Source organism: Phocaeicola vulgatus ATCC 8482, from assembly GCF_000012825.1.
GTDB classification, from domain to species: Bacteria; Bacteroidota; Bacteroidia; order Bacteroidales; family Bacteroidaceae; genus Phocaeicola; species Phocaeicola vulgatus.
Window position 1 is genome coordinate 346,029 of sequence record NC_009614.1, and the last position, 115,343, is coordinate 461,371.

Sequence of the window (115,343 nt, forward strand, 5' to 3'; positions counted from 1 at the left end):
CCCCGTTCGCTCGCCACTACTGGGGGAATCATTGTTTATTTTCTTTTCCTGCAGGTACTAAGATGTTTCAGTTCCCTGCGTTAGCCTCCAACAACGTTGGATAATACCTCTTCAAGATATTGGGTTGTCCCATTCGGAAATCTCTGGATCAAAGGTCATTTGCACCTCCCCAAAGCTTATCGCAGCTTATCACGTCCTTCATCGCCTCCGAGAGCCAAGGCATCCGCCATGCGCCCTTTTTTACTTTCTTTATTCATTCACTCACACAACGGTTTTTGCGTTCCGTTGGTAGCGGGATGATATATACTTTCAGCTCTTTACTACTAAAATTACTGTTTGCTTGTACAATATGTCATAGATCGTTCATCTTCGTTTCTTACGTTTCCGATGGAGTGGAGAATAACGGATTCGAACCGTTGACCCTCTGCGTGCAAGGCAGATGCTCTAGCCAGCTGAGCTAATCCCCCGAACTTGATTCCGTTCGTAGTCCCAGGCAGAGTTGAACTGCCGACCTCTACATTATCAGTGTAGCGCTCTAACCAACTGAGCTATAGGACTAAGTTCAACCTAGTCTGTTTGATTAGACCCGGCTTCTTACTTTCTCTCTTCCGTATCATTACGGAATCATATCTTGAATAAACAACACCAGCAGTACAAGAACAAAAACCTTATCGATCTTTCGTCCTCTCCAGAAAGGAGGTGTTCCAGCCGCACCTTCCGGTACGGCTACCTTGTTACGACTTAGCCCCAGTCACCAGTTTTACCCTAGGGCGCTCCTCGCGGTTACGCACTTCAGGTACCCCCGGCTCCCATGGCTTGACGGGCGGTGTGTACAAGGCCCGGGAACGTATTCACCGCGCCGTGGCTGATGCGCGATTACTAGCGAATCCAGCTTCGTGGAGTCGGGTTGCAGACTCCAGTCCGAACTGAGAGAGGTTTTGGGGATTGGCATCCACTCGCGTGGTAGCGGCCCTCTGTACCCCCCATTGTAACACGTGTGTAGCCCCGGACGTAAGGGCCGTGCTGATTTGACGTCATCCCCACCTTCCTCACATCTTACGATGGCAGTCTTGTCAGAGTCCTCAGCGGAACCTGTTAGTAACTGACAACAAGGGTTGCGCTCGTTATGGCACTTAAGCCGACACCTCACGGCACGAGCTGACGACAACCATGCAGCACCTTCACAGATGCCTTGCGGCTTACGGCTTTCACCGTAATTCATCTGCAATTTAAGCCCGGGTAAGGTTCCTCGCGTATCATCGAATTAAACCACATGTTCCTCCGCTTGTGCGGGCCCCCGTCAATTCCTTTGAGTTTCACCGTTGCCGGCGTACTCCCCAGGTGGAATACTTAACGCTTTCGCTTGGCCGCTTGCAGTATATCGCAAACAGCGAGTATTCATCGTTTACCGTGTGGACTACCAGGGTATCTAATCCTGTTTGATACCCACACTTTCGAGCCTCAATGTCAGTTGCAGCTTAGCAGGCTGCCTTCGCAATCGGAGTTCTTCGTGATATCTAAGCATTTCACCGCTACACCACGAATTCCGCCTGCCTCAACTGCACTCAAGATATCCAGTATCAACTGCAATTTTACGGTTGAGCCGCAAACTTTCACAACTGACTTAAACATCCATCTACGCTCCCTTTAAACCCAATAAATCCGGATAACGCTCGGATCCTCCGTATTACCGCGGCTGCTGGCACGGAGTTAGCCGATCCTTATTCATAAAGTACATGCAAACGGGTATCCATACCCGACTTTATTCCTTTATAAAAGAAGTTTACAACCCATAGGGCAGTCATCCTTCACGCTACTTGGCTGGTTCAGGCTCTCGCCCATTGACCAATATTCCTCACTGCTGCCTCCCGTAGGAGTTTGGACCGTGTCTCAGTTCCAATGTGGGGGACCTTCCTCTCAGAACCCCTATCCATCGAAGACTAGGTGGGCCGTTACCCCGCCTACTATCTAATGGAACGCATCCCCATCGTCTACCGGAATACCTTTAATCATGTGAACATGCGGACTCATGATGCCATCTTGTATTAATCTTCCTTTCAGAAGGCTGTCCAAGAGTAGACGGCAGGTTGGATACGTGTTACTCACCCGTGCGCCGGTCGCCATCGGCCTTAGCAAGCTAAGACCATGCTGCCCCTCGACTTGCATGTGTTAAGCCTGTAGCTAGCGTTCATCCTGAGCCAGGATCAAACTCTTCATTGTAATAATATCTTTTTCCAACTATTCAGTTGATAATCTGCTCAAGGATTCCAAATCTATCAATATCAATATTGACGGTTCTTGTTTTTTCCGTACACCATATATATATATCACATACGGTGCACCGGCTTGTACTACTTGTTTGTTTATCTTAAATCTTTCAAAGAACTCTCATTTATGTTTTGCCATCGTTTCCGAAAGCGGATGCAAAGGTAAGAGATTTTATCGTAACCGCCAAATGTTTTCGAAAGTTTTTTTTGAAAAAGTTTTTTTTCGAAACTTCCATAAAAGGCGGGACGTCCATCCTCCCCACGTCTTATCCGTTCTCGCTCCCTTAGCCCCGCTAAGGTAAGATACTGGGTGCAGACACTGTCAAGGAAAACTCTCCTACGTTTGTTTCACCAAGTCAGTCACACACTGTCTGAAGTGCCGCATCTCTCTCGATTGCGGATGCAAAGGTAGACCTTTTAACGATTACCAGCAAACATACGAAGGAAAAATTATACGGATTTCCTGAAACTTTTTTGTAATACTCTGAATAACAGATGTGTTACAAAGCATGTTTTTATAACGGAGGACACCGGAGGAAAAAGACACACACATTATAATATTCGCACGCGCGTATAAGGACGGAAAAAAGGAAGGGGCCCATACGAAAACAGCAGACGGAAAACAAGAAAAGACGGAAAAACGGAAGGCAAACTTGCAAACTTGCAAAACTTGCAGCATCTCCACACCCACACACGTGCGCGTACATTATAATGCAACAAAATAATATGTTCCAGAATTCCACTCTATTTCTTTATTGTGATCTGTGAATGATCTGATCTCCTCCTGTTTTCTTGTTCACGTTTTTTCTCTTTTGCGAAATATATGCGTCTTGATGAGGAAATTTCTTTAAAAGACCATTACTACAGCCAGTGCCGGCTGAAGAACAGCAGCTGGCAGGTCTTCTGGCAGGACAGTGCCTCGGAACAGGATGCCATGCCGTGCGTCTTCATACAGTTCATATGTTCCGAAAGGTTAGTAACATGTGTTCCGTAAAGTTAGTAACGTGTGGCCCTATACGTTACTAACATACAGGCCTGCACGTTAGTAACGTGTTCCATTTAGATTGATAACACGTTATTCCTCATGCCGACAGCTTGTTCTCCCCAGGATTGTACAAGCTGTACCAGCATGATTGGCGGAAGGCCCGGCCTATACAAGTACCTGCTGAAGATTCGGGCAGTCATCCCTTTGCCACCTGTGTCTGTCCGATTCCGGTTTCTGTCTTCCGCTTTCCTTTTTTCTTCTTATACGGCCCCTCCTCTTTCCACCAAAGATCCTGTCACATCTCTCCCTTTTCCCCGCTCCACTTTCTGTGCTCCGTCATGCTTTCCTCCATTTCAGCTCTCCCCTGCATCGTCCGTTTGTCCTCCTCCACCCTTGCTTGTCACATTCTCCTTATGTTCTCTCATTTTTCCACATTATAATGTACGCGCACGTGTGTGGGTGTGGAAGTGCTGCAAGTTTTGCAAGTTTGCAAGTTTCATCCCCACTTTATATCATAAAGAGAACTGAAAATAAATAATATTCTGGCATTTAGTCAATGCCCCCATAAACTATATAATTTTTTATTGCTATATTTGTCCTCATCAAATCATCAAAATGAATATAACTTCTACTATCATAACAGCTTCGGACGGAACACCCCTCTCCTTATATGATGTATGCCGGTTCCTATCCAAGCAGCAATGGAAACACATATTAAAACAATTGAAACAAGAAGGAATACATATAGAAAGAATAGAAGCTTATGAATATCCGGAAGTTCGAGACATCAAACATCTATTTATACGCTTTGAAAAAGAAAAAGAAGACACTCCTTTTTATTTACTGTCTCCGGAAATATTCTCTAAACTAACCAACGCGATAATACAAGAATACTCTTCAAATATAAAATAAAAAAATTGTACAATCCATCAAATTAGGATGAGATGAAAAACATCAACGGTCAAGGCAATGAAATTACAATTATTTTACCACATAAGAAAATAGATTGTATATCCTCCCATCATGAACAATTCAATCAAATCATCCATCAATCCCATATCATAATTACAGGAAACAACAATCATGTTTCCATGCATTTCGATTCAGAATAGAATGTTGAAAAACTACTTCTTAACGAAGGTTTTCTATTGATTATCAAGGGAAACGATAACACGGTTAATTTAGGAACAATCATTTTACACTATTCCAACATACTAGGGATGAGTGGACTAAAACTCATCATCGGCCAGTTGCCCGGTTTGGGAACTGGTGTTTCAAGAGTTGCCAATAATTGTAGAGTTGATATAGGTAATCGTGTAGTTATCAATGGAGTTACTTTATATTTACAAGAAGATAAATCAAATGTTAGCATAGGAGAAGACAGTCAATTAAGCTGGGGCATTGATATTTGGTGTACCGACGCACATACTATAACAAATTTAAAGAGAGAACCGATTAATTTTGCTCAAAGTATAGAAATAGGCAAGCATGCATGGGTAGGGAAAGATGTAAAGATTGGTAAAAATACAAAAATACCCGATAACAGTATTGTGGGTTGGGGAAGTATTGTAACCAAAGTATTCAACGAACCGAATATAATATTAGCAGGCATCCCTGCAAAAATTGTAAAGAGAGGTATAAATTGGGATCGTAGATGCATTAATAAATACTTACTAGAATAGTATTTAGGGTGTCTGAAAAGATAGCTAGTCAGACCCCCGATTTGATAACTATTCCGTTAGAACTGGAAATAAATAAACGGCTGAATATCACTGCTCTTTATCTGGATAACCAAATAAATCAGTACTACCAACAATAATGCCTTTCCCAATAAAGGTAATTTTACCACTCCACGACAACACGCATTCTGCCAACTATCAGGAGCAAAATGCAGCAAATACCCTATTCCCATCAAAACAAACACTTTCCAATAACCTTCTATCAGCTGCATGAATACCTCGGGATGGAAAGCTGTACATATCTGCTTCAACATAACAACCGAAGCTTCAAAAGTCGTATTACGGAAAAATATCCAGCAGAAACAAACAAAATTGAAAGTAACAAGAACTGCAAAAAATTTACGAATGCCCTTACTGCCAGCCGTCTTAGGCTTATGCAGCAAGTTACGCCAGAATTTCTGTGCAGCCAGTGCTATTCCATGAAATCCCCCCCATATCACAAAATTCCAAGATGCACCATGCCACAAACCACCTAACAACATAGTAAGGCACAAATTAATATAAGTACGGACCTTCCCCTTGCGGTTTCCCCCCAATGAGATATAAAGGTAATCTCGCAACCATGTAGAAAGAGAGATATGCCAACGATGCCAGAAATCGGTTATACTATCGGCTTTATAAGGCGAATTAAAGTTCATAGGGAAACGGAAACCCAACAGCAAAGCAAACCCGATAGCCATATCACTATATCCGGAAAAGTCACAATAAATCTGTAAAGCATACCCATATACACCAAACAAATTCTCAACCCCGGAATAAAGAGCCGGATTATCAAAAATACGTTCCACAAAATTTACACTGATATAATCGGAGATTACAGCTTTCTTGAATAATCCGCTGATGATAAAGAAAACACCAGTGCCAAACATCTCCGAGGAAACAAACAGCGGTTGCCTGATTTGAGGAATAAAATCGCGGGCACGTACAATAGGCCCCGCTACCAGCTGCGGAAAAAAAGACACATAAAATGTATAATCCAGCAACCTGTTCAAAGGAACCAGCTCACGACGGTAAACATCTATGGTATAACTTAAAGACTGGAAAGTGAAGAACGATATTCCCACCGGCAAGAAAATATCCAACGGCTGGAATTTCCCATTCCACAAAGGAGCCAGTATCTGATAAAAGAAATTGGTGTACTTGAAATAACAGAGCAATCCTAAATTTATTCCCAGACTTGCCAGCAGCAAAACCCTCCGTTTCCATTGAGTTTCGGTATTCGCCATACGCCCTGCCAGCAAGAAATCCGTCACTGTCACCACCCCCAGCAAGAAAAAATAAAAACCGCTACTCTTATAATAAAAATAATAAGAAAACAGCGTTACAAACAGGATGCGTGCCGTATCCTTCTTCTGCAATAACATATAAATCAGGCTAAAGCCTAAAAACAGAAACAAAAACAAGCCGCTGCTAAAAATCATCGGTTGCTTGGCATTATAAGTCAATACCTCAGCCAGTTTACTCCAATCCAGTTGCCACATATTCATTATACGCTTTAATCAGTGCCTGATGTAATAAATTACCTTGTAAACGATATCCATCGGGAGTGAAATGAATGCCATCCGCACGAAGCATGTGGTGCTTCGTCCAGTTACGACAAGCATCTGTCTTTCCTCCTACTATATTATACATATCCCAAACTGCCATTTTATTCTCTTGTGCATACTCCTTTATAATACGCGCCGCCGTTACGGTTCTCGGATTAATGGTACGTGCACGACGACGTCCCACGTATGCTCCGGGAGGTGTAGTCAGTAAAAAAGCCGCTTCAGGACAGGCTGCTTTCAACATACCCAACAGTCTGCCTATCTGCATTTTGTGAGCCTGAGCCAGATAACGGCGGCTATGTGCCTCATTGGTTCCAAAAGAAACAATAATCAGATCGGGATGCAAAGAAGCTATTTCTTTTATTTTTTCATCATCAGAAAAAGTAACAGAAGTAGCTCCATTAATGCCAATCATATGATAAACAATACCCGGTTCGCCCGTTTCATGTGCCAACCCACCGGTACGATATGAAATAACATCAGGATAAACAGCCTCAGCACCAAAATCATGTTCCAGACGACGACGGGTTATTAATGGATAAAGATGCCCCCGCACATGAGAATCACCTATATGGACTATCCGTACCGGTCCTGTCATATCATTCAACTTTTGAAAGAAAGGAGAAAGCGAACGGTTCTCATCTTCTATCACATTATCCAAAGAATGAGTAAAACTCGCCGGAAGTGAATCATGTACTGTTATCAGCCGCATGCCCCGATGCATTTCCTTTGTTTCACCGGGTATGCGAAGCGGCTCCAACGGCCGGGACAATGCCGGAATAGCATCCTGAGCATAAAGACATGGAAACAGCAAGAACAGGAACAATACCATTGCTATACCGGACAGACCAGGAAATCTGTTATTCCTCCTCATAGGCTTTCCGTCTTTCATATTGCTCTTTGCCATACATCAATGTTTCAAATAAGATACCTGCCAAATGCTTGCCTCCCTTAAAATTGATATGGGTATAATCAAGATTCGCCATTTTTTGCCCGATCATATCGACAATGCTTCCTTGACCTCCCATTGCCTCATACATATTCCAAAAAGCGATATGGCTATCAGCCGCAATGGACTGTTGATAACGGATAAGATTCTTGACTCCGGGCATGGTGCGGAGATCTCCATTCTCGTTTTTATATTCACGGTCACCCACACTGACCAGTAAAATGCTGGTTTCAGGAAAAGCTGTCTTCAAATGTTCTATCACCGAAAGCATCCCTTTCTTATAGCCATCGTATTTTACTCCCCGTTCCGTAGCCACATTCAAACCATATTGGACCACAATCAAATCGTATGGACGAAGACGTTGGAAATCGCAAAGCGTATGTAAAGGAATACTACGTAAATGAAGCCCACTGCTACCACGTACGCTAAAATTATCCAAAGATATTCCCTGCCTGCCGTCCATAGCCACTCCATAGAAAGTAACAGAATCAGCTTGTTCCACACTCCACCGTACTTGTCCTATCCTTCCTCTCACCGAAACAGCCTGCACACCTCCTGTTCCTACTTCCTCATGTAACTCTCCTTCCGCAGCATTATTCACTTTAGAACGGACAGCGGCAAAACCTTTATTCAGGAAATAAAAAGTAGAAACCTCACAGGTATCCAGTCGGGAAGCGTATTTACTCTGTCCTTTCAACTGTACATAAGCACCTTCACGAGGAAAAAAATAATGTCCGGAAATATCTTGCTGCATTTTATCAAAACCAACGGAGTCATTGGATGAATGACTGCTCCATCCCCCAAAAGTATGGCGTACCGTAGGACGGTAACCGCTGATGGAAGAGGTTACAGGAACATATCCCACTCCGCAACCACCAAATTCTTGTTGAAGCATTTCGCGCAAATCGGCAGTAAAAATATCAGCTTCTATAAAAGAATCACCGAAGTAAGCGATACGCACAGGGCGTTTCATGGTTTTCACTTTGGAAAGTGCCTCATAAAAATGTTTCATTCCCCGCATGGTGGAATCCGAATAATCCTCAATACAGGTAATACCCGTTTTACATGTATCCACAAAAATAGGTTTTACAGGAGGAGGAAGGACAATGGTGTCGGAATCACATACTTCTTCTTCCACATCCGGACGGATATCAGCCAGCAGGTCCACCTTGCGCAACGGTTTGCCGCCCACCGACATGGAGGGGAGGAAATACAGCCCCATTAACACTCCTACTACAATAAGAGTGAGAAGAAAAGTGGCCGGTATATAGTTTTTCATATTGCTATATTTGTAAATTAACCGCAAAAGTAGTGATTTTTTAGACGGAGTACTTCATGATAGAGGCTAAAAAAAGAAAAAAGACTGCGCCAGAAAGAGGGCAACAGTCTTTTTCTTTAATGATGAAAAGACAGATTCAAATCGTCTTTTCTATGTTCCACACAAAAGCACGTAATCCCAATTGTTCGGTTTCCTTATCCATTTTATGCAAAGCGTCCAATAAAGGCTCCACTTTAGTATCATCTACCACTGTCATAATGGCCGAGCACATACTGGGCCACGCGTGACTGCCATAATGCGGTTCTCCTTTTACAGAGCCGCGCCCCTGCAACTGCTGCCAATAACTGAATCCACGACAATTCTGACGGTCCAACAACGCCAGAATACGTTCGTAAAAAGCTTGGTCGAAAGTGATGAAAACTGATTTCATTATTCCATTTTTTATTTTAAGTTCTGTCATCCGGTCTCCTATTCATTTCAATCCGGATAACAACTATATTAATTATTCTTTTTTGCCTTTGGTCATCTCCGTCTTATGTGCTTGATAATAGTCATTCAGTTCACGGGAAGCTTTCATCTTCTTACGGTTACGCTTGATACCTGTACCCGCAAATGAACAGTAGAGCACCGGAACCAAAATCAAGGTGAGCACGGTAGATACAGTCAAACCACCGATTACGGACACCCCTAAAGGCTGCCACATTTCAGAACCTTCCCCTCCTCCTATCGCCATCGGCACCATGCCCAGAATAGTGGTCAAAGTGGTCATTAAAACCGGACGTAAACGACTACGGCCCGAAACAACGACCGAATGAATAACAGACATACCCCGCTCACGACATAAGGTAATGTAATCAATAAGCACGATACCATTCTTCACTACGATACCAATCAACATGATACCTCCCAACAAACTCATGACATTCAATGTAGTCCCCGTTCCATACAATGCCATCAATACCCCACTGAATGCAAACGGAATAGAGAACATAATGATAAACGGATAGGTCAGAGACTCAAACTGGGCAGCCATTACAATAAATACCAATATAATAATCAAAACAGCCAAAGTTCCCAGATCGCTGAATGAATCCTGCTGATCCTCATAAGACCCTGCCACCTGGATACTGATACCGCCAGGTAAATCCATCTTATCAATAATAGACTCACCCGCTGCCACCACACTACCTAAAGGCGCACCTGAAATCACAGCAGATACTGTTACAATACGTTCACGGTCTTTACGTTCAATAGTAGGAGGAGCTGAACGCTCCACTACCGTGCCGATATCTTTCACCCGAATCGCTTTACCTTCATTGGTATAAATCAGAATATTCTCCAAACTTTCAATACTGGTACGGAACTGGGGAGCATAACGCACCTTGATATCATATTCGTCACCATCTTCCCGATAGTAAGAAGATAAAGCACCATTAACACGGTTACGCAGATACAAAGCTGCTGTAGAAAGATTCAAACCGTGTAAAGCCAGTTTTTCACGATCAAAATCCACCTGATATTCCGGCTGATAATCCTGACGGCTGATATTCACCTCAGACACACCGTTCACTTTCAATAAAGCTTCTTTCAATTCAGCGGCTGCCTTATCTGTTTCTGTAAAATCATATCCATAGATTTCAAAATCGGCAGTGGCCTGTCCACCCATGCCTCCACTGCTACCACCCAGGATAACCTGGGCTTTATCCAGTTCGGGATAGGCTTTCAGATCCTCACGCATACCATCGCAGACTTCTGCCAACGTAACAGAACGCTGATCGGGATTATAAAGGTTGATATTGAATGAAATGATATGGCTACCATTATCCTGAATAGAAGCCCAAGTATTATCCGCATCAGCCTGTCCCACAGTATAGTTACAGATACGCATCACCCCTTCATATTTCTTCAGCCACCTTTCGGTCAGCTCCTGGGCCAATGCCTGGGCACGCTCTACGCGAGCTCCGATAGGCAATTGTAATTGAACAGAAATACGACTGTTGTCTTGTGACGGAAAAAACTCTGTACCAATTCCTTTCGCACAAATCAGACTCAGCAGAAAGAACCCGAAACAACCGGCAATAATGGTCTTGCGGTGACGGACAGCCCAGTTCAAACGTTTCTGATACCAGTTATCCAATCCATCCAACGCACGTTCTATCGGTTTGTAGAATGTGACAAACCACTTACTTTGTTTTTTTTGCAAGCGAAGCATCTGCGCACACATCATCGGAGTAAATGACAGAGCCGAGATAGTAGAAATAGTCATAATGACACACATCATCCAGCCCAACTGACGGAACAAAACTCCCGACATACCACTGACCATCGTCAACGGGAAGAATACCGCAATCATGGTCAATGTGGATGCGATAACAGAAATTGCCACCTCATTTGTTCCATGGATAGCCGCCTGTTTCGGCTCGGAGCCACGCTCGATATGGGTCGTTACGTTTTCCAAAACAACAATAGCGTCATCCACCACATTACCAATCGCAATAGAAAGGCACGACAAAGAAATAATATTCAGAGATCCCCCATCCGTGATAGCCAAATAAATAAAGGAGGCAATCAATGACATGGGGATAGTGATACAGATAATCACCGTAGCACGCCAACGACCTAAGAAAACAAATACCACCAAGACCACAAACAGAATGGCATACATAATAGTTTCCGTCAAACTGTCGATGGTATTCAAAATATTATCCGAAGTGTTCACAATAACCCCCAGTTTCACATCACTGGGCAGTGACTTCTGTAACTTAGGCAACTGCTCCATTACTTTCCGGGAAATGTTCACTGAGTTTGCTCCCGATTGTTTCTGTACAACAATCATGGCTCCCTGCACCCCGTTATTATAGGTTTCCTGAGCACGTTCTTCTACAGAATCGACTACCGTTGCCACGTCACGCAAATACACCGAAGCACCATTGCGTATACCCACTACGATATTCTCCATTTCTTTCGGGTCCTTGAATTCTCCTTCCACACGCAAGGAATAGGTATTACTGCCCACATCGAAAGTTCCACCCGGAGTATTCTTATTTTCAGCCCCGACAATGGAACTGATGGTCTCAATCGTCAGATCATATGCTTCCAGTTTGTTGGGATCACAATAAATATTCACCTCACGCTTCGGCGCACCGGCAATGGACACCGTTCCCACACCGGGAACACGAGCCAAAGGATTTACTACATTATCATCCAATATCTTATACAGAGCCGGCTGACTTTCTTCTGCCTGAACGGACAACAGCAGGATAGGAATCATATCCGTACTGAACTTAAAGATAATCGGAGTATTGACTTCATCGGGAAGCTCCGAACTCACCATATCCAATTTATCACGCACATCATTAGTCAACACATCAATATCATAGCCATATTCGAATTCCAAAGTGATAACTGATATATTTTCTGAAGACTTGGATGTAATATGTTTCAAATTACTAACCGAGTTCAACGTATTTTCCAACGGACGGGTTACGTTGTTCTCTATATCGGAAGCACTGGCACCCTGATAAGATGTCATAACCATAATGGTATTGGTATCAATATCGGGATACAAGTCTACCGGAAGTTTCGACAATGAGAACAGACCAAAGATCGCTACGGCCAAAAAGCATAACGAGGTCATAATCGGTTTTTTAACCGCTCCTTCGTATAAACTCATGTTTGTTAAATTAAAAATTAAGAACTAAAAAATCATATATAGGTAAATAAATATGGAGTATTATCAACTAATTCTCAATTTTTAATTTACTGCCACTTCCACACCATCGGCCAAACGGGTCTGACCGGCAACCACCACCTGCGAATTATCCTCCACCCCGGAAATCAATTCATATTCGGTTCCCATCCGACGTCCCAATTCTACTTTATTATAAGAAACCTTACCGTCTTTGTAGACATATACATAACGGTCGCCCGAACCGGCACGTTTCACAATAGCCTGATCAGGAACCACCACATGCCGCAATGTACCAAAGCTCACAGTCACACGGCCAAACATTCCCGGACGTATACGCTGACGGGTATTAGCCAATTTTACCTCTACAGGAAAAGTATGAGTAGCAGCATCAATAGTAGGATACACCAAACTAACTTTCCCTTCGAATTCCTCATCACCATACACATCAAATTTCACCTTTACGATCATACCTTTAGTCACTTTCGGGAAATAAGGTTCGGATACATTGATCAACAGTTTAACCGGAGTGATCTGTTCAATGACCAACACAGGAGTGGAAGCGGAAGAATATAAATCACCGTTATCAAAATTACGTGCTGTAACCACTCCATGAATAGGGCTTAACAACTGCGTATTCTCCAACAAATTATTATAGGAAGTACGACGTACATCTAAAGCTGTTTTTGCTGCATCCCATTCAGATTTGGAAGCTCCACCCACTTTGTACAGTTCATCCATACGTCTGAATTCCGTTTCTTCATTTTCTAATTGCAATTTCATTTGTTTCAGATTTGCCGCATCCATCTGTACTAATTTCTGTCCTTTGGATACATGGTCTCCCACTTCAACAAAAATACGGTCTATACGCCCGGGAGAGGTCGGAGCTATATTATTTTTCGCTTCCGCTTCAACAGTGGCAGTATATTCCTCTATCTGATCTACATCGCGGGAAGTTACGGAAGCAAGCCGGACTACCGGTTTGTCCTCCATAGCGGTATCAGCAGCTTCCTTACTCTCCGTTCCACCTGAACATGCCCCCAGCATAGTTACCACCAGCCAAGCTGCGAATTGAAAATATTTTCTCATACTGTTATCTTTATGTTAATGTGTTATTGTTCCGTTACTTCATCAATGCCTAAGACTAAATCCAAATCAGCTTTAGCTACCAGATAGTCATAGATGGACTGGTTATAAGTCAGTTGGGCCTCTGTTAAAGCCACTTCCGAACTATTCAATTCCAAGATAGTTCCTTTTCCAACTTCATATCTTTTTTCGGCAATAGTACGCCCTTTCTCCGCCTGAAAGACAGCTTCTTTATTACTTACCACCTGTTCCGTACTAGCGGCCATATTATCCAAATAACCGGTAGCTTGCATAGTGAGTTGCCGCTCTGTATTGATACGGTTCTCTTCCAGTTGTTTCATCTGGATACGGGTCTGTTTCAATTGAGTAAAATTACTTCCTTTGAACAAAGGAATGCTTAGATTCAGGCCGATAGTAGAATAGGGCCTCCAATCGTATTCCTTGAACTTGAAATTATCATTCATTGAAGTATACATATATTGGAAACTGGCAGAAAGGGTCGGCATAAAGTTGGTATACTGCAACTTCAGCGTCTGCTTTAATTGCAATGCATTCAGTTCCAATTGCTTCAACGTACTGTTATTTGTCAAATTGTCTGGACGAGGCATTGCCTGACGAGTAAACATAGACATTTCATAATCCTTCAGATTGCCTTCAACCGCTACCTTTACATCAGACTCCATTCCCATCAAGACCTTCAACTGCAAATTTGCCAAATTCACTCCGTTACGGGCAGACACCACGGTAGGTTTCAAGCTGCGCATCTGCACATCCGCACTAATCTTATCATATTCACTGACAGTCCCCTGTTCATATTTAGCTTTCACCACATTATAATTATCTTCACTCTGCTTATAACTTTTAAGCAGCACTTCATAACTGTCCTGTGCCAAAAGCAACTGAAAAAATGCCTTGGTCACTTGATTTACCATATCCAGACGTGAAGCACGTGATTTCTCTACCGCCAGGTTCACATCTGTACTTGTCAAACTGATACTTTTGTAAAGAGCCGGAGCAAAGACAGGCAGACTGACAGACAGACCACCACTATAAGTATTATCTGTACCGACTTCAATCACCTCTCCCATCATGGCGAATGACTGCTTTTTTATGGCTCGTGAATAACTGCCCACCAAACTGGCTTCTGGGAAAAGACCGGCATAAGCTTCCCGGCGGGCTTCTTTCTTTAACAGGATTTCCTGACCGGCGACTTTAATGGTGGGATTGTCGCTCAATGCTATCCGGACTGCGTCCTGTAAGGTAATCCTCAATGTGTCTTGTGCTTGTGCACTTTGTATTGCTACATAAAGCAGCAAAAACAAGGTTAACGTAGGTTTGCAATAAAATTTCATTAACTATTATTCTTTATTTAGTGACTTATTTAATTTCTAACCATACTTATTATGTTCGTTTCCTTTTAAATTCAATAAAAAATTATCCACAATCTTCAACCCCTTTTCAGTGGAAATGCCACGCATATGCATAAATACAACTGTTTCATAAATTTCACCAAGCGAATAGGACTTGCATATTTCCGAATGCAACAACAAATCCATCTGCTCACATACCATAGCGCGTACAATATTATAATTTACATCATTTCTAAAAATGCCTTGTTCCACTCCTTTGCGATAAAATTCCATAGCCGAATCCAAATTCTCCTTCCGGCTTTCGTCAATGTAACGCATTACCTTGGGATATTTCTCAATATCCTCAAAGAATTTCCTGTTTGTATTCTGAAAATCCTGGGCACTTCTTTGAAAAAACTTCAAGAGGACTTCCAAAACATTTTCTGCTTTGGAAGCCACTTGAGTCATATATTCCTGCATCTCCTCCCGATGTAACTTCATGACATCAAGTAATAAATCCTCTTTGTCATGAAACAATTCATAAAGCGTACGTTTAGATATAGATAATCCGGCAGCAATATCATCCATTCTCACTGTTTTGACACCTTTCTGGGCAAATGATTTCGCTGCTGCCAAAACAATGTGTTCCTTCACTACCGTTTTATCCATTCTTTTTTTCCTGACGCTATTCATTCTTAACATAAAGGGAGACAAAGATACATTTATTTTATAATACCCAACTTAGAACTTCTGACAAACTCTATCAGATGTACAATTTCAGGACTAGACGGAACCTGTTCTTCAATACGACGCAATGCATCCTCTGTAGATGTATTCACTTTATACAATATACGGAAAGCATGCGCTATATGTTTAATAACCGTTTCCGAAAAACCTTCATGTTGCAACACGGTGGTATTGATGCTGTAAAAAGCCGTAGGCTCATGGGCTGCCACACAATAAGGAGGAATATCCTTGGTAAAACGACACCCGCCCTGTACGGCGGCATAAGTCCCCAAACGAGTCTTTCCCTGCATCAGTACATTGGAAGTAAGAATAGCATAATCCTCGACTACACAACAACCTGACACCTGCGAACCGTTACCAATAATACAGTTATTACCGATGGTCACATCATGTGAGATACGTGCTCCCTGCATAATAAAGTTACCGCTTCCTACCACAGTCTCATCTCCGGCGAAAGTGGCACGAATAATAACCGCATTCTCACGGATGGTATTATTATTACCTATACGGGCGATGGTATCATCACCCGTATATTTAAAATCTTGCGGAGTAGCAGCAATTACAGCTCCGTTATAAATGGTATTTCCGTTACCGATGCGTGCGCCGCTCATAATGCTGGCGTTGGGCATAATTACATTATCATCACCTATCTCCACATTCTTATCAATGTAGGCAAACGGGTGAATAGTTACGTTTTTCCCGATTTTTGCAGACGGGTCTACATAAGCTAACGGACTAATCATATTCATATTATTTTTAAGGTTAATTATTCACGTCCACCGCCCAATGCGCTGTACAGATTGATAACAGCCTGCATACGCTGGAAAGTATCGGATACTTCGTTCAACTGGGCACTCAGCAATGACTGTTGTGCAGTAATGATTTCCAGATAAGTGGCCTTTCCCGCCTGAAACAAATCATTGTTCATCTCCACCGCTTTTTGCATTTCAGAAACCTGTGCCTGGTGCTCGCTCAACTTTTTGTCTGCCGTATCATACAGGAACAAAGCATCACTTACTTCCTTACCAGCTTCCAGAATAGTCTGCTGATAATTCATCTTGGCAATCTGTTCTTCCGCTTTCGATACTTTCAAGTTGGCAATCAATTTTCCACGCTGGAAAATGGGTTGCGTCAATGAGCCGATAGCATTCCAAAGCATAACGGCAGGATTAGAAATCACTGTACCATTGGAACCATTAGTCCATCCTAGAGTACCTGTAATATTAACACTGGGATAAAAAGCGGAACGCGCCTGATTGGTAGTATAATAAGCGTCGGCTAATGCCAATTCTGCCGCTTTTACATCGGGCCGGTTCTCAAGCAACTGTAAAGGAACTCCCACCGCCAAATCTGCCGGCATCACTTGTTCCTCCAATGTTCCACGGTCTATGTTCTGAGGAGCCTTTGCCAACAATACGGAGATAGAATTCTCAGTTTCACGCACCTGGCGTTTCAAGTCAGCCAATGAAGCCTCCGTCTGGTGATAAGCCCCTTTACTCTGTGCCACAGCAGCTTCGGTAGTCATACCGGCTTCCTTCATAGCTTCCATAGTGCGCACTGTTTCTTTCATTAACGCCACATTCTGTTCGGTCACACTGACTTGACGGTCTAGCATCAATAAAGAATAATAAGCATTGGCTATACCACCAATCAACTGTGAACGCACTGCCTGCTGATAGGCCTTACTTTGCAAATAAGAAGCTTTCTGGCCACGATGGGCATTCAGCAATTTGCCGAACAAATCAACTTCCCAGCTTGCAGAAGCAGGTAAAGTATAGTTCTTTACAGGAGTACTTTTGTCCACACTAGTCAACGAACCTTGTGGAGCAAGGGCCAAAGAAGGGAGATAAGACAAACGAGCTGATGTCAATAACGCCTTGGCCTCCTTTACACGCAGGATAGCAGCCTGCATATCTACATTGTTTGCCAATCCCTCTTCAATCAGCATCTGCAATTTCGGATCACGGAAAATTTCCTTCCATGACAAGTTACCCATATTGGTTGTATCGTTAGCAGCCAATGTATCGTTGGCGGCAACCGGGTCACGATAGATGCCAGTGGCATCTATCGACTCGGGACGATCGTATGATTTATAGATGTGGCAACCGCTTAATAAAAACGTCGCGCAACATAATCCTATTATCTTTTTCATTGTTCTTCTGTTCATTTACGGGTGTATTGTTCAATTTCGGGTTCAACCTCTGTATTGTCCATACTTTCCCATTCAATCGGTTTGAATTTCTCTTGTAACCATTGGAATACCACAAACAATACGGGTACGATAAAGATCTGGAAGATCATACCAATCAACATACCACCAATAGCCGAAGCTCCCAAAGTACGGTTACCATGAGCACCAACTCCCATAGCCAACATCAACGGAATCAAACCTACAATCATGGCCAATGAGGTCATTAAGATCGGTCGCAAACGGGCTGCCGCACCCAAAACCGCAGCCCAGGAAATACTCATTCCCTGCTTACGGCGATCCAAAGCAAACTCTACAATCAGAATGGCATTCTTCGCCAACAATCCCATCAACATGATCAATGCAATCTGCATATAAATATCATTTGACATGGTTCCTAAAATCATCTTCAAAGCCGGAATATTTCCCAATGCTGCAAATCCGTTTACAAACAGGAAGCTACCCAACAGACCGAACGGTACTGAAAGCAATACGGACAACGGCAGAATGTAACTTTCATACTGTGCACTCAGCAACAAATAAACGAATACAAAACACAGAATGAAGATGATACCTGTGGAACTGCCACTGGTAGATGCCTCTTCACGAGCCATACCTCCCAACTCATAACCGTAACCGGTAGGCAAATTCTCTTTAGCAACTTCCGCAATAGCCTGCAAAGCCTGTCCGGAAGTATAGCCACTGGCAGGAGCCACCATCACTTTGATAGACGTATAAAGGTTGAAACGGCCGATAACATCCGGTCCATATACTTTCTTGACAGAAACGAACTGGGAAATAGGAGCCATCTCATTCCCATTACGTATCTTGATACTATTCAAGGATTCCAGATTCTTGGTCGCTTCGGGTTCCGCCTGAATCATAACACGATACATCTTACCGAAACGGTTGAAGTTAGAAGCATACAAACCACCGAAATATCCCTGCATGGTAGTCAGAATATCACTAGGACTGATTCCTGCCTTCTTACAAGCAGCAGCATCAATATCCAACATATATTGGGGGAAACTCGGATTGAAGGTAGTCTGGGCCGAATTAATTTCAGGGCGTGCCTTCAACGCATCCATATAGTCCAAAACTACATCATAAAAATGATTCAAGTCTCCACCGGTCTTATCCTGCATATTCAACTCGATATCACTGGATGCCGAATAACCCGGAATCATAGGAGGAGCAAAGAACAATACCTGCGCATCCTTGATGATCTTCTGCGCACGCATAAACAACGTACCTACCACAATATCCGAATTCTGCATCATGGAGCGTTCTTCCCAATCTTTCAGCTTAATAATGATAGAACCGTAAGAAGGTCCCTGACCACCAATAAAGCCGAAACCGGAAATCACCGTACGGGAATCTACAGCCGGTTCGGCAGCCACCAAGCTGTCTACACGGTTTAAGATTTCCATTGCACGTTCCTGTGAAGTACCGGGAGGCAGTGTCACCGCACCCATAATGGTACCGGTATCTTCATTGGGAACCATACCCGTCGGAGTAACCTTCATAAAGAATACCAACAAAATGATAGAAGCGGCAACCAGCCCGAATGACAACCATTTCTTATGGATAAAGAATACTACATGCTTCTTGTACTTCTTCAATATAGAATCATAAGCCGCATTAAAGGCTGTATGGAAACGTTCTACACGGGTCATCTTCTTTGCTCCATGTCCCTCATCATGCGGTTTCAAGAAAATTGCGCACAGTGCCGGTGACAAAGTCAATGCATTCAAAGCTGAAAAACCGATAGAGATCGCCATGGTGATACCAAACTGACGGTAGAATGTACCGGCAGTACCTCCCATGAAACTTACCGGAATAAACACAGACATCATGACTAACGTAATAGAAACGATAGCTCCACCCAGTTCACTCATGGCATCAATAGAAGCCTCACGGGAAGACTTGTATCCCTGATCCAACTTGGCATGAACCCCCTCGACGACGACAATGGCATCATCGACCACAATCGCAATGGCAAGCACCATCGCCGAAAGAGTCAGCAGGTTCACACTGAAGCCAATCAGTTTCAGTACAAAGAAAGTAGCCACCAACGCCACCGGAATGGCAATAGCCGGAATCAGCGTTGAACGCATATCCTGCAAGAAGATATATACCACAATAAACACCAAGATAAATGCCTCTATCAACGTCTTGATTACTTCATGGATAGAAGCGAACAAGAAGTCATTGGCATTTTGGGCGATATTGATATTCAAACCTGTCGGCAGTGATTCCTGTGCCTTTGCAAGCACTTTCTCCAAATCGGAAATAGTTTCGGTAGCATTAGAACCTGCCATCTGATAGACGATACAAGATACAGCCTTGTGACCATTTACCATATTATTGAATGTATAAGCCAGACGACCTAATTCTATATCGGCCACATCTCCCAAACGAAGTACATTACCATCCGGCAAGGCCTTGATAACAATATCTTCAAATTCAGTCGTTTGCTGCAAACGTCCTTTATAACGGATCGTGTATTGGAAAGTCTGATTACCACGTTCACCGAACTGTCCCGGAGCCGCCTCAATATTCTGTTCGGCCAATGCTGCCGAAACATCAGTAGGAACCAGTTTGTACTGCGCCATCACATCCGGTTTCAACCAGATACGCATAGAATAATCCTGTCCCAACACATTAGCATCACCTACCCCCTTTACACGCTTGATTTCAGGAATCAAGTTAATATTAGCATAGTTTTCAATGAACTCAATATTATACGAGTCGGTTTCATCATACAATGAAAAGACCATCAACATGGAGTTCTGGCGTTTCTGAGTAGTCACACCCACCTTGGTTACTTCAGCAGGCAGCAATCCTTGTGCCATAGAAACACGGTTCTGCACATTAACAGCCGCCATATCCGGATCTGTTCCCTGATTAAAGTAAACGTTAATATCGGCAGCACCGTTATTGGATGCTGATGACTGGATATACATCATGTTCTCCACACCGTTTATCTGGTCTTCCAACGGCGCGATGACCGAATTCAATACAGCTGTGGAGTTCGCACCGGTATAGGTGGCACGTACCTGCACCGTAGGAGGTGCAATATCCGGATATTGCGTAACCGGCAATGTAGCAAGTCCGATGATACCCAGAATAACTATCAAGACGGAGATTACCGTTGATAGCACCGGACGGTTAATAAATCTATCTAGTTTCATTCTCTATATACCTTATTTATATAAACGAAGTTAATCTGTTTATTTTATACTGATTATTTAAAGGCCGTGGCAATATTCCCTTCCTTCTGGTCTTTCAGGTGTTGTTGATATTTCGCCTCTTTCTGTTCCGGAGTAATCGGAGTAATTGTCTGTCCGTCCTTCAACGTCTGTACACCTTCAACTACAATTTTATCGCCGGGCTTCAAACCACTGGTAACAATATAATTCTTACCGTCACTCAAATTCGACACTTTGATCTCAGTATGCTTCAATGTATTATCCGACTGAAGCACATAAACAAACTTTTTATCCTGAATTTCCTGTGTAGCCGACTGAGGAATCAAAATAATATCCTCCATAGTATAAGGGAAAATTACATTAGCCATACCACCACTACGCAATACAAGCTGTTTGTTCGGGAAAACGGCACGCATACTTACCGAACCGGTAGTCTGGTCAATAACACCACTTACAGCGTCAATCTTACCTTCTTCAGTATACATTGTACCGTCAGCCAATTCCAATTTTACAGCCGGCATCTTCTCCAGTTGTTCTTTCAGTGTGCCACCGGCTCTTGTCAAACCCAACAACTGCTTTTCAGTCATAGAGAAATACACATACATTTCACCGATTTCACTCACGGTAGTCAACGGTTGTGTTACCGAAGGACTCACCAAACTACCAATACGATACGGGAATGTACCCACCACTCCATCTGAAGGGCTGATCACTGTGCAGAAGCCCAAATTCTGACGAGCGCTGGTCAACTGAGCCTCAGCCTGTGCCAAACTGGCTTTTGCAGAAAGCAATTGGTCTACTGCGCTTTGATACTCAAAATCGCTGATAATTTTCTTATCATACAAATTTTTCTTCTGTTGTTCGTTCAAAGATAGCGTATTGACATTCGATTTTGCCATCTCTACAGCAGCTTTTGCCTGACGTTCGGCAGCCGCATACTGTGTAGGATCGATCTGAAAGAGCGCCTGGCCTTTCTTTACCGTTGCACCTTCGTCCACACAAAGCTTTACGATAAAGCCGGAAACCTGAGGACGCACCTCAATATCCTGAACACCTTTGATAGTTGCGGGATAAGAAGTAGACTGCTGGCTGGCTGTAGACTGTACAGCCACGACGGTAAATTCGTCATCACCCAACTTCATACCGCTCTGACCGCCTCCACAACTGCTTAAAACAGTCATTGCCGCCGTAAATATCGCGAGGCGGCTCCATGAAATACATTTCATACTATTTACTGTCATTTTCATAACTAATATTATTGAACTTTACTTATTTGTCGAATTAACAGATGTTTATAGAAAACTTTTTAAACCCAATTAGTTTTTACTGCCGCAAAATTAGTCATTTTTCCGGCATTTGTTCGCTTAGCCCATTAGCTTTAACTATAAATAACGTGCGCATATAGAAGGATATTAATTATGTAAAATATATTCCATATATATTCAATCTGTTTCCAGATCTAAACAAGCAAACCATATTACAACTCATACATGATACGGACATGAATGAAACTATTTTTTCGCTATCTTTGTCCAGCAAAATACGAAAGAATGAAATCTGATTTTCACATTGGTCAAAATCAACACTTAAAAAATCATCAATTCGACATCATTTTACAGTATTTAGGCTTCAAATTATAATTTTATTTATATTTTTGCCACCAATTTAAAACGATATCTAATTATAAGGAAAAAGATTATGGTCAAGATTACCAAAGAAGCTGCTTTGCTATACCACTCGCAAGGCAAGCCCGGAAAAATTGAAGTTGTACCGACAAAACCGTACAGCACACAAACAGACCTGTCACTGGCTTACTCTCCCGGAGTAGCTGAGCCTTGTCTGGAAATAGAGAAAGACCCGCAAACTGCATACGACTATACTGCGAAAGGCAACTTAGTAGCCGTTATTTCCAATGGTACAGCCGTTCTAGGACTAGGCGACATAGGTGCATTGAGCGGAAAACCTGTCATGGAAGGTAAAGGATTACTTTTCAAAATCTATGCAGGTATTGATGTTTTTGACATTGAAGTGAATGAGAAAGACCCCGAAAAATTTATTCAGGCAGTAAAAGCCATCGCTCCCACTTTCGGAGGTATCAACCTGGAAGACATCAAGGCTCCCGAATGTTTCGAGATAGAAAACCGGCTGAAAGCAGAACTGGATATCCCAGTAATGCATGACGACCAACACGGTACAGCCATCATTTCATCCGCCGGCTTATTAAATGCATTGGAAGTTGCCGGAAAGAAAATTGAAAATGTAAGAATCGTAGTAAACGGTGCCGGAGCCTCCGCCACTTCCTGTACAAAACTGTATGTAGCATTAGGAGCACGGAAAGAAAACATTTTAATGCTAGACAGCAAAGGCGTGATAACCAGTGACCGTCCTAACTTGACAGAAAGTAAGAAATTTTTTGCTACTGACCGTCGCGATGTACATACACTGGAAGAAGCCATTAAAGGTGCAGACGTATTTTTAGGACTATCAAAAGGTAATGTGCTGACTCAGGATATGGTCCGCAGTATGGCAGATCATCCTATCGTATTCGCATTAGCCAATCCGACTCCGGAAATCTCTTACGAAGACGCCATGGCATCCCGCCCCGATGTACTGATGTCTACCGGACGTTCAGACTATCCTAACCAGATCAATAACGTAATCGGTTTCCCTTATATTTTCCGCGGAGCTCTGGATACTCAGGCCAAAGCTATCAATGAAGAAATGAAGCTGGCTGCCGTACATGCTATCGCCGATTTGGCAAAACAACCTGTTCCCGACGTAGTGAACGAAGCCTATCATGTGAATAATTTTACTTTCGGTCCTGATTATTTCATTCCGAAACCGGTTGACCCTCGTTTGATTACCGAAGTTTCCATGGCTGTGGCAAAAGCAGCAATGGAATCAGGAGTGGCACGCAAAAACATCACCGACTGGGAAGCCTACAAGACCCGGCTGCGCGAATTGATGGGACAAGAAAGCAAATTGACCCGTCAACTTTACGAAACAGCCCGTCGCGACCCACAGCGGGTGGTATTTGCCGAAGGTATCCATCCTACCATGTTAAAAGCTGCCGTAGAAGCCAAAGCCGAAGGAATCTGTCATCCTATCCTATTAGGTAATGACGAACGCATTGAAAAACTGGCAAAAGAACTGGATCTGAGCTTGGAAGGAATTGAAATCATCAACCTCCGTCATGACCGTGAAGCTGAACGTCGTGAGCGTTATGCCCGCATCCTTTCGGAAAAACGCGCACGCCAAGGAGCCAACCTTCAGGAATCCAACGACAAAATGTTCGAGCGCAACTATTTTGGTATGATGATGGTTGAAACCGGAGAGGCCGATGCATTCATCACCGGTCTATATACCAAATATTCCAACACAATCAAGGTAGCGAAAGAAGTTATCGGTATCCAACCGGAATACAAACATTTCGGTACAATGCATATCTTGAATTCAAAGAAAGGTACTTATTTTGTAGCCGATACCCTGATTAACCGTCACCCGGACACCGACACACTGATTGACATCGCTAAATTGTCGAAGAAAACGGTAGAGTTCTTTAATCACACTCCGACAATGGCCATGCTGTCTTACTCCAACTTCGGTTCAGATACAGAAGGAAGCCCGGCTAAAGTACATGATGCGGTGGACTATATGCAGAAAGAATATCCGGAACTGGCTATAGATGGTGAAATGCAAGTCAATTTTGCACTGAACACTAAATTACGTGATGAGAAATATCCCTTCACACGTTTGAAAGGTAAAGAAGTAAACACGTTAGTATTCCCGAACCTAAGTTCTGCCAATGCTACCTACCAGCTCATTCAGTCTATGAGTGAAACCGAGGTAATCGGCCCGATACAAATGGGATTGAACAAACCTATTCATTTCACTGATTGTGAAGCTTCTGTACGCGATATTGTAAACATCACTGCGGTTGCGGTTATTGATGCCATCGTTGACAAGAAAAAGAAAGAAAAATAAATAACTTTCACCACAGATTGCATAGATTTACACAGATTATTAATCATGGTTGTTAGTACCAGCAAATTCTATCTGTGTAAATCAAGGCTATTTGTGGTGAAATATATTCAATTCATTAAAACAATACTATGAGAAGAAAACCGCTTTCCCTCCCACAAATCGTAACCTTAGCCCTTTTATGGATTGCCATTTGCTATATTATTCTAACAGGGAGCGAACATATTGACGAGCCTTTAATACTATCCATTATCATTTCGGGAGCTTTAGTCTTTATTCCACTATTAAAATATCTCAAGGAAAGAGGAAAATAATCTTTTATCCGCTTTTTAGCTTACATTTTGTACATATTGATATTTTTACACGCATTTTCTTTATAATTTGTTGCATATTTCAATTCTTATCTATATTTTTGCAGCATCAAAAAAAAAAAAAAAAACAAGAAGAATTAATTAACAATTATAAAAAGAAGTAGATTATGAATGCAGCTAAGGTATTAGAAGATTTGAAAAGAAGATTCCCCAATGAGCCTGAATATCATCAAGCGGTAGAGGAAGTGCTAAGTACAATCGAAGAAGAATACAACAAACATCCCGAATTTGACAAGGTGAACCTGATTGAACGTTTGTGTATTCCTGATCGTGTGTATCAATTCCGTGTAACGTGGATGGATGACAAAGGTAACATCCAGACAAATATGGGTTACCGCGTACAACATAATAATGCCATTGGTCCTTACAAAGGTGGTATCCGTTTTCACTCTTCTGTAAACTTGGGAATTTTGAAATTCCTTGCCTTCGAGCAGACATTCAAAAATTCACTAACTACTCTTCCGATGGGTGGTGGCAAAGGAGGTTCCGACTTCTCTCCGCGTGGCAAATCAAACGCCGAAGTAATGCGTTTCTGCCAGGCATTCATGTTGGAATTATGGCGCCATATCGGTCCTGAGACTGACGTACCTGCAGGTGATATCGGTGTAGGTGGTCGTGAAGTAGGTTTCATGTTCGGCATGTACAAGAAACTCTCTCATGAATTCTCCGGTGTACTGACCGGTAAGGGCCGCGAATTCGGTGGTTCTCTGATTCGCCCTGAAGCAACCGGATATGGTAACATCTATTTCTTGATGGAAATGCTGAAAACCAAAGGCACAGACCTGAAGGGAAAAACTTGTTTGGTTTCAGGTTCAGGTAACGTAGCTCAATACACGGTAGAAAAAGTAATCGAGCTGGGTGGTAAAGTAGTTACCATGTCCGATTCAGATGGTTACATCTATGATCCGGATGGAATAGACCGCGAAAAATTGGATTTCATCATGGAACTGAAAAATTTATACCGTGGACGTATCCGTGAATATGCAGAAAAATATGGCTGCAAATATGTAGCAGGCGCTCGTCCTTGGGGTGAGAAAGGTGATATCGCATTACCCTCTGCCACTCAGAACGAATTGAACGGTGATGAAGCCAAACAATTGGTTGCCAATGGTGTCATAGCTGTCAGCGAAGGTGCAAACATGCCTTCTACCCCTGAAGCTATCCGCGTATTCCAAGAAGCCAAAATCCTGTATGCCCCGGGCAAAGCAGCCAATGCAGGCGGCGTATCTGTATCTGGATTGGAAATGACTCAAAATTCTATCAAACTGGGCTGGAGTCAAGAAGAAGTAGACGAAAAATTGAAAAGTATCATGAAAAATATTCATGAGGCTTGTGTACAATACGGTACTGAAGCCGATGGTTATGTAAACTATGTGAAAGGTGCTAATGTAGCAGGATTCATGAAGGTAGCCAAAGCTATGATGGCTCAAGGTATTGTTTAATAAAAACCATTCCTTTATTATTAAGTATATTTGCAGTTCAAGGTGCGGGAAAGACAATTTTCCGCACCTTTCTATTTTGAATGCAAACACTTTCACGGAAAATCAGTACCTTTGCAATCTGTTATGTATAAGAACAACTATTAAATTACAAATTCATGAAGCTGAAAAACTTATTCACCTGCACAGTAACAGGATTGCTCCTTTGCACCTCCTGTATCAAGGACGAAGCCCCCAATGCGGAAGCGGACATCTTGAACTGCATCCTCCCTGCCGAGATGCTGACAGGTACAGACATTGACTATAACCGTCCTTACGACAAAAGCCTGAACGCTTACCCTATTTACATAGAAGTAAACAACGGTACCGACCTGACCCGACTAGCTCCCACTTTCGAGCTGACTGAAGGAGCATCTATCGAACCGGCCAACGGAAGTACACAGAATTTCACCAACCCAGTGCGCTATACCGTAACATCCGAGGACAAGAATTGGCACCGCACCTACGCCATCAATATCCATTATCCAGAAACCAAAAGCATCCCGACGGTTTTTAACTTTGAAAACGTAAAAACCGTACCTTACAATAAAAATGAATATTATGTGCTATACGAAGCAGCCTCTGGCTACTCCACACTAACATGGTCCAGTGGTAATCAGGGATTTGCCTTAACCGGAAGCGGTTACACTCCGAACGACTTCCCTACCAGCATCAGTCCAAACGGCCGCACAGGCAACTGCTTGCAACTGATTACTCGCAAAACAGGAAGTTTAGGCACTTTGGTAGGTATGCCCATTGCAGCAGGTAACCTGTTCATTGGCAGTTTCGACATAGGCTCCGCCATGAGCGATGCGTTGTCGGCAACCAAATTCGGAACAACCTTCTATTATGAACCCATTAAATTGGTCGGCTACTACAAATACAAAGCAGGACCAGAATTCTATGAGAACGGAGAATCTACCAACCGAAAAGACGTTTTCAATATCTATGCCTTGTTTTACGAAAAGACCAAAGACGTGCAGATGCTGGATGGCCATATCGCAAAGAACAATTATGAACATGAAAACATGGTAGCCGCTGCTGTCATAACCGACACGCATGAAACAAGCGAATGGACCCGCTTTGAACTGGACTTCAACTATGAGCATTATGGAAAAACAATAGATCCCCAAAAATTGGCAAACGGAGGATACAACGTCAGCATTGTCCTATCGGCAAGCAAGGACGGTGATGTATTTCAAGGCGCACCGGGTAGCACCCTGCTTATTGACGACCTGGAACTGGTATGCAAACAACCACTTAGATAAAAACAGATATGAAAAAATATATATTAACCTTGATACTGGCTTTGGCAAGCCTCGGACTGTATGCACAGACAAACAGAAACAAAACAATCATCAATGCAGCATTGCATGGTTGGGAGTACGAAATCAAAGCGGGAGTCAACCTAGGAGGTACCGCCCCACTGCCTTTCCCCGAAGAAATACGCAGCATAGACGGATATAACCCAACCCTATCTATCACTATCGAGGGAAACATGACCAAGTGGCTGGATACGAAAAAAAAATGGGGAATCATCACTGGACTGCGTTTGGAGAATAAAGGCATGCGCACCAAAGCAACGGTAAAGAATTACAATATGGAAATCATAGGCTATGACGGAAACCGACTAAAAGGAAACTGGACCGGAGGAGTACGCACCAAAGTACAGAACTCTTACATCACCATCCCCGTACTAGCAGCCTACAAACTGAGTCCACGCACCACGCTGAAACTCGGCCCGTACTTTTCTTATCTGATGGATGGAGATTTCAGTGGCCATGTATATGAAGGCTATTTGCGTGAAACCAACCCCACCGGAGACAAAATAAATTTCACCAACGGAGCCATTGCTACTTACGACTTCTCCGGTGATCTACGCAAGTTCCAATGGGGAGTTCAAGCAGGTGTGGATTGGAAAGCGTTCAAGCATCTGAAAGTACATGCCGACTTGAATTGGGGCCTGAATGATATATTCAACAAAGATTTCAAAACCGTTACTTTTGATATGTATGCCATCTACCTGAATGTAGGATTCGGGTATGCGTTCTAATCCAAAAGTTTTCCACCACTGACTATTTGTTGTTCTACTCCCCCTTATCCTACTTCAATTTTCCGATAAACAATACATTTCTGAAGTAGGATAAGGGGGAGTAGTGGTTTATCTACAAAATCATGAGGAAAGACTTTTACTCTTAAAGGATCATTTTGTTCTCCGGCAACTTTTAGAAGTGTTCTTGACATATTAGTTTTTTCTCTAGAAAGTTGGGGACGTTTATACCCTCATGCTCTCACTACATGTATAATATGTTAATTATAAATGACTTATACATAAATGCTAATAATATATGCTCTCACTTATACTCTCATGCCCTCATTACGTTCCGAAACAGATACTCTCGTAATCTACTTGTTTTCAGCTATATATTCTTTTTCATAAGTTGTTTCGGCTTAATACAAAGTAGATATTTTCAGGATTTTTCCTCGCAATAATACGCATAAAGGCTTTGTACTTCCACAGAATGACAGCTTACAAAGTCCCAGTAATAGTAAAAAAGATCAAGACGTTTTTAAAAAAGCTCTTTGTCTTTTTTTAAAAGCTCTTGATCTTTTTAAAAAACGTCCTTATCTTTGATGTAAAATTTTATTTGAAACATATAAGATTTCACATACGTCTATATAATTCTATGCAGATATACGTACAAAGATCCATTTTCTGATATGAGAAAAACAATGTTCCATTACACTTCTCATATTTTTACAGGTGATCCTAGTTGTAGTGGAAAATTAAAAAACTTTGCTCAAGTAATCGAAGGTGAAATACAAAAATAAAAGTAACTATGAAATAAGGCGAAGAGAGTTACCTCTCTTCGCCTTATTACTATACAAATAATTTCAGCTTTTCTTCTTTACTTAACAAAGTTCAAACCAATCTCCACTTTAGTAGTAGATTCTATAATCTCAGGAAAAGCTTTCAACATTGGCTCAGCTAAACCAGCCATTTCACCGAAATCAGGGTCTTTTTTCATCAATTCCACCAGCATAGCAACCACTTCTTCGTCTGATAGCAAAGGAACAACCAGTGTTTTCAATAAAGGCAACAGTAATTCTGTATTCAGATATACGCTTAAAGCATCCTCTGTTTGTTCAAAAGCTACAGGCACACCATTCACTAACATAGGATACAATATTTGAATGGCCTGCTGGATAACTGTCTGAACATCAATAGCTCTCCCTGCATTATTGACAGCAGCGATGATAGCAGCAGGATTCAGAAACACCTTTATCTGATTGTCATTCTCTACTACGTATTGAGCCAAGTTTACAGGAGACTTCGTCCATTCTGTACCACCATTAGCAGCATCTTTATAAGTAGCCACGATGTTACCGTCTTCCATGAAAGTGACATCCTTCAAAACTGTTCCCAACATATCAGTAGCGGAAACTTTATTTTCTGCTCCAACAGCAATCAACGGCATGCGTAATGCGATTTTCAAAACCGACTCAACCGGCATTTCAAAAGAACCGAAAAGAGGAATTCCTTTTTCTGACTCCCATACCAGACGAACAGGATCCTGCTCTTCTACTTCCTGGTTATACGGTTTCAACTTCCAAGTCATTCCAGCCAGTTTCGCATTCTTCAATTTCACTTCACTCAAAGCCAACTCCATAGCTCCGGCTGAAACCTCACCTTTATAAGAGAAAGTACAATAATCTGTTTCTGATGTACCGGCAAAAGAACATTGATCACCATTGATAGTCAAATCAACCGGCAAGGTAACCACCGGACTTCCTGGTAACACACCGGGAGCAGTAGGCATCGATACATCTTCACGAGCTGCAGCACTCTTTGCTTTCCCCAAGATGCCATTTAAGTCAAATTCCCCTTCCAAACGTAGAGTTGCCTTCTGAGCATTGGTTGCATCGGGAGTAAAAGTAACTTTCTTACCCGGCATCGGCGCACCATTGTATGTAAGTTGCAAACCATTTTCACCAGTAAAGGTTGTCTGAGGCACAGGATTTACCATTTTTTCATCATCATCATCACTACACGATGTGAACAATGTCACAGAACAAATCACTGCGAACAAATAATAAAAAAGATTCTTTTTCATTGTTTAGTTAATTTAATTTATACTCGAAAAATCGTGCAAATATAATAAAAAGTTAAGCGTATAACTATTTTTATCGAAATTTAGGACACATTTCACGTAATTTAGAACATTATTCCGGCAACATCACTACCCCCAGCTTCTTCTTTCCATCCATCTTCACTATCAATGGTTTATCAAACCGCACATGACGAATGAACCTAGTTTCTTCAATAGCCGGCCGGGTATCCAGTACCTCTTGGTTATAGATACCATCCTTCATATAGGCATTAATTGTGAAATAACCGACTCCGAAAGAAGTCAGATTCTGAAAGAAGTGAGTTCCCTGACTAGGGTCCACACGATAATTAGTCAGCCCCGCCTCCACAATGACACGTGCAGCCGAAATATGGGGCCACTTCACAGGAATGCCCAGCCACGAATCGCTGCTTCCCCAGCGTCCCGGACCTACCAATATATAATGTTTCCCTTCATCCAAGAATTTACGGTTCATCTTTTCTATTTCATAAGCAATGGTCGGATTATTGGAAGCAGTATAACCATCTGTCTTCACATAAATCACATCCTGAATGTCCTCCATAATGCCATGCCCCAGTGAATTATTACTCTTTAAAAGAACATCCTCATCCTTAATAAGGTTCAAATCCTCCTCAAGATTGGCTTTCACATCGACCATCGGACGAATCTGCAATAAATAGAAAGTACCATTCTTCTTTTGCTGGTTCAATGTCACAGCAAACTCTATCTCAACAGGACGCCTCATCTCACTTTGCCCGTATTCCTGTACCAACTGCAAAATACGGGGCAAAGGAAATACATCGTGTTGCAACACATTGGCAAATGTTATCACCTTCCGGCCTCCCGGATAAATTCCGTCACGGATAATCATATCATACGGATCATACGTGGAAGCAATGAAAGTTAAGGCTCCATCATTATCAGCTTCTTTCACCGGAAGCTTCAACAAATTAAAGCCGTCATCCAAAGAAAAGTTATGCCCCGTATTCTTCAAATCAAGCGCATAAAACTGAGTCTGCGTTTCACGAAGAGCTATTTCCATCTCACTGGTCTGCAACACTTGGTTAGGATGATAAGGACACACCCTCAGAGTCAGACCTCCGTCTACAATATATTTACCCAACCCCAAAGCAAGACTTACAGTTCCCTCTTCGGCTTTTTCATCTCCTATGGGGTAATAGTTGAGCGAACGTGCCACCCCCGAAATAGAAGGATAGAAACGGTCACCATACTGTGTGCCGACCACCTGTTGTAAAATAACAGCCATCTTCTCCTGGTCTATCACATTGCTGGTTGCCTGCATATACGCCTTGCTGTCTCTGAAGAAAACAGAAGCATACACCCCTTTTATGGCATCGCTCAACATACGGAGCATCTCATATTTATCATCTAAATAAGGAATCATATAAGTAGAATATATCCCAGCAAAAGGCTGATAATGAGAATCTTCCAGCAAACTGGAAGAACGGATGGCTATAGGCGATTTCACCACATCAAAGAAAGCAAAGAAATCTTCCACCAGACGGTCGGGCAACTTGGCACGAAGAAAAGCTTTCAATATCGTGTCATCATCCGCATCACTCAATGCTACTTGATATAGGCTATTGGTATCCATGAATTCATCAAAGATATCCGTACAAAGCACCACCGTTTTAGGAATGACCACCGTCGCATTTTCAAACTCATCAAATTCCACGTGGCGCTTTACCATATTGTCTATAAAAGCCAGACCACGTCCTTTTCCCCCCAATGACCCCTCACCGATACGGGCAAAATTAGAATAACGGTCAAAACGATCACGTTGGAACACAGCCACCACACCTTGATTCTTCATCTTACGGTACTTCACAATAGCCTCAAAGATTATACGGCGATGAGCATCAATATCCTGCAAAGACTCCCAAGTTATCTGCTTTAAGAACTCGGCAGGTGGAAACATGGCACGAGAATACAGCCAGCGGGATACGTGATTACGACTGATATGGTAAAGGAGAGATTCTTTAGGAATAGCAAAAATAACATTCTGTAATTCCTTCAAATTATGAACACGGGCCACTTCTTCCAATGTATCGGGATTACGGAAAATGAAATCCCCGAAACCAAAATCATCAGACACAATTTCACGCAAGTCTATATTCATCTTCTTGGAATTCTTATCCACAAAGCTAGCACCATACCGGGAAGCATACACCTTGTTGTCTACCTCGGCCGACTGTAAAATAAGAGGAACAAACGGATCCCTGGAACGTACCTCCGCCAGCAACTTAATACCTGCCATTGGATCCACCACACCACCACGCGGGTAACGTGCATCCGTAATCACACCTAATACATTATTCTGATATTTATTATATAAATCCATCGCCTCCTCGTAAGTACGTGCCAATACAATTTTGGGACGTCCCCTCATACGCAATGTACGCTGGTGAGCATTCAAAGCCTCTGTGGCAAATTCCTGACTTTGCTTCAACACAAATTTATATAAGTTAGGCAACACGGAAGAATAGAACCGGATGGAATCTTCCACCAATAAAATCATCTGCACTCCCACCTCTTTAATATCATGTTCCAAATTCATCTTATCTTCTATCAGCTTGATGATAGACACTAACAGGTCCGTATTCCCCAACCAGCAGAACACATATTCAAAGATGCTCAGATCCTCATGCTCCATACGTGCCGTAATACCATGCGAGAACGGGGTCAGTACCACCAGCGGAATATGAGGGTATTGTTCTTTTATGCTGCGTGCAATCTCAAATGTATCACTGTTATCAGATCCGGGCATACAAATCACCAGATCAAATGTAGTGTTCTCCAATTGCTTCCAGGCAGCTTCCTCAGTAGAAACTTGTGTAAAACGTGGCGGATAGCGAAGACTGAGGTTCATATATTCATTAAATATCTTCTCATCTATACGCCCGTCATCCTCCAACATAAAAGCATCATACGGATTTGCTACCAAAAGAACATTAAAAATCCGTTTGGTCATGAGGTTTACAAACGAAGTATCCTTGAAATACAACTGATTTAATTTTAACTTGCTGAGCATGGTTATTTGATTTACATGGATAATGTAATAGCAAAATACGTCAATAATATTGTTTTATGCAACTTATTCGCAATAAAAAAGAACTTTTGGGTAGAGAGGTCTTACCACAACGATTAACTTTTTATCACCACCAAACTAAAATTTAGCCAAAAATATTTTGCCAATTCACCAAAAAACATACCTTTGCATCAGAAATGATTTTCATTTTGTCAAAACCTTAAATGCATAATAGTTATGGATATTAATCAAATCATGACCTCCCTGGAGGCAAAACACCCTGGTGAATCAGAGTACTTGCAGGCTGTAAAAGAAGTCCTGCTTTCTATTGAGGATATATACAATCAACATCCGGAATTTGAGAAAGCGTCCTTGATTGAGAGATTGGTAGAGCCCGACCGTATCTTTACATTTAAGGTGCCTTGGGTAGATGATAAAGGAAAAGTACAGGTAAACTTAGGTTACCGCGTTCAATTCAATAATGCGATCGGCCCGTACAAAGGCGGTATCCGTTTTCATGCTTCTGTAAACCTCTCCATTTTAAAATTCTTAGGATTTGAGCAAACATTCAAAAATGCACTGACCACATTGCCTATGGGCGGTGGTAAAGGTGGTTCCGATTTCTCACCACGTGGTAAGAGCGATGCTGAGATCATGCGTTTCTGCCAAGCATTCATGCTTGAATTGTGGCGCCACGTAGGTCCTGATATGGATGTTCCTGCCGGTGACATCGGTGTAGGTGGCCGTGAAGTAGGATACATGTTCGGTATGTATAAAAAGTTAACCCGTGAATTTACAGGTACTTTCACTGGCAAAGGCTTGGAATTTGGAGGTTCGTTGATTCGTCCTGAAGCAACCGGTTTTGGTGGTCTTTACTTCGTAAACCAAATGCTGAAAGCAAAAGGAATTGATATTAAAGGCAAAACGGTAGCTGTTTCCGGTTTCGGTAATGTAGCTTGGGGGGCCGTGACTAAAGCAACTGAATTAGGTGCAAAAGTAGTCACAATCTCCGGACCCGACGGCTATATCTATGATCCGGACGGTGTAAGTGGTGATAAAATTGATTACATGTTGGAATTACGTGCGTCAGGCAATGATATCGTAGCTCCATACGCAGAGAAATATCCTAACTCAACATTCGTTGCCGGACGTCGTCCGTGGGAAGTTAAAGTAGATATTGCGCTTCCGTGTGCGACTCAAAACGAATTAAATGGCGAAGATGCTTGTAATTTAATAAAAAATTCCGTTCTTTGCATTGGAGAAATTTCTAATATGGGTTGTACCCCGGAAGCAATTGATGCGTTTATTGAAAATAAACTAATGTATGCACCGGGTAAAGCCGTAAATGCCGGAGGTGTAGCTACTTCAGGTTTGGAAATGAGCCAAAATGCAATGCATATGAGTTGGAGTGCACAAGAAGTAGATGATAAGTTACATCAAATTATGTATGGTATTCATGAACAATGTGTAAAATATGGTACTGAACCTGATGGATATATCAACTATGTGAAAGGAGCAAATATTGCAGGCTTTATGAAGGTAGCCCATGCCATGATGGCTCAAGGAATTGTTTAAAGGCATTCTATTAGCATAAAAATATCTCGTTTAGTTGTATTTGTATTTTGTATTGTAGCTTGCGCTGCCCGCCTGTGAAGGTATGGCAGCGTTTTTTTATGGTATATCCAATCTTTTTTATACATTTGTAGCTTCAAGTAAACGTATGTAAAAATTAAGTTATGGAAATATTACAACTAGATGGCCTTGAACCTCAATTATTTAATTTAATTGGACCATTGGCTATGAATCCTAAAGTCCTAAGGGCTAATAACAATTATCCCTTCAAAACGACCGAACGTTTTCAATGGTACATTGCCGTCGAAGATAATGACGTAACCGGTTTTGTCCCTGTAGAGCAGAAAAGTGGCGGTTATGTCATTAACAACTACTATGTCCATAACGATGATCAGGAAGTGCTGGTTGAATTGTTGGGAGCAGTAAAGCCTAAAAACAATTTATATGCAATTGTTCAAACCAAACACGAAGCTATTTTTTCCAACTGTGGTTTTCAAACCGAACACCGTTGGACTAATTATATTAAAATGATTTACAACACGAACAAAAATGAACAATAAAAGAACTAAAGGGGAAAATGTTTATCAACTCGTTCAAAAGAGACTCAAATTCTTATTCAACGAATTTGATAATATCTATGTTTCTTTTTCTGGAGGAAAAGATAGCGGTGTCTTGCTCAACTTATGTATTCAATATATCAGAGAGCATAATCTGGACAGGAAAATCGGAGTATACCACATGGACTATGAAGCACAGTATCAAATGACTACAGAGTATGTGGAACAGACGTTCAGAGAAAATCAGGATATATTGGAAATCTACCATGTCTGTGTCCCTTTCAAAGTAGTGACTTGTGCTTCTATGTTTCAAACCTATTGGCGCCCTTGGGACGAAAGTATGCACGCCCACTGGGTAAGGCCTATGCCTAAAAACTGTTATAAGAAAGAAGATTTCCCATTCTACAATGAGGAAATGTGGGACTACACTTTCCAGACTTCATTTGCATCGTGGTACCATAAAAAGCATGATGCAGTACGCACTTGCTGCCTGGTCGGCATCCGAACTCAAGAGAGCCTGGACCGATGGAGAACTATTCACGGTAACAATCGCCTGAACAGCTATCACAACCTGATGTGGACCCGCAGACTAGGATACGATTTATACAATGCCTACCCTATCTATGACTGGACTACCGAAGATATATGGACAGCATACGCCCGTTTCAAATGGCCATTCAACCAAATGTACGAACTTTATTATAAAGCCGGAGTACCTTTGGACAGACAACGTGTAGCCAGTCCGTTCCTCAGTACAGCACAGGAAACCTTGAAATTATACAAAGCCATCGATCCCAATACTTGGGGGAGAATGCTAGGCCGAGTAAACGGAGTAAACTTTACCGGAATCTATGGTGGAACCCGTGCCATGGGATGGCAAAACATCAAATTACCAGAAGGCTACACATGGAAAGAGTATATGTATTTCCTGTTAGATACGTTACCCGAAGAAACCAAACAGTCTTACTTGGAAAAACTAAGAGTAAGCCGGGAGTTCTGGAAATACAAGGGAGGATGCCTGGATTTATCAACCATACGTAAATTAACTGATTTGGGCATAAAATTCTACGTACAAAAGAAAACAAACTACAAGACAGACAAACTTCCTGTCCAAATGGATTATCTAGACGATATAGACATCGCAGAGTTTAAAGAAATCCCCACTTATAAACGTATGTGTATTTGCATTCTGAAAAATGACCATGTATGTAAATATATGGGATTTGCCCTAACTAAAAAAGAAAAGTTAAGAAGAGACAGAGTGATGCAGAAATATAAAAACATTATCAAATGAAAGAAGAATTCGAAAGTCCTGTGTATCACGTGCACAGAGTACCGGTGGAAAAGGTACGTGCCAACAGTTATAATCCAAACCACGTAGCCGCTCCTGAAATGAAATTGCTGGAATTAAGCATTTGGGAAGATGGCTATACTATGCCTTGTGTATGTTATTATATTCCCGATGAAGATATATATGAACTGGTAGACGGATATCATCGTTATTGTGTGCTTAAAACTTCAAAACGTGTGTTTGAACGAGAAAAAGGTTTACTTCCCGTGGTCGTTATAGAAAAAGACCTTTCAAACAGAATGGCAAGCACTATCCGCCACAACCGCGCCCGCGGCACTCACAGCATTGAACTGATGGTAGATATCGTGGCAGAACTGACCAAAGCCGGAATGAGTGACGAATGGATAAAAAAGAATATTGGCATGGATGCCGACGAACTTTTACGACTCAAACAGATATCCGGCCTAATGGAACTCTTTGCTGACAGGGAATTCACAATACCTGAACCATAAAGCAATTTTCATTAATACATTATTCAGTTGAAATATAACTCATTAATAATAGGATTGTCGGTCCTGGCTTTGCAAAGCTGCACCGACAATCTTGTTTATACAGGGACCGATATCGAGGTAGTACTCACAGGCAATACATACCAAGCAGCTTTCACAGAAAGCTCCCCTGTTTCCACTTTTAACTCTGGCAATCAAATCCTGCTGAATGCTTCCGGCAGTCTTCAAATAGACAACAGAATTCTGACTTATATGGACAACCAATGGAAAGCAGAAAATGAATTTAGCTGGAGTGACCTAACAGGAAAAACAAATGTTACGGCAGTATATCCTGTCTATCCCGATTTGGACTATGTCCAAGAAAATCTTTATAAAAACAATTCGTTGGAAGACATACTGTATGTCAAGGATGAATTTCCGGCCGGAAATTCCATCCATTTACAGTTCAAACATTTATTTTCTCTTCTGACACTGCATTTGGAGGGAAATTTACAAACCTATTTTCAGAAAATAGAGGTAACATGTCCTGCTGTTTCCTCTATTATCCCAAAATCCGCTGAAATAGTTCTAGCGGATAACGGAACACATACGACTACTATTGCCCAAGTTTCTCCTTCCGGAAATTATTCGTTTATAGTCCCTCCTGTCGGAAACATGGTCATCGCCATAAATATGGTAACAAATGGAAAGAAATATACAACACAACTAGAAACAAAGTCTTTTACCGGTAACAAAGAATATACTTATCACTTAAAAATATCTGAAAAAACTCCGGGAATTATGACTGCCGAAGATTGGATTGCATTCAGTCAACTTATCAATAGCAATACATTTACCCAATACAAAGGAAAAACATTGGACGATTTCGGAGAAACGATGAATGGAATAACCACTTATTATCTATTGAATGACATTGATTTTAAAGATGTGGATTGTACTGAGTTAAAACAAATAGGATACGCCCAAACAAACTATTACTTTTCCCAAACCTTTGACGGACAAAATCACACCCTTTACAATATACCTATCAATTCCAGCAATGGCACCACAGGTGTATTCGGAGCCGTCAATATCACCGGCATAGTTAAAAATCTCCATATAGAATCCAGCAAAGTATCTATCACATCAAAAAGCAAGAGCACAGCAGAAGGTACAAGTATTTTAGTCGGACGCAATAAAGGCAAAATACTAAATTGTTGCGTTAAGGAGTGCCAAATTGCAGCCAATCCAACCAAAACGAACCAATCAGCCAATACAGGAGGCATAGCAGGAACTTCAACAGGGGAAATCACCAATTGCTATGTTACCAACACCCAAATCATTTATGACGCAAATTCAAAAATAAAAGCAGGACCAGCCGGTGGAATAGCAGGTTCCAGCCAGGCCCAAGGTTTGATAGCAAACTGCTATTCTGCCAACAACATAATAAAGAACAGAGAGAGTTACAATGGTGGAATATGCGGAAAAGCTTCGGATGGAGCGCACATTGAAAATTGTTATGTCTATAACATAGATCTAATTACGACCAAAGGATTATTCGCAGGTATAGCTGCCAACTCTTTCTTTATCCACAACTACTATGATAATGCAAAAATAACCTTTATCGGAAAAAATGACGATGGTAATCAGTTGTCTAAAAATGCCCAATACACAGGTACTTTTATGAATAAGGAAGACATTTCCATCTACCGGCTTCTCAACCAATGGATAGATGAAACAGCTCCTACCCTTTATCCCGGTTACCCCTTTACCCGATGGACTGATGGAGGAGAAAATCTTCCTGCCGTTTTCAGGGATTCTGTACAAATTAAAAGCCGCTTTCTCATTTCACTGAAAAAACGGCTTTTTATATAAAATTATAGCTTGTTCTTATTAAAGAGCACCTACTTCATGCAAAGCAGCGTTAGTCTTGCGAACAGCAGCAGCACTTGCAGCAAATTTAGCTTTTTCTTCTTCGTTCAAAGGCAATTCAACGATCTTTTCAATACCGTTCTTACCCAAGATTACAGGCACACCACAGCAAATATCTGATTCACCGTATTCACCTTCCAAATAAACTGAACAAGGAACCATCTTACCCTGGTTGTGGATGATAGATTCAACAACAAATGCACCAGCTGCACCCGGAGCATACCATGCAGAAGTACCCAGCAACTTAGTCAGAGTAGCACCGCCTACCATAGTAGCAGCAGCAACTTCCTGCAATTTTTCTTCAGACAAGAAGTTAGAAACAGGCATACCTTTGTAAGTAGCAAAACGAGTCAAAGGAATCATAGTAGTATCACCGTGACCACCGATAACCATACCTTCCACTTCATTAGCGTTGCAACCCAAGGCTTGAGACAAGAAATATTTGAAACGTGAGCTATCCAAAGCACCACCCATACCGATGATTCTATTCTTAGGCAAGCCCAAAGCTTTCAATGACAAATAAGTCATAGTATCCATCGGGTTAGAGATAACTACGATGATAGCATTAGGAGAGTACTTTAAGATATTCTGAGCAACTGACTTAACGATGCCTGCATTAACACCGATCAGTTCTTCACGGGTCATACCCGGCTTACGGGGAATACCTGAAGTGATAACCACAACGTCAGAGTTAGCTGTTTTTTCATAATCGTTAGTGCAACCTACAATGTTTGTGTCGAAGCCCAACAACTGAGCTGTCTGCATCATATCCATTGCCTTACCTTCTGATACGCCTTCTTTAACGTCCAGCATTACTACTTCGTCTGCTACTTCGTTAAAAGCAAGAACATTTGCACATGTAGCACCTACGTTACCTGCGCCTACTACGGTTACTTTTGACATAATCTCTATATTTTGTTTAAAGTTGATAATAAAATCGCCTTCTTAAAAGCACCGCAAAGTTACAATGATATTCCGAATTAAAGAAAAATTTCCATAATATTTTTCGAGCAGTCTACATAAATTATTGTACTTTTGTCCAAAATTCAATGTAACACTATGGATAAGAGCAAAAAACTGATTATTGTCATTATTCTGCTGGTTGTGATTATCGGCGGAGTTTCTTTTTATGCTTTTCATCAAGCAAAAGAGAATAAGGAAATGAGCGAACTCTTCGCTGTGGAAAAACTGGAAATGGAAAACGAATATACCACTTTCGCCACCCAATATGATGAACTTCAGATACAGATAAACAATGATTCCTTGCGCGAAAAGCTGGAGAGTGAGAAGCTGAAAACACAGCGGCTGCTAGAAGAATTACGACAAGTAAAGACCAGTAACGCAGCTGAGATCATGCGTTTGAAGAAAGAACTGAAAACAGTACGTGCCGTACTACGCACCTATGTTATCCAAATAGATTCACTGAACAAACTCAACCAAGCACTAGCTGAAGAAAACCAAGAAGTAAAACAAAAATATACGCAGGCAACCCGTCAAATCAATAATTTATCGCAAGAGAAAAAAAATCTGAATGAAAAGGTCACCTTGGCAGCCCAATTGGATGCCACAGGAATTAGCGTAGAGCCTAGAAATAAACGTGGTAAAACAGCCAAGAAAGTAAAAGATGTGAAAAAGATAGCCATCTCGTTCACCATTGTCAAGAATATTACCGCCAAAACAGGTGAACGTACTTTATATATACGTATTGCCAAACCAGACAATGACATACTAACCAAAAACGCTTCAAACACATTCCCATACGAAAACCGTAATTTGGTTTATTCCATCAAGAAATACATAGAATACACCGGAGAAGAACAAAATGTAACCGTATATTGGGACGTAGAGGAATATTTGCCTGCCGGAACTTATCATGTTTATATTTTCGCTGATGGAACCATGATAGGACAACAAGCTTTCAGCATGAAATAACAAGGAACATTCTCTCCTTCAATATATTTAATAAAAAAACAGCCGGTTGGAAACAAACCGGCTGTTTTTTTCTCCACCAAGCAAAAGCAGTAAATATACAGATTGCAGAATTATAAAAATATTTTAAAATAACATCCAGAATATGGCTTTCTTGAAGATTTGTCTTATTTTTGTTGCATAAACAACTTAAAAAACAACAAAACAAGAACACTATAATGAAAAAGATTGCAGCTTTTATCCTATTTATCGGTGTTTTAGATAGTATTTCAGCCCAAAGCACACTCACCTTAGATAGTTGTCGTGCTTTAGCATTATCCAACAATAAAGAGTTGCGCATTTCAGCTGAAAAGATAACAGCTGCACATTATGAAAAGAAAGCGGCTTTTACCAATTATCTTCCTAAGATTGCGGCTATAGGAACCTATATGCGCACTCAGAAAGAAATCTCTTTATTAAGTGACGAACAAAAGGGAGCTATCAGTCAGATAGGGACTACCGCCCAAGGCTCCATACAGGAAACTTTCCAACAACTGGCAGCTTCCAATCCCGAACTCGCACAAATACTGCAACCACTTGCTCCCCTCATCCCAGGTATTGGAAATGCACTGAACAAGGTAGGACAAGGTTTGGTAGATGCGCTGCGCACCGACACACGCAATATGTATGCAGGAGCTGTGACCCTTACCCAACCCATCTTCATGGGAGGAAAAATCGTTGCCTACAATAAAATCACCAAATACGCTGAACAACTGGCCGAATCACAGCACGCCACCGGTATGCAGGATATCATTTTGAGTACAGACCAAGCTTACTGGCAAGTCATCTCACTGATAAACAAGAAAAAACTAGCCCAAAGCTATCTGCAACTGGTCAGCCAACTGGACAGTGATGTAGATAAAATGATAACCGAAGGTGTCGCCACCAAAGCCGACGGACTAAGTGTAAAAGTAAAAGTGAATGAAGCCGAAATGAAGCTCACACAAATAGACAACGGATTAAGCCTATCTAAAATGGTACTATGCCAATTATGCGGTCTGCCTTTAAATGATGAAATACGTTTAGCAGATGAAGACGTAGAAAGCTTAAACTCTCCTTGAATATCATGTAGGTGATAATGTAGCCACCGCTTTGGCAAATCGCGAAGAATTACGAAGTTTGGATCTAGCTAATAAAATTTATGACCAAAAAGTCAATATCACCCGCGCGGGATTTCTTCCTACAGTGGCTCTGACCGCCAACTACATGGTAACCAATCCCTCATTGGTAAACGGCTTTGAACGCAAATTCCGCGGCATGTGGGCTGTTGGCGCTATGGTACAAATTCCAATATGGAACTGGGGCGAAGGAATGTATAAGGTAAAAGCTGCCAAAGCGGAAGCAAACATTGCCCGCTACCAACTGGCAGATGCAAAAGAAAAGGTAGAATTGCAGGTAAGCCAAGCCAGCTATAAAGTAAATGAAGCAGCCAAACGCCTGAGTATGGCTGAAAAAAATCTGGAAAAAGCAGACGAGAATCTGCGCTATGCCAAACTGGGATTCATGGAAGGAGTCATTCCTACCAGTAACGTATTGGAAGCGCAAACCGCTTGGTTATCTGCCCAGTCGGACAAAATAGACGCTCAGATTGATGTAAAACTGACTGAAGTCTATTTGCGCAAATCAATGGGAGTGCTTAAATAAAAATTAAAGATTAAAAACGAAAAGATATGGCAGAAAGATCACAACACAGCAATATTTTGCTGGCATTTATTTCACTGACAGCAGTCATTGTCATAGTGTCACTGATAGGTTTCTTTACACTGGGTAAAGGTCCGGAAATCATTCAGGGGCAAGCAGAAGCCGACGAATACCGTGTATCCAGCAAAGTGCCGGGACGCATTCTGGAATTTCGTGTAAAGGAAGGAGACAAAGTAAAAGCCGGTGACACACTGGCTATCCTTGAAGCCCCCGATGTAAAAGCCAAACTTTCTCAAGCACAAGCTGCCGAACAAGCAGCACAAGCCTTGAATGAAAAAGCACAACGAGGTACCCGCCAAGAGCAACTGCAAGCTGCCTACGAAATGTGGCAGAAAGCCAAAGCCGGAGTAGAAATTGCTGAAAAGTCATACAACCGTGTCAACCGGCTCTTTGAACAAGGCGTAATGTCCGCGCAAAAACGTGATGAAGCCAAAGCACAATTTGATGCCATGACCGCTACAGAAAAAGCAGCACGCTCCCAATACGAAATGGCAAAGAACGGTGCACAACGTGAAGACAAAGCAGCAGCCGCAGCCCAAGTAGAACGTGCCAAAGGTGCTGTAGCCGAAGTTTCCTCCTACATAGACGAAACGATACTGACCGCGTCAGCTGATGGAGAAGTGACCGAAATTTTTCCCAAAACAGGCGAACTGGTAGGTACCGGTGCCCCCATTATGAACGTGGCCCGCTTGAATGACATGTGGGTAACATTTAATGTACGCGAAGATTTCCTAAAAGACTTTACCATAGGAAATGAGATTAGCGCATTTATTCCTGCCTTTGACAAAGAAATAAAATTCAAGGTTACTTATATGAAAGATCTGGGTACATATGCTGCCTGGAAAGCAACCAAGACTACGGGACAATTCGACCTGAAGACCTTCGAGGTGAAAGCTGTTCCTGTAGAGAGAACAGACGGATTGCGTCCGGGAATGAGTGCCATCATCGAGAAATAACAAACAATGAACAATACTGTCCATAACCGTATATTCCGCATAGCCCGGCGTGAAGTGTTCCGCATCGCCACAAGACCGCTATATCTGTTCTGCATGATCATAGCTCCCTTGTTCTGTTATCTCTTCTTCACTACATTAATGTGGAACGGACTCCCTACGGATATGCCGGCAGGTGTGGTCGATTTGGACAACACAGCTACCACACGCAGCATCATCCGTAATCTGGACGCTTTTCAGCAGACTAAAATCATAGCACATTACCCCAGTTTCGCGGATGCTCGCAAAGCCATGCAGCAAGGAAAGATCTATGCTTTCTACTATATTCCAAAAGGAACTACCGAGAAGGCATTAGCAAGCCGTCAACCCAAGGTTTCCTTTTATACCAACTACTCCTATCTGGTAGCAGGTTCATTACTCTATAAAGACCAGCGCACCATGTCCGAGCTGGCGGGTGGAGCCATCGGCCGTGCCACCTTATATGCCAAAGGAGCTACAGAAGACCAGGCCATGGCATTCCTGCAGCCCATAGTCATCGACTCTCATGTATTAAACAACCCATGGCTCAATTACTCTGTATATTTGAGTAACACCATCATACCGGGTATCCTGATGCTGCTCATCTTTATGACCACCGTCTATACCATTGGAAGTGAAATGAAAACCAACACCCAAAAAGAATGGATGGACATGGCAGACAATTCCATCACCGTAGCCCTGACCGGCAAATTGCTGCCCCAGACTGTAGTTTTCTTTGTCATGGCCACCTTCTATAATGTTTATCTATACGGTTTCCTGCACTATCCCTGTAATAGCGGTATACTGCCCATGCTGTTTGCCGGTCTGTTACTAGTACTGGCTTCACAGGCTTTCGGAGTATTTCTGTTCGGATTGTTTACAACAGTCCGCTTGGCACTGAGCACCGCCTCCCTATGGGGGGTGATTTCTTTCTCCATATCGGGTATGAGTTTTCCGGTTATGGCAATGAATCCTGTATTACAGGCACTGGCCAATCTATTCCCGTTACGCCACTACTTCCTGATTTATGTAGATTTGGCACTTAACGGATATCCACTGATTTACGCATGGCATTCAGTAGTCGCGTTGATGTTATTCATACTGTTGCCTTTCTTTATACTGAAAAGACTGCGCACAGTACTATTACATTATGTATATATTCCCTAAAACGGCAAACAGGTATGAAAACATATAAACTCAAAGATATCATCTCACAAGGAACCAAGGACCTTTTCTACATCTGGTGGCAAGAGTTGAAAGCAGTTGTAAAGGATCAGGGTGTACTTATCTTCTTCATTCTGGTACCACTAGGCTATCCGCTTCTCTATACCTTTATATATACCAATGAAACAGTACGTGAAGTCCCTGCTGCTGTAGTAGATAACAACCGTTCCAGCCTCAGCCGTGAATACCTGCGTCTGGTAGATGCAGGTGCCGACTTGGAAATAGTATCTCATTGCAGTGATATGGAAGAAGCAAAAACTTTATTGAAGAACGGCAAAGTGTATGGCATCATCTATATTCCTGAAAGCTTCAGCCGCGACATTACTAAAGGAGTTCAAACCCATGTCACCATCTACTGTGACATGAGCGGTATGCTATACTACAAAGCCATGCTGACAGCCAACACCAATGCCTCGCTGGTAATGAACAAACAGATAAAGATAGAACGCTCCGGCAACACAACCATCCGACAAGATGAAGTGAGCACGTCTCCCATAGCGTATGAGGATATTTCCATTTTCAATCCGCAGAACGGTTTTGCCAGCTTCCTGATACCCGCCGTACTGATACTGATTATCCAACAAACTTTACTGCTAGGAGTAGGTCTATCTGCCGGAACTGCTCGTGAGAACAACCGTTTTCGAGACCTTATCCCCATGAGCCGCCATTATCATGGCACGCTGCGCATTGTTTTAGGCAAATCACTGACTTACCTTATGATATATGCTGTCATGGCTACCTATATGCTCTGCCTTGTTCCCAAAATGTTCAGCCTGGTACAAATAGCTCAAGCCGGAACCCTAGCGGCATTCATGTTTCCCTATATACTGGCATGCATCTTTTTCGCGATGACTTGTTCTATCTTTATTCACCATCGGGAAGCCTGTATGATGATTTATGTATTTACCTCAGTACCGTTGCTATTTATCTCAGGCATTTCGTGGCCAGGTACTGCCATTCCTAAATTCTGGGAGGTGGTTTCGTGGCTGTTCCCTTCCACTTTCGGCATCAACGGCTTTGTACGCATCAACAATATGGGAGCCACACTGACCGATGTGCTGACAGAGTACCGGGTATTGTGGATACAAACAGGTGTTTATTTCCTTACCACCTGCATCGTATACCGTCGTCAGATTACCTTAAGCCGCAGACATGTATACGAAAGATTAAAAGAGATTAAGAAAAGACGCAGAACAAATGTCGTCTGAATTTGTTTATAAATTAAGAACTAAATGAATTATTTATGATGAAAAAACTTTTTATTCTGGCATGCGTATGCCTGCTGATTACTTCATGTAACAGCAACTCCAAAAACACTAACGATTCTGCAACCTCCACCGAAACAACGGATATGCACAATGCAGAAAACTCATTGGATTATGACGGTACTTACACCGGAACTTTTCCGGCTGCCGACTGTCCGGGTATCAACATGACCCTGACTATTAAAAAAGACAAGACTTTTGAGTTGATATCAGAATATATTGACCGGCAGGATGCTACTTTCAAAGAATATGGAACTTACTCTGTTGAAGGTAATATCATAACTTTAATTAATGGAGAGGATAAGCAATATTATAAAGTCGGTGAGAATACCCTGACCGCTCTCAATCAAGACAAACAGGCAATAACAGGAGAGTTAGCAGACCATTATATTCTACACAAAAAATAAACTTTACTTCATCTGTCATTTTCATGCCAAAGTGAAGGGTCCGCTTCAATCTATCACAGCCGGATTCTTCACTTTGTTTTTTTATCTGCCCACAATCTGTATTCACACTAATTAACTCCCATTCCTTTTGCTTATTACGATTTTTTCGTAGATTTGCGAAAACATCGTAATCAATTCATTTTCTTATGGAAAAGCTAACGATACAAGAAGAAGAAGTGATGCTTCATATTTGGAGCATGGGAGAATGTTTCGTGAAAGACATAGTTGCTAAATTTCCCGAACCCAAGCCGCCTTATACTACGGTGGCATCCATAGTGAACAACCTGAAAAGAAAAGGGTACGTTACGGCCAAACGATTCGGCAACACTTATCAATACACCCCAGTGGTTAAACAAAGCGAATACAAACGCACATTTGTAAGTGGTGTGGTCCGGAACTATTTTGCTGACTCATACAAGGAAATGGTATCTTTCTTCGCCAAAGAGCAAAAAATCTCCGCAGCCGACTTGAAAGACATTATCAACTTGATAGAGAAAGAAGAAGATAAATAATCCTGCTAAATTCACAAATACTATGATAACTACAGCACCCGAACTCATCTACATGCTGAAAGTAAATATAGGCATCGCCTTATTCTATGCTTTCTACAAGCTGTTCTGCTGTCGCGACACTTTCTTCCAGTGGCGTCGTATCGCACTGCTGAGTTTTCTTGCCCTCTCTTTTCTTTATCCGCTGATGGATATGCAAGCATGGGTGAAAGAACAACCTGCCATCAATGAACTGGCAGATTACTACGCACTGATGATGCTGACAGAAACAAATACTTCCACTGCCACAGTAGTCACAGCTCCTGTTGCTATTCCCACACCCGACCTGCTTGATATAATAAAGTTCGTCTATTGGATTGGAATCCTTTTATTATCCGCACGATTTATGATCCAACTAAGCAGTATTTTCCGCCTTGTCTTAAAAAGCAAGAGTATAAATGTAGACCAAATATCCATACGCAGTCTATCAGAACCTGCCAATCCATTCTCTTTCTGGCAATGGATTTTCATCTATCTGCCCGGACTGAAAGAAGATGAAAAACAAGAAATCCTGACGCACGAACAGACCCACGTCCGCCAATGGCATTCCATAGATGTCATTATCAGTGAAATAGTAAATATCATTTGCTGGATGAATCCTTTTGCATGGCTGCTGAAAACAGAGATCAGACTCAATTTGGAATACCTTGCCGATCATAAAGTAATGGAATCCGGCACAAATAAGAAAGCATATCAATATCACCTTTTGGGATTAGCCAACCAAAACAGACAAACCGGTTTATATAATAATTTCAACTTATCACACTTAAAAAACAGAATTAAAATGATGAACAAAAAAAGAACCCGCACCACAGGGCATATCAAATATGCCTTGTTTGCACCGCTGACTGCTGCTCTACTCTTGGTCAGCAACATTGAAACCGTGGCACGGACAGCCGAAAGGTTAATCTATTCCACGGAAGAAAGCACCCCACGCCCCGAAAGGGAAGAAGTGGCATCTTTTGTCAACACAACAGTACAAGGTCTGGTGACTTTCACTATTACCGTAACCAATAGTGAAGGTAAGCCTCAGCCTAATATTACTCTGCAAATCAAACCGGGTAATGAAGTAAAAACTTTCAAGACCAATGCAGAAGGAAAGGCTACCATAGAAGTGGATATGACGACTCCCAAGTATGTTTCCCTAGACGTTTCCTCTCCTAAAAGTTCCAAACACCAATCACTTCTACTTTCAGCAAACAAACCGAATGTCACTGCCATTTTCGATACCGATGATGATATTGCCGCCTACATCAAAGCCGGCAAACAAATACGGATCAAGTTACAAATATCCAATAATGATAACCAACAACTTGCAGGAGTAGAACTTATTTCTTCTTCAACAAATGCCAAAGCCACGACAAACGCTCACGGAGAAGCTCAGTTAACAGTAGGAGTAGGCGAAACCATTGCCATTAACCATAAAGGTTATCAAGAAGGAAAATTCACGGTAAAAGAACTCTGCCCCATCAAAGATATGGAAAATCCGGAACTGGTGAGATTACTTCTTGTCGGAGAAGACCCCGTATACCAGATAGCAGACAATATGCCTGAATTCCCCGGAGGTATGATAGCCTGCTTGCAATATTTGGCACGCAACATAAAATATCCCGTAACAGCGCAAAAGGAAGGAGCACAAGGTAAAGTAATCGTACAGATGGTTATTGAAAAAGATGGTTCGGTAGACCATGTAAGCATAGTACGCAGCATTACCCCCGAACTGGATGCTGAAGCAGCACGGGTTGTAAAATCCATGCCAAAATGGAAGCCGGCAACTGTAAAAGACAAAGCAGTACGTTGCAGATACACTGTTCCTGTAACTTTCAAACTGCAATAAAGAGCATAAAAACAGAAAAGAGGCTGTTCCGAACAGTCTCTTTTCATCTTAAAAATATATTCCTAAATCATTTCTTCATCTCCACAATGTGTGTCGGTGCCTGTTCCTCATTACGCTTCTCAGTCTGCTTCACAACATTTTCAGCTAACTCTATAAATGCACGCCCGGTAATGCTGTCCTCATTCAAAGCAGCCGGAGTTCCTTTATCACCATTTTCACAGATACTCTGCACAATAGGAATTTGTCCCAACAAAGGCACATTCATTTCCTCTGCCAGCTGTTTGCAACCCTCCTTTCCGAAAAGGTAATACTTATTTTCAGGAAGTTCCGCAGGAGTAAACCATGACATATTCTCCACCAATCCCAAAATAGGAACATTTACTTTATCATTGGTATACATATTGATTCCCTTGCGCGCATCAGCCAAAGCCACCTGCTGAGGTGTACTGACGATTACAGCTCCCGTAATAGCCAAAGTCTGCACCAAAGTCAGATGAATATCACTGGTGCCCGGAGGCGTATCCAATATGAAATAATCCAGTTCTCCCCATGCGGCATCTCCAATCAGTTGTTTCAAAGCATTACTAGCCATCCCTCCACGCCATAAAGTAGCTTGATCAGGGTCGACAAAGAAACCGATAGAAAGCAACTTGATACCATATTTTTCAATCGGCACAATCAAATCACGACCGTCAATCTGCTCAGCATAAGGACGGGCATCTTCCACCTGGAACATTTTAGGCACAGAAGGACCGAAAATATCAGCATCCAGCAAACCTACTTTATATCCCAGTTTAGCTAAGGCCACAGCTAGATTGGCCGCCACAGTAGACTTGCCCACCCCGCCTTTTCCGGATGAAACAGCAATGACATTTTTTACCAATGGAAGCAGCTTACCCGGTTCGGGACGCGCCGCCTGACGGCTCTCTGTCACAATAGCTACCTGTACATCAGGTGAAACATAAGTATGAATAGCTGTTTCGGCAGCCTTTATCATAGATTTCATAAACGGATCGGTCGGTTTCTCAAAAATCAACGAAAAGCTTACCGACATACCGTCAATGCGAAGATTATCGGCAACCATCTCCGCTTCCACCAAATTCTTTCCCGTTCCGGGATAACGCACTGTTGCCAAGGCGTCCAAAATCAATTTCGGATATAAAGTCATCATTCTGTTATTATTTACTTGTTTTCAACCCGCTTCGTTTACTGCGGTTGTAACTGCGATACTCATCCAATTCTATTTCCACATCGGGTTCATGCAACTCCTTCTCTTGCGGCAGACGGAACTTCATATATTTTATATTCAAACCACGATCCAACCATTGTTGTTCATAATAGGTACGGATGCCTAGTATGTCATCCACCAAACCGGAATGATACAAATCTTCGGTCATAAACTCTACCGGCAATTTGTTTTCCTCTACCATATAGCGGGTGTAAGTAAACATAAAATTACTGTCGGTCTTCAAATGAATCAGTCCGTCCGGCTTCAAAAACTTACGATAACGTTCCATAAAGTATGTGGAAGTAAGACGTTTAGTCGCTTTCTTCATCTGCGGATCAGAGAAAGTCAGCCATATCTCACTCACCTCACCCGGAGCAAAAAAACGGTCGATGATTTCGATATTGGTACGCAAAAAAGCCACATTCGTCATGCCATCTTTCAGCGCTTCCGTCGCACCGGTCCACATACGGGCCCCTTTTATATCTACACCGATAAAATTTTTATCGGAATACATACGACCCAGCCCTACGGTATATTCACCTCGTCCGCATCCCAGTTCCAGAACTATCGGATTATCGTTCTTAAAAAAGTCACGGTTCCAATTCCCCTTCATATCGAACGTAACGTTATCGGCCACCGAATAAGGGTATTCAAACACGTGCGGATACTCCCGCATATCAGCAAATTTCTCCAGTTTTCCTTTTCCCATGAAAATTAGTCTATCATTAATTTGTTTCCACAGGCAAAGGTAGGAATATCCTGTGAAAGAGAAAAAAAATAGACCCGCAATTCACTTGCAGGTCTATTTTTCTTATCTTTCTATTTTCTATATTATTCAGAAATTGCCTCAACGGACTCTCCCAATTCTTTCTTCAGATCTTCATAGAAAGCAGCATGTGATGCTTCTACATAAGGAGCCAGGAACAAGAAACCGATCCCCAAAGTAAAACAGCACAAAATAGCCCAACCAATGAAGCTCAAATCCAACAAGAACATCTTCATCTTATGACCGGACATCATCGCCATACTTTTCTCTATGGCAGCATCGTACTGCAACTCCGGATAATCTTTCAGAATAAAGAGCGTCATGGCATATGAATAGGACTTCATGATGCCCGGAATGACAAGCAGCAACGTCCACAGGAACGTATAGACTGTAGTCAGCAGCATTGTACCCAATATCCGTCCATAGTCTTTAAACCCATCGAAAAGACGGGCAAAATCCAGCTTTATTCCACGAATCACATCCAAAAAAAGGACGGTATAGCCGAAGCCCAATGGCAAAAGCAACAAAGCGATGAGACTAAAGGAAGACGAAGCCACCGACTCCATAATACGATAGGGCAGCGTAGGGGCATTCATCACCAGTCCATAGACCAAGGTAATAACCGCACCCAGTCCCCAATTACCGGTCAACGCATCGATTGCCCGATTCTTCAATTCTGAATTTGTTTTCATAAGAATCTATTTTTCTATTAGTCTAAAATTGTCACCCAATTATGTGTATCAGGTTCATCACCATACTGGATAGCACGCAGTTTGTTATACAATTTTGTACAAACAGGACCCGGCTTTCCATCTTTAGAGATAATGTACGATTTCTTGTTTTCCAAATCATCAATACGCTGGATAGGACTGATAACAGCCGCCGTACCGCAAGCCCCCGCTTCCTCGAAGGTTTCCAGTTCTTCTTCAGGAACCGGACGACATTCTACCTTTATACCCAAATCCTCGGCCAGCTGCATCAAACTCTTATTCGTTATAGAAGGCAGAATAGAAGATGATTTTGGTGTAATGTAAGTATTATTTTTGATGCCGAAGAAATTAGCCGCACCACACTCGTCAATGTACTTCTTTTCCTTGGCGTCTAGATAGAACTCGCAGGAATATCCCAAATCATGGGCTTTCTTATTGGCACGCAGGCTGGCAGCATAGTTGCCGCCCACCTTAAAGCGTCCGGTTCCATAAGGTGCGGCACGGTCGAACTCACGGATAATAACATAAGGATTAGTAGAAAAACCACCTTTGAAATAAGGACCTACCGGAGTTACGAATACCACAAACAGATATTCATTGGCAGGGTGAACCCCCACCTGAGCACCTGTACCAATCAGTAACGGACGAATATAAAGAGCCGCACCACTTTCGTATGGAGGAATGAAACGCTCGTTGGCTTTCACCACCTTCTTTATAGCGGCCACAAACTTTTCTGTAGGAAGTTCCGGCATCAGAATACCGTCACAAGTACTTTGCAAACGTTCCGCATTGGCTTCAGGACGGAAAATACGGATTTTACCGTCTTTTCCACGATAAGCCTTCAACCCTTCAAACGCTTCTTGCCCATAGTGCAGACAAGTGGCGGCCATGTGAATATTCAACGTTTCTTCCGAACAAAGTTCCAACTCTCCCCATGCACCGTCACGATAGTAGCAACGTACATTATAGTCTGTCTTCATATAGCCGAAGGACAGATTTGCCCAATCAATCTCTTTCATAGTGTATCTTAATTATGTTATTATTTACGAATGAGAGCAAAATTACGTTTTATATTTGCAAATTCCAATCAAAACAGCTTTTTTATTTATAGCTTTTATAATTTGCCAATATGTCAATGTGCTAAGGTACAAATATGCCATGCAGAATATAGCGCAGCCAATTGGCACATTAGCATATTGTCACATTGAAACATTATTATCCAACATTTTCTTTATCTCCTCATCGGCTTTATAAAGTTTATCCCGGCAAAACTTGATTAATTCCTGTGCCTCTTTCAGGTTCACACCTAAACTGTCTATGTCCAACTCATTACTGTCTATGCGTGATACGATTTCTTCCAGACGTTTCATAGCCTGTTCATAGGTTTGTTTCTTTGCTGCCATACTTCGTTTTATTTTTTAGTTACTATACTCTTTATTTCTCCTTTGGCAAAACGGGTGGTAAGTTCATCACCCGGCTGCAATACAGAAGCATCGATCACCGCCTTGCCATTTTTCAGCGTGATACTATATCCCCTTTTCAACAAATTTTCGGGAGATGCCGCCTTCAATTCCTGCTCCAAAAGTTGGAGCCGATGCTTTTCCTTTACCAGACGACGCTGTGAAACGATGCCCAACCGAGTTTCCATCATTTTTAAACAATGGGTTTCTTTTGTCAGACGGGATTGCAGGCCTACTTCCAAATGTTTCATGATTCGTTCCTGGCGATAATGTTCCTCTTTCAGCCTCATCCGCGTCTGCATGGGAATACGTTCTACCATCCGGTTCAGCCGAGTATTTTCCCGTTCCATACGGGTAGAGATAGTATGAAGTACAGCCGATGCATAATCTTCAAGAACCTTGGCAGTGTCGTGCAAATGATTTATAAGATACTCGGCAGCAGCAGTAGGTGTCTTGACACGAGTATGAGAAACACAGTCCAACACCGTATCGTCACGCTCATGCCCTATACCGGTTATAATAGGTATAGGAAACTGAGCACAATTAGCCGCCAACTCATATGTATCGAACCCCGAAAGGTCGGACGTGGCGCCTCCGCCACGGATAATAACCACGACATCCCAATCATCACGACAGGCATGGATAGCATCCAATGCGGTAATGACAGATTGTTCTACCCGTTCCCCCTGCATAATAGCAGGAAACAAACGCGGATAAAAGACAAAACCATAGGGATTCTGTTCCAGTTGATTACAAAAATCACCATAACCGGCAGCCGTAGCCGAGGAAATAACGGCTATGCGTTGCGCCAGCAAAGGAATCTCCAGTTCCTTATTCAAAGTCAGCACACCTTCTTCTTCCAATTGCTTCAAGATTTCGCGACGGCGACGCGCCATATCCCCCAATGTATAAGTAGGATCTATATCCTGCACAGTAAGCGAGTAACCATACAATTCATGAAACTCCACAGCCACTTTCACCATCACTTTAATACCTGCAACAAAAGCCTGCCCGGTTTCCTCTTCAAAATAAGGCTTCAGCAGACGGTAGACATTGCTCCAAATAGTCCCCCTTGCCTTAGCTATCAGATTATTCCCCCGTGGCTCTTTCTGTACAAATTCCAAATAGCAATGACCGGAATAATTGGAACGTACATCACTCAGCTCTGCCTGAACCCAATAAGTATCGGGCAGACAAGCATGAATGCTACGCTTAACCAACGCATTCAGTTCATATAAAGAAAGAGGATGTTCTTCCATTATTTTTTCTTCTCTAATTCTATTTGACAAGCTTTCCAGATATCAGGCACACCATAACCGTAAATATTATCCGGATACTCTTTACGGTCTCCTGCATTCCGCACTGCCTCCACCACCTGCTTGGCAGTAAGCCAGGGACAAGCCTGCCAGAAACAGGCTACCAACCCGCACAATGTAGGCGATGCGAAAGAAGTACCATTGGCATGAGAAACCGTTCCATCATTACCCGCTACGGCCGAAGCAACTCCCACCGCCATCACATCCGGTTTTACACGGCCATCTGTAGTATTTCCTACAGAAGAGAAATCAGCATTAACCAGATTCCGGTCCGCCGCCCCCACTGTAATAACATTTTCCGCATCTCCCGGAGGTGTGATTTTTTTCCATGTGCCACGCCCCGAATTTCCGGCACTGCATACCAACACCAATCCTTTATCGGCAGCCAAAGAAGCGGAATGAGACATCAATGAATAATGCCCGTCCAAATCACGGTACCGGTAATTCATGGTCGTATCATCAAACTCATAATATCCCAATGAAGTGTTAACCACATCCACTCCCACACTATCGGCAAATTCCAAAGCTTCCGCCCAATAATCCTCTTCCACAGGCTGTTCCGTATCATCATCCTCACTACGGAGAAGCCAATATGAAGCTTCGGGAGCCGTGCCGACCAATACATTCGGCTTATTGGCAGCCATACAAGACAACACTTTCATGCCGTGATAGTTCTCGGCATAAATATCCGAGTGAGAATTTACAAAATCGCGTGTTCCCAACAAGTCCATTCCTTTGAAAACACTGATTTCATCAGCATTATAAAAACCGGCATCAATGACCGCTATCTGCATCCCCTTCCCACGAAAACCTGCAGCGTGAAGACTGTCCCCGTGATGAACAGCAATCTGCCGCCACGCATCCCCATAATAGTTATTACTCTTTGTCACCCTATTGGTCACCTCTTTTTTACGGTTGGCATTGCGGGCAGGAATACTGTCGGGAGCTGTCCACACTTTCCGGACAGCTGTCACAAAAGGCAATGCCGCCACTTTATCAATAACCGACGTGTCGGATACCTGCACTACCACTGTATTGTTCCATTTACTTTTGGATACAAGCTGTGCTCCTTTTCCAACCAGCATATCTATATAGCTCCGGCACACAGGAATATCTGTAGAATCAACGGGCAATCCCTGTTTCATGCGACGCTCCAAAGCACGTTCGGACAAATAAGCCGAAGGCTTGTCCAATGCATAGGTTGTTTCCGCCTTATCGCGAAAGTTTACACGATACTTATACGTTTTTACTTGTGCCGACATTTGTAAGGTGCATGCCAATAGCAAGCAGCCCACTATTCCTTTTTGACTATTCATTAATTCTATTCCGTTTATTTTTTTAAATGCAAAGATAAACAAACTTTTCCCTCACACTCATTTTTTGTGTACCTTTGCAGCCGAATTCAGGTTAAACAGGTAAAAAGACAGAAAATAAAGTATGGCAAAAACAGGAACCCCCACAGAATTGGGAACACAACCAATCGGAAAATTACTTTTACAATATGCAATACCCGCCATTATCGCTATGACGGCATCTTCCCTATACAATATGGTAGACAGCATCTTCATCGGTCACGGTGTAGGCCCTTTGGCTATTTCAGGACTGGCTATCACCTTCCCGCTGATGAATCTGGCGGCTGCATTCGGTTCACTGGTCGGTGTGGGTGCCTCCACATTAGTTTCCGTAAAATTAGGACAGAAAGATTATGCTACCGCCCAAAACATTTTGGGTAACGTAGTTACGCTGAACTTTATTATAGGTATAGGATTCAGTATATTAACCTTGCTTTTCCTTGATCCTATTCTCTACTTCTTCGGGGCAAGCCCGGATACCATCTCCTATGCACGAGACTACATGGTCATTATCCTGCTAGGCAATGTTATAACCCACATGTATTTGGGACTGAATGCCTTACTACGCGCTTCGGGGCATCCACAAAAAGCAATGACAGCCACCATCACCACAGTAATTATCAATACCATCCTTGACCCTATCTTTATCTATCTATTCCATTGGGGTATCCAGGGTGCCGCCATTGCCACCATTCTGGCCCAAATCATCTCACTGGTGTGGCAATTCAAGACCTTCACCAACAAGAACGAGTTGCTTCATCTCCGCCGAGGCATTTACAAACTGCGCGGTACAATCGTAAAAAACACCATCGCTATCGGTATGTCTCCGTTCCTGATGAATCTGGCAGCATGCTTCATTGTAATTTTCATTAACAAAGGTTTGAAAGAATATGATGGCGATCTGGCTATTGGCGCATTTGGTATTGTAAACCGGATTGTTTTCCTGTTCGTCATGATTGTGATGGGGCTGAATCAAGGAATGCAACCCATAGCCGGTTATAACTTTGGCGCCCAACAATATCATCGTGTAAACCAGGTATTAAAACTTACCATTTATGGCGCCACCGCTGTTACAACAACCGGTTTTCTAGTAGGTGAACTGATGCCCGAATTGGCCGTATCCGCTTTTACCACTCATGAGGGACTGATACAGCTATCAGCTACCGGCTTACGCATTGTAGTCATATTTTTTCCCATTATCGGGTTTCAGATGGTAACGTCCAATTTTTTTCAAAGTATCGGCATGGCCGGTAAAGCCATCTTCCTGTCATTAACCCGACAATTATTATTCTTGCTTCCCAGCATCATCCTGCTCCCTCTTTGCTGGGGATCAGCAGGAATTTGGTGGAGTATGCCAATATCAGACTTGGCGGCAAGTGTTGTCGCAGGAATCATGCTTTACCGCCAGTTCAAGATTTTTAAGACCCACGGTAACAAATTAAAAGTTGAAAATTAAGAATTAAAAATTAGTTTCCTTATATTTGCCCACATAATCAATAGACAACGACTATGAACGAGCATTATGTTATCAACCTAGGACGCCAACTAGGCAGTGGAGGAAAAGAGATAGGCGAAAAACTGGCCCAAGAGTTTGGTATCGCCTTTTACGATAAAGAATTAATCAAACTAGCTTCGGAAGAGAGCGGCCTATGCAAGGAATTCTTTGAAAAAGCAGATGAAAAAGCTTCTCAAAGCATTATCGGCGGTCTGTTCGGAACACGTTTTCCTTTTATCAGCGACGGAGCCATTCCCTATGGCAGTTGTCTGAGCAATGACGCTTTGTTCAAAATACAAAGCGACGTAATACGTGAACTGGCTGAAAAACAATCGTGTCTGTTTGTCGGCAGATGTGCCGACTACATTTTGCGTGACCATCCCCGTTGCGTTAATATATTCGTTTCTGCTTCCAAAGAAGCACGCATCGAAAGATTGATGCATATCCATCATATTTCTACAGAAGCCGCTGAAGAATTGATGGAAAAAGCAGATAAAAAACGGTCGGCTTACTATAATTATTATAGTTACAAAACGTGGGGAGCTGCCGAAACTTATCACTTATGCATTGATTCGTCCGTATTGGGGATTGATGGAACAGTACAATTCATCAAACAGTTTGTAAAATTAAAGTTAGGATTTTAACTACTTTAAAAATGGTATACAGACAATTCAAAGGGTTACCCCAGCTATAATGAAGGGACATGCCTGATTTTTTATTCCGTATTTAAAATAATTCAGGCACATCCCTTTATATTATACCATGGCAGGATAAATCAGAAAACATCAATCTTCAAACTTTTCCTATAAAATCAACCAATTCATTCACTTACGCAACATATCCCATAAGATTCCTATCGCCAATAATATAGAAATGATTACTATGAGCAGTTTCAAATATGCAGGGCTAATAATTAGCATAATTATCAGTCTGATATCCTGTACACACAACAAGAACTACCCCACAGCCTTCCAACCCGAATTGGCAAAGGCAGAAGCAATGATGTACAGATATCCCGACAGCGCACTGCATATATTACAGGGCATACAACCTGACATTCCTTCTGAAAATGAACAATATGCCACATGGGCATTATTGATGACACAAGCTCAATATAAAAACCAAATTGAACAATCCGATTCTTTAATAAATATCGCTTACTCTTATTTCACCAAACATGATAATGCACAAAGAAAGGCATTGGCGCTATATTATAAAGGTATCTTGCGCCATGAAAGTCATCATGCCGAAGATGCATTGTCATTTTATCTAGAAGCAGCGACTGAAATAGAGAAAACAAATGATTATCAATTAGGCTTTCTTATCAATTCAGAGGTAGGACTAATGTATCTGTATCGAAAACTAAATGATTATGCTATGGAATATTTTGAAAAAGCACATCATAATGCCGAACTATCCGACAACCAAACATACATAGCTTTCTCTTTCATATATATCGCCAGAGCATTTTCACAGAAAAAACAATATAATAAAGCGATAGAATATTATGAAAAAGCTATAAAAATAGGACAAGTGAATAACTATCCTACCATATTGGCAAGCGCCATGAACGAAACCAGTTTTTTATTTCTTAAAACAGGAGAAAATAAAAAGGCTCTTCAGTATGCAAAAGATTGTATTAAAATAAAAAAGACTGATCAAAGAATATTTTCATTGGGAGATACTTATCGCTATTTAAAAATGTACGATTCTGCATATTTTTACCTAAACCAAGCTTGCCTGTCACCTAATATCCATACAGCCCGTAGCGCCTATCAAGCACTATATTATATTAGTCAAGAAGAAAAAGATTACAAAAAGGCAGTAGAATACAGTAATAAGCTATGGTTCTATCAAGATTCAATAGGTAAAACAGATCGCAATAAAGCATTAATAGAGATGCAAGAAAAATATGATCAGCAAAAAATAATCAATGAAAATAATCTGTCACAAATAAAGAAAGACCGGATCATACGCAATGTGCTCATTGCCTTAATCATTTTGTCTTTCATCATAGCAATAACAAACTATCTATACCAACGAAAAATAGTTTCTCAAAAACAAGAGATATCGGAGAAAGAAGAAAAAATTCGTTATTTCACTATGAAAATACATGAAAATGAGACATTGATAAACCGCAACAAAATGCGGATAGAAGAACTTACGATCCAAATGGAAGGAAGCCTAGAGATAAAAGAACAATGGAAAGAACAAAATAAAATACGACAAGAAATACAACAACAGAATGAAACGCTGAAACTGGAGAACAATAACCTGCAAAATCATATAAGCAATTATGCCCAGTCATTAAAAGAAAAATCGAAAGAACTGGAAGCTATGGAACATCTATCAAAAGAAAACCAGTATCTACATAAACGCGAGGCTTTTTTATGTAACCAACTCATTAAGCAGACAGAATTATTCAATAAGCTAAAAACAACAAAGTATATAGACAACAAACTATGGCAAGAAATAAAAGAAAAAATAGATTTATTATTCGATAACTATACTAAAAGACTATGTCATCAGATACCTTCCTTAACAGACGGTGATATACAAATATGCTGTTTGATAAAACTACGGTTCAGCAACGGTGACATCGCCAATATGTTAGCCATCTCGCCCACATCTGTGTCCAAAAGAAAATTAAGATTAAAAGAACGCATCGTACAAGAAATAGGTTCATTAGGCGAAAATCAAAGCCTTGATTTATGGCTTATGGAATACTAAAAATAAACAATTGTCTATATCGCCCTCCTATAAAAAAAGGTAATAAGCTAGTTATTAACTTATTACCTTTTTCCATTTGTCCACATGATATCTGCACGTTTTTAAGATTTATCCTCTAACTTTGCCCCAAACAAAACAATTAAAACAAACATAAAGTCATGAAGTTAAAAAGTATAAAGAAAAAGATATGGAGTATAGTTATTATCATAACTACATTAATAGGTATTTTGCCTGTACAAGCCAATACAACAGAAACTCCTGTTAAAGATGTAGAATTGGATGGCAGATGGGATGATCCTATTAGAAGTGCTGCTACCAATTGCCCCATAACTGTATTTACCGATGGCTATCTCCTTACCCTCAAGAACGCGTCACCCGACCGTGATATGACCATCCGCATCACAGATATGGCAAAAGGGGGCGTCGTTTATGAAAATGATATTCCTGAAGTACAGAGCGCTTACATCACAATTTCTATTGCAAATTTCCCTGCAGAAGAATATAAACTAGAAATAACAGGTACACCTTCCGGACATTTAACGGGATATTTCACTAAAGAGTGACAGACCTGTTTTCATAACCCAACTAAAGTATACTTAAACCACTAACTTGATTCATTAGAAATTGGAACATGAAAGTTCCAATTTCTATGAATATAATTTGTCCAAAAAGTTCATTAAACAAATCCATATTAACGCAATAATATATGCTGAATTTCCTTCTTGACATAGCACCGGACAAAAGCCAGTTATTGCTAACCATCAAATTAGCAGGGATATTGCGGGAAAAGAAACAAGAGGTATACTATACCTACACCTCAAACCCTGCTTTTACACCTGTACTATATGATAAAGGAATAAGCAACTGCGTACTTTATCCAGATGATTTCCGTTGGTTAAAGCCCGACCTAACGCTTCTGGATTGTCGGCATGCAGCACATGCCTCCCTCTATCGGCAGCTAGCCATTGACTATATTTTCATAGCCATGCAGTTGCCTGACCAAAAAAACATACAGGACAAAGATATTTCTATACTTTATCTGCCACCCACTCCCTACCTGTCATCCGGTTCCGGACCACGTTTGGAAACATTGACAAAGAGATTGCAGGATATTAAAAAAGACAAAGAAAGAAATATTATTGTCGAATTATTAGGAAAAGGAAATAAAAATTCAAAGATACTAGAAGATTTTTATAGAGTTATAAAAAGAAGTTCCATCAGAAATCCCCGGTACCAATTCATATTATTGACCGACATACCAAATGTATATCAATCGTCTGAATTGCCCGACAACATGGAATTATTCCGCACGCTGAACCTTAACACCATATTACCATTATGCGATTTGGCTTTGACCGACTCACATTCTGACGCATGGCTGGATTGTACCTTTGCTCAAATACCGGTACTGAAATATTCGCCTAAAGATATGATAAACATAACTCCGATGAAATTGGAGCAACAAATAGAATATGCATTACAAAATAAAACAACACTAACACAAAAGGCGAAAGAGTTATGCGATTTCTTTGAGCGTAAGAATCGGGAAATAAACAAAATAGCCGATATGTTAATAGAAAGAGCAGGACGTAACAGATATAACTCATGCAGACTCCGGCCGCACACTTATTAAAGTAATTCAGCGTTCATACCTACTTCCACGTCCAAATGAACGTTAATCGCTCCAATGAATTTCTTTTTTTAAGTGATTGCGGCCGCTCCATGAGTTTTCTCTTATAAAACAAACCGGGTTATGACAGAATACGAACTTGATAAAATAAAGAAATCATTTGTCCGTTCCAATGCTAAGTGCCCTGTAGAGGTAGCTTGCCTGCTCACTGTTATAAAATATTACAACGGAAAAGAAACGGACATACATACATTGACCGAATGGTGCAAAATAAATGGAAAGCTTACCTTGGCAGGAATGAAACAAGGGGCTATATATTCCGGCATGAAAGCCGAAATATGTTTGCAAAACATTCATCAATTAACACAAAGAAAACTTCCCATCATCCTTTTCACTCTCAATGATTTCAATGTACCAGGATATGTAGTCTGTTACGGCATTCATGAATCCCGATTCATTATCTGGGAACCGGAATTCGGACTCATGCAATATTGGGCGGACGAAATGAAAACATTATGGATAAAAGGAATAGCCCTGACCCTCTTTCCCACACAAGATTTTATGAATTCGGCAAATCTCCATCTAAAATGGTGGGAAATATATAGCTGGAGCAAACTATGGAAAAGAAAGGTAGAACATTGGTACGAATATATATGGTTAAACGTACCTTTATTCCGCCAAATGGTATATAAGCTGGGTAAGAACAAATGAAATGTGAAAAGTGGCACTCATAATCTTTCCTTCTCACTCTCTCCGGCACCACTACCCTTATATTTATTACGCGTAGCATTAAATTTATAGCGTACCGTCAGCATCACTTTCCTACTATCATAATTATTAATTTGCAAAGAAGATGCCCGGTTATAATACATACGGTTTCCAGACTTCATACCATGGAACAAATCCGTACCACTCAGTTTCACAGACATCCTATCCCCCCAAAAGAACTTTGTAACCCCGGCATCCACATAAAAAAATATTCTTGGTTTCCGAGCAATTCTCCATATCGCCTTTACTTTGATAATTCATTTCCACCGAAGCCATCCAGCCGTGATTAAAATTAAACGTATTATTAAAAGCCCCCGTAAACATCGGTTTGTTCATCTTCAGCAATCCATCGGTAGTCTCCAGATCCAGCCATTGTTTCTGTACTCCCCAATTCAATTGCGGCGACCAGATTCCAAACTTAGGCGCCAATGACAAGAATGCCGAAACAGACTTCAAGCTATGAAGATTTTTGAAAGAAATAAGCGTTACCGCCGGATTATACTCCATTTGTTCCCCCCAGTAAATGATTGCATTTCTTCTGTCATTATAATCCACACTAAACTGCATAAACTTCCATGCCCCCATCAAAGAAACGTTATGCACCACCTCATGTTCCAATAACGGATTGCCGGACTGAAGCGTGAACCTATTGGCATACGTCACATTATTGCTCAACTGCTGGTAGGACAGACGACGCGTCTTTGCCGCATAACTAAGCTGCAACTGCACTCCGCCTATTTCAGAACCCAATGAAACACTCGGAAAGAAATTACTGAAATTCCGGCTTTGTCCTTCCATATATTTCCCATCCTCATAATAATCAAAGTTCACCCACTCATAACGTCCCCCCACGGAGAGTTGCCCTATGGGGGTATTGCGGCTATACTCTAAAAACGGACTGATATTCTGCTCTTTCAGTTCACTGAATGAAGTCGGCACATAACCTTCCGGATTCACATAATCATCCTGCCGCTCTGTATGACTGTATTCAGCCCCTATCATGACATTTCCTCCAAGCAGCGGACGGCTCAGCACCAGTTTGGCAGCAAAGAGTTCACTTCTCAATGTATTGGTAGAAGTGACAACCCTATCTTCCTTATTGCTGCTTTCTTCACGTTGTATCGTATTGTCTCCGTTTTTGTCAAACAGATAATCCGCATTAAAATCAATCTCCGTTTTTCCCGCCATCCCCTTATAATAAACATTTACCGAATGCGAGGGATTATAATACGCAGTGGCATTGATATCATTCGCCAAATAGTCATAATGCGTGCCATCGGCATATACATCCGAATTAAATATAGTGTGATAGCGGGCATCCGGATTGGCTTTCAATGTATATTTTACTCCGATTGAATTATTTTCATCGAATGCATAGTTCACACCTGCGATATTGGTAAATGCCTGTTGATTCGTTTTTGCGAACTGATAATTGTCCTGATGCCAAAGCGTATCAACATGCACATCTTGAGTAAACCGACTTTCGTCAAACCCTTCACTTTTTCTATAATACACGGTGCCGAACACATCCAATTTATCACGCCGGTAATTCCAGTTCAACTGTTCCACGAAACCGGCATACTCCCACTGATTATAACCGGAACGCACATCAAATCCAAATCCTTCCCCTTTTATGGGGCGGGTAGTAATCTTCACCACTGCTTTCACAAACGCATCATATCTTGCACCGGGGCTGGTAATCAGTTCTACATTCTTAATATCTTCTGACTTCAGCTGGTCCAGTTCCGACAAATCACGCAGCAATCTCCCATTCACATAGATTATCGGGCTCCCTTTTCCAAATACCTCATACACATCATTTTTCTTCTGAAGTCCCGGTATATGCTTCAACACATCCTCCGCCGTACCCATTTTGCTAAGCACTGTTCCTTGCACATGGGTCTGCAACCCTTCAGCAGTAAGTTTATATGACGGGCGATTCCCCTTTACCACGACTTCCCCCAACAGATTAACATCTTCATGCATCACAATCGTTACCGGAAATTGAGCATAGGCTTTTGTCACCGGAATAAAGCCAAGACAAGAAATTCTGAGTATATTGTTACCGCTTGTTTGGTCTATGCTGAAAATTCCTTGTTCATTGCTAATTGTACCTTGCACAAAAGATGAATCTTTGGAAGATAGCAATACCACATTAGCAAAACTGACAGGATTTCCTTTTTCATCAACTAATGAGCCGGAAACACTCTGTGCGTCAACAATAATCACTTGTAACACTAATCCGAGTAGTAAAATCACTTTCCTCATGTTCTATACTTTTTATTTTTTTGAAATTATCACAAACGTCTTAGCTCATCATTTGCCGCTCCTGTCCCTTTATACTTGCTCTTTGTTGTATTAAACTTATAGCGCAAAGTAATAGAAAATTCACGAGTATCCCATTGATTAGTCTGCTCCCAAATAATACTGCCAAAATATGTTTGCCAATAATTACGTGAACCATGAAAAAGATCGTTCCCTCGAAGTTCCAGACTTAAGGCATCCCTTAAAAATGACTTACGGACAGAGATGTCAACTGTACCATAATTTTTGAACTGATACAAATTCTGATAATTTCCTTTTCCCATAAAAAGCCCATCCAAACTGACAAGAAAATCACCAGGAAGTTCAAATGTATTGTTGAACCTTATTGTAGGACGAGGCTTATTAAACTCTATGCCATCTATTGTCATCCATTGTTTCTTCACGCCGATATTTAGGTTAGGGTGCCAAAAGCCAATAGCCGGTGAAATAGAGAAAGAAACATTCAAAGTCGGACGATTATGATAATTGAGGTAAGTCATCATCATTGAATTGCCATTATCTATCGGATCTCCCCAATAAATGATTTCCTTACGCCACTGCTGATAGCTGACAAGTAACTGTAAAAAACGCCATGTACCGACCAATGAAATATCGTGAATGGTGCACGGCTCCAGCAATGGGTTACCACGTTGCATAGTGAAACGGTCTACATAGGTGACATTGTTGCTTAACTGGCTATAAGTAGGTCGTTGCGTTTTAGCAGTATAACTCAACTGTGTCCGGACAGAACCTAGTTTTCTTGAAAAAGAAAGATTAGGAAACCAGTTTCCATACATACGGCTCTGTTCATCCATGTGCACACCATCCTTATAATAATCAAAAGTTACATGCTCATATCTTACACCCAATGAAAGGTTACCTATCGGGAACTGACGGCTGTATTCGGCAAAGCCACTCAATCCATCTTCCTCTACACGACTGATGGTACTTTCCACATATTTCTCCGGATTACGGTACTCGTCATTGCGACGGGTATCCGTATATTCTCCGCCTACCGAAAGATTACCTCCAAACAACGGATAAGAAAGTACCAATTTAGAAGCTAGCAATTTATTCCTAATGTAACTCTGTGTATGCACATCCCGACTTTCTTGCTCTTGACTGACTTCGTGATAAAGACCTTTTCCTGTAGAAGTATTAGTATAATAGTCTGTATTAAAATCAATATTCAAATCTCCCACAGTACCATTATAATAAACATTTAGTTGATGAGTAGGCTTACCGGAAGTAGAAGAATACTCTTGATTTTCCAAGTGGTCATAAAACTGATTGTTGGCTGTAATGTCATTAGAGGTAAATACATCCGACTTCGTATTTGGACGGGAAGTAAGAGTATAGCGGAATCCCAGTGAATGTTTATCATTCAGGCTATAATTAACTCCTATTTCACCTCGTAGAGACTTGTCTACTACAGTTCCATCCAATAGATTCTGATATTTCCATAAAGAATCAGACTCCAAGGTATGTACAATATCATTTTTCATGATATATTCGTTCTTTAAATAACGGAATATACCAAAAATATCAAGTCCATTATGGCGGTAGTTTACATTCAATTGCTCTATCAAGTCTACATTCCGGCTCTGATAGTAACTGGAACGGAGATCGAAGCCAAAACCATCTCCGGCACGCCGGATAGTCTGTATACGGATAACGGCAGTTACAGTTGCATCATAACGTGCACCAGGATTAGTAACAACTTCTACGCTCTTAATATCTTCCGAATTTAGTTGATCCAATTCCGAATCATCACGTACTTGCCGCCCATTGATGTAAATAAGAGGTGTTCCTTTGCCAAGCACTTCATAGGAATTCCTCTCTTTTATTACACCCGGTACTTTTCCCAATACATCGCTTGCCGATCCGGCTTTAGAGAGTACACTATTTTGTATATTAGTCACCAGTGCGTCGCCTCTCATGCGAGTAACAGGCATATCAGCTTTTACCACAACTTCAGCCAATATCTGTGTGTCTGAAGCGAGACAGATAATTCCAAGATCTGTACTTCTGTTATCTAATGGACGATAAACAGTAGCATAGCCAATAGATGAGATGCGAAGCACATCCTTTGTTTCTTTGACATTGAGACTAAACGCGCCTTCTTCATTACTGATACTTCCTGCCACGAAAGTAGAATCGGGCAAAGAAAGTAACACTATATTGGCATAAGGGACAGGTTGTTGTTGCTCATCAATTACTTTACCTGTTACCGTAACCTGTGCTTGCAGCTGCACTGCTAACCCCATAAAGAAGTATAAACAAAAAAGTATATTCGCTCTCATATTCTATATTTTTAAAGTTTCAAAAACACATTATATTACAAAGCTATAGAATAATCAACGGCACATTCTATCGGTTTATTATAGAAGCTATTACCTTGATCATAATTCCTTAGACGACAAGTCATCAGTGAACACTTTTTGTTTAATGTACAAGTAGAACAAGTGTCTATATTTTCCAAACTAAATCCTCCTCGGAACATTCTCCATTTATCTCTATTTTCCCAAAGTTCTTTCAAATTTTCTTTCATAAGATCTCCTATAAGCAATTCTTCATGCCCAAAAGCATAAGAGCCTGTTAAAAAATGGCTGAAATCCTTTTCTAACAAAGTTTCCATATCAGTCGGATAGTTTCTTTCTTTAAAGTGACCAAACTTAAAAAAAAAGATATATCAGACTAATTTAATGGAAACAGAGTGGAATATATAGCAAGAGTGTTGAGTCTGCAAAAAAGAAAGCAGAAATATGATTTACATTAAAGTCAGGATCTAATCTTACTCTGCATTTCATTCTATAAACACAGTTTCCCTACAAGCGCCTCAACTCATCATTGGCCGCCCCTGTACCTTTATACTTGCTCTTTGTTGTATTAAACCTATAGCGCAATGAAATAGAGAACTCGCGCGAGTCGTATCTATGATCTTTTGAGAAGGAATATGCTCCACTGCGAAGAAGCGTTTTACTTTTTTGCTGGCGGAACAAATCATCTCCCCTTACCTCTATACTCAAAGCATCATTCAAGAATGATTTTCGCAGTGAAATATCAACATAGCTATTAAAACGATCAAAATATACATTGCGCAAATCCCCCTTACTCCTGAATTGCATATCCAAACTAAGAAGGAAATTTTCTGGCAATGTAAATGAATTAGACAGCACACCCGTAAATCTGGGTTCATTCAATTTTAATTGTTGCCCATCACTATCAATAGTCAGCCATTGTTTAGTTATTCCAAGACTTAAACGGGATTCCCATATACCAATATGAGGCGAAGCCGAAATAAAGGCATTCAGCATAGGCAGACTTTTATTCAAATTAATACTTTTCAGTAAAATGGTATATTCATTCGGATTCAATGGCTCACCCCAATAGATTATAGCATTTTTAGTCTGCTGATAACCTAAGTTGAGTTGCAGAAACTTCCAAGAAGCAATCCAGTTAAGATTATGAGTGATTTCGGACTTCAATGTAGGATTTCCCTGCTGTATGCTGAAACGGTCTATATATAATGAACTATTGCTCAACAGCCTGTATGAAGGACGTTGCGTCTTTACCGTATAACTAATTTGCGTCTTAACCTTTCCAATCCGAGTACTGAAGGAAACATTCGGATAGATATTATCATAGCTACGGCTCTGGTCATCTATATGCAGATCATCTTTATAATAATCAAATTTTATTTGCTCATAGCGTGCACCAAGTATAAAGTCGCCTATGTAAATAGATCTGCTATATTCGGCAAAAGCCGTTATATTCATTTCATTCATCTTGCTGTTGGATGAAGGCACATAATTTTCAACATTCAGATAATTGTCTTTGCGATGGGTATAAGTCCATTCTCCGCCTACTGAAAATTTTCCTTTCCACACAGGATAGGACAACACCAGTTTGGCTGCTGCCAAATTATTTGCCACATCACTTGCAGCATGTACATCCCGGTCCTCCTGCTCTTCACTTTCCTCGCCAGTAATGTCCTCCTGTAAATAACCGCTTTGATAGTAATCGGCATTGAAGTCTATTTCCAGATTACCCACGCGCCCCGTATAGTAAGCATTCAACTGATGATTTAATTCATTATCTGTTTCTGAGCTTGTAAAATTCTGTAAACGATCAAATACCTTACCGTCTAAACTGACTTTACTAGTTGTATAAAGCTTACTATCATATCTGGGGCTTCCCTGAATAGAGTATTTTATTCCGATAGAATTATTTTCATCAAACATATAGTTCATTCCGATATTTCCTCGCAGCCATTGCTTATTATCATTATATTTCAATTGATTTTCCAAGTCCAGCTGTTTCTTTGAAATTAAAGTCTGATGTACATTGGTGCGTTCACGAAATTCCATCTTATCATATCTGAACATGGCAAACATATCCAGCCCATTATGGCGATAGTTCACATCTGCCTGTTCCACTAAGTCTACATTTTCACTTTGATAATAACTGGAATTTAGATTGAATCCGAATCCATCGCCAGTGCGGCGGATAGTCTGAATGCGCACCACAGCATTTACAGTGGCATCATAGCGCGCACCGGGATTAGTTATCAATTCTACATGCTTAATATCTTCCGAACTGAGTTGCTCCAGCTCAGACTTGTCGCGTACTTCCCTGCCATTGATATAGATAAGAGGCGTTCCTTTGCCGAATACTTCAAAGGAATCTTTATCCTTCAATATACCGGGCACTTTTCCCAGTACATCGTTTGCCGATCCTGCCTTTGCTAATACGCTGTTCTGCACACTTGTTACCAATGCATCGCCTTTCATGCGAGTTACAGGCAAATTGCCTTTCACTACTACTTCACCCAGCAGTTGTGTATCCGAGTGCAACAAGATAGTGCCTATATTCCTGTCCTTACATTCCTTATATGTTGTAGCATAACCTACAGATGAAATGCGTAATATCCCTTTAGATGAATTTTCGGGTATGGTAAATTTTCCATCCTGGTCACTGATAGTTCCATATATAAAAGTAGAATCAGGCAATGATAAACATACGATATTAGCAAATTCTATCGGCTGATTACTTTCATCAACAATTTTTCCAGCTACTGTCTGTGAATATATAGAAGTAGTAGAAACTACCCAAATCAACATAATATAAAGTAACTTTTCCATAATATATAATTTTAATTATTCATTTTCTGAATGAGTAAAGACCATAATTGAGGGTCCTTGCGGATAGATGCAATTATTAATAATATTTGTTCTATACAAAGAAGCGTTATTTTACAAAAGTCTTCATTAGGGTATGCTTCAAATTGATTTATTTTATGATTGAAAAATCTATGTACAGTACATCCTCCACATAATCTTTGTGCCCAACATTTTTCACACTTTTCATTTGATCTAAAATCTATTTCATGATCAAATGGTTTATATAATTCTGGATAATTATAAACATTATAGCCATCAATACTACCTAACTTACATTCTTTAATACCATTTATTGTATGACATGCGTATATAGTTCCATCAGTGCTTACAGCTAAATACTGATCTATAACAGGGCATATATTAGTAGATGTATTATGAACAATAGCATGTAGAAGTAACCAAAAATCTTTAGGCAAATATTTCAGTTCTGTTCTTTTTAAATATTCCAAATCAATGGAGTTCCATAAATCAAGCAATAATTGCAGACTAAGTTCTTGATCATTGACCACTACACCTTCAATTCCAAAAGTCTGATCCATAAATTTTGAAATATCTTCATGACTATAATTATGATCAATATGTAACTGCGTATAGGTTGCTTCGTACTGTATTTTTACATTGGTTTTTTCTTGTATAGTATGGATAAAATGAGCTATCCTTTCATAACTTCCTTTTCCATTTTTATATATTCTCTGAATATCATTAATTTCTTTAGGACCATCTATACTGATAGTCATTGCTGAAATATTTCTCTTGATAAATGCCAGCATCCTATCTGTTAATATTGTCCCATTAGTAATAATTACGAAATTAGGCAAAATATCTATTTTCCCTTCTTCTTTATAATATTTAAAGCGATTGCACACTATCTCCATTCCTTTAAGATTAAGCATCGGTTCGCCTCCAAAAAAGACAATCTTTTCAACTCTTTCAAATTGTTCTACACAAAAATCTACAAACTCTATTGCTGTTTGCTCTGTCATTAGGTTACGTTCTTGATTATAACTTCCACCTCCACCAAAACAATACTTACATCTTAAATTACAATCATTAGATATATGTAAAGTGATTCGCTTTATCACTTTTCTTTTACTTCCATTTTGAATATTTGTGCTATGCTCGCCTTTATTTGAAGCATATATAGATCTAATTAATGAAACCACTTGTTCTTCATCTCTATATAATTCTAAGGCTTCATGAATATCTTTATATTCTTTCAATGCCGATAATATATCATATGTTTCCTTATTTATTACCCTAATATCTGCTGTAGGATAATAATATGACAAGCACATATCTTTGCTTTTTATCAAGTGTATTTTTTCCAAATTCATATAATAAGGTATTAATTAGACCATAAAAATATAAAAAAGTATCAGAAGAGGATGTTTATAGATTATAAAATACCGCTTCTGATACAATTGTTAGGAGATACAGCAACCGTTATTAGCAAACGCAGCCAACACCTACATTACCACCTTCACTTTTAAGATGCTCATCATCTTTGAAGTCTTTTACAGTACCACCTTCTACATTTTCCAAATCTGAGAAATCAAGTTTTTCATTTAGTGTAGTAACATTCTGTTTTTCACTTTCAGCATTTACTACTTCCTGCTTTTTTAATTCGTCGTCTTTCATGATCGTTAAATTTTAAAATTAACAAACTAGTAAACTATTGTGATTTCTTAATTACATTGCAAATGTAATCTCCCACAGTCCGACGCCTCCGGACTGAACAAAAAAAGATTTTCATTTAACATTCTTTCGTATTCTCATAGAAAGACCTTTCTGTTCTTTCACAATACCACGCTGTGTATCTAAGTCCAAATAAAGATTATTTGCCTTTTCCACTTCAGTGATGCGATCAGCCAGATTCAGTCGTTCTACTGAATCATGGTTTTTCTCTGATTGCAGAATCAAAATGTAACCTGCAATACGGGCAGACATATCGGAACGGGTAATTATCTTATTCATTTTATAATTTCCAGTCTGATCAATAAGGCTTTTTGCAGCATCTTGATCTTCTTTTGTTCCTATATCTCTTGCTCTTGATGTTCATCTGTAATGCGCTGAAACATTTGCGACGAATATCATGGGCTTCGGACAGACCGACTGTTTCAGAATAAAGATGGCTTTTATTTAACTTTTGACCATATTCAGCTAATATAGCCTGTAATGCCAAATGCTTGTTGGTTAAATCCACTTTATCGTTTGCTGATTCAGGTATCTTTCCAGATCCGTCTTTTACAACTGCATCCGACGAACCTTTCAATAGCTTTGCATATTTATCATATACACCTAACCAACGTGACATAAAATCATAGTTTTCTGACAAATTCAGAAAATTAATAGAAACTAATGCTCTTGCTTCAATCATTTGTTACAAATATTTATAAGTTTAATCCTCATTTTTATTTGCGAATTATAATTTTCTTATCAATCTGACCACAGATTGGATTAAGAATACTCAAACATTTGCTTCACATTATCTATATAGTCTTCTTTTACACGTACCATTGTCTGTAATGTAGAGGGAAATATAGAATCCAATGAAAACTGCAAGAATTTAATTCCAGACTCTTTTAAAAAGTAAATATCATCCTCTTTTAGCGGTATTTTTGTACTCAATAAAGGTGTGAATCCATATTGCCCCACTTTTCGTATCACCTCTTTCCAATCAGGGAAAGCAAAAATATCACCTCCTGTCAAAGCCAGATTCACAACCCCCATATCATGAGCTTCATCTATCACCTTTATAATTTGCCAACTTGTCAAATCGTTCTTCCGGTTTCTATCCGCATAGCAATACATACAATCCGTCCTGCATTGGGTTGTAATCATAAAGTTAAGATTCAGCGGAACAGAAGGACGTTTAGGTATAAAGTCTGTAGTATAAAATAATTCATTATCCGTATAAACACTTCCCTCCGATTCTTCCTTAACAGAAGTCAGCAGATACGGGGGGAAAAGAAATCGTCACTCCTTTATAATTCCATCCTACTTTTACTGGATTATCGATTATTTTTCGAATAAACTTATCTATCAGGTCTGGTTTTATATTTAGGGTATTTGCTATATTTTCTATTGAAGCATTTAATTCTCCTTCTCCAATATGTGACAAGATATATCCAATAGAAGGTGGAACTACGCTTGCAAAAGCCATGGCATATTCTAGCTTAGCAGTAATTAAAGCTGATTTAGCAATGATATAAGAACAATTATTTTCGTTTCTAATCACATATTGTGGATTCAAATAGATATACATAATACAGCCGTTTTTATACATAAAATAGTAAGGAGGGCATGCCTCCTTACTAAATTGAATATTTAAGATCCATAATACTTCTATCAACACTGGATGCAAACTATAATCAATCACTCTTTTTTTGTAAATAGTGATATAAAATCTTTTCAATATCGTTTTTAATTTCTATATTTGTTCGCTATACATAAATGCAAATACTATGAAAAAAACAATTGGAATAAAAAGAAACTTTATTATTATAATAATAAGTATACTCCTTTCTGCCTGCACAAAAAAAGAAAATGCTTCTCAACAAGCGTTGTTGCTTGAATTGGTTCAAGCGGAAGCGGTGATGTATGAACATCCGGATAGTGCACTGGGTGTATTGCAAGGGATGAAAGTTCCGGCAGTATCGGACAAATTGCAAAATGCTACTTGGGCGTTGCTAACAGTGCAAGCCAAGTATAAGAATTATAAAGAAGAACTTGCTGACTCTACCTTAATTAATATAGCCTATGATTACTTTATGAAGCAGGATGATGCGCGGCGGAAAGCCATGACCCTATATTATAAAGGTGTATTATATGGAAAAGCAGATAAAACGCAAGAAGCGCAAGAATCCTATTTAAAGGCGATAGAGGAAGTAGAAAAGACGAAAGACTATCAACTGGCACATTTGATTTATAGTAGTATAGGAAATATATACCTATATAATTCGCTGAATGAATACGCATTGCAAATGTTCAAACAATCATTGCACTATGCCCAGTTATCTGAAACTAAGAATTATATATGCTCTGCATATTACTATTTAGGAAAGGTCTATTCTGTATTATTTAATTTTGATAATAGCATCAAGTATTATAAAAAAGCAATTCAGATGGCTGATACTCTACATAATTATAAGGTATTAATAAACGGAACGAACCAATTAGCAGGAGTATATACCGAAACAAAAGATTATCAGCCCGCCCTATCTTATGCCCAAAAGGCTTTAAGACTAAAAGAAACAATTGAATTACCCCTAGAGAAAGGGTTAGAACAAAGTTACTTGGTTATTGGTGATATATATAGACATATTGATAAAACAGATTCTGCCTATTATTATCTGAATAAAGCATTAGCTGCTGATCGTATAGAAACAGTTTGTGCTGCTTATCAGGATTTATACCATCTAAGTAAAAAGAAAAAAGACTATGAAAAAATGAGTCAGTATTGTGATAGTATGATAGTTTATCAGGATTCAATTGAGATATTGAATAGGAATAAAGAGCTTATGGATATGCAGGAAAAGTATAACCAGCAAAAACTATTGAATGAAAAGAACCAGCTAAAAATAGAAAACAATACTATCATCCGTAATGTACTAATCACATTGGTAGTGGTATTCTGCCTGATAGCTATCCTTTATCTATATATACCAGCGAAAATTAATCCGCAAAGAGCATATCATACAAAGGAATGAAGAAGAAATACAACTGAATACCTTAAAAAGACAAGAGAATGAGAGAATAATCAGTCGTAACCAAAGCCGCATGAAGGAGCTTGCAGAACAAATGGAGGCGAATAAAGATGCACAGGAACAGTTGGAGGAGCAAAAAAATGTACTATCTGAAATAAAATGCCAAAATGAAGCCCTGCAACAAGAGAATAAAATGTTGCAGCAACATATTGATAAATATTCTTCTTCGCTGAATGAAAAGTCCAAAGAACTTGAAAGATTGGGACTTTTAGGAGAAGAAAACCAACGATTGCATGATCGTGAAAGATTCCTGTGCAACCAACTGATAAAAAAGACAGATGTCCTTTACCGGCTAAAGACAAAGCCCCAATACATGAAAGACGAGCAATGGGAAGAGGTAAAGGAAACAATGAATCTATTATTCGATAATTATATAGTAAGGCTTTCCACTCTTGTACCTTCATTGACAGAAAGCGATTTGCAGATATGCTGCTTCATCAAGTTGGGAATAGCCAATCCGGGAATAGCTGATTTGCTGGGGATAGAATCGACTTCGGTATCTAAAAGAAAATTAAGATTGAAAGAACGTATCACTCAAAAGATAGGAGCATTCGGCAAAGGACAGACACTGGATCTGTGGCTATGGGAGTTCTAGGGAAGCAACTGTCCACATTCCGCATTCGCACAAAGAGGTAATATTCTAATTATTAGTATATTATCTCTTTTTTAATTGTCCATATACCGTACATATCCGGTCCATCTGTTTTTCATTCTAAATCCATAACTTTGCAGCATAACAATCAATCAATAATATTATTATGAAAACAACTAGAGAATTAAAGATTTGGAGTTTGCGTATGGTATTATTCACCATATTGCTTAGTGGTTTATCGGTGCAAAAAGTATATTCTTTTTGTAATAGAACAGAAATCACGATGCATGGGAAATGGGAAGAATTTCATGATGAAGTAGCAGCACGAAGCCTGCCATCTATTCCCATCACAGCCTACACCGATGGCCAGAACATCTACATTGAAAACACATCTCCAGACTGTGACATACAAATTACCATCACCGGTAATCAAACAGGAGAAGTGATGTATGAACAGTTAGTGCCCCAAGCACAAACAAGCTATATTATCATTTCCATAGCCAGTTTCCCATCCGGAGAATATACATTAGAACTAACTAGTGAAGATGGGAAATACTTGGTTGGAGCTTTTAAAAGATAACCCCTAATTATTCACCCTAAAAAACTACAAAGACCATGAAACGAGTAGACCTTAAGAAAATCCTCTATATGGATTTTCTTATCCGGCACAAGTGCACAGGCACATCCAAGGAATTTGCAGCAAAGATGGATATGTCACGTTCCACTCTCTTTGAGTACATTGCCTATATGCGCGATGAACTGGAAGTGTGCATCCTTTTCGATAAATTCTTAGGAACATATTATTATGATGGCAAAAATCTATATGCGTCATTAGGCTTTAAAGTAGTAGGATAATACGAATTGAAATGTGATGAGAAAAACGGGTCATGTTTGAATTTCTTTTTGATATAAAACCGGATGCAGGCAATGTATGTCCCACCACCCGACTGGCATGCTTGATTAGTGAACGGGGAAACAAGGTCTATTATACCGATACCTCCGACTCCGTTTTCACTACCGGTTTGCTGCGGAAAGGAATAGGACGCATCATTTATCCACATGATTTCCGATGGTTTACGCCACATTTGGCATTGCTGGACTATCAACTGCAAGATAAGCAGCAAGTCTATAATGAATATGACATAAACTATCTGTTTATAGCCATAAACAAAACCGACAGAAAGATAGACCTAATGCCAGAAATGCCCGTCGTCACCCTGCCGCCTATTCCTTATAAATTGCTGCCGCAAGGTGCAAAAGACGACGATTTCATCGACAAACTGACGGAAATAAAAGAAGACCGTTCACGCACTGTTATTATAGGCTTGCTGGAAGACGAGGAAGAAGAAAGAAAAGTGAACACCCCCTCACATACGGAATCATTCTACAAAGCCATAAAGCAGAGTGCGAGCATCCATCCGCAATATCAATTCATCCTGCTGACCAATCATGGAGAGGTGGAAACCCGGTTGTTTTCATTACCGCCCAATATAGCCATTTACCGCCTGCCCCGCCTGCAAGCCCTGTTGCCCTTGTGCGACATGGCGCTTATCACCGGAGGAATAACCCACTGGACGGAATGCACCTTTGCCCATGTGCCCATGGCAGAGTTCACGCCACAGGAAATAAAAAAAATTACCCCCGTGAAACTGGACAGGCAGATCATTGATCTACTGGCAAACCGGGAATACATCATAGAACGGCAAAAACACCTGTGCGCCTTCTTTGAGAGCGAAAGTGAAAGGATGAACGAAATAGCCGACTGGCTGATAAACAGAGTAAAACAAAAAAGACAATTATGAGCAAATTTCCATTCTACAAACAGTTGGACGGCATGGACTGCGGCCCCTCCTGCCTGAGAATGATAGCCAAATATTATGGAAAGACATTCTCCGTACAGCAGTTACGCGAGCAATCATACATACAGCGCACGGGAGTAAACTTGCTAGGTATCAGTGAAGCGGCAGCCAGCATAGGGCTGCGCGCCACCGGTATACGCACTTCAATGGAAAAACTGAAACAACAGTCAAAACTGCCATGCATCATCCACTGGAACCAGGAACATTTCGTGGTCCTCTATAAAATAGAAAAGAAAAGGGGCAAAACTTGGTTCTACATTGCCGACCCTGCCTACGGATTGCTGAAATATGAGGAACAGGAGTTGAAAAAATGCTGGATCAGTACCACACAAGGCGGAATAGAAAAAGGAATTACCCTCTTGCTGGATGTTACCCCGCAATTTTATGAAGCGGAACCCATAAAATATGAAAAACTGTCCTTGTGGTATCTGTTTCACTATGTACGTCCCTACAAAAAGGCGATGATACAGCTCATCATCGGCCTGCTGGCCGGCAGTTTGCTGCAACTGGTCTTCCCTTTTCTCACCCAAACCATTGTAGACCAAGGCATAGGGCACAGGAATCTGAATTTTATACAGCTCATTTTGGCTGCACAACTCATGCTGGTATTCAGCCGCACACTTATTGAGGTGATCCGGCGCTGTATACTGCTCCACATCAGTACGCGCGTCAACGTGTCGCTCATCTCGGATTTCCTCTCCAAGCTGATGCGGCTGCCCATGAGGTTCTTTGACAGCAAACTGGCAGGCGACTTGATACGCCGCATCGAAGACCACAACCGCATCGAGAGTTTCCTCACCCAGTCCGTGCTCAATATTTTGTTCTCTACCCTCACGGTAGTCATCTTCGGTATCGTACTGGCCATATACAGCTGGAAAATATTCCTCATTTTCATTCTGTTCAGCGCAGCCTATATGGGTTGGGTAAAGCTGTTCATGCGCAAGCGGGCCGACTTGAACAGGAAGAACTTTGAACAGATGTCCGTCAATCAGAATAATTTGATGCAACTCATCTACGGTATGCAGGACATCAAGCTGCTGGGCTGCGAACAGCAAAAACGCTGGGAATGGGAAAACATACAAGCTTCTCTCTTCCGCATTAATATGAGTTCACTCAACCTGGGGCAGTGGCAGCAGGTGGGAGCCGTACTTATCAACGAAGTGAAAAACGTACTGATAACAGTTCTCTCTGCCACCGCCGTACTACATGGAAGCATCACGCTGGGTGTGATGCTTTCCATACAGTACATCATCGGACAGATGCAAGGGCCTATCAGCCAATTCGTTTCCTTCATGCAGGACACGCAGGACGCGCAGCTCAGCCTGGAACGTCTCGGAGAAATACATGGCAAGCCCGATGAAGAGACAGAAGGCATGGACCAGGATACCCAAATATCAGGCAAAGACCCGATTCAATTGCAAAATGTAGTCTTTACTTACGGATCAGAAAAATCGAAACGCATCATCAAAGGGCTATCGCTGGACATACCAGCCGGAAAGACTACCGCCATCGTGGGCCTCAGCGGCAGTGGGAAAACAACGCTGATAAAACTGATGCTCGGATTCTATCCTCCCACCGGAGGAGCGGTGATGATAGGCAATCAGTCGCTACAAAAAATCAGTTTCAAGGAGTGGCGCAAACATTGTGGAGTAGTGATGCAGGAGGGATTCATATTCGGCGATACCATTGCCAACAACATAGCGCCGGATGGCAGCATGATAGACAAAGAACGCCTGCTGTATGCCGTAGAGATGGCAAATATACGCGAGTTCATCGAATCCTTGCCTTTAAAGTATAACACCAAAATAGGTAACACGGGGCAAGGATTGAGCCAAGGGCAGAAGCAGCGCATCCTGATAGCGCGCGCCATTTACCGTAATCCCGATTACCTGTTTTTTGATGAAGCGACGAATGCGCTCGATACGGACAATGAGAAAGTGATACAGGAAAATCTGGAGAGATTCTTCAAGGACAAAACGGTGGTCATCGTGGCGCACCGCCTGAGCACCGTAAAGAATGCCGACCAGATAGTGGTACTGAAAGAAGGGGAGATAACGGAACGGGGCACGCACGAAGAACTCATTGCCCGGCAGGGTGATTACTACAGGCTGGTGAAGAATCAGCTGGAACTGAGCGCTTAGGAAATTTAAAAATGAGAATTGAGAATTAAAAAATAATAGCAATAAGGTATGGAGGAAATCTATAAACCTAATACGGACGGACCGGAAAAGGTAGAAGTATATAGCCGCGAAAACAATGATATGCTGGGAGATATGCCCGAATGGTTGATCCATACGGGAAGCTACATCGTATATGGACTGATTGTTTTTCTTATTGCAGGCACGGCATTATTTAAGTATCCTGACACAATAAGAAAAACGATAACCATTGATGACTTGGGAAGTGCGGAATGGATCACTGCCAATCAGGCAGGAATGATAGACCGCTTTTTTGTGGAAAACCAATCACCTGTACAAAAGAACGACACGCTGGGCATACTGAAAAATACTGCCCTACTGGAAGACGTACAAACATTTTGCCGCGTACTGACCAAAATAGAATGGTACTACCGCACCAACGACATCAAGTACCTGCAAGACTATCCCTTTGACCTCATCATGGGTGAAATGTCTTCCGCCTACGAACAGTTCACCCAAGCCGTGCGTACGTGCGTGATGTATCAGGAGTTTGATATCTATCCGCAGAAGAAAAAATACCTGGATGAAGAACTCCGGATACTGGAAAGTACCGGTAAGGCAGATGCCATGGCGGTGCTGAATGTGAAACGCGAACTCTTTGAACTGGATATAAACCACCGGATGGAGACTGCCAAAAACCTCCGGATGCTGGAACTGGCTTACGAAAACATGGTGAACAGCCTCCGCACGTGGGACAAGAAGTACCTCATCAAAAGCCATCACGACGGCATAGTGGTATGGGGAAAGACATGGGGCATGAGCGCCCGGGTAAATGAAGGAGACACCCTGTGCACCGTTATCTCCAAGCAACAGGGGAATCCCCTCGGGCACATCACTCTTTCACAAGACGAAGTGGCGGAAATTGCCGTGGGTGACAAAGTAAATATCGAACTGAACAAATACCCCACCCACTCGTATGGCGTACTGCCGGGAAGAATCGCCTCCGTCTCTTTTGTGCCTTACAATAAAAGTTATGCCGTGGAAGTGGACTTTCCGGACGGACTGGTGACAACCAACAGAAAGGAAATAAAATATGAAATAGACATGTCCGGCCGGGCGGAGATCATCACTTCGAGCCGGAGCATACTGAGCAGGATTTTCGCACCCGTGTATGAATTGTTTTCCACCACGGAGTAACACCGTTTTTTTTCACTACAGAGAATAACCAACTTAAACAAAGAAGAATATGAAAAAAGAAGACCCCGACAACAAGCAACCGGAATACACCCGCTATTCCGAAGATGAAGAACAAGTGCTGGACTTGGACGAACTGATGGACGTACAAGGCGGTATAGATGACAATGAAGTGGCCAAATGTGGCCTGGGATGCTATACAGGCGGATTTACCAATCCTACAAAAACACAAGATGAGAATGCCGGAAATGAATAAAGTATATGTGCTGAACCCTCATTATCATCTGAGACATGATATTCACAGGGTCGCATTATTCTCCAGTACGGGGACAGATACCGACTGCTCCCGGAACTGGCATACTTTTATTCACCCGCTGCAAGCTGTCATGCTGAGTTTTTTCACGTATGACAGACCTTTGCAGACAACTCTCCCTCTGCTGTGCGACTTCTTCTGCCGGAGCAAGGAGGAGATGATCAAATGGGTATCGGACTTCATTGATAATCCGACCCCCATTTATACCTCCTCCCAGCAGGGAGAAATTTATTTTCCCAAACGTATATTGATTGAAGCGGAAAAGGCAGGCAAAGCATTGCGTTTTGACCGGCTGCAAGCAAATTCTTTTGTCTGGAAAAAACTGGATCTTACTACAAGAAGGCTGTATTCCGGTCCGTTGCTCCTCACATTCATGCTGACCAACCAATGTGTCACGCATTGTAAGTATTGCTATGCAGATACATCAACGCAAATAAAATCCCCACTCACCACCCAACGCATGATGGAGCTGATCAAGGAAGCTTCAGACCTGCAAGTACAACAAGTAAATCTGATAGGTGGTGAAATATTCCTGCATAAAGACTGGAAAATCATATTAAAAGAATTGGTAAAACGGGGTATTGCCCCCGAATTCATATCGACCAAAATGCCTGTAACCCAAAAACTGTTGCAAGATGTACAGGAAACAGGGTATCAGGGAATTGTTCAAATTTCACTGGATGCCATTCATTCCGAAATACTGACCGCCTCACTGGGAGTAAACGGAAATTATGCCAAAGAGATGCTTCACGGCCTGCAATTACTGGATGACAGCGGACTGAATTATCAGATTTCATCTGTGCTGACCAACTACAATTGCCAAGTGAATGTCTTGGCGGAATTACTGCATGAATTATCTCATCTGAAGCATATACGCGACTGGCGTATTATCCCCGCCAGTAATTCCATATACAAAGAGTATAATGTATTTTCGCATTTGAAACCTACTAAAGCGCAAATTACAAAGGTATTCAACCAAATACGTCCTCTTCTCACACAGGTTTCCTTTCCCGTGATTTTAGGGAAAGAAGTAACCGATAAAAACTATCAAGATACCTGGGGTGGAAGCCGGTGTTTCAAAGGAAGCGAATGCTCTGCATTGACCACTCATATGTTTATATTGCCTGATGGCAAAGTGACTGTATGCGAGCAACTTTACTGGCATCCACAATTTATCATAGGAAATGTAACCACACAAAGTCTGAAAGAAGTCTGGCATTCCCCTCAAGCCTTGCACCTTTGTTCCTTGTCACGTCAGGATATCAACAAAGAGAGTCCATGCAGGGAATGCCGTCTTTTTGAAGACTGTTTCAGTTATCAGAACCGTTGCTGGAGTGATATCATAAAAGCTTATGGAAAGGATTGTTGGGATTTTCCCGATCCGCGTTGCTGTTTTGCTCCTGCCATGAAAAATAAATTAAGTTATGACTGAAGACGAACTTGACAGAATAAAAAAATCATTTGTCCGTTCCAGTGACGAATGTCCCATGGAAGTGGCCTGTCTGCTCACTGTCATGAAATACTATGGCGGTCAACAAGATGCACGCACACTAGCCGAATGGTGTAAAGTAGATGGAAAATATACGTTGATGGGTATGAAACAGGCAGCTATACGTGCAGGAATGGAAGCGGAAATCTGCTTGCAAAACATGGAACAATTGTCCACCAGAAAATTTCCTGCCATACTTTTTGCCATCAATGATTTCGAAGTACCGGGATATGTGGTTTGTTATGGCATTCATGAAGGCCGCTTCATTATTTGGGAGCCGGGATTCGGCCCTATGCAATATTGGGAAAACCAAATGAAAACATTATGGATAAGAGGAATAACTCTTACTCTGTTTCCCACCCACGAATTTATGCAGAAAACGGATTTTCAACTAAAATGGTGGGAGTTGTATCCGTGGAGTAGGAAATGGAAAAGAAGACTGAACCGCTGGTATGAATATATCTGGCTAAATTATCCCTAGTTCAGGGAAATGGTAACACAGCTAAGACGGAAATGAATGGAGTAAGCCAAGTCCAATTATTCCATAGGGGCAGATTGAACCCCTTAGCCGTCAAACTAAGTTTTTTATTACATACGATTCTTTTGTTCTGTGGAGACCAAAGCCCCATAGTAGGTGATAAAACCAGCGAGGCAAAAATCTTATCATAGTCTGGTGCATTAATCATATTAATTAAAGCAATCGTAGGATCATCTTCTGAATAAGCTCCACTAAAAGAAATAATCGCATCTTTAACATATTGATATCCGGCTGATAAGTATACCCATTTATAAGTTGTTCCTAAAGTTATATTATGAGATAAAGAAGGTAATAAAAAAGGATTACCACCCTCATATGTATACCGATTAATATACATTACATTACTTCGCAACTGAGCATAATATGGACGAGAGTATAATAGTTGCGCATCTGAATATAGTTGTATTGTTCCCATATTTGAACTAGTGCAAGGTAGGAGAATAGTGGAATAGCCAACTGAAGAAATTGGTAATACTCCTTTTGTTTCATTTGATTTTATATTAAAAGCTCCGGTTTGATCACTGATAGTACCTTGTAAAAAAGTAAAATCAGGCAAAGAAAACAACACTATATTGGCAAACTCTAGTGGCTGTTTTTTTTATCCACTATTATTCCACTAATCATCTGTGCATGTATGCAAAGAGAAACCAGTAAGAGGCAGAAAGTTATATATAATTTTTTCATAACAATATCAATTATTTATCGGTTAAACCGGAACGCAAATGACACAAATCTAACCTCCGGCAGGTTTATATCCATGCTGTACTGTTATTAATTTGTATCATTTGTGTTCCAATTTTAATTTATAGAACGAAATAAATCCGCGTTCCATCCATCAATTCCCATTTATCATCCGGTGGTATGATGGCGGATAATCATTATGTATCATGCATCGCCGCATCTTACATATCTTTTACAAACAGACCTGTTAAAACCGGATGTGTCAAAACTAAACTATCCGCTATATCCTCCTTGGGATTGGGCTGAAAAATCTGAAGGATTTTTCAGCCCGAACTTACGGTGCATTACTTCCGGAGTCGTGGACGGTGGTTCGGGCAGACAAATATGTAAAAGTCCATTCCATTGGGAATATATGAAATGATAATCCTCAATCATACCACAAAATATTTGTTTATAGAATGGGATGACGGATGGAACACGGATTTTTTTACTTTACCTGTCATTGGGTTTGCAAGTACAAATTTAAATTTTAAGTCCGTTTTTGTCCGCTTCGTCCGTGTAGTTCGCATTCCATCCCCCCGTTTTATAAATTTCCATTTATCATCCGGTGGTATGATTGCGGATAATCATTTCAAATAAGATAAAATATGTTATTTCATATTCTTCATTTATTCTTCCCCTTCAAGTATTCATAAAAAGCATATTGCGCCCGTACCGGTTCTTCTTCCGGATTCCTTTTCAACACATTATTCAGATTTTCATCCACCCAACCGGCTTTTCTGTTATCTTTCAACTGAATAGCCAGCATATCTATCAGTTGTTGTTTCAGATCTTCGTCAAGAATGGGGGTAACGGCCTCTATACGCCGGTACAGGTTGCGCCTCATCCAATCCGGCGAACCCATGAACAGAAACGGTTTTCCTCCATGGTGGAAATACCACACCCGGGCATGTTCCAAAAAGCTGTCCACAATGCGAGTGATACGGATATTTCTGCTATAAGGCTGATTGGGAATCAAGCAGCAGATACCACGTACTATCAAGTCTATTTTCACTCCTGCCTCACTAGCCTTATATAATTCATCTATCATGGCAGGATCTTGCAGCGCATTCATTTTCAAGATAATCCGCGCTTCTTTTCCCGCCTTTGCCATATTTATCTCATATCCGATACGTCTTCTCAGTTCCGGCAGCAGATTAAAACGGGCTACCAACAAACGCTTGAATTTGGGTTCAGTCACTTCTTTCTGTAATACCCGGAATAAAGTATACAGATCATTCACAATAATCTCGTTGGAAGTGAACAAACCGGAATCAGCATATATCCGGGCAGTCTTCTCATTGAAATTTCCGGTACTGATATAAGCATAGCTGCGAGTCTGTTTTCCCTCTTTGTTATACCGCAGTACAAGTGCCACCTTGGCATGCACTTTCAATCCCGGTATACTGAAAATAATATGTATCCCCGCCCGCTTCATCATCTCGGCGGTAGCCAAATTGTTTTCTTCGTCAAAACGGGCCTTAAGTTCTACAAAAACAGTTACTTTTTTACCATTCTGCGCAGCAGCAATCAGCGTATTGATAACAACCGAGTTTTCCGCCACCCTATATTGGGTAATCATGATCTCCTTACAGGACGGATCATGAACGGCCTCATACAGGAAATGGATGAAATGTTCAAAAGAATGATAAGGGAAATGCAACATCAAATCCTTCTTGCTCACATAACGGAATATGGATTCTTTCTCATCCAAACAATTCAATGTCATGGGACGAGGTTTCAATTGGGTACAAAGTTCCTTACTGGGATTAGGCAGATGAGCTAAATCCTCCAAGTTCAAGTGTTTGTCTCCCGGAACCAAATCATCACGATTGATGCCAAATGCATCGACCAGAAACTCCAGATAATCCGCAGGCATCTTTCGGTCATACACAAAACGGCATACAGCACCTATTTTACGCTTTTTCACCTTTTTACGCAACTGTTCCACCATTACTTCGGAACTGGTTGCATCATCCACGAAAATATCGGCGTCACGAGATATCTTGCAACAATAACTGCAATCCAAATCATAGCCCGGAAACATACGGTTGATATTCGCCTTTATAATATCTTCCATATACATCAGGTAAAAGTTTTCTCCCTGTCGGGGAAGTTCTATGAAACGGGGAACTTTGCTATAAGGCAATTTGATAATATAGTATTCCTTTTCCCCCGTGTCTTTGCGCGTCACGCGTACCGACAGATACAAACGGTTGTCACGTAAAAAAGTCTTGATTCGATTCTTGCATACCGGAACAGGTTGAAGATAGGGAAAAATTTCTTCCTTAAAGAAATTACTGATAAACTCCTGATGAAAAGGCTCTACCTCCTGTTTACTTTGATAAAAAATAATATGATGCCTGCGCAAAGCCGGAACAATCTTATGCTCATAAATGCGGATACGGTCTTCCATCTGGCTATTGACAGCTTCGGTTATCTGATGTATCAGGTGTCTGGCTTCTTCCTGTGTCATATCATCACTTTGGCCACCGGAAGCGATGGCTTTATGTTCCGCTACACGAATCTTGTAGAATTCCTCCAGATTAGAAGAATATATAGAGATAAAGTTAATCCGTTCATACAACGGAAGGGAGTCGTCATCCGCCTCCAACAACACGCGATAGTTGAAAGACAACCAACTGATATCACGCTTGAAATAATGATATTTGCTCTCCATATTATGCTTAGATTTGTTCCAAATATAGTACCTTTGTCGATAATAAACAAAAAAACTATGACAAGAATCGGATTATTATCGGATACTCATGCATTTTGGGATGACAAATACTTGAAATACTTTGAGAATTGTGATGAAATATGGCACGCCGGAGACATCGGCTCGGTGGAAGTCGCCCGGAAACTGTCCGCTTTCCGCCCCTTCCGGGCTGTATATGGAAATATTGACGGGCAGGACATACGCAGACTTTATCCTCAAACCAACCGCTTCACCGTAGATGGTGCCGAGGTGTTGATAAAGCATATAGGCGGATATCCGGGCAACTATGATCCTTCCATCCGCGGCAGCCTGCTGGTGAAACCTCCCCAGCTTTTTATCAGCGGACATTCGCATATATTAAAGGTGAAATATGACAAGACACTGGATATGTTACACATCAACCCGGGAGCAGCAGGTATTTCCGGATTTCATAAAGTGAGAACATTGGTACGTTTTTGTATCGATAATGGAGAATTTAAAGATTTAGAAGTAATAGAACTGGCGGATAAGTTGTAAGATTAAAAAATCTTTCCGAACTTTGCACGCACTAATATCAAAAACAATATGAAGACTTATCTCGTTACAGGAGCTGCCGGATTTATCGGAGCCAACTATTTAAAATACATCCTGGCCAAACATGACGACATCAGGGTGGTGGTACTGGATGCCTTGACTTATGCCGGCAATCTGGGAACTATTGCATCAGACATTGATAATGAACGTTGTTTCTTCGTAAAAGGAGATATATGCGACCGTGATTTGGCAGACCAACTATTCTCAGAATACAAGTTTGACTACATCGTGAATTTTGCAGCAGAAAGCCATGTAGACCGCAGTATTGAAAACCCACAATTGTTTCTGCAAACTAATATTTTGGGAACCCAAAACCTGCTGGATGCGGCCCGCCGTGCCTGGGTGACGGGAAAAGATGAGAATGGTTATCCTACCTGGCGTAAAGATGTACGTTACCACCAGGTATCTACAGATGAGGTATACGGTAGCCTGGGAGCAGAAGGTTTCTTTACTGAAACAACTCCTTTATGTCCGCACAGCCCATATAGTGCCTCCAAGACAAGCGCTGATATGATTGTCATGGCTTATCGTGATACTTACAAAATGCCGGTAACCATTACCCGCTGTTCCAATAATTACGGTCCGTACCATTTTCCCGAAAAACTGATTCCGCTGATCATTAAAAACATTTTGGAAGGAAAGAAACTTCCCGTATATGGTGACGGAAAGAATGTACGCGACTGGTTATATGTAGAAGACCATTGCAAAGCCATCGATTTGGTTCTGCGCAAGGGTCGCGAAGGGGAAGTATATAATGTAGGCGGACACAATGAGAAAGAAAACATAGAGATAGTAAAACTTACCATAGCCACTATTCACCGGATGATGACGGAAACTCCCGAATATCGCAAAATCTTGAAGAAAAAAGAGTTGAACGATAAAGGTGAGATTTCTATCGACTGGATTAACGAATCATTAATCACCTTTGTCAAAGACCGTTTGGGACATGACCAACGTTATGCTATCGATCCTACCAAAATCACTAATGAATTAGGATGGTATCCTGAAACAAAATTCGAAACCGGTATTGTAAAAACAATCCAATGGTATCTGGAAAATCAAGCATGGGTGGAAAATGTAACAAGTGGCGATTACCAAAAGTATTATGAAAGAATGTATAAAAACCGATAAAGAATACATCTTATAATATTTAAAAAAGTCCCCGGATAAGAAAGGCGTTCTTATCCGGGGACTTTTTTATCTTAATATTTCCAACACCAGATTTCAGCTATAATAAAACAATAAAATAGAATTTGATATAGATATGTTCAACAACATAGCATATTCACTTTTATCTTCGATTACTTTCGTATATTTTTGCACCTACAAGATAATTATAACACAAACAGTGCACTAAAAATAAAATAAAGAAATCATTTTAATATTTATAAATATAAAATCATAAAATAGCAAGAATAAAGAAATAAAACAAAAAACACAAACAAATCTCCAAAGTATTAAAAGGCAGAAACATGAAAAAAGAAAGAAAACAAAAGATTAATCTAACATAATAAGTTTACGATTGAAACCAAACTGATTCAACAACTTGATATAACAATCAACCTTTAAAAACAAATAGTGAATTAATAAAGAAGCAAAAATGAAAAACATGAAGAAAAATCCAAAACAAAACCGGGAAAGCAGCCTTATGCGTAGTCCCCTTATTTTAGGATTGTCAATAGTCCTATGCATACCGGTTGCCTATTCGCATGCAAAGTCAAGTAACATAGTGAAAAATGAATCGGTTCAATCGATCCTGCAAGGACGTACCATCAAAGGTCAAATTATTGATGAGAACAATGAACCTTTAATCGGGGTATCCGTCATAATCAAAGGTGCAAGCACCATAGGAACCATCACGGATTTTGACGGGAATTATGCACTGGAAGTTCCTGCCGGAAAAAATGTTCTCGAAATATCCTATATAGGATATAAAACCCAGGAAATAACCATTGGCAAAAACACACAATTGAATATCAAAATGCAGCCTGATACCCAGACATTGGATGAAGTGGTGGTGATAGGATACGGTACTGTAAAAAAAAGAGATTTGACTGGAGCTGTTGCTTCCGTAAAAAGTGAGGATATTGTCCGAATGCCAACCAGCAATGTACTAGAAGCTATTCAAGGACAGGTGGCAGGTTTGGATATCACTCGCAGTAGCGGAGAAGCCGGTTCCGGAGTGAACATGACCCTACGTGGCACACGCTCCATCAATGGTGACAATAGCCCGTTATTCATCATTGACGGAATGGAAGGCTCTTACGATGAATTGAATCCGAATGATATCGCTTCTATTGAAGTACTGAAAGATGCCTCCTCTACAGCTGTTTATGGTGCTGCCGGAGCAAATGGAGTTATCATCATCACCACCAAAACTCCTAAAAAAGATAAATTCTCCATTGATCTGGATGCCTACTATGGTTGGAATGTCATCTCCAGCTTCCCCGAAGTAAATCGTGGAGAGGATTACATTAATTTCCGCAGAGAAGCACAAAGAACGGTAGGTGCCTGGAACAGCCCGGCCGATGACGGGAATCTTTTTCCCAGCTATATGCAAAAATATATAGACAACAATCAATGGGTGGACTGGTTTGATTTAGCTTCACAAACCGGTATCACCAATAGCTACAATCTAAGCACATCTTATTCTAATGACCGGGTCACCTCTTATTTTTCTTTAGGATATTACAATTTGGAAGGATTATTGAAAGGAGACGAACTGGAACGCTACTCGGCACGTACCAAAATAGATTTTAAAGCCAATGAAATGGTAAAATACGGACTAAACCTATATGCCATGTATTCTGAAAATGACAAGCGTTACAGCCGTATATGGAACCGTATTCTCTGTATGCCGCCATTGGGTACTCCTTATGATGAAGACGGCAATCTGGTAGACTACCCGTTGGGAGACGGCAACATGAATCCGCTGGCCGATATGGGAGAAGACCAATATGTAAATAATGTAAAGACATTGAGCGTAGCCCCACAGATTTATGTAGAATTGACCCCGTTAAAGGGACTTTCATTCAAGAGTCTGCTTGGCGGATATTTCCGGAATATGAAAGAAAGTAAGTATACCGGCACAAAATCATATCAGGGACTGGAAAGCGGGCTAGTGCAAGCCACTATCCCCAACACCTTCACTTATAATTATAAATGGCAGAATATCCTGACATATAACTTCAAAATAAAAGAGGATCACGATTTCACAATAACCGGAGTCACTGAATGGTCAAAAGACCAAAAAGAAAAAGCGACCGCCACTGCCAACAAATTTGATACGGATTCTTATCTATACCATAATTTAGGTGCTGCAACCGGTACACCCACAGTTTCTTCTTCTTATGTAGGTAGCCAAAAAATGTCCTATGTCGCCCGTATCAACTATAGCTATAAAGGACGTTACCTATTGACATTAAGCAGCCGCTGGGACGGTTCATCCATCTTGGCAGATGGAAACAAGTGGGATATGTTCCCCGCAGGAGCTATTGCCTGGCGCATCAGTGATGAACCCTTCATGCAGAATGTAAAAGCTGTTTCCAATCTGAAATTACGCGCCAGTTACGGTGTCACCGGTAATGCCGGTGCTTCAGAATACGCCACATTAGATTACAGCCGCACAGGCATTATCGGATTTCAAGATGTAGGAGTCCCTTATAGCGGTTATTCCCAATCCATCGCCAACAAGAGTCTGGGATGGGAAAAATCTTATATGACAGATCTGGGATTCGACTTGGGATTATTCAGTGACAGACTGAACGTGGCGTTCGACTGGTATCGGACAGACACCAAAGATATTTTATTCGAGAAAAACCTGCCCTATGCAACGGGAGGTTACGGCTCCTCTCCTTTCAAAATATGGTCTAATGTAGGCGAAACACGCAATACAGGTGTGGAATTAAGCATTACCAGCCGTAACTTTGTCGGACCTGAATTCCAATGGAGCACCACACTGGCATTCTCAACCAACAAAGAAGAAGTGATAAAAACAACCAGCGAAGGCCCGCTTCAGTTCGGAGACTACTACCTGATTCCCGGTGAGGCAATCAAGACTTATTACGGATACAAGTATGCCGGAATATGGGGTACAGCCGAAGCAGAAGAAGCAGCCAAATACAGTCAGAAACCCGGACAAGTCCATATTGCAGAAAATGGTACTCCCGATTACAAGCTGAATGCGGATGACTATTATGTTCTAGGAAGCGCCACACCGAAATGGTCGGGCAGTTTACTTAATAATTTTAATTATAAGAATTTCGACCTGAGCATTTTGTTGATTGCCCGGTGGGACTGGACAATCCCTTACGGTCTGACCGGATGGTATCGTACAGACGGTCTGACGCCTTCACCTACCGTATGTGACTACTGGACTCCTGAAAATCAAAGTGCCCGCTATCCTCGTCCGGATGCAAGTATTACAAACGGACAGGACCCGTATCAACAATGGGCTAACTATTTTGACGGTTCTTATCTGAAAGTAAAAACCATTTCACTGGGCTACACATTCCCCAAGAAATGGTTGAATGCTGTAAAAATTGACAGAATGCGTGTATACTTTACTGCAAACAATCCGTTTATTTTTACAAAATGTGACTATTTGAAAAACTACGACCCCGAAAAGGGAGGAAATGATGACGACGCACCGTTGTCTAAACAATATGTATTTGGCGTTAATATCTCATTCTAAAAACTTATACAGATGAAAAAACATAAATTACTCTCTATATCAGCCGTAATCATGATGTTGTCTGCCTACGGTTGCAGCCTGGATGAATTTAATCCCTCCGGCATCTCCACAGAACAAGAATGGTCTACCCCGGCAGGCTATGAAAAGAAAGTGAACGACTGTTACTTTGACCTGGTCCGCATAGTTTATGGTCAGGCAGAAGACACCTATCTAATGGTTGCAGAAGGTGGAACAGACATTTGGCAAGATACGAATCCCGATGGTACCAACGGTAACTGGAGCAAACTACTCCGTTATGAAGATTACGGTGCTTCCAACGGTATGTTGAATGAAGGATATGCGGGTTTCTATGGTATATTGAGTGCATGTAATGCAGCTGTCCATTATGCCGACAAAGTGGAAGGGCTAAGCGAAACAAGAATCAACGAGTTGGTCAGCGAAGCAAGATTTATCCGTGCCCATGCCTTATATAATATTGTAGAGCAATGGGGAGGCAAATACCTGCCATTGGAGCCTATGAACAGTCCTATTTCCGTTCTTCCTTGCAGTTCGGTTAATGATTTTTATAAAGTAATTCTGGAAGATCTGGAATTCGCCATGAAAAATCTTCCTATCACACAGGAAGTAAAAGGACACGTGACACGTGCAGCCGCTTATCATTTATATGCCAAAGCCTGCCTCACTTTCTCCACCTATACAGACGGTCTGGGTAATACCACCGCCCTGACGGACAGCGAAAGCAAAACCTATTTGGAAAAAGCAAAGGCGGCGGCAGATTACCTGATTCAGAACGCCGGTTCGTTGGGAGTCAAGCTTTATGATGATGTAGAAGCTGTTTTTGATGAGAACAACAATAAAAACAACGAAGAAGCACTTTTCATTGTCTGCCACTCTACCATTACGGCTTATAATCCTCGTGGAAACTATTTCAACCGTGTATGGAAACACTCCGAAGCATACAATAACAATACCTCAGGCATCTATCTTTCGGGCATGACACCCAGTTACGCTACGAACATCAACGGATACGAAGTTCCCAAACTGGCAAAAGGTAACTGCTATATGGAACCCAGCAAGTATATGCTTGATTTATATGGAGAGAAAGACGGCCGCTATAAAGCCTTCTTCAAAGACACTTATTATGTGAATAACGCTACGAACAGTACCAAGAACGGATATACGTGGAACGAGGCCGATGCACAAAGATACGGTCTATCCACCAGCAGGGTCGGTAATTCTGCCTATGATATCACTTTAGGAGATACGGCTGTCTATTTATCTCGTAAGACCTATACACAAGCCGAAAGAAACGCTTGCCGCTATGCCATTTTCAACTTGGAAGACAACTATGCCGACACAAAAAGTCCTCTGAAGTTTTTCCCAAGTCTGAAGAAAGCAGATTGTCCTAGCCTATATGCCGGTTCAAATGCCTCCAAACCTTATTCCTCAGCAGACTGTATTGTCTACCGTTTAGGAGAAACCTACCTGATATCAGCCGAAATTGACTGGAGATTAGGCAACAACCAAAGTGCTGCCGAAAGACTGAACACACTTCGGAACCGTGCCTGTAAAGGACATGACCATAGTATGGATATCACAGCTTCGGAAGTTACCCAGGATTTCTTACTGGACGAGTATGCACGCGAAATGATTGGTGAATGGAACCGCTGGATGACCTTGAAGAGATTCCGTGCTTTCGAAAGCCGTATCACAAAAGCTAATCCGCAAATCACAAAATTCGATAAGAACATTCACTATTTGCGCCCCATTCCCACAGCCGAATTATTGTTGATTGATAACGCTAATGAATATCAGAATCCGGGATATTAACCGGTATGACAAATATAAAAAATAAAAAGACAGCTTGGATAGAATTCACTATCCAAGCTGCTTTTTTAAGAGAGATACTTCACTCACTGAACCATCCCCCTTCTGACCTTAAATTATTCACAAAAGGGCTACCGCAAATAAGTAAACAATAATTATCAGCCCTCTTTCTTTTTGAACGAACCTATGTTACTTAAAATTCAAATATTGCCGGTTTCCTGATACTCCATGCTGCTTTGCAGGACAGAAACGGAAGGAGAACGACATACGTTCAGCCGGAATCAAATAAGGCTGATGAGGATAAGCCCCCCAACTGGTATCACCACCCACTCCCATCTGTTTCAGGTCAATGTTCCATGTCACCATATCCTTGAACTGGATATCGGATAAATGACGCTGCGATTTACGAAGGCCCGGCTCATCTAAATCTTCTGTAGGGAACAGATAAGCACTGGTGCTGACATAAGGCTGTCCGACAACCATCAATCCCTGTCCGGCGGTATCTGTCAGGCTCATCCAACGGACTTCAGTCTTATTACCGTTTTCCTGCGGACGGTCATACGGGAAATACTGATCGGCCACACTTCCCTTGTACAGACCTACATAAGAAGAAGTATTCCGGTCTATATAATTCTCATGAGGACCACGTCCCAGCCATTCCATCTGACTAAACTGCTTGTTCAGTGTAATACTAACCCCCATCCGGGGCAATAAAGGCAATGTATCGTTACCCGGAATGAAAGTACAGTTCACATCCAAATACCCTTTTCCCGAAAAATGATAGGCAACGATAAAATCAGACTCTCCTACAGGCAACTTATAATGAGAAACAACCTCATAAGCTTCTTTACCCAACGCCTTTTGTTTCATGGACAACAGTTTTGCCTGACGCCCCGCATCACGCCACGGACGCAAGGTTTTATTCATGCCATTTCCCATATCATTATCCGTCACAGGACGCCAGAAATTAGGACGTAAAGCTTCTTTTATCAGTTCCGTACTTCCCTCTTTATAAGAAGTCAAAGCACCGGTTTCCTTATCAAAACCTACGCTCAGATTACCGGCTGTAAGTGTCAACAACGAAGCCGCATCATCTGCTATCACCGGTGAAGACTGAACCTCAGCAACAAACGGCTGATAAAATGGAAGACTCACCTGGGCATCAGCCAGTTTTGTTCCGGCTTTCAGCAGACCATCCTCATTTTTCAAACTGGCATAGAAATTCAAGAAATACTCCACACCAGGTTTTACCTGTATGGCTGGAAAAGAAGTCTTGAACTTACCCGTCTGCTGAGGAGCCAGGGATACATTATCAATAGTTCCGGTAGCCAGAAGTTCACCATTCCCCTCCAGCTTCCAAGTAAAATTGAAATCACTTAAATCCGTAAAGAAGTACTTGTTACGTAACTCTACCCATCCCTCATGATAATCCAATAAAGAGAATGCTATATTTTGATATACTTTTTTCACTTCATGGATATGCGGCTTCAAGGTACGGTCGGCGGCAATCAGACCGTTCATACAGAAATTGGCAGAACTTGGAGTACCTTTCGGAGCCAGGTCACCTCCGTATGCCCAATAGAATTTTCCATCCGGTGTCTTTGCATACAAGCCCTGATCTACCCAGTCCCAGATATGTCCGCCCTGTAAAGAGGGATATTTCTCTATCACATCCCAATAATCCTGAAGATTTCCTTCACTGTTGCCCATAGCATGGGCATATTCACATAGAATCAGCGGTTTGGTCGGAAGATAGAGAGAATGATTGATCAATACATCTATCTTTTTATACATTGGACAGAAAATATCGGTATAAGGTCCCTTTATTCCGTCTTCCGAATGCACGGGACGCTGTGAACGGTCATTGGCATGTACCCATTTATAGGTAGCCGCGAAGTTACATCCCTCACCGGTTTCATTACCCAATGACCAGATAATGACACAAGGATGGTTTTTGTCACGCTCGAACATACGTTCCGTGCGGTCTATGAAAGCTTTCTCCCATTCGGGCTGGTTAGCTAGGCATTGATCGGGCTTATATCCCATGCCATGGCTCTCGATATTGGCCTCATCAACCACATACATACCATAAATATCACATAATTCATACCAGCGGGGATCGTTGGGATAATGAGAGGTTCGTACACTGTTGATATTATTCTCTTTCATCAATTGAATATCACGCAGCATGGATGCCTCATCTACCACATGACCGTTATAAGGATCGTGTTCGTGTCGGTTTACTCCTTTTATATAGACCGGCTTGCCATTTACCAGCAGTTGAGCATGTTTGATTTCGGATTTACGGAAACCTATGTATTGGGAAATATATTGTTCCGGTTTGCCATTTACACGCAAAGCAATCAGCAATCTATACAGATTCGGTTTCTCCGCACTCCATAACAAAGGTTCTCTCACTTCCTTTTTAAAATGAAGTTCCCGACCGGCAGCATTCCAACGCTTACGCTCATTGTAGATACTTTTACCCGATTTTTCCAACAGGCTTACTTCCACTTCAGCCCCTTTTATTTTACCTTCTCCTGCTTTGCCCAACTCTACAAAAAGATGAAAGTCAGCATTCTTGTATTCCCCGTCAAGATCGGTCACCACTTCATAGTCGCGCACATGAGTTTCAGACCGGGCATACACATAAACATCACGCTGTATGCCGGCAAAACGCCAGTAATCCTGATCTTCCAGATAGTATCCGTCACTGAACTTGAAAACCTGTACGGCTATTTCATTCTCCCCTTGTTTTACATACGGCGTAATATCAAACTCCGAAGGTGTTTTGGAATCCTGAGAGTAACCTACTTTTTCACCATTCACCCACACATAAAAAGCAGAAGCCACTCCTCCGAAATAAAGAATAATCTGGCGTTTATTCCAATGGGCAGGAATAGTAAACGTACGTCTATAAGAGCCAACCGGGCTGTTTTCCACTGCAATCAATGGTGGATTCTTCTTTATACCATACCCACTGCCTACATAAAAAGGATAGCCGAACCCTTGAAGTTCCCAATTGGAAGGAACTTTAATATCATCCCAACCTGAAACATCATATCCTTTTTGGAAGAAGTCCATCGGTCGTTCATCCGAACGGGGTACAAAATGAAATTTCCATGTTCCGTTCAAGGATTGGAAGTAAGGAGATTGTGATTTATCACCCTGCAATGCCAATTCTTTAGTGGGGTATCCCATAAAATTAGCCGCCGAAGGCAGACGATTGATATGAAGCACATCAAAATTCTCCCAATCATTATCCGAACGGGGGTATTTGTTTCTACGCACTTCTACATTGTCTGTGCTTGTTTCATTAGCGCTCCTGTTTACCGGAGCACCGTCATATTGGGATTGTGCCATACCTGCCAACGACAAAGATATGGCAATCCCTGTCAATATAGAACGAATTTTCATCATAAATATATCTTTTAATAAATTCGGAGTATCCGCATACTGATTTTTACTTCCACTATCATTGATCCAACAACAATCGCAAAATCAAAGCAGAAGACCAACCAAAGTTGGGTGCATTCAACACTTCACCTGTCAGTGGATTGTAGTTTTCATGAATCGGTCCGTCGGTCATCAGTCCTTGAGCATGTGCCATGAACTTGCGAGTCAGCAAGTCGGCTTCCTCCACATATCCGTAGCGCTTCAATCCGGTTATACCAAAATATACCTGGTTAAACCAAACCGGACCACGCCAATAACCGAAAGTAGGACGCAATGCAGGATGACTTACATCAAGAGTACCTAGCGGCAGGTAAGAGTTGAAATGTTTTTCATCCATCATGATGTTCTTCACACTCTCGGCTTGTTCCGGGGTAGCAATACCTGCCCACAAAGGCAACCACCCCTCAGCCCCCATCACCTTGACAGGTGTACGGTCATTCAAACGAATATCATAAAAGAAACCACTCTCGCTGTCATACATTTTAGTCTGTACATACAGCTTGATTACCTCAGCCTCCTTAGCCAACTGTTCAGAAAGCTCCTGCTTTCCCAAGATAGAAGCCATTTCCGAAAGTGTCAGTTTATCTACATAAAGGAAGGAATTCAAACAAATATTCTCCTGATCCATCGACCAAGCTTTCTCCATCTCATTCTTTAGCATCCGGGTGTCATCAAAACGCACACCGTTATCCATGCCGCTCTCCCAAGCCGCCGCAATCAGTGTACCATCAGTAGAACCATATTCGCAAATGCCATTGTGATCGTGGTCACGCTCAGCATACCACCATTGATGGAACTTATACAATTTATCAAATATTTCGTCCAAGAACGCTTTGTCTCCTGTAACCTTATAGACATTCATGGCTCCCCATGATGCTACAGGAGGTTTGGAGTCGCGCCAATTGTTACGTGCCTTATTATAACCGATAAAATCAGGAACCATACCATTCTCTGCCTGATAATCGAACAAAGAAAGCATTTCACTCTTGGCCCCTTCGGGATTATAGTACACATTACCCGATGCAATTTGCCAAGCATCCCACGACCAACATCCACCGATGAATCCTGTATAGGAAGGGAAACTACAACCATGGAAGATATCACCGGCAGGAGTACGCCAATTGGAGTTCAACGTCATCAATGCTTTCACAGCAATGTTCCTGTAAGCGTTTTCTTTCATATAAGGACTGTCGGCAGACAGTATCCGTTGAAGCCCCTGATTCCAACGCTGCGCATTCTCGGCAAAACATTGATCAAAAGGTATGGATTTTATTGCAACATACTCCTTATCTGCCTCTTCGCCTTTCAAGGTCAGTGTCTGGCTGTATTCCGAAGTATAACTTTTGCCGGATTGCAGCAAATAGTCACTCTTCTCAACAACTTGCAAACTGTCGTTCCCCACAGTCATCACTTCATCGGCTGTATGGAAAAGCACGGTAGCCGTCACCTCGTCTACCGGCGGTTCGTTACGCAGTGTGATAATCTGGCGATTGGTTCCCCAACGGCGACCGTAGAACGGATAATGGAACCGAACGCCCTTATCCACCTTAGTGGCAGTAGTATTCTCTTCAAAAACACCGCCACTCCAAGTCAGTGACACATTCAAAGGTGTGTCACTAAGATTTGTAATAACAGAACGTACAAAAGCAGTGCGTGAAGTGGCAAAACACAACTCAGTAGTGAATTCCAACCGCGCATCTTTAAAATGTTGTACCAACTTTCCAGGTAGATACTTGGCTGTCTGCATATTACGAACCAAGTCGTACTTTTCACCATTAACCACCAACGTAGGCTGTGCCAACGTTTGGGCAATCCATCCTCTTCCATGCATCGTCATAGGCCCGATGAAGGCACCCGCAAATGCCCTGCTTTGGTTTACTGGCAATGCATAGCCACTCCATGCACCCAGATCAGAGAACAAATTGAGATCCCCATCTACAGGTTGTTCCGGTACATTTTTCACATTCAACAAATTGGGAAAATCTTCCTGTGTCGTAAACAGGGACTTTTCCGGCTGTGTAGCGACCGGGGTACATGCCCCCAGCCAAAGAATGCTACACATTCCATATATAGGAAATAAATGTTTCATAAACGGTTCTTCCAAAATTATACAAACAAGATTACTTGCTATAGTTCGGATTCTGCTCCCAATCGGGATTCAACAGAAATTCACTATGAGGAATAGGAAACAACTGGTGCTTGGTATCTACATAATTCTCAACAAACGGTTTATTGTGAGCTTTCAGCGTTTCTTCTACAATACCCCAGCGAACCAAGTCATACCAGCGCGAACCTTCCAATGCCAGCTCGCAAGGACGTTCTTTGTCTTGCAGATGTTTCAAGACTTCGGCTTTACTCATGGTAAGCGGCAATGCCGGTACATTGACACGTGCACGAACCTTATTTATTATGTTAATGGCCTCTGTTGTTTCACCCTTGTCATTTAGACATTCTGCATAAAGCAACAATACATCGGCATAACGGATAACGGAAACATTAAAGAAACTATAGTCCCAATAATCACTCATACCCTCGGTATAAGTAACATATTTGTGCCAGAAGATTTCTCCTTCTTTGTGGTAATCCTTAAAGGATTTTCCATTCTTATAATAAAAGGGACGACACTCGGGATCGTCAAAAATAAGCGTATGAAGTGCACGGTCGCTAGACTTACCGTCTATAGTCTTATCAGCCAATAACGTCTGACACATCCAGTCCGTAGGATAAGCTTCTTCATATGCATCCAGCCCAGCCATAGGTCCCAAATGAACGGTAAACAAGTTATATTCATACTGTCCGCCTGAACGGTCTCCGGTAAACTGAATCTCAAAAAGAGACTCTTTATTGTTCTTGTGCATACCGTCAAAATTATCAGCCCAATTCTCCATCAAGCCAAAAAGACTTCCTTCTTTATCAATGATCTTCTTGAATTCAACTTCGGCTTTACTCAATTCTTTGCGGAACATATAGAACTTACCCAAAAGAGCCGCTGCCGTATAACGCGTGACACGTCCTTTTTCACTTTCCTCATAACTTTCGGGAAGGTCGCTCTGTACTTCTTTCAGTTCGGTCTCAATCAGACTTACCAGTTCTCCCGGATTGGCTTGTGGAGGATAGAACTCTTCATCCGTACCTGCCAATGCCTCCTTATAAATAGGAACTCTCTCGCCAAAATTCACATACAAACGATAATAAAAGTAAGCACGCAAAAAACGGGCTTCGGCTATGGACTGCTTCTTCAAGGCATTGAGTGATTCCGAGTCACCAGGTACAGTGGGAATGTTGGTCAAACATTGATTGGCATAATTAATACCTTTATACAAATTAGTCCACTCCGTCTTGACTACGGAGTTAGTGGGTTCCACATTGAATGATGAAATATTCATCCAACTCGTCACATCATCTCTGTGGGTAATCTCATCACTTCTGTATCCGTCTATTACTATGTAGCGTTCAAATGGTATCGCCCAAGATGCATTCGGCTGCAACGCTCCGTATACACTAGTCAATCCTTTCATAATATCCCCTTCACTTTTCCAGAAAATACCAGGTGATAAAGCATTGGGATTAGAGTCTTCATCCAAGAAATCTGTGCAAGAGGAAAAAGACATTCCGCTCAGAAGAGCTGCATATAATAATATGTTTTTGAATTTCATAATCTTCGTATTAAATTTAATTAGAAACCGAATTTAAGACCCATCATAAAGTCACGACTCAAAGGAATGGCTGCATAGTCATATCCCATCTGTCCGACTGAAGAACCGGTTGAAGGATCATATCCTTTGTAGTTGGTAATAGTGAACAAACGGGTAGCGCCTACATAAATACGCAGGTTACTCAAGCCCATTTTCTTACAATATTTAACCGGCAGATTATAACCTATCTGCAAGTTATTCAGACGCAGATAGTCACCATTCTCCACAAAACGGGTGGAAGTACGAGAGTTCTTATTAGGGTCACCAGACACGGCACGTGGAATATCAGTATCAGGATTTTCAGGTGTCCAAGCATTCAAGGCATTCTTACCATAGTTGAACACATGGTCCATACGCTCCAACTGATATTTAGTATAGTTATAACGCTTAGCACCAAAGTCACCGTAGAAATTGGCTACCAAGTCAAAGTCTTTATAAGTCAAGTTAATGTTGAATCCCAATGACACCTTCGGTGTACCACTACCCACTTTCACGCGGTCGTTTGTATCAAGCATACCATCTCCATTCTGATCTATGAAACGGATATCACCCGGCTTAGCCACAGGCTGCAGAGGCTGCCAGTTGCCGTTTTGATCCTTATAGCCATGAGCTGTGTTCCATTCGTCCACTTCTGCTTGATTTTGGAAGATTCCGGCAGTTTGATATACCCAGAATTCACCGATTTCACCACCTACATAAGTACGCAAAGCACCGTATTCATAGAGATAGTCAGGATTGGCCATAGATTTCAACACACTTTTATAATGAGATAAATTCAAATCCAAATCATACTTCAATCCTCCGGCTTTGCCATGATAAATGGCTTGCATTTCAAAACCGGTTGTGCGCAACTTACCATCGTTCACCAAGATAGAAGAATTATAGCCGGTAGCTAAACTGATGTTACGGCTAGAAAGCATATCCCTGGTGTTCTTAATATAAGCTTCCGCAGAAAGCTCCAGTTTATTGTTCCATAAACTAATGTCTACACCGATATTCTTATACACCGTCGTTTCCCACTTGATGTTACTGGATGGAAAAGCTGTAATGGCATATCCCATGGAAGTTTCACGACCATCAAAAGGATAGTTCAATGCATGGGTATTGTAGCTCAAAGTAGGAATATATCGATAAAGACCTATGTTCTGATTACCCAAAGCACCGTAGCTCAAACGGAGTTTAAACATGGAAACAGTTTCTTTCAAATTTTCCCAAAATGGTTCATTAGCAATGTTCCAACCCAATGATACAGAAGGGAAGAACCCCCACTTGTTACCTTTAGCAAAACGTGAAGAGCCATCATAACGGAAAGAAGCCATAATCATATAACGCATCATGTAGTTGTAGTTCACACGGCCAAAGAGAGAACGGAGGGCACTGCGGGTCTTGGTACCACCTACAGAATAGTTACTTTTAGCATGTCCCATCAAGCTCATACTGTTATTCTCAAAATCAGAACCGGAAGCACTAAGGTCTTCATACTTATTTTCTTCCTGAGAAAGTCCCAATAAAAGAGAAAGATTGTGTATTTCAGCAATGGTCTTGTCATAATTAGCTGTCAATTCCAACAAATCGTTGGTTGTCTGCGAACGTGATTCAGATAAACTAGCCATCGTGTTTCGTTTGGCCGCCCCAATCTCATAGGTAGGTGTAAAAAGACGAGATTTGCTAAAGTACATATTACGGCTGGCATTGAATTTCACGATAAGCCCTTTAATCGGCTCGTACTGCAAATAGCCGGAAGCTGCGATATAATCGGTAGAGCTTGTATTATCAATCAATTTATTAAAAGCAACCTGATTACCGGCATCAGACATACCCATACCAGAGATGGCACCACCATAACCACCATCGTTGTTCTCATCATAAAGGAACGCTAACGGCTCCATATTCGTCACCTGATAAATGGAAGAGAAACCCGAATTGGATTCCAAATCGGCCGACCAACGGCTATAGCTTACAGATTCACCCATTTTAAACTTACCACGGGTAACATCAGAGTTTAAACGGAAACCGAACTTTTCATCTCCGGTAGCAATAGTCACACCGTCCGTCTTACTATAGAAAGCAGAAAGAGACACATTGGAATTAGCACTACCTGCCGTATAACCAATGTTATATTTTTGTGTAAAACCACGTTGATAATACTCTTTCTGCCAATCAGTATCAGCAAACTGACTCGGGTCTCTCTCGTACTCGCTGATATATTTAGGCCAGCGGCTTTCATCCGTACCTGCATTTATTAATGCCATCTTACGTACTTTAATAAACTCAGCTGAATTACAAACTTCCAGACGCTTCGGCATGGCACTCAACCCCCAATAACCGGAAAAAGTAATCTTCGGAGCTGAATTCATCGTACCACGATGTGTTTCAATCAAAATAACACCAGCTGCCGAACGTGAACCATAGATAGCGGCAGTAGCAGCATCTTTCAATACGGAAATCGATTTAATATCTTCAGGATTAAGATAAGACATATTACCCGGAACACCATCGATAATCACTAGTGGACCGTTACTTTCACTGTTCTCGCCATCATCATCTTTCCAAGAAGTCACACCGCGTACCTGCAAAGTGGCAGAAGAACCGGCAGCACCACTGCCAAAGTTTACCGACAAACCCGGAGCCATACCTTGCAATGCCATCTCTGCATTTGCAGTAGGAATCTTAGACAGTTTATCACCCGATACTGATGTTACCGAACCTGAAACATCAGACTTTTTCTGTGTACCATAACCAATTACAACCACCTCATCCAATGTCTTGGTATCTTCTATTAATACAATTTTTATAGTAGACTGATTACCTATTTTCACGGTCTTTGTGGTATAACCTACATAAGAAACAATCAATTCAGTTCCCTTACCGATAGATAAAGTAAAACGACCATCCAAATCAGTAATCGTACCGTTTGTAGTACCTTTTTCCAATACACTGGCACCAATGATAGGTTCACCCTGCTCATCGGCTACAATACCGTTTATAGATTTCTGTTGTTTCACAGCTTCTACTTCGGGAGTTGCTTGCTTATATAATACAATATGACGATTTTCTATTTTATAATCGATACCTGATTTTGAAAATAACCGATCTAAAATTTGGTTAATCGTTTTATTTTCTACTTTAATGGATACTTTTCTATTGACATTGACTTGATTCAGATTATAGGTAAAATAGAAATTTCCTTTTTTCTCAATAGCATTAATCACGTCATGCACCGTAGTATTTTCCATGTCCAAAGACATCTTCACATTCTGTGAATAAGCGATGCCTGCCCAACACGGGACAGTTCCCAATAATAGAAAAAGAACAAAGAATTTCATAATTAACAATGTTTTTCGTAGCCATAGTGATTTTTGCTCACCCAATGGCGTGCATTTCATAATATTATCCATACATTTGTAATTGATTAGTTTGTAATAAATTATAAGGTTACTCATTAATCCGGGTCGAAAGATGGTGGTGCGTCTTCGACCCTTCATTTTTTGCAAAGGTTTTACTTCATAGGCATCCGTTGTTTTTCAAAGTTTCACATACTGTTATTTTTTATATAGGTATACCGTTTTCTTTTCAATTCTATAATCCACCCGTCTGGTTTCTTTCAACAATTCCATCGCCTGGGCTATGGTCAAGTCTTTCCTAAAATGGCAAGTGAAATATTCTTCAACCAGCGAACTATCCATAATCCTGATTTTCACATCATACCGACGTTCTATAACCTTTGCCATTTCTTTCAAAGTCTTATTGTCGAATCTCAGGTCACCAGTAGTCCAACTATCCACATTTGCCTGCGCCGAATTCCTTATTAACACCAAGCCATCACTAACGGTGTAATATACCTGGTCATTGGGCGACATTCTTTCCTTACTTCTGTCATCTAAGGTTGATACTTCTACCGAACCTTCTTTCAAAGTAATCCAACTCGGTTCATCCAAATAGGCTTTTGCATTAAATTTTGTACCCAACACCCTGATATTCAACATCGGCAATTTCACCGTAAACGGACATTTGGGATTATGTGCCACCTCAAAATAGCCCTCTCCTTCCAATGTGACCGTTCTATATTTTTCCGAGAACTTAGCCGGATAAGAAAAACGGCTCTCAGCGTTCAGCCAGACTGTTGTCCCGTCACTCAGCAATAAAGAAACCCGTTGGCCTTTCGGAACCACTACCGTATTGTATGCTTCCGGTTCCTCTTTCGTGATATAGAACAAGTTTGTCGCAAAAAGACAAACAGCAACCAACACAGCCGCATACTTCCACCATTCCCTGACGGTAAATCTCTGTATCGGTTTCTCTCTTTTCTCTATCTGCCCACTCAAGCCAAGTTGTCTGCTCAGTTGCCGATAAGCTTCATCCATACGTCCTTTATCCGAAAAACGCATTTCAGCTTTCAGTCCCCAGATTTGCTCCAGCTCAAATAAACGCTGACGGTTATCTTTCTCTTTCAACCACTCTAAAATCTCTTTTTCTTCGGTTGCAGTACAATGCTTATTGATATATCGAATTAAAATTTCGTCCTTCATTTACTTTCTTTATTGTCTTTCATTATTAAGACAATTAACCTAGAAGGAACTACGGGGTTAAAAAGAAAAAAAATGCTTTTTTTGCATTTTATTTTTTACAGACTCCAGAAAAAGCCTGCATGAAGGTATTAACGAAGCAAAAACAACAGACAGAACAATACCTCCTTCAAATCCTCTCTCAAGAATTTTGTGGCTTTCTGTACATGTTCTTCCACCGTACGGGATGAAATATGCATAGCCTCCGCTATCTCTTTATAAGTCATCTCTTTAAAGTAAGACAATTCGAAAGCCTGACGACATTTAGGAGGTAATTTAGAGATGGAAGCTTTCAACAATTTCCGGATATCACGCTCAACCACCTCATTCCACAATTCGTTGGCGTCCGATCCTGCCAGCTGAAAGGCCATGCGTTCTTCCGCCAGACGTACCTCCTCCTCATGCCCCAGCACAACAGCTTGGTGCTTCAGATAATTCAGGCAATTATTCTGTGTGCATTTATAAAGGAAAGAATGAATGGCATTGGGTATCAAAGCGGACTTCTGCTCCCAATACATGACAAAGACACTTTGTACAATATCTTCGGCAATATGTTCAGGCACAAAACGGCAAGCTACAGACATCAGACGAGGATAGAAAAGATTAAAAAGAAGACGAAACTCCGTCTCGTCTCCTTTTTGTACTTTATTTATATCTATAGAAATTGTTTGCATCTCCACATCCAATCCAAAGTTAACAGATACAAAGCTAATTTATTTTTCCAACTCCTGCAAACTTTCCATTTTCTTTGTTTCCAGGAACTCATAGATACCACAAAGATGTTCTTTTACCTTTTTATTCCCAAATTCATACACTTTCGTCACTAATCCGTCCAAAAAGTCACGATCATGAGATACAACAATCAATGTACCGTCAAAGTCCATCAAAGCTTGTTTCAGGATATCTTTGGTTTTCATATCCAAGTGATTGGTAGGCTCATCTAAAATCAACAGATTCACCGGTTCTAACAATAGTTTGATCATGGCAAGACGAGTACGTTCTCCACCACTGAGCACTTTCACCTTCTTCATGGAAGCTTCGGGGCCGCCAAACATAAATGCACCCAGCAAGTCTCGTATTTTATTACGGATCTCCCCTTTCGCCACATCATCTATCGTTTGAAAGACCGTGAGGTTCTCGTCCAACAAAGAGGCTTGATTCTGAGCAAAATAACCAATCTGCACATTGTGTCCCAGCGTCAAAGTCCCTTCATGCTCTATCTCACGCATGATACATTTTACCAAAGTAGACTTACCTTCACCATTCTTACCCACAAATGCCACCTTATCCCCTCTCTCGATGGTCAATGAGGCATTCTTGAAAACCACATGATCACCATAGGTCTTTCCTACCCCGTCCATAATGACCGGGTAATTTCCACTTCGCGGAGAAGGCGGGAATTTCAACCGCAATGCTGAGGTATCTTCTTCGTCCACCTCAACCAATTCTAATTTCTCAAGCATCTTCACACGGCTCTGCACTTGCAAAGTTTTGCTATAAGTTCCTTTGAACCGTTCTATGAAATCCTTGGTTTCCTGTATCATCTTCTGCTGCTCCTCATATTGCTTCATCTGTTGCTCGCGACGTTCTTTACGCAATATCAGATATTGGGAGTAATTCACTTTATAATCATAGATACGTCCCATCGTTACTTCAATGGTACGGGTCGTGATATTATCTACAAATTTACGGTCGTGGCTGATGACAATTACCGCTTTGGCACTATTGACCAAGAAATCCTCCAACCACTGGATGGATTCAATATCAAGATGGTTGGTGGGCTCATCCAACAATAATACATCCGGATTCTGGAGCAATAATTTAGCTAACTCAATACGCATACGCCAGCCACCGCTGAAATCACTGGTAGGGCGATTGAAGTCCTCACGCATAAAACCAAGTCCCAGCAAAGCCTTTTCCACATCTTCTTCAAAATGGGTAAGATCAATGGAATAAAACTTCTCACTCATGGCAGAAACCTTCTCGATTAACTCCATATATGAATCACTTTCATAATCGGTACGTGTTTCAAGTTCCTTATTTATGGCTTCTATTTCTGCCTCCATAGCATGAAGATGCGCGAATGCCTGAGAAGCTTCCTCGAATACAGTACGCCCATCCTCTGTCATCAGATGCTGGGGAAGATAAGCTATCACACAATCCTTAGGAGCCGACACCTTTCCACGACTAGGTTGCCGCACACCAGCCAAGATCTTTAATAAGGTAGACTTGCCCGCACCATTTTTCCCCATCAAGGCAATACGGTCTTTCTCATTTATCTGAAAAGATATGTCACTAAACAAGGTGGTACCGCCAAACTCAACGGTCAATCCATCTACTGAAATCATATTTATTCTTTTAATCAGCAAGAGGGTGCGTCAAAAAAATGATTCAAGCTACCATTTTTTTGACACCCCCTCCTACAAGTTTTATACTTTATTGTTTTTATACTTTTTACCAATATCAGCTTGCCAATATTAATATCAATAATTGGGCAGTCAGAATACGAAGGAACATGGACACCGGATACACAGTAGAATAACCTACCGCCGGAGCATTATTACCTGCTGTCTGATTAGAATACGCCAATGCGGGGGGATCTGTGTTACTACCTGCAATAAGCCCCATCAACATGAAATAATTCATCTTGTAATGCCAGCGTGCAACCGCTCCCATTATTAATAAAGGTATAACTGTAATAAGGAAACCACAACCCACATACAACAAACCATCTCCATCGACAACCGTATTCACAAAATTCGCACCAGCCTTTATCCCCACACTGGCAAGGAACAAAGCAATACCAATTTCACGCAACATCAAATTGGCACTCATAGTGGTATAAGTCACTAATTTCAATTTATATCCGAAACGACCTATCAAAATAGATACAATCAACGGACCACCAGCCAAACCCAATTTTACCGGAGTAGGAATACCTGGAAACGCAATAGGCAGACTACCAAAGAAAATACCCAGGAAAATACCCACAAAAATAGTCACGATATTAGGATGATCCAAACGTTTCAATGAGTTACCCATCAAATTGGCAACACGTTCCACCGCATCCTGAGGACCTACCACCATTACACGGTCACCTACCTGCAAGGTCAAGTTACGTGAAGCGAAAATATCCATACCTGAACGGTTGACACGGGTCACATTCACACCATACATACTACTGAAATGAAACTCACCCAATTGCTTACCATTCATTTTAGGTTGTGTAATCAAAATACGGCGGGATACCATCGGAGTATCCTGCTTTTCCCAATCCACTTCAATTTTAGGACCGATAAAAGCAATAATGGCTTCCGCATCGTCCTCTGCACAAACCACAAACAACTGATCACCAAGATGGAAGACAGTATCACGATTAGGAATACTGACATGACCGTTCTGCAATATACGCGAACAAACAAAGTCACGCCCCATGAAGTCTCTGACCTGAAGCAACGTTTTTCCTGCCAACGCCTCATTATGTACTTCCAGGTGCATCATACGAGGAGTCAGATGAGGATTTGCAGCTTCTTCTTTAGCGATATCCTCTTCCTCCTTTTTCAAATTAATCCGGCAAATGTAGCGGATAGCAATAATAGAACCAATGATACCCAGCACTCCCAACGGATAAGCGCACGCATATCCCATCGCTATCTGCGGGCCACTGTAATTCAGCTGGCTCAACGCTTCGTTGGCAGCACCCAGTCCCGGCGTGTTCGTTACGGCACCACAAAGAATACCCACCATCATAGGCAGCTCTATCCGGCCGTTCAAACCATAATACAAAGCCACAGCCACAGCAATGTTCAATGCGACAATCCCCATTGCCACTAGATTCATAGCAATCCCTCCTTTCTTAAAGGAAGAGAAAAAAGAAGGACCTACCTGAAGTCCGATACAAAACACGAACAATATCAGTCCGAAATCCTGTAAAAATGTAAGTATCTGTGTATTCCCCGTTAAGCCGAAATGTCCGCAGACAATACCGGTAAACAAAACAAAAGTAACACCTAACGATACCCCGAAAAATTTAATTTTTCCCAGCAACACTCCTACTGCAATCACAAAGGAATAAAGCAGCACGATATGCGCTATTGAGTTTTCATCAAATAATAGATTTTGTAACCAGTCCATGATATAATACTATGTTTTTATAAATTGCCGCAAAATTAATGAATTCCCCTCACTCAGCCCAACAATTTGAAAACTATTATTTCATGATTCCTATTTATTTTGCAATATCCACTTTGCAATAAGAACATCTTTTATTTTCGTCACTTAACAAAATGACAGAAACCTCTCTTTCTCCTTTATGAAAATAGCTAAAAAAAGGATTCTATTTAAAAGGTTTTAGTATATTTGCCCGTACTATTGAAAAAGTATGTGATATAATTCTTAAATATTAATACCGAATAAACTATGGCAGATAGTAAAGAGAAACTCTTTTCGGACTTCCCAGCCGTTTCTACGGAACAGTGGATGGAAAAGATTACAGCCGACTTGAAAGGCGCTGATTTTGAAAAGAAATTGGTTTGGAGAACCAACGAAGGTTTTAAAGTAAAACCATTTTATCGCCAGGAAGATCTGGAAGGTTTGAAAACAACTGAAGGACTACCCGGAGAATTCCCCTATGTAAGAGGCACGAAGAAAAACGACAATACTTGGTTCGTGCGTCAGGAAATCAAAGTAGAATGCCCTAAAGAGGCTAATGCTAAAGCACTGGATATTTTGAACAAAGGTGTTGACTCATTGGGATTCTACGTAAAGAAGAAAGACCTCAGTCCTGAATATATCGAAACATTATTGAATGATATCTGTGCGGAATGCATTGAGTTAAACTTCTCCACTTGCCAAGGACATACGGTGGAATTAGCCAAATTATTGGTTGCTTACTTCCAAAAGAAAGGATACGACCTGACCAAGTTGCAAGGCTCCGTCAACTATGACCCTATGGGTAAAATGATGGTAAAAGGCAAAGACCTTAGCAATTTCATCACTACTGCCAAAGAATTGGTAGAAGTACTGGCTCCGCTACCTAAATTCCGTTGTATCTGTGTCAATGCGATAGAACTGAACAATGCCGGATCTTATATTTCACAAGAACTGGGCTATGCATTGGCCTGGGGTAACGAATATCTGAGCAAGCTGGTAGAAGCAGGAGTTCCTGCCGCACTGGCTGCCAAGAAAATAAAATTCAATTTCGGCATCAGTTCCAACTATTTTCTGGAAATTGCCAAGTTCCGCGCAGCACGTATGTTATGGGCGGACATCGTAAAAGAATATCATCCTCAATGCAACCGCCAGCCCGAATGTCCGAACAAAGCGGAAGACGGTACTTGTCTCTGTGCCTGCAAAATGGTGGCACATGCTGAAACATCCACTTTCAACCTGACTTTGTTTGATGCACATGTAAACCTGCTCCGCACTCAAACCGAAGCGATGAGTGCCGCCTTGGCAGGAGTCAACTCCATCACCGTAACCCCGTTTGACAAGACTTACGAAACTCCGGACGACTTCTCTGAACGTATCGCCCGTAACCAACAGTTATTGCTAAAAGAAGAATGTCATTTCAACAAAGTAGTTGACCCCGCCGCGGGTTCTTACTTTATTGAAAATTTAACAATTTCTATTGCCACACAGGCATGGGAATTATTCTTGAAAGTAGAAGACGAAGGAGGAATGCTGGAAGCAGTCAAAGCAGGAAAAGTACAGGAAGCGATCAACGCAAGCAACAAGGCCCGCCACGATTCCGTTTCAAAACGCAAAGAAATTCTACTGGGTACCAACCAATATCCTAACTTCAATGAAAAAGCAGGCGAAAAGGCTCCTGTAGAAGCCAAATGTTGTTGTGGAGGTAATCATGACAGCTGTGAAAAGCCGTTTGCCACATTAAACTTCGACCGTGCTGCCAGCCAGTTTGAAGCACTTCGTTTGCAGACAGAGAAATCCGGCAAACGTCCGAAAGCATTTATGCTGACTATCGGTAATCTGGCCATGCGTCAAGCACGTGCCCAATTCTCATGCAACTTCCTGGCTTGTGCCGGTTACGAAGTAATCGACAATTTGGGCTTCCCCACAGTAGAGGCCGGTGTCGAAGCAGCTATGAAAGCCGGTGCAGACATCGTAGTTATCTGTTCCAGCGATGATGAATACGCAGAATATGCTATTCCTGCATTCAAGGCATTGGACGGACGAGCTATTTTCATTGTTGCAGGTGCTCCTGCTTGTATGGAAGAGCTGAAAGCCGCAGGCATCGAAAACTTTATCCATGTACGTGTCAACGTATTGGACACATTGAAAGAATACAACGCTAAGTTAGGAATTAAGTAAGGAAGAACAATGAAACCGAATTTTAAAAATATAGATATATATGCCGGATTTCAACCTCAGAATGGTATGGAATGGCAAAAAGAAAATGGCATCACCGCCGACTGGAAAACGCCGGAACACATCAATGTGAAGCCTGTTTACACTAAAGAAGATTTGGAAGGCATGGAGCACTTGAACTATGTAGCAGGTATTCCTCCTTATCTTCGCGGCCCGTACTCCATGATGTACACTTTCCGTCCTTGGACTATCCGCCAATACGCAGGTTTCTCCACTGCCGAAGAAAGTAATGCATTCTATCGCCGTAATTTGGCATCAGGCCAGAAAGGCTTGTCTGTCGCATTCGACCTTCCGACACACCGCGGCTATGACCCCGACCATGAACGTGTAGTAGGTGACGTAGGTAAGGCAGGCGTGTCTATTTGCTCATTGGAAAATATGAAAGTTTTGTTCGATGGTATTCCTTTGAACAAGATGTCTGTTTCCATGACCATGAATGGTGCCGTACTTCCCATCATGGCATTCTATATCAATGCAGGTTTGGAACAGGGAGCCAAATTGGAAGAAATGGCCGGAACCATCCAGAATGATATCTTAAAAGAGTTTATGGTGCGTAACACTTATATTTATCCACCTGCCTTTTCCATGAAGATCATCTCTGACATATTTGAATATACCTCACAAAAAATGCCTAAGTTCAATTCTATCTCCATCTCGGGCTACCACATGCAGGAAGCAGGTGCCACAGCAGATATTGAATTGGCTTATACACTGGCTGACGGTTTGGAATATCTTCGGGCCGGAGTAGCCGCAGGTATAGACATCGATGCATTCGCTCCGCGTCTGTCATTCTTCTGGGCTATCGGCATGAATCATTTTATGGAAATAGCCAAAATGCGTGCGGCACGTATGCTGTGGGCTAAAATTGTCAAGCAGTTCAACCCGAAGAATCCGAAATCACTGGCATTGCGTACCCATTCCCAGACTTCGGGCTGGTCATTGACGGAGCAAGATCCGTTCAACAATGTAGGTCGTACTTGTATTGAAGCTATGGCAGCAGCATTGGGACACACCCAGTCACTGCACACCAACGCATTGGATGAGGCAATTGCATTGCCCACCGACTTCTCTGCACGTATCGCACGTAATACTCAGATTTATATTCAGGAAGAAACATATGTTTGCAAGAACGTGGACCCATGGGGTGGTTCTTACTATGTAGAATCTTTAACTAACGAACTGGCTCACAAGGCTTGGGAACATATTCAGGAAATTGAAAGCTTGGGCGGTATGGCGAAAGCTATCGAAACCGGAGTACCCAAAATGCGTATTGAAGAAGCTGCGGCACGTACTCAGGCCCGTATCGACTCCGGTGCCCAGACAATTGTAGGCACTAACAAATATCGTTTGGAAAAAGAGGATCCTATCGATATCCTTGAAGTAGACAATACAGCTGTACGTTTGGAACAAATTGAAAATCTGAAGCGTTTGAAAGAAGGCCGCAATCAAGCAGAAGTAGACAAAGCTTTGGCAGCCATCACCGAATGTGTAAAGACAGGTAAAGGCAATTTGCTGGAACTGGCTGTAGAGGCAGCTCATGTCCGTGCTACCTTGGGCGAGATTTCGGATGCTTGTGAAACAATTGTAGGACGTTATAAAGCAGTAATCAGAACTATATCAGGCGTGTACTCATCAGAAAGTAAAAAGGATACAGACTTCGCAAGAGCTTGCGAACTGACCGAAGAATTTGCAAAGAAGGAAGGCCGCCGTCCGCGTATCATGATTGCCAAGATGGGACAGGACGGACACGACCGTGGTGCAAAAGTAGTTGCAACAGGTTATGCCGACTGTGGTTTCGACGTAGATATGGGACCGTTGTTCCAAACTCCTGCCGAAGCTGCTCGTGACGCAGTGGAAAATGACGTTCATGTAGTAGGTGTTTCTTCATTGGCTGCCGGACACAAGACACTGATCCCGCAGATTATTGAAGAATTAAAGAAATTAGGTCGTGAAGATATTTTGGTCATCGCCGGTGGTGTTATCCCCGCTCAAGACTATGACTTCTTATACAAGGCAGGTGTTGTAGCAATCTTCGGTCCCGGAACTTCTGTTGCCAAAGCAGCTGTTCAGATTATGGACATTTTACTGGACGAAGAGGAATAAGCTTTTTCACCTGAATAGTTTATCATTTTAAACAATAGTAAAGAATCTGTTTACACTTATTTCGTGTTTACAGGTTCTTTACTTTATTCAAGACAATGGATTATAACGATAGACCAAGGATAAATTAAATCCATTTCTTCTAAATTACCAAAAAACATCAACAAAATTGATATTAGACAACCCTAGTAATACAAAAAGAAAACCAGAAAAGCTATCGGTCTTGTAAAACAAAGGTTATGTCAAGCAAAAAGGTGGTACAAAACTTTCAAGAAAAATTCTGCCCACCTCCTTTAAGAGAAAATTTATGTGTTAGAGAGAATTATCAATAGTTCTTCGTACAAAGTGAATTAAAGTCAGTTTCAATTTTAGGTATCTCCCACACCCAACCTTGTGCATCTTTATCCTTTTCAAGAAAAGTACAGAAAGCTATATCAAAATTTGATCCACGCTTAATAGACATATGCAAACGTTTCAAATCATAAAAAACGAAAACCTTCACCCCACAATTCCACCCGGCGACTATTCATAATTTCCTCTGCCAAAGCATCACCGATATTTCCTTTTGAAACATAAGAGGGATCGCGGGTTATCTGGAATTTAGTAAACACAGCCTGCGCCTCACTATCTTTTCCTGCACGAGCCAATGCTTCGGCCTGGGTGAGATACATTTCTGCCAAACGCATAAATGCGACATCACCTACAGCATCGGCTGTAGAACGGGCAGTAAACTTACGGTTTTGATAAGCATTCTTTGCATAACTTGATGATGGAACAGATGCTTCCCCTGTCGGATCCCACCACGCACGCCGTAAGTCTGTTTCAGACATCGTTTCATAAGCATCCACATTTATGCACTTCACTCCCTGACGAATGGCACTGGAGTTAAAGTTCCATGACATATATGCATAATAAGAATAAAAATAGACAGT

General features: G+C 41.4%; 80 protein-coding genes, 2 tRNA genes, 2 rRNA genes and 5 pseudogenes (2 of these 89 cut by a window edge). 41 read left to right on the forward strand and 48 right to left on the reverse strand.

Annotation, left to right across the window (positions count from 1 at the left end; genetic code table 11):
• From BVU_RS01145 to BVU_RS01160, 4 genes are all read right to left on the reverse strand, one after another.
• Window positions 1-250, reverse strand: a 23S ribosomal RNA gene (locus tag BVU_RS01145); it reaches 2,638 nt to the left of the window's first position.
• A gap of 143 nt (window positions 251-393) precedes the next feature.
• Window positions 394-467, reverse strand: a tRNA-Ala gene (locus BVU_RS01150).
• Between the two features lie 17 nt (window positions 468-484).
• A tRNA-Ile gene (locus BVU_RS01155) sits at window positions 485-558 on the reverse strand.
• A 134-nt stretch (window positions 559-692) separates the two neighbouring features.
• Window positions 693-2,220, reverse strand: a 16S ribosomal RNA gene (locus BVU_RS01160).
• The 16S and 23S rRNA genes sit together here with 2 tRNA genes alongside, the layout of an rRNA operon.
• A gap of 1,755 nt (window positions 2,221-3,975) precedes the next feature.
• Here BVU_RS01160 and BVU_RS22620 point away from each other — a divergent pair.
• Together BVU_RS22620 and BVU_RS22110 are read left to right on the forward strand one after the other, a co-directional pair.
• The gene (locus BVU_RS22620) at window positions 3,976-4,164 is read left to right on the forward strand and encodes a hypothetical protein (protein WP_224205187.1); all 189 of its coding nucleotides are present in this window, start codon (window positions 3,976-3,978) and stop codon (window positions 4,162-4,164) included.
• Window positions 4,165-4,196: 32 nt separating this feature from the next.
• Window positions 4,197-4,934 (forward strand): annotated as a pseudogene (locus BVU_RS22110) (acyltransferase).
• Between the two features lie 56 nt (window positions 4,935-4,990).
• Here the strand turns inward: BVU_RS22110 and BVU_RS01180 are convergent.
• The 12 genes from BVU_RS01180 to BVU_RS01235 all read right to left on the reverse strand — a co-directional run bounded on the left by BVU_RS01180 (window position 4,991) and on the right by BVU_RS01235 (window position 22,283).
• Window positions 4,991-6,472 carry an MBOAT family O-acyltransferase gene (locus tag BVU_RS01180; protein ID WP_005853110.1) on the reverse strand — a complete coding sequence of 494 codons (1,482 nt, stop codon included), beginning with the start codon at window positions 6,470-6,472 and terminating at the stop codon, window positions 4,991-4,993.
• Complete coding sequence (locus BVU_RS01185) at window positions 6,450-7,412, reverse strand: SGNH/GDSL hydrolase family protein (RefSeq protein ID WP_032939080.1); 963 nt, start codon at window positions 7,410-7,412, stop codon at window positions 6,450-6,452. The genes BVU_RS01180 and BVU_RS01185 overlap by 23 nt, the downstream gene beginning before the upstream one ends.
• On the reverse strand, window positions 7,399-8,766 hold the full coding sequence (locus tag BVU_RS01190; protein ID WP_011964672.1) for an SGNH/GDSL hydrolase family protein: 1,368 nt from the start codon (window positions 8,764-8,766) through the stop codon (window positions 7,399-7,401). Before BVU_RS01190 ends, BVU_RS01185 begins: the two co-directional genes overlap by 14 nt.
• 136 nt (window positions 8,767-8,902) lie before the next feature.
• A complete protein-coding gene (locus tag BVU_RS01195) occupies window positions 8,903-9,196 on the reverse strand; it encodes a PG0541 family transporter-associated protein (RefSeq protein ID WP_005845549.1) in 294 nt (97 codons plus the stop codon).
• Between the two features lie 72 nt (window positions 9,197-9,268).
• On the reverse strand, window positions 9,269-12,439 hold the full coding sequence (locus tag BVU_RS01200; protein WP_005845553.1) for an efflux RND transporter permease subunit: 3,171 nt from the start codon (window positions 12,437-12,439) through the stop codon (window positions 9,269-9,271).
• 81 nt (window positions 12,440-12,520) lie between these two features.
• Window positions 12,521-13,543, reverse strand: a complete 1,023-nt coding sequence (locus BVU_RS01205; protein WP_005845555.1) for an efflux RND transporter periplasmic adaptor subunit — start codon at window positions 13,541-13,543, stop codon at window positions 12,521-12,523.
• 23 nt (window positions 13,544-13,566) lie between these two features.
• On the reverse strand, window positions 13,567-14,892 hold the full coding sequence (locus BVU_RS01210) for a TolC family protein (RefSeq protein WP_005845557.1): 1,326 nt from the start codon (window positions 14,890-14,892) through the stop codon (window positions 13,567-13,569).
• 36 nt (window positions 14,893-14,928) lie between these two features.
• Window positions 14,929-15,582, reverse strand: a complete 654-nt coding sequence (locus tag BVU_RS01215; protein WP_008782083.1) for a TetR/AcrR family transcriptional regulator — start codon at window positions 15,580-15,582, stop codon at window positions 14,929-14,931.
• Between the two features lie 29 nt (window positions 15,583-15,611).
• Window positions 15,612-16,379, reverse strand: coding sequence for an acyl-ACP--UDP-N-acetylglucosamine O-acyltransferase (gene lpxA / locus BVU_RS01220; protein WP_005853095.1), 768 nt, complete (start codon window positions 16,377-16,379; stop codon window positions 15,612-15,614).
• A 23-nt stretch (window positions 16,380-16,402) separates the two neighbouring features.
• On the reverse strand, window positions 16,403-17,788 hold the full coding sequence (locus BVU_RS01225) for an efflux transporter outer membrane subunit (protein WP_008667826.1): 1,386 nt from the start codon (window positions 17,786-17,788) through the stop codon (window positions 16,403-16,405).
• An 11-nt stretch (window positions 17,789-17,799) separates the two neighbouring features.
• Window positions 17,800-21,018 (reverse strand): efflux RND transporter permease subunit, encoded by a 3,219-nt coding sequence (locus tag BVU_RS01230; RefSeq protein WP_011964673.1) that lies wholly within the window; start codon window positions 21,016-21,018, stop codon window positions 17,800-17,802.
• Between the two features lie 53 nt (window positions 21,019-21,071).
• A complete protein-coding gene (locus BVU_RS01235) occupies window positions 21,072-22,283 on the reverse strand; it encodes an efflux RND transporter periplasmic adaptor subunit (protein WP_005845567.1) in 1,212 nt (403 codons plus the stop codon).
• Between the two features lie 451 nt (window positions 22,284-22,734).
• Here BVU_RS01235 and BVU_RS01240 point away from each other — a divergent pair, with 451 nt between their 5' ends.
• From BVU_RS01240 to BVU_RS01260, 5 genes are all read left to right on the forward strand, one after another.
• Complete coding sequence (locus tag BVU_RS01240) at window positions 22,735-25,020, forward strand: NADP-dependent malic enzyme (protein WP_011964674.1); 2,286 nt, start codon at window positions 22,735-22,737, stop codon at window positions 25,018-25,020.
• A gap of 128 nt (window positions 25,021-25,148) precedes the next feature.
• Window positions 25,149-25,331: a hypothetical protein gene (locus BVU_RS22625; RefSeq protein WP_032946025.1), complete on the forward strand. Its 183-nt coding sequence runs from the start codon at window positions 25,149-25,151 to the stop codon at window positions 25,329-25,331.
• A 164-nt stretch (window positions 25,332-25,495) separates the two neighbouring features.
• Complete coding sequence (locus BVU_RS01250) at window positions 25,496-26,830, forward strand: NADP-specific glutamate dehydrogenase (RefSeq protein WP_005845574.1); 1,335 nt, start codon at window positions 25,496-25,498, stop codon at window positions 26,828-26,830.
• 155 nt (window positions 26,831-26,985) lie between these two features.
• Window positions 26,986-28,134: a PCMD domain-containing protein gene (locus BVU_RS01255; RefSeq protein WP_005845576.1), complete on the forward strand. Its 1,149-nt coding sequence runs from the start codon at window positions 26,986-26,988 to the stop codon at window positions 28,132-28,134.
• An 8-nt stretch (window positions 28,135-28,142) separates the two neighbouring features.
• Complete coding sequence (locus BVU_RS01260) at window positions 28,143-28,919, forward strand: porin family protein (RefSeq protein WP_005845578.1); 777 nt, start codon at window positions 28,143-28,145, stop codon at window positions 28,917-28,919.
• Window positions 28,920-29,775: 856 nt separating this feature from the next.
• Here BVU_RS01260 and BVU_RS01265 read toward each other — a convergent pair.
• Both BVU_RS01265 and BVU_RS01270 read right to left on the reverse strand, forming a co-directional pair.
• Entirely contained in the window at window positions 29,776-30,981 is a 1,206-nt protein-coding gene (locus tag BVU_RS01265) for a DUF4925 domain-containing protein (protein ID WP_011964675.1), read from the reverse strand.
• Between the two features lie 109 nt (window positions 30,982-31,090).
• Window positions 31,091-34,048, reverse strand: coding sequence for a PEP/pyruvate-binding domain-containing protein (locus BVU_RS01270; RefSeq protein WP_011964676.1), 2,958 nt, complete (start codon window positions 34,046-34,048; stop codon window positions 31,091-31,093).
• Window positions 34,049-34,282: 234 nt separating this feature from the next.
• Between BVU_RS01270 and gdhA the strand changes: the two genes are divergently transcribed.
• The 5 genes from gdhA to BVU_RS01295 all read left to right on the forward strand — a co-directional run bounded on the left by gdhA (window position 34,283) and on the right by BVU_RS01295 (window position 39,828).
• Window positions 34,283-35,620: an NADP-specific glutamate dehydrogenase gene (gdhA, locus tag BVU_RS01275; RefSeq protein ID WP_005845584.1), complete on the forward strand. Its 1,338-nt coding sequence runs from the start codon at window positions 34,283-34,285 to the stop codon at window positions 35,618-35,620.
• 161 nt (window positions 35,621-35,781) lie between these two features.
• On the forward strand, window positions 35,782-36,177 hold the full coding sequence (locus BVU_RS01280) for a hypothetical protein (RefSeq protein WP_011964677.1): 396 nt from the start codon (window positions 35,782-35,784) through the stop codon (window positions 36,175-36,177).
• Window positions 36,167-37,468, forward strand: a complete 1,302-nt coding sequence (locus BVU_RS01285; protein WP_005845587.1) for a DUF3440 domain-containing protein — start codon at window positions 36,167-36,169, stop codon at window positions 37,466-37,468. The genes BVU_RS01280 and BVU_RS01285 overlap by 11 nt, the downstream gene beginning before the upstream one ends.
• The gene (locus tag BVU_RS01290) at window positions 37,465-37,977 is read left to right on the forward strand and encodes an IbrB-like domain-containing protein (RefSeq protein WP_005845588.1); all 513 of its coding nucleotides are present in this window, start codon (window positions 37,465-37,467) and stop codon (window positions 37,975-37,977) included. The genes BVU_RS01285 and BVU_RS01290 overlap by 4 nt, the downstream gene beginning before the upstream one ends.
• A gap of 27 nt (window positions 37,978-38,004) precedes the next feature.
• A complete protein-coding gene (locus BVU_RS01295) occupies window positions 38,005-39,828 on the forward strand; it encodes a GLUG motif-containing protein (RefSeq protein WP_011964678.1) in 1,824 nt (607 codons plus the stop codon).
• 18 nt (window positions 39,829-39,846) lie between these two features.
• Here the strand turns inward: BVU_RS01295 and mdh are convergent, their stop codons facing one another.
• Window positions 39,847-40,788 (reverse strand): malate dehydrogenase, encoded by a 942-nt coding sequence (gene mdh / locus BVU_RS01300; RefSeq protein WP_005845592.1) that lies wholly within the window; start codon window positions 40,786-40,788, stop codon window positions 39,847-39,849.
• Between the two features lie 156 nt (window positions 40,789-40,944).
• On the opposite strand from mdh, the gene BVU_RS01305 reads away from it, so the two are divergent.
• The 8 genes and pseudogenes from BVU_RS01305 (at window position 40,945) to BVU_RS01340 (ending at window position 49,845) form a co-directional block, all read left to right on the forward strand.
• Window positions 40,945-41,817, forward strand: coding sequence for a hypothetical protein (locus BVU_RS01305; RefSeq protein WP_005845594.1), 873 nt, complete (start codon window positions 40,945-40,947; stop codon window positions 41,815-41,817).
• A gap of 215 nt (window positions 41,818-42,032) precedes the next feature.
• Window positions 42,033-43,497: pseudogene (locus BVU_RS01310) on the forward strand (TolC family protein).
• 26 nt (window positions 43,498-43,523) lie between these two features.
• The gene (locus BVU_RS01315) at window positions 43,524-44,510 is read left to right on the forward strand and encodes an HlyD family secretion protein (protein WP_011964679.1); all 987 of its coding nucleotides are present in this window, start codon (window positions 43,524-43,526) and stop codon (window positions 44,508-44,510) included.
• A 6-nt stretch (window positions 44,511-44,516) separates the two neighbouring features.
• Complete coding sequence (locus BVU_RS01320; protein ID WP_011964680.1) at window positions 44,517-45,692, forward strand: ABC transporter permease; 1,176 nt, start codon at window positions 44,517-44,519, stop codon at window positions 45,690-45,692.
• 14 nt (window positions 45,693-45,706) lie between these two features.
• Complete coding sequence (locus BVU_RS01325; protein WP_005853065.1) at window positions 45,707-46,957, forward strand: ABC transporter permease; 1,251 nt, start codon at window positions 45,707-45,709, stop codon at window positions 46,955-46,957.
• Between the two features lie 38 nt (window positions 46,958-46,995).
• The gene (locus BVU_RS01330; RefSeq protein ID WP_171030623.1) at window positions 46,996-47,421 is read left to right on the forward strand and encodes a copper resistance protein NlpE; all 426 of its coding nucleotides are present in this window, start codon (window positions 46,996-46,998) and stop codon (window positions 47,419-47,421) included.
• Between the two features lie 185 nt (window positions 47,422-47,606).
• On the forward strand, window positions 47,607-47,972 hold the full coding sequence (locus BVU_RS01335; RefSeq protein ID WP_005845609.1) for a BlaI/MecI/CopY family transcriptional regulator: 366 nt from the start codon (window positions 47,607-47,609) through the stop codon (window positions 47,970-47,972).
• 22 nt (window positions 47,973-47,994) lie between these two features.
• On the forward strand, window positions 47,995-49,845 hold the full coding sequence (locus BVU_RS01340) for a M56 family metallopeptidase (RefSeq protein WP_008667799.1): 1,851 nt from the start codon (window positions 47,995-47,997) through the stop codon (window positions 49,843-49,845).
• A gap of 67 nt (window positions 49,846-49,912) precedes the next feature.
• Here BVU_RS01340 and BVU_RS01345 read toward each other — a convergent pair whose 3' ends face one another.
• The 7 genes from BVU_RS01345 to BVU_RS01375 all read right to left on the reverse strand — a co-directional run bounded on the left by BVU_RS01345 (window position 49,913) and on the right by BVU_RS01375 (window position 56,641).
• Entirely contained in the window at window positions 49,913-51,013 is a 1,101-nt protein-coding gene (locus BVU_RS01345) for an Mrp/NBP35 family ATP-binding protein (protein WP_011964682.1), read from the reverse strand.
• A 10-nt stretch (window positions 51,014-51,023) separates the two neighbouring features.
• The gene (gene trmB, locus BVU_RS01350) at window positions 51,024-51,782 is read right to left on the reverse strand and encodes a tRNA (guanosine(46)-N7)-methyltransferase TrmB (protein WP_005845616.1); all 759 of its coding nucleotides are present in this window, start codon (window positions 51,780-51,782) and stop codon (window positions 51,024-51,026) included.
• 122 nt (window positions 51,783-51,904) lie between these two features.
• Window positions 51,905-52,531, reverse strand: a complete 627-nt coding sequence (locus tag BVU_RS01355; RefSeq protein WP_005845619.1) for a DUF975 family protein — start codon at window positions 52,529-52,531, stop codon at window positions 51,905-51,907.
• Between the two features lie 17 nt (window positions 52,532-52,548).
• Window positions 52,549-53,568 carry a branched-chain amino acid aminotransferase gene (locus BVU_RS01360; RefSeq protein ID WP_005845621.1) on the reverse strand — a complete coding sequence of 340 codons (1,020 nt, stop codon included), beginning with the start codon at window positions 53,566-53,568 and terminating at the stop codon, window positions 52,549-52,551.
• 180 nt (window positions 53,569-53,748) lie between these two features.
• Entirely contained in the window at window positions 53,749-53,952 is a 204-nt protein-coding gene (xseB, locus tag BVU_RS01365) for an exodeoxyribonuclease VII small subunit (RefSeq protein WP_005845622.1), read from the reverse strand.
• Between the two features lie 8 nt (window positions 53,953-53,960).
• Window positions 53,961-55,268, reverse strand: coding sequence for an exodeoxyribonuclease VII large subunit (gene xseA / locus BVU_RS01370; RefSeq protein ID WP_005845625.1), 1,308 nt, complete (start codon window positions 55,266-55,268; stop codon window positions 53,961-53,963).
• Entirely contained in the window at window positions 55,268-56,641 is a 1,374-nt protein-coding gene (locus BVU_RS01375; protein WP_005853060.1) for a S8 family peptidase, read from the reverse strand. The genes xseA and BVU_RS01375 overlap by 1 nt, the downstream gene beginning before the upstream one ends.
• A gap of 121 nt (window positions 56,642-56,762) precedes the next feature.
• Between BVU_RS01375 and BVU_RS01380 the strand changes: the two genes are divergently transcribed.
• From BVU_RS01380 to BVU_RS01405, 6 genes are all read left to right on the forward strand, one after another.
• On the forward strand, window positions 56,763-58,133 hold the full coding sequence (locus BVU_RS01380) for an MATE family efflux transporter (protein WP_005845631.1): 1,371 nt from the start codon (window positions 56,763-56,765) through the stop codon (window positions 58,131-58,133).
• A 53-nt stretch (window positions 58,134-58,186) separates the two neighbouring features.
• A complete protein-coding gene (locus BVU_RS01385) occupies window positions 58,187-58,816 on the forward strand; it encodes an AAA family ATPase (RefSeq protein ID WP_005845633.1) in 630 nt (209 codons plus the stop codon).
• 229 nt (window positions 58,817-59,045) lie between these two features.
• Window positions 59,046-60,902 (forward strand): tetratricopeptide repeat protein, encoded by a 1,857-nt coding sequence (locus tag BVU_RS01390; protein ID WP_005853058.1) that lies wholly within the window; start codon window positions 59,046-59,048, stop codon window positions 60,900-60,902.
• Window positions 60,903-61,060: 158 nt separating this feature from the next.
• Entirely contained in the window at window positions 61,061-61,465 is a 405-nt protein-coding gene (locus tag BVU_RS01395; RefSeq protein ID WP_011964684.1) for a DUF3244 domain-containing protein, read from the forward strand.
• A gap of 143 nt (window positions 61,466-61,608) precedes the next feature.
• The gene (locus tag BVU_RS01400; protein WP_011964685.1) at window positions 61,609-62,535 is read left to right on the forward strand and encodes a hypothetical protein; all 927 of its coding nucleotides are present in this window, start codon (window positions 61,609-61,611) and stop codon (window positions 62,533-62,535) included.
• A gap of 120 nt (window positions 62,536-62,655) precedes the next feature.
• Window positions 62,656-63,243: a cysteine peptidase family C39 domain-containing protein gene (locus tag BVU_RS01405; RefSeq protein ID WP_005845641.1), complete on the forward strand. Its 588-nt coding sequence runs from the start codon at window positions 62,656-62,658 to the stop codon at window positions 63,241-63,243.
• A gap of 17 nt (window positions 63,244-63,260) precedes the next feature.
• On the opposite strand, the pseudogene BVU_RS01410 reads toward BVU_RS01405, so the two are convergent.
• The 10 genes and pseudogenes from BVU_RS01410 to BVU_RS01455 form a co-directional block, all read right to left on the reverse strand.
• Window positions 63,261-65,568: pseudogene (locus tag BVU_RS01410) on the reverse strand (outer membrane beta-barrel family protein).
• 29 nt (window positions 65,569-65,597) lie between these two features.
• Complete coding sequence (locus BVU_RS01415) at window positions 65,598-67,907, reverse strand: outer membrane beta-barrel family protein (protein WP_011964687.1); 2,310 nt, start codon at window positions 67,905-67,907, stop codon at window positions 65,598-65,600.
• 35 nt (window positions 67,908-67,942) lie between these two features.
• A complete protein-coding gene (locus tag BVU_RS01420) occupies window positions 67,943-68,242 on the reverse strand; it encodes an SPASM domain-containing protein (RefSeq protein WP_011964688.1) in 300 nt (99 codons plus the stop codon).
• Between the two features lie 190 nt (window positions 68,243-68,432).
• Complete coding sequence (locus tag BVU_RS01425; RefSeq protein WP_011964689.1) at window positions 68,433-70,748, reverse strand: outer membrane beta-barrel family protein; 2,316 nt, start codon at window positions 70,746-70,748, stop codon at window positions 68,433-68,435.
• An 11-nt stretch (window positions 70,749-70,759) separates the two neighbouring features.
• A complete protein-coding gene (locus BVU_RS01430; protein WP_008674170.1) occupies window positions 70,760-72,121 on the reverse strand; it encodes a radical SAM/SPASM domain-containing protein in 1,362 nt (453 codons plus the stop codon).
• 112 nt (window positions 72,122-72,233) lie between these two features.
• The gene (locus BVU_RS01435) at window positions 72,234-72,425 is read right to left on the reverse strand and encodes a hypothetical protein (RefSeq protein ID WP_007846940.1); all 192 of its coding nucleotides are present in this window, start codon (window positions 72,423-72,425) and stop codon (window positions 72,234-72,236) included.
• 111 nt (window positions 72,426-72,536) lie between these two features.
• On the reverse strand, window positions 72,537-72,761 hold the full coding sequence (locus tag BVU_RS01440; RefSeq protein ID WP_008674169.1) for a hypothetical protein: 225 nt from the start codon (window positions 72,759-72,761) through the stop codon (window positions 72,537-72,539).
• A gap of 19 nt (window positions 72,762-72,780) precedes the next feature.
• Window positions 72,781-73,164: a hypothetical protein gene (locus BVU_RS01445; RefSeq protein ID WP_007843438.1), complete on the reverse strand. Its 384-nt coding sequence runs from the start codon at window positions 73,162-73,164 to the stop codon at window positions 72,781-72,783.
• 80 nt (window positions 73,165-73,244) lie between these two features.
• Window positions 73,245-73,628 (reverse strand): radical SAM protein, encoded by a 384-nt coding sequence (locus tag BVU_RS01450; protein ID WP_011964690.1) that lies wholly within the window; start codon window positions 73,626-73,628, stop codon window positions 73,245-73,247.
• 97 nt (window positions 73,629-73,725) lie between these two features.
• A complete protein-coding gene (locus tag BVU_RS01455; RefSeq protein ID WP_011964691.1) occupies window positions 73,726-74,202 on the reverse strand; it encodes a hypothetical protein in 477 nt (158 codons plus the stop codon).
• Window positions 74,203-74,251: 49 nt separating this feature from the next.
• Between BVU_RS01455 and BVU_RS01460 the strand changes: the two are divergent.
• From BVU_RS01460 to BVU_RS01500, 9 genes and pseudogenes are all read left to right on the forward strand, one after another.
• Window positions 74,252-76,148: pseudogene (locus BVU_RS01460) on the forward strand (tetratricopeptide repeat protein).
• Window positions 76,149-76,311: 163 nt separating this feature from the next.
• On the forward strand, window positions 76,312-76,725 hold the full coding sequence (locus BVU_RS01465; RefSeq protein ID WP_011964694.1) for a DUF3244 domain-containing protein: 414 nt from the start codon (window positions 76,312-76,314) through the stop codon (window positions 76,723-76,725).
• Between the two features lie 35 nt (window positions 76,726-76,760).
• A complete protein-coding gene (locus tag BVU_RS01470; protein ID WP_041174387.1) occupies window positions 76,761-77,000 on the forward strand; it encodes a hypothetical protein in 240 nt (79 codons plus the stop codon).
• A 32-nt stretch (window positions 77,001-77,032) separates the two neighbouring features.
• The gene (locus tag BVU_RS01475) at window positions 77,033-77,947 is read left to right on the forward strand and encodes a hypothetical protein (RefSeq protein ID WP_011964695.1); all 915 of its coding nucleotides are present in this window, start codon (window positions 77,033-77,035) and stop codon (window positions 77,945-77,947) included.
• Window positions 77,944-80,145, forward strand: a complete 2,202-nt coding sequence (locus tag BVU_RS01480) for a peptidase domain-containing ABC transporter (protein WP_011964696.1) — start codon at window positions 77,944-77,946, stop codon at window positions 80,143-80,145. The genes BVU_RS01475 and BVU_RS01480 overlap by 4 nt, the downstream gene beginning before the upstream one ends.
• Before the next feature lie 48 nt (window positions 80,146-80,193).
• Entirely contained in the window at window positions 80,194-81,339 is a 1,146-nt protein-coding gene (locus tag BVU_RS01485; protein WP_005853027.1) for an HlyD family efflux transporter periplasmic adaptor subunit, read from the forward strand.
• Between the two features lie 49 nt (window positions 81,340-81,388).
• Complete coding sequence (locus BVU_RS01490; RefSeq protein ID WP_041174388.1) at window positions 81,389-81,592, forward strand: hypothetical protein; 204 nt, start codon at window positions 81,389-81,391, stop codon at window positions 81,590-81,592.
• Window positions 81,570-83,081, forward strand: a complete 1,512-nt coding sequence (locus BVU_RS01495; protein ID WP_080510680.1) for a radical SAM/SPASM domain-containing protein — start codon at window positions 81,570-81,572, stop codon at window positions 83,079-83,081. Before BVU_RS01490 ends, BVU_RS01495 begins: the two co-directional genes overlap by 23 nt.
• The gene (locus BVU_RS01500; RefSeq protein WP_011964697.1) at window positions 83,074-83,619 is read left to right on the forward strand and encodes a cysteine peptidase family C39 domain-containing protein; all 546 of its coding nucleotides are present in this window, start codon (window positions 83,074-83,076) and stop codon (window positions 83,617-83,619) included. The genes BVU_RS01495 and BVU_RS01500 overlap by 8 nt, the downstream gene beginning before the upstream one ends.
• 1 nt (window position 83,620) lies before the next feature.
• On the opposite strand, the gene BVU_RS21175 is transcribed toward BVU_RS01500, so the two are convergent.
• The 3 genes from BVU_RS21175 to BVU_RS01510 form a co-directional block, all read right to left on the reverse strand.
• Entirely contained in the window at window positions 83,621-84,232 is a 612-nt protein-coding gene (locus BVU_RS21175) for an outer membrane beta-barrel protein (RefSeq protein ID WP_032947614.1), read from the reverse strand.
• A 398-nt stretch (window positions 84,233-84,630) separates the two neighbouring features.
• The gene (locus BVU_RS22485; protein ID WP_171030611.1) at window positions 84,631-84,792 is read right to left on the reverse strand and encodes a hypothetical protein; all 162 of its coding nucleotides are present in this window, start codon (window positions 84,790-84,792) and stop codon (window positions 84,631-84,633) included.
• A 229-nt stretch (window positions 84,793-85,021) separates the two neighbouring features.
• Complete coding sequence (locus BVU_RS01510; RefSeq protein ID WP_005845667.1) at window positions 85,022-87,076, reverse strand: RNA degradosome polyphosphate kinase; 2,055 nt, start codon at window positions 87,074-87,076, stop codon at window positions 85,022-85,024.
• Between the two features lie 57 nt (window positions 87,077-87,133).
• On the opposite strand from BVU_RS01510, the gene BVU_RS01515 reads away from it, so the two are divergent.
• From BVU_RS01515 to BVU_RS01530, 4 genes are all read left to right on the forward strand, one after another.
• Window positions 87,134-87,631 carry a metallophosphoesterase family protein gene (locus BVU_RS01515; RefSeq protein ID WP_005845668.1) on the forward strand — a complete coding sequence of 166 codons (498 nt, stop codon included), beginning with the start codon at window positions 87,134-87,136 and terminating at the stop codon, window positions 87,629-87,631.
• Window positions 87,632-87,679: 48 nt separating this feature from the next.
• Window positions 87,680-88,819 carry a dTDP-glucose 4,6-dehydratase gene (rfbB, locus tag BVU_RS01520; protein WP_005845671.1) on the forward strand — a complete coding sequence of 380 codons (1,140 nt, stop codon included), beginning with the start codon at window positions 87,680-87,682 and terminating at the stop codon, window positions 88,817-88,819.
• A gap of 469 nt (window positions 88,820-89,288) precedes the next feature.
• Window positions 89,289-92,381, forward strand: coding sequence for a SusC/RagA family TonB-linked outer membrane protein (locus BVU_RS01525; RefSeq protein WP_011964700.1), 3,093 nt, complete (start codon window positions 89,289-89,291; stop codon window positions 92,379-92,381).
• Window positions 92,382-92,393: 12 nt separating this feature from the next.
• Window positions 92,394-94,211, forward strand: a complete 1,818-nt coding sequence (locus tag BVU_RS01530; protein WP_005845675.1) for a RagB/SusD family nutrient uptake outer membrane protein — start codon at window positions 92,394-92,396, stop codon at window positions 94,209-94,211.
• A gap of 186 nt (window positions 94,212-94,397) precedes the next feature.
• Here the strand turns inward: BVU_RS01530 and BVU_RS01535 are convergent, their stop codons facing one another.
• The 8 genes from BVU_RS01535 to BVU_RS01570 form a co-directional block, all read right to left on the reverse strand.
• Window positions 94,398-97,628 carry a glycoside hydrolase family 2 TIM barrel-domain containing protein gene (locus tag BVU_RS01535; RefSeq protein ID WP_011964701.1) on the reverse strand — a complete coding sequence of 1,077 codons (3,231 nt, stop codon included), beginning with the start codon at window positions 97,626-97,628 and terminating at the stop codon, window positions 94,398-94,400.
• A gap of 55 nt (window positions 97,629-97,683) precedes the next feature.
• Window positions 97,684-99,753: an MGH1-like glycoside hydrolase domain-containing protein gene (locus tag BVU_RS01540; RefSeq protein WP_005845679.1), complete on the reverse strand. Its 2,070-nt coding sequence runs from the start codon at window positions 99,751-99,753 to the stop codon at window positions 97,684-97,686.
• Between the two features lie 31 nt (window positions 99,754-99,784).
• Window positions 99,785-101,320: a RagB/SusD family nutrient uptake outer membrane protein gene (locus BVU_RS01545; protein WP_011964702.1), complete on the reverse strand. Its 1,536-nt coding sequence runs from the start codon at window positions 101,318-101,320 to the stop codon at window positions 99,785-99,787.
• Between the two features lie 20 nt (window positions 101,321-101,340).
• Window positions 101,341-104,757: a TonB-dependent receptor gene (locus BVU_RS01550; protein ID WP_011964703.1), complete on the reverse strand. Its 3,417-nt coding sequence runs from the start codon at window positions 104,755-104,757 to the stop codon at window positions 101,341-101,343.
• 144 nt (window positions 104,758-104,901) lie between these two features.
• Entirely contained in the window at window positions 104,902-105,888 is a 987-nt protein-coding gene (locus tag BVU_RS01555) for a FecR family protein (RefSeq protein ID WP_005845685.1), read from the reverse strand.
• Between the two features lie 128 nt (window positions 105,889-106,016).
• A complete protein-coding gene (locus BVU_RS01560) occupies window positions 106,017-106,598 on the reverse strand; it encodes an RNA polymerase sigma-70 factor (protein WP_005852999.1) in 582 nt (193 codons plus the stop codon).
• A gap of 39 nt (window positions 106,599-106,637) precedes the next feature.
• Window positions 106,638-108,272 (reverse strand): ABC-F family ATP-binding cassette domain-containing protein, encoded by a 1,635-nt coding sequence (locus BVU_RS01565; RefSeq protein WP_005845690.1) that lies wholly within the window; start codon window positions 108,270-108,272, stop codon window positions 106,638-106,640.
• Between the two features lie 115 nt (window positions 108,273-108,387).
• Window positions 108,388-110,058 (reverse strand): putative transporter, encoded by a 1,671-nt coding sequence (locus tag BVU_RS01570; protein WP_005845692.1) that lies wholly within the window; start codon window positions 110,056-110,058, stop codon window positions 108,388-108,390.
• Window positions 110,059-110,343: 285 nt separating this feature from the next.
• Between BVU_RS01570 and mutA the strand changes: the two genes are divergently transcribed.
• Window positions 110,344-112,254, forward strand: a complete 1,911-nt coding sequence (gene mutA, locus BVU_RS01575) for a methylmalonyl-CoA mutase small subunit (RefSeq protein WP_005845694.1) — start codon at window positions 110,344-110,346, stop codon at window positions 112,252-112,254.
• A 9-nt stretch (window positions 112,255-112,263) separates the two neighbouring features.
• Entirely contained in the window at window positions 112,264-114,414 is a 2,151-nt protein-coding gene (gene scpA, locus BVU_RS01580; RefSeq protein ID WP_005845696.1) for a methylmalonyl-CoA mutase, read from the forward strand.
• A 322-nt stretch (window positions 114,415-114,736) separates the two neighbouring features.
• Here the strand turns inward: scpA and BVU_RS01585 are convergent.
• A pseudogene (locus tag BVU_RS01585) lies at window positions 114,737-115,343 on the reverse strand (RagB/SusD family nutrient uptake outer membrane protein); it runs 885 nt beyond the window's last position.

Coding starts and splice junctions, on each gene's coding strand:
- BVU_RS01545 (WP_011964702.1), bottom strand. CDS start 101,320: ATGAAATTCAAAAACATATTATTATATGCAGCTCTTCTGAGCGGAATG.
- BVU_RS01265 (WP_011964675.1), bottom strand. CDS start 30,981: ATGAAAAAGAATCTTTTTTATTATTTGTTCGCAGTGATTTGTTCTGTG.
- BVU_RS01200 (WP_005845553.1), bottom strand. CDS start 12,439: ATGAGTTTATACGAAGGAGCGGTTAAAAAACCGATTATGACCTCGTTA.
- rfbB (WP_005845671.1), top strand. CDS start 87,680: ATGAAGACTTATCTCGTTACAGGAGCTGCCGGATTTATCGGAGCCAAC.
- BVU_RS01340 (WP_008667799.1), top strand. CDS start 47,995: ATGATAACTACAGCACCCGAACTCATCTACATGCTGAAAGTAAATATA.
- BVU_RS01425 (WP_011964689.1), bottom strand. CDS start 70,748: ATGGAAAAGTTACTTTATATTATGTTGATTTGGGTAGTTTCTACTACT.
- BVU_RS01385 (WP_005845633.1), top strand. CDS start 58,187: ATGAACGAGCATTATGTTATCAACCTAGGACGCCAACTAGGCAGTGGA.
- BVU_RS01450 (WP_011964690.1), bottom strand. CDS start 73,628: ATGATTACAACCCAATGCAGGACGGATTGTATGTATTGCTATGCGGAT.
- BVU_RS01530 (WP_005845675.1), top strand. CDS start 92,394: ATGAAAAAACATAAATTACTCTCTATATCAGCCGTAATCATGATGTTG.
- BVU_RS01415 (WP_011964687.1), bottom strand. CDS start 67,907: ATGAGAGCGAATATACTTTTTTGTTTATACTTCTTTATGGGGTTAGCA.
- BVU_RS01270 (WP_011964676.1), bottom strand. CDS start 34,048: ATGCTCAGCAAGTTAAAATTAAATCAGTTGTATTTCAAGGATACTTCG.
- xseB (WP_005845622.1), bottom strand. CDS start 53,952: ATGGCAGCAAAGAAACAAACCTATGAACAGGCTATGAAACGTCTGGAA.
- BVU_RS01435 (WP_007846940.1), bottom strand. CDS start 72,425: ATGAAAGACGACGAATTAAAAAAGCAGGAAGTAGTAAATGCTGAAAGT.
- BVU_RS01335 (WP_005845609.1), top strand. CDS start 47,607: ATGGAAAAGCTAACGATACAAGAAGAAGAAGTGATGCTTCATATTTGG.
- scpA (WP_005845696.1), top strand. CDS start 112,264: ATGAAACCGAATTTTAAAAATATAGATATATATGCCGGATTTCAACCT.
- BVU_RS01320 (WP_011964680.1), top strand. CDS start 44,517: ATGAACAATACTGTCCATAACCGTATATTCCGCATAGCCCGGCGTGAA.
- BVU_RS01390 (WP_005853058.1), top strand. CDS start 59,046: ATGATTACTATGAGCAGTTTCAAATATGCAGGGCTAATAATTAGCATA.
- BVU_RS01185 (WP_032939080.1), bottom strand. CDS start 7,412: ATGAGGAGGAATAACAGATTTCCTGGTCTGTCCGGTATAGCAATGGTA.
- BVU_RS01525 (WP_011964700.1), top strand. CDS start 89,289: ATGAAAAACATGAAGAAAAATCCAAAACAAAACCGGGAAAGCAGCCTT.
- BVU_RS01495 (WP_080510680.1), top strand. CDS start 81,570: ATGAGAATGCCGGAAATGAATAAAGTATATGTGCTGAACCCTCATTAT.
- BVU_RS01445 (WP_007843438.1), bottom strand. CDS start 73,164: ATGATTGAAGCAAGAGCATTAGTTTCTATTAATTTTCTGAATTTGTCA.
- BVU_RS01430 (WP_008674170.1), bottom strand. CDS start 72,121: ATGAATTTGGAAAAAATACACTTGATAAAAAGCAAAGATATGTGCTTG.
- BVU_RS01205 (WP_005845555.1), bottom strand. CDS start 13,543: ATGAGAAAATATTTTCAATTCGCAGCTTGGCTGGTGGTAACTATGCTG.
- BVU_RS01395 (WP_011964684.1), top strand. CDS start 61,061: ATGAAGTTAAAAAGTATAAAGAAAAAGATATGGAGTATAGTTATTATC.
- BVU_RS01290 (WP_005845588.1), top strand. CDS start 37,465: ATGAAAGAAGAATTCGAAAGTCCTGTGTATCACGTGCACAGAGTACCG.
- BVU_RS01305 (WP_005845594.1), top strand. CDS start 40,945: ATGGATAAGAGCAAAAAACTGATTATTGTCATTATTCTGCTGGTTGTG.
- BVU_RS01315 (WP_011964679.1), top strand. CDS start 43,524: ATGGCAGAAAGATCACAACACAGCAATATTTTGCTGGCATTTATTTCA.
- BVU_RS01180 (WP_005853110.1), bottom strand. CDS start 6,472: ATGTGGCAACTGGATTGGAGTAAACTGGCTGAGGTATTGACTTATAAT.
- xseA (WP_005845625.1), bottom strand. CDS start 55,268: ATGGAAGAACATCCTCTTTCTTTATATGAACTGAATGCGTTGGTTAAG.
- BVU_RS01555 (WP_005845685.1), bottom strand. CDS start 105,888: ATGAAGGACGAAATTTTAATTCGATATATCAATAAGCATTGTACTGCA.
- BVU_RS01190 (WP_011964672.1), bottom strand. CDS start 8,766: ATGAAAAACTATATACCGGCCACTTTTCTTCTCACTCTTATTGTAGTA.
- BVU_RS01405 (WP_005845641.1), top strand. CDS start 62,656: ATGACAGAATACGAACTTGATAAAATAAAGAAATCATTTGTCCGTTCC.
- BVU_RS01380 (WP_005845631.1), top strand. CDS start 56,763: ATGGCAAAAACAGGAACCCCCACAGAATTGGGAACACAACCAATCGGA.
- BVU_RS01210 (WP_005845557.1), bottom strand. CDS start 14,892: ATGAAATTTTATTGCAAACCTACGTTAACCTTGTTTTTGCTGCTTTAT.
- BVU_RS01475 (WP_011964695.1), top strand. CDS start 77,033: ATGTTTGAATTTCTTTTTGATATAAAACCGGATGCAGGCAATGTATGT.
- BVU_RS01515 (WP_005845668.1), top strand. CDS start 87,134: ATGACAAGAATCGGATTATTATCGGATACTCATGCATTTTGGGATGAC.
- trmB (WP_005845616.1), bottom strand. CDS start 51,782: ATGGGAAAAGGAAAACTGGAGAAATTTGCTGATATGCGGGAGTATCCG.
- gdhA (WP_005845584.1), top strand. CDS start 34,283: ATGGATATTAATCAAATCATGACCTCCCTGGAGGCAAAACACCCTGGT.
- BVU_RS22485 (WP_171030611.1), bottom strand. CDS start 84,792: ATGATTGAGGATTATCATTTCATATATTCCCAATGGAATGGACTTTTA.
- BVU_RS01280 (WP_011964677.1), top strand. CDS start 35,782: ATGGAAATATTACAACTAGATGGCCTTGAACCTCAATTATTTAATTTA.
- BVU_RS01230 (WP_011964673.1), bottom strand. CDS start 21,018: ATGAAACTAGATAGATTTATTAACCGTCCGGTGCTATCAACGGTAATC.
- BVU_RS01440 (WP_008674169.1), bottom strand. CDS start 72,761: ATGAATAAGATAATTACCCGTTCCGATATGTCTGCCCGTATTGCAGGT.
- BVU_RS01560 (WP_005852999.1), bottom strand. CDS start 106,598: ATGCAAACAATTTCTATAGATATAAATAAAGTACAAAAAGGAGACGAG.
- BVU_RS01420 (WP_011964688.1), bottom strand. CDS start 68,242: ATGGAAACTTTGTTAGAAAAGGATTTCAGCCATTTTTTAACAGGCTCT.
- BVU_RS01360 (WP_005845621.1), bottom strand. CDS start 53,568: ATGAAAGAGATTGATTGGGCAAATCTGTCCTTCGGCTATATGAAGACA.
- BVU_RS22625 (WP_032946025.1), top strand. CDS start 25,149: ATGAGAAGAAAACCGCTTTCCCTCCCACAAATCGTAACCTTAGCCCTT.
- BVU_RS01375 (WP_005853060.1), bottom strand. CDS start 56,641: ATGAATAGTCAAAAAGGAATAGTGGGCTGCTTGCTATTGGCATGCACC.
- BVU_RS01490 (WP_041174388.1), top strand. CDS start 81,389: ATGAAAAAAGAAGACCCCGACAACAAGCAACCGGAATACACCCGCTAT.
- BVU_RS01470 (WP_041174387.1), top strand. CDS start 76,761: ATGAAACGAGTAGACCTTAAGAAAATCCTCTATATGGATTTTCTTATC.
- BVU_RS01235 (WP_005845567.1), bottom strand. CDS start 22,283: ATGAAAATGACAGTAAATAGTATGAAATGTATTTCATGGAGCCGCCTC.
- BVU_RS01540 (WP_005845679.1), bottom strand. CDS start 99,753: ATGAAACATTTATTTCCTATATATGGAATGTGTAGCATTCTTTGGCTG.
- BVU_RS01325 (WP_005853065.1), top strand. CDS start 45,707: ATGAAAACATATAAACTCAAAGATATCATCTCACAAGGAACCAAGGAC.
- BVU_RS01330 (WP_171030623.1), top strand. CDS start 46,996: ATGAAAAAACTTTTTATTCTGGCATGCGTATGCCTGCTGATTACTTCA.
- BVU_RS01355 (WP_005845619.1), bottom strand. CDS start 52,531: ATGAAAACAAATTCAGAATTGAAGAATCGGGCAATCGATGCGTTGACC.
- BVU_RS01400 (WP_011964685.1), top strand. CDS start 61,609: ATGCTGAATTTCCTTCTTGACATAGCACCGGACAAAAGCCAGTTATTG.
- BVU_RS01500 (WP_011964697.1), top strand. CDS start 83,074: ATGACTGAAGACGAACTTGACAGAATAAAAAAATCATTTGTCCGTTCC.
- BVU_RS01250 (WP_005845574.1), top strand. CDS start 25,496: ATGAATGCAGCTAAGGTATTAGAAGATTTGAAAAGAAGATTCCCCAAT.
- BVU_RS01215 (WP_008782083.1), bottom strand. CDS start 15,582: ATGAATAGCGTCAGGAAAAAAAGAATGGATAAAACGGTAGTGAAGGAA.
- BVU_RS01255 (WP_005845576.1), top strand. CDS start 26,986: ATGAAGCTGAAAAACTTATTCACCTGCACAGTAACAGGATTGCTCCTT.
- BVU_RS01285 (WP_005845587.1), top strand. CDS start 36,167: ATGAACAATAAAAGAACTAAAGGGGAAAATGTTTATCAACTCGTTCAA.
- BVU_RS01225 (WP_008667826.1), bottom strand. CDS start 17,788: ATGAAAAAGATAATAGGATTATGTTGCGCGACGTTTTTATTAAGCGGT.
- BVU_RS01480 (WP_011964696.1), top strand. CDS start 77,944: ATGAGCAAATTTCCATTCTACAAACAGTTGGACGGCATGGACTGCGGC.
- BVU_RS01260 (WP_005845578.1), top strand. CDS start 28,143: ATGAAAAAATATATATTAACCTTGATACTGGCTTTGGCAAGCCTCGGA.
- lpxA (WP_005853095.1), bottom strand. CDS start 16,379: ATGATTAGTCCGTTAGCTTATGTAGACCCGTCTGCAAAAATCGGGAAA.
- BVU_RS01240 (WP_011964674.1), top strand. CDS start 22,735: ATGGTCAAGATTACCAAAGAAGCTGCTTTGCTATACCACTCGCAAGGC.
- mutA (WP_005845694.1), top strand. CDS start 110,344: ATGGCAGATAGTAAAGAGAAACTCTTTTCGGACTTCCCAGCCGTTTCT.
- BVU_RS01345 (WP_011964682.1), bottom strand. CDS start 51,013: ATGACTTTATATCCGAAATTGATTTTGGACGCCTTGGCAACAGTGCGT.
- BVU_RS01465 (WP_011964694.1), top strand. CDS start 76,312: ATGAAAACAACTAGAGAATTAAAGATTTGGAGTTTGCGTATGGTATTA.
- BVU_RS01510 (WP_005845667.1), bottom strand. CDS start 87,076: ATGGAGAGCAAATATCATTATTTCAAGCGTGATATCAGTTGGTTGTCT.
- BVU_RS01570 (WP_005845692.1), bottom strand. CDS start 110,058: ATGGACTGGTTACAAAATCTATTATTTGATGAAAACTCAATAGCGCAT.
- BVU_RS01195 (WP_005845549.1), bottom strand. CDS start 9,196: ATGAAATCAGTTTTCATCACTTTCGACCAAGCTTTTTACGAACGTATT.
- BVU_RS01535 (WP_011964701.1), bottom strand. CDS start 97,628: ATGATGAAAATTCGTTCTATATTGACAGGGATTGCCATATCTTTGTCG.
- BVU_RS01485 (WP_005853027.1), top strand. CDS start 80,194: ATGGAGGAAATCTATAAACCTAATACGGACGGACCGGAAAAGGTAGAA.
- BVU_RS01550 (WP_011964703.1), bottom strand. CDS start 104,757: ATGGATAATATTATGAAATGCACGCCATTGGGTGAGCAAAAATCACTA.
- BVU_RS01565 (WP_005845690.1), bottom strand. CDS start 108,272: ATGATTTCAGTAGATGGATTGACCGTTGAGTTTGGCGGTACCACCTTG.
- mdh (WP_005845592.1), bottom strand. CDS start 40,788: ATGTCAAAAGTAACCGTAGTAGGCGCAGGTAACGTAGGTGCTACATGT.